The 112,063-nt window shown below is 66.4% G+C and carries 103 protein-coding genes and 2 tRNA genes (2 of these 105 only partly in view); 51 read left to right on the plus strand and 54 right to left on the minus strand.

Annotation, left to right across the window (positions count from 1 at the left end; genetic code table 11):
• The 4 genes in view from D3877_RS00525 to D3877_RS00540 are tightly spaced (at most 60 nt apart) and all read right to left on the minus strand, a layout consistent with a single transcriptional unit that may run on beyond the window.
• A protein-coding gene (locus D3877_RS00525; protein WP_119828864.1) for a carph-isopro domain-containing protein crosses the window boundary here: on the minus strand, positions 1-332 show its 5' end (the start). 1,333 nt of this gene lie to the left of the window's left edge; 332 of the gene's 1,665 nt are visible here — the first part of the coding sequence; it begins with the start codon at positions 330-332; its stop codon lies beyond the left edge, outside the window.
• Positions 333-392: 60 nt separating this feature from the next.
• Positions 393-1,178: a uroporphyrinogen-III synthase gene (locus tag D3877_RS00530; protein WP_119828865.1), complete on the minus strand. Its 786-nt coding sequence runs from the start codon at positions 1,176-1,178 to the stop codon at positions 393-395.
• Between the two features lie 11 nt (positions 1,179-1,189).
• Positions 1,190-2,122, minus strand: a complete 933-nt coding sequence (hemC, locus tag D3877_RS00535; protein ID WP_119828866.1) for a hydroxymethylbilane synthase — start codon at positions 2,120-2,122, stop codon at positions 1,190-1,192.
• Positions 2,123-2,182: 60 nt separating this feature from the next.
• The gene (locus D3877_RS00540; protein WP_119828867.1) at positions 2,183-3,019 is read right to left on the minus strand and encodes a class I SAM-dependent methyltransferase; all 837 of its coding nucleotides are present in this window, start codon (positions 3,017-3,019) and stop codon (positions 2,183-2,185) included.
• Between the two features lie 64 nt (positions 3,020-3,083).
• Here D3877_RS00540 and tsaD point away from each other — a divergent pair, with 64 nt between their 5' ends.
• Positions 3,084-4,157 (plus strand): tRNA (adenosine(37)-N6)-threonylcarbamoyltransferase complex transferase subunit TsaD, encoded by a 1,074-nt coding sequence (gene tsaD / locus D3877_RS00545; protein WP_119828868.1) that lies wholly within the window; start codon positions 3,084-3,086, stop codon positions 4,155-4,157.
• Between the two features lie 178 nt (positions 4,158-4,335).
• Positions 4,336-5,355 carry an NAD(P)H-dependent glycerol-3-phosphate dehydrogenase gene (locus D3877_RS00550; protein WP_119828869.1) on the plus strand — a complete coding sequence of 340 codons (1,020 nt, stop codon included), beginning with the start codon at positions 4,336-4,338 and terminating at the stop codon, positions 5,353-5,355.
• Between the two features lie 93 nt (positions 5,356-5,448).
• Here D3877_RS00550 and acs read toward each other — a convergent pair whose 3' ends face one another.
• Positions 5,449-7,392, minus strand: a complete 1,944-nt coding sequence (gene acs, locus D3877_RS00555) for an acetate--CoA ligase (RefSeq protein WP_119828870.1) — start codon at positions 7,390-7,392, stop codon at positions 5,449-5,451.
• Positions 7,393-7,768: 376 nt separating this feature from the next.
• Here acs and D3877_RS00560 point away from each other — a divergent pair, with 376 nt between their 5' ends.
• A complete protein-coding gene (locus tag D3877_RS00560; RefSeq protein WP_119828871.1) occupies positions 7,769-8,029 on the plus strand; it encodes a hypothetical protein in 261 nt (86 codons plus the stop codon).
• A 43-nt stretch (positions 8,030-8,072) separates the two neighbouring features.
• Here D3877_RS00560 and D3877_RS00565 read toward each other — a convergent pair whose 3' ends face one another.
• Positions 8,073-8,486: an EVE domain-containing protein gene (locus D3877_RS00565; protein ID WP_119828872.1), complete on the minus strand. Its 414-nt coding sequence runs from the start codon at positions 8,484-8,486 to the stop codon at positions 8,073-8,075.
• A gap of 17 nt (positions 8,487-8,503) precedes the next feature.
• On the minus strand, positions 8,504-8,800 hold the full coding sequence (locus D3877_RS00570; RefSeq protein WP_119828873.1) for a YciI family protein: 297 nt from the start codon (positions 8,798-8,800) through the stop codon (positions 8,504-8,506).
• Positions 8,801-9,003: 203 nt separating this feature from the next.
• Here D3877_RS00570 and D3877_RS00575 point away from each other — a divergent pair, with 203 nt between their 5' ends.
• Entirely contained in the window at positions 9,004-10,716 is a 1,713-nt protein-coding gene (locus D3877_RS00575) for a methyl-accepting chemotaxis protein (protein WP_119828874.1), read from the plus strand.
• 91 nt (positions 10,717-10,807) lie between these two features.
• Here the strand turns inward: D3877_RS00575 and D3877_RS00580 are convergent.
• Positions 10,808-10,882: transfer RNA gene (locus D3877_RS00580), tRNA-Gly, on the minus strand.
• A gap of 23 nt (positions 10,883-10,905) precedes the next feature.
• On the opposite strand from D3877_RS00580, the gene D3877_RS00585 reads away from it, so the two are divergent.
• On the plus strand, positions 10,906-11,121 hold the full coding sequence (locus tag D3877_RS00585) for a type 2 periplasmic-binding domain-containing protein (protein ID WP_199720663.1): 216 nt from the start codon (positions 10,906-10,908) through the stop codon (positions 11,119-11,121).
• 37 nt (positions 11,122-11,158) lie between these two features.
• On the opposite strand, the gene D3877_RS00590 is transcribed toward D3877_RS00585, so the two are convergent.
• The 3 genes from D3877_RS00590 to D3877_RS00600 all read right to left on the minus strand — a co-directional run bounded on the left by D3877_RS00590 (position 11,159) and on the right by D3877_RS00600 (position 13,923).
• A tRNA-Gly gene (locus tag D3877_RS00590) sits at positions 11,159-11,233 on the minus strand.
• A 92-nt stretch (positions 11,234-11,325) separates the two neighbouring features.
• A complete protein-coding gene (locus D3877_RS00595; protein WP_119828875.1) occupies positions 11,326-11,949 on the minus strand; it encodes a pentapeptide repeat-containing protein in 624 nt (207 codons plus the stop codon).
• Between the two features lie 84 nt (positions 11,950-12,033).
• Complete coding sequence (locus D3877_RS00600; protein WP_119828876.1) at positions 12,034-13,923, minus strand: methanol/ethanol family PQQ-dependent dehydrogenase; 1,890 nt, start codon at positions 13,921-13,923, stop codon at positions 12,034-12,036.
• A gap of 518 nt (positions 13,924-14,441) precedes the next feature.
• Here D3877_RS00600 and D3877_RS00605 point away from each other — a divergent pair.
• The gene (locus D3877_RS00605) at positions 14,442-15,803 is read left to right on the plus strand and encodes an ATP-binding protein (RefSeq protein WP_119830694.1); all 1,362 of its coding nucleotides are present in this window, start codon (positions 14,442-14,444) and stop codon (positions 15,801-15,803) included.
• Positions 15,800-16,435, plus strand: a complete 636-nt coding sequence (locus D3877_RS00610; protein WP_119828877.1) for a response regulator — start codon at positions 15,800-15,802, stop codon at positions 16,433-16,435. The genes D3877_RS00605 and D3877_RS00610 overlap by 4 nt, the downstream gene beginning before the upstream one ends.
• 35 nt (positions 16,436-16,470) lie before the next feature.
• On the opposite strand, the gene D3877_RS00615 is transcribed toward D3877_RS00610, so the two are convergent.
• On the minus strand, positions 16,471-17,487 hold the full coding sequence (locus D3877_RS00615; protein ID WP_147395066.1) for a hypothetical protein: 1,017 nt from the start codon (positions 17,485-17,487) through the stop codon (positions 16,471-16,473).
• A 256-nt stretch (positions 17,488-17,743) separates the two neighbouring features.
• On the minus strand, positions 17,744-19,486 hold the full coding sequence (locus D3877_RS00620; RefSeq protein WP_119828879.1) for a putative bifunctional diguanylate cyclase/phosphodiesterase: 1,743 nt from the start codon (positions 19,484-19,486) through the stop codon (positions 17,744-17,746).
• Positions 19,487-19,941: 455 nt separating this feature from the next.
• Here D3877_RS00620 and D3877_RS00625 point away from each other — a divergent pair, with 455 nt between their 5' ends.
• Positions 19,942-20,781, plus strand: a complete 840-nt coding sequence (locus tag D3877_RS00625; RefSeq protein ID WP_119828880.1) for a universal stress protein — start codon at positions 19,942-19,944, stop codon at positions 20,779-20,781.
• Between the two features lie 82 nt (positions 20,782-20,863).
• Here the strand turns inward: D3877_RS00625 and D3877_RS00630 are convergent, their stop codons facing one another.
• Positions 20,864-21,349, minus strand: a complete 486-nt coding sequence (locus D3877_RS00630) for a thermonuclease family protein (protein ID WP_119828881.1) — start codon at positions 21,347-21,349, stop codon at positions 20,864-20,866.
• A 159-nt stretch (positions 21,350-21,508) separates the two neighbouring features.
• Entirely contained in the window at positions 21,509-21,718 is a 210-nt protein-coding gene (locus tag D3877_RS00635) for a succinate dehydrogenase assembly factor 4 (RefSeq protein ID WP_238474656.1), read from the minus strand.
• Positions 21,719-21,975: 257 nt separating this feature from the next.
• Between D3877_RS00635 and D3877_RS00640 the strand changes: the two genes are divergently transcribed.
• Complete coding sequence (locus D3877_RS00640) at positions 21,976-22,908, plus strand: DHH family phosphoesterase (RefSeq protein ID WP_119828882.1); 933 nt, start codon at positions 21,976-21,978, stop codon at positions 22,906-22,908.
• Positions 22,909-22,934: 26 nt separating this feature from the next.
• On the plus strand, positions 22,935-23,651 hold the full coding sequence (locus D3877_RS00645) for a hypothetical protein (protein ID WP_119828883.1): 717 nt from the start codon (positions 22,935-22,937) through the stop codon (positions 23,649-23,651).
• 36 nt (positions 23,652-23,687) lie between these two features.
• Here the strand turns inward: D3877_RS00645 and D3877_RS00650 are convergent, their stop codons facing one another.
• Positions 23,688-24,050, minus strand: coding sequence for a DUF1304 domain-containing protein (locus tag D3877_RS00650; RefSeq protein ID WP_119828884.1), 363 nt, complete (start codon positions 24,048-24,050; stop codon positions 23,688-23,690).
• A gap of 302 nt (positions 24,051-24,352) precedes the next feature.
• On the opposite strand from D3877_RS00650, the gene D3877_RS00655 reads away from it, so the two are divergent.
• The 11 genes from D3877_RS00655 (at position 24,353) to D3877_RS00705 (ending at position 34,279) form a co-directional block, all read left to right on the plus strand.
• A complete protein-coding gene (locus D3877_RS00655) occupies positions 24,353-25,024 on the plus strand; it encodes a flagellar hook assembly protein FlgD (RefSeq protein ID WP_119828885.1) in 672 nt (223 codons plus the stop codon).
• 61 nt (positions 25,025-25,085) lie between these two features.
• Complete coding sequence (gene flgE / locus D3877_RS00660) at positions 25,086-26,396, plus strand: flagellar hook protein FlgE (protein ID WP_119828886.1); 1,311 nt, start codon at positions 25,086-25,088, stop codon at positions 26,394-26,396.
• Positions 26,397-26,406: 10 nt separating this feature from the next.
• Positions 26,407-26,739, plus strand: a complete 333-nt coding sequence (locus tag D3877_RS00665; protein WP_238474657.1) for a hypothetical protein — start codon at positions 26,407-26,409, stop codon at positions 26,737-26,739.
• 109 nt (positions 26,740-26,848) lie between these two features.
• Positions 26,849-27,310, plus strand: coding sequence for a hypothetical protein (locus tag D3877_RS00670; protein WP_147395067.1), 462 nt, complete (start codon positions 26,849-26,851; stop codon positions 27,308-27,310).
• Positions 27,311-27,355: 45 nt separating this feature from the next.
• On the plus strand, positions 27,356-29,101 hold the full coding sequence (gene flgK, locus D3877_RS00675) for a flagellar hook-associated protein FlgK (protein WP_119828888.1): 1,746 nt from the start codon (positions 27,356-27,358) through the stop codon (positions 29,099-29,101).
• Positions 29,102-29,112: 11 nt separating this feature from the next.
• Positions 29,113-30,027: a flagellin gene (locus D3877_RS00680; RefSeq protein WP_119828889.1), complete on the plus strand. Its 915-nt coding sequence runs from the start codon at positions 29,113-29,115 to the stop codon at positions 30,025-30,027.
• Between the two features lie 144 nt (positions 30,028-30,171).
• Complete coding sequence (locus D3877_RS00685; protein ID WP_119828890.1) at positions 30,172-30,996, plus strand: flagellin; 825 nt, start codon at positions 30,172-30,174, stop codon at positions 30,994-30,996.
• 161 nt (positions 30,997-31,157) lie between these two features.
• A complete protein-coding gene (gene fliD / locus D3877_RS00690) occupies positions 31,158-32,840 on the plus strand; it encodes a flagellar filament capping protein FliD (RefSeq protein WP_119828891.1) in 1,683 nt (560 codons plus the stop codon).
• Between the two features lie 48 nt (positions 32,841-32,888).
• Positions 32,889-33,368 (plus strand): flagellar protein FliS, encoded by a 480-nt coding sequence (locus tag D3877_RS00695; RefSeq protein ID WP_119828892.1) that lies wholly within the window; start codon positions 32,889-32,891, stop codon positions 33,366-33,368.
• The gene (locus D3877_RS00700) at positions 33,349-33,993 is read left to right on the plus strand and encodes an RNA polymerase sigma factor (protein ID WP_238474658.1); all 645 of its coding nucleotides are present in this window, start codon (positions 33,349-33,351) and stop codon (positions 33,991-33,993) included. The genes D3877_RS00695 and D3877_RS00700 overlap by 20 nt, the downstream gene beginning before the upstream one ends.
• Positions 33,983-34,279, plus strand: coding sequence for a hypothetical protein (locus tag D3877_RS00705; RefSeq protein ID WP_119828893.1), 297 nt, complete (start codon positions 33,983-33,985; stop codon positions 34,277-34,279). Before D3877_RS00700 ends, D3877_RS00705 begins: the two co-directional genes overlap by 11 nt.
• Before the next feature lie 9 nt (positions 34,280-34,288).
• Here D3877_RS00705 and D3877_RS00710 read toward each other — a convergent pair whose 3' ends face one another.
• The 8 genes from D3877_RS00710 to D3877_RS00745 all read right to left on the minus strand — a co-directional run bounded on the left by D3877_RS00710 (position 34,289) and on the right by D3877_RS00745 (position 45,715).
• Positions 34,289-36,658 (minus strand): tetratricopeptide repeat protein, encoded by a 2,370-nt coding sequence (locus D3877_RS00710; protein ID WP_119830698.1) that lies wholly within the window; start codon positions 36,656-36,658, stop codon positions 34,289-34,291.
• A gap of 145 nt (positions 36,659-36,803) precedes the next feature.
• Positions 36,804-37,136, minus strand: coding sequence for a hypothetical protein (locus D3877_RS00715; RefSeq protein ID WP_119828894.1), 333 nt, complete (start codon positions 37,134-37,136; stop codon positions 36,804-36,806).
• A 205-nt stretch (positions 37,137-37,341) separates the two neighbouring features.
• A complete protein-coding gene (gene gyrB, locus D3877_RS00720; protein ID WP_119828895.1) occupies positions 37,342-39,825 on the minus strand; it encodes a DNA topoisomerase (ATP-hydrolyzing) subunit B in 2,484 nt (827 codons plus the stop codon).
• A gap of 79 nt (positions 39,826-39,904) precedes the next feature.
• On the minus strand, positions 39,905-41,086 hold the full coding sequence (gene recF / locus D3877_RS00725; protein ID WP_119828896.1) for a DNA replication/repair protein RecF: 1,182 nt from the start codon (positions 41,084-41,086) through the stop codon (positions 39,905-39,907).
• 84 nt (positions 41,087-41,170) lie between these two features.
• Positions 41,171-42,301, minus strand: a complete 1,131-nt coding sequence (gene dnaN / locus D3877_RS00730) for a DNA polymerase III subunit beta (protein WP_119828897.1) — start codon at positions 42,299-42,301, stop codon at positions 41,171-41,173.
• 282 nt (positions 42,302-42,583) lie between these two features.
• A complete protein-coding gene (locus D3877_RS00735) occupies positions 42,584-42,775 on the minus strand; it encodes a hypothetical protein (RefSeq protein ID WP_119828898.1) in 192 nt (63 codons plus the stop codon).
• 133 nt (positions 42,776-42,908) lie between these two features.
• Positions 42,909-44,579: a hypothetical protein gene (locus D3877_RS00740; RefSeq protein WP_238474659.1), complete on the minus strand. Its 1,671-nt coding sequence runs from the start codon at positions 44,577-44,579 to the stop codon at positions 42,909-42,911.
• A gap of 254 nt (positions 44,580-44,833) precedes the next feature.
• Positions 44,834-45,715 carry an SDR family oxidoreductase gene (locus tag D3877_RS00745; RefSeq protein WP_119828899.1) on the minus strand — a complete coding sequence of 294 codons (882 nt, stop codon included), beginning with the start codon at positions 45,713-45,715 and terminating at the stop codon, positions 44,834-44,836.
• 68 nt (positions 45,716-45,783) lie between these two features.
• Between D3877_RS00745 and D3877_RS00750 the strand changes: the two genes are divergently transcribed.
• From D3877_RS00750 to D3877_RS00765, 4 genes are all read left to right on the plus strand, one after another.
• Complete coding sequence (locus tag D3877_RS00750; protein WP_119828900.1) at positions 45,784-46,617, plus strand: tetratricopeptide repeat protein; 834 nt, start codon at positions 45,784-45,786, stop codon at positions 46,615-46,617.
• A 167-nt stretch (positions 46,618-46,784) separates the two neighbouring features.
• Positions 46,785-48,707 (plus strand): PhoX family protein, encoded by a 1,923-nt coding sequence (locus D3877_RS00755; RefSeq protein ID WP_119828901.1) that lies wholly within the window; start codon positions 46,785-46,787, stop codon positions 48,705-48,707.
• A 110-nt stretch (positions 48,708-48,817) separates the two neighbouring features.
• The gene (locus tag D3877_RS00760; RefSeq protein ID WP_119828902.1) at positions 48,818-51,361 is read left to right on the plus strand and encodes a helicase-related protein; all 2,544 of its coding nucleotides are present in this window, start codon (positions 48,818-48,820) and stop codon (positions 51,359-51,361) included.
• 177 nt (positions 51,362-51,538) lie between these two features.
• On the plus strand, positions 51,539-51,934 hold the full coding sequence (locus tag D3877_RS00765) for an RNA-binding S4 domain-containing protein (protein ID WP_119828903.1): 396 nt from the start codon (positions 51,539-51,541) through the stop codon (positions 51,932-51,934).
• Between the two features lie 10 nt (positions 51,935-51,944).
• Here the strand turns inward: D3877_RS00765 and D3877_RS00770 are convergent, their stop codons facing one another.
• The gene (locus D3877_RS00770) at positions 51,945-53,063 is read right to left on the minus strand and encodes a GGDEF domain-containing protein (protein ID WP_158599753.1); all 1,119 of its coding nucleotides are present in this window, start codon (positions 53,061-53,063) and stop codon (positions 51,945-51,947) included.
• A 557-nt stretch (positions 53,064-53,620) separates the two neighbouring features.
• Here D3877_RS00770 and D3877_RS00775 point away from each other — a divergent pair.
• Entirely contained in the window at positions 53,621-54,517 is an 897-nt protein-coding gene (locus D3877_RS00775; RefSeq protein ID WP_119828905.1) for an RNA polymerase factor sigma-32, read from the plus strand.
• Between the two features lie 164 nt (positions 54,518-54,681).
• On the opposite strand, the gene D3877_RS00780 is transcribed toward D3877_RS00775, so the two are convergent.
• Entirely contained in the window at positions 54,682-56,622 is a 1,941-nt protein-coding gene (locus D3877_RS00780) for an adenylate/guanylate cyclase domain-containing protein (RefSeq protein WP_119828906.1), read from the minus strand.
• Between the two features lie 141 nt (positions 56,623-56,763).
• Here D3877_RS00780 and D3877_RS00785 point away from each other — a divergent pair, with 141 nt between their 5' ends.
• The 3 genes from D3877_RS00785 (at position 56,764) to pip (ending at position 59,568) form a co-directional block, all read left to right on the plus strand.
• On the plus strand, positions 56,764-57,687 hold the full coding sequence (locus tag D3877_RS00785; RefSeq protein ID WP_119828907.1) for a thermonuclease family protein: 924 nt from the start codon (positions 56,764-56,766) through the stop codon (positions 57,685-57,687).
• Positions 57,684-58,514: a c-type cytochrome gene (locus D3877_RS00790; protein ID WP_119828908.1), complete on the plus strand. Its 831-nt coding sequence runs from the start codon at positions 57,684-57,686 to the stop codon at positions 58,512-58,514. Before D3877_RS00785 ends, D3877_RS00790 begins: the two co-directional genes overlap by 4 nt.
• Positions 58,515-58,617: 103 nt before the next feature.
• Positions 58,618-59,568 (plus strand): prolyl aminopeptidase, encoded by a 951-nt coding sequence (gene pip / locus D3877_RS00795; RefSeq protein ID WP_119828909.1) that lies wholly within the window; start codon positions 58,618-58,620, stop codon positions 59,566-59,568.
• On the opposite strand, the gene D3877_RS30765 is transcribed toward pip, so the two are convergent.
• From D3877_RS30765 to D3877_RS00815, 4 genes are read right to left on the minus strand one after another with little or no spacing between them, the layout of a single operon-like run.
• Complete coding sequence (locus tag D3877_RS30765; protein ID WP_119828910.1) at positions 59,552-59,803, minus strand: LysR substrate-binding domain-containing protein; 252 nt, start codon at positions 59,801-59,803, stop codon at positions 59,552-59,554. The two genes, pip and D3877_RS30765, sit on opposite strands and share 17 nt — an antisense overlap.
• A gap of 18 nt (positions 59,804-59,821) precedes the next feature.
• Positions 59,822-61,387 carry a hypothetical protein gene (locus D3877_RS00805; RefSeq protein ID WP_119828911.1) on the minus strand — a complete coding sequence of 522 codons (1,566 nt, stop codon included), beginning with the start codon at positions 61,385-61,387 and terminating at the stop codon, positions 59,822-59,824.
• Positions 61,378-62,376: a glycosyltransferase family 2 protein gene (locus tag D3877_RS00810; RefSeq protein WP_119828912.1), complete on the minus strand. Its 999-nt coding sequence runs from the start codon at positions 62,374-62,376 to the stop codon at positions 61,378-61,380. Before D3877_RS00810 ends, D3877_RS00805 begins: the two co-directional genes overlap by 10 nt.
• Positions 62,373-63,107 (minus strand): class I SAM-dependent methyltransferase, encoded by a 735-nt coding sequence (locus tag D3877_RS00815; RefSeq protein WP_119828913.1) that lies wholly within the window; start codon positions 63,105-63,107, stop codon positions 62,373-62,375. Before D3877_RS00815 ends, D3877_RS00810 begins: the two co-directional genes overlap by 4 nt.
• Positions 63,108-63,320: 213 nt before the next feature.
• Here D3877_RS00815 and blaOXA point away from each other — a divergent pair, with 213 nt between their 5' ends.
• The 9 genes from blaOXA to D3877_RS00860 all read left to right on the plus strand — a co-directional run bounded on the left by blaOXA (position 63,321) and on the right by D3877_RS00860 (position 73,155).
• Positions 63,321-64,136, plus strand: a complete 816-nt coding sequence (gene blaOXA, locus D3877_RS00820) for a class D beta-lactamase (RefSeq protein WP_420796888.1) — start codon at positions 63,321-63,323, stop codon at positions 64,134-64,136.
• 233 nt (positions 64,137-64,369) lie between these two features.
• Positions 64,370-65,098, plus strand: a complete 729-nt coding sequence (locus D3877_RS00825; RefSeq protein ID WP_119828915.1) for a substrate-binding periplasmic protein — start codon at positions 64,370-64,372, stop codon at positions 65,096-65,098.
• A gap of 176 nt (positions 65,099-65,274) precedes the next feature.
• The gene (gene rpmI, locus D3877_RS00830; protein ID WP_119828916.1) at positions 65,275-65,475 is read left to right on the plus strand and encodes a 50S ribosomal protein L35; all 201 of its coding nucleotides are present in this window, start codon (positions 65,275-65,277) and stop codon (positions 65,473-65,475) included.
• A gap of 20 nt (positions 65,476-65,495) precedes the next feature.
• The gene (gene rplT, locus D3877_RS00835; RefSeq protein WP_045581580.1) at positions 65,496-65,867 is read left to right on the plus strand and encodes a 50S ribosomal protein L20; all 372 of its coding nucleotides are present in this window, start codon (positions 65,496-65,498) and stop codon (positions 65,865-65,867) included.
• 126 nt (positions 65,868-65,993) lie between these two features.
• The gene (gene pheS / locus D3877_RS00840) at positions 65,994-67,076 is read left to right on the plus strand and encodes a phenylalanine--tRNA ligase subunit alpha (protein WP_119828917.1); all 1,083 of its coding nucleotides are present in this window, start codon (positions 65,994-65,996) and stop codon (positions 67,074-67,076) included.
• Positions 67,077-67,088: 12 nt separating this feature from the next.
• Positions 67,089-69,500 (plus strand): phenylalanine--tRNA ligase subunit beta, encoded by a 2,412-nt coding sequence (pheT, locus tag D3877_RS00845; protein WP_119828918.1) that lies wholly within the window; start codon positions 67,089-67,091, stop codon positions 69,498-69,500.
• A 377-nt stretch (positions 69,501-69,877) separates the two neighbouring features.
• Entirely contained in the window at positions 69,878-70,903 is a 1,026-nt protein-coding gene (locus tag D3877_RS00850; protein WP_119828919.1) for an iron-containing redox enzyme family protein, read from the plus strand.
• A gap of 23 nt (positions 70,904-70,926) precedes the next feature.
• Positions 70,927-71,700, plus strand: coding sequence for a sulfite exporter TauE/SafE family protein (locus tag D3877_RS00855; protein ID WP_119828920.1), 774 nt, complete (start codon positions 70,927-70,929; stop codon positions 71,698-71,700).
• A 66-nt stretch (positions 71,701-71,766) separates the two neighbouring features.
• The gene (locus tag D3877_RS00860; protein WP_119828921.1) at positions 71,767-73,155 is read left to right on the plus strand and encodes an aminotransferase-like domain-containing protein; all 1,389 of its coding nucleotides are present in this window, start codon (positions 71,767-71,769) and stop codon (positions 73,153-73,155) included.
• 75 nt (positions 73,156-73,230) lie between these two features.
• Here D3877_RS00860 and D3877_RS00865 read toward each other — a convergent pair whose 3' ends face one another.
• From D3877_RS00865 to D3877_RS00875, 3 genes are all read right to left on the minus strand, one after another.
• A complete protein-coding gene (locus tag D3877_RS00865) occupies positions 73,231-74,868 on the minus strand; it encodes a DUF3369 domain-containing protein (protein WP_119828922.1) in 1,638 nt (545 codons plus the stop codon).
• Positions 74,869-74,947: 79 nt separating this feature from the next.
• Complete coding sequence (locus D3877_RS00870; RefSeq protein WP_238474661.1) at positions 74,948-75,886, minus strand: SH3 domain-containing protein; 939 nt, start codon at positions 75,884-75,886, stop codon at positions 74,948-74,950.
• The gene (locus D3877_RS00875; protein ID WP_238474662.1) at positions 75,883-76,791 is read right to left on the minus strand and encodes a LysR substrate-binding domain-containing protein; all 909 of its coding nucleotides are present in this window, start codon (positions 76,789-76,791) and stop codon (positions 75,883-75,885) included. Before D3877_RS00875 ends, D3877_RS00870 begins: the two co-directional genes overlap by 4 nt.
• 131 nt (positions 76,792-76,922) lie before the next feature.
• On the opposite strand from D3877_RS00875, the gene D3877_RS00880 reads away from it, so the two are divergent.
• Together D3877_RS00880 and D3877_RS00885 are read left to right on the plus strand one after the other, a co-directional pair.
• Positions 76,923-77,129, plus strand: a complete 207-nt coding sequence (locus tag D3877_RS00880) for a hypothetical protein (RefSeq protein WP_119828923.1) — start codon at positions 76,923-76,925, stop codon at positions 77,127-77,129.
• Between the two features lie 89 nt (positions 77,130-77,218).
• Positions 77,219-78,322: an asparaginase domain-containing protein gene (locus D3877_RS00885; protein WP_119828924.1), complete on the plus strand. Its 1,104-nt coding sequence runs from the start codon at positions 77,219-77,221 to the stop codon at positions 78,320-78,322.
• A gap of 124 nt (positions 78,323-78,446) precedes the next feature.
• Here the strand turns inward: D3877_RS00885 and D3877_RS00890 are convergent, their stop codons facing one another.
• Genes D3877_RS00890 through lepA form a run of 3 tightly spaced genes read right to left on the minus strand, consistent with a single transcriptional unit; the run spans position 78,447 to position 80,775 of the window.
• Complete coding sequence (locus D3877_RS00890) at positions 78,447-78,710, minus strand: hypothetical protein (protein ID WP_147395068.1); 264 nt, start codon at positions 78,708-78,710, stop codon at positions 78,447-78,449.
• Complete coding sequence (locus D3877_RS30955) at positions 78,700-78,936, minus strand: colicin E3/pyocin S6 family cytotoxin (protein WP_119828926.1); 237 nt, start codon at positions 78,934-78,936, stop codon at positions 78,700-78,702. Before D3877_RS30955 ends, D3877_RS00890 begins: the two co-directional genes overlap by 11 nt.
• A 36-nt stretch (positions 78,937-78,972) precedes the next feature.
• Complete coding sequence (gene lepA, locus D3877_RS00900; protein WP_119828927.1) at positions 78,973-80,775, minus strand: translation elongation factor 4; 1,803 nt, start codon at positions 80,773-80,775, stop codon at positions 78,973-78,975.
• A gap of 256 nt (positions 80,776-81,031) precedes the next feature.
• Between lepA and D3877_RS00905 the strand changes: the two genes are divergently transcribed.
• Together D3877_RS00905 and D3877_RS00910 are read left to right on the plus strand one after the other, a co-directional pair.
• Positions 81,032-81,460: a helix-turn-helix domain-containing protein gene (locus D3877_RS00905; RefSeq protein WP_119828928.1), complete on the plus strand. Its 429-nt coding sequence runs from the start codon at positions 81,032-81,034 to the stop codon at positions 81,458-81,460.
• Entirely contained in the window at positions 81,457-82,323 is an 867-nt protein-coding gene (locus D3877_RS00910) for an IS3 family transposase (RefSeq protein ID WP_119828929.1), read from the plus strand. Before D3877_RS00905 ends, D3877_RS00910 begins: the two co-directional genes overlap by 4 nt.
• Positions 82,324-82,582: 259 nt before the next feature.
• Here the strand turns inward: D3877_RS00910 and D3877_RS00915 are convergent, their stop codons facing one another.
• From D3877_RS00915 to glgC, 4 genes are all read right to left on the minus strand, one after another.
• On the minus strand, positions 82,583-84,010 hold the full coding sequence (locus D3877_RS00915) for an ATP-binding protein (protein WP_158599754.1): 1,428 nt from the start codon (positions 84,008-84,010) through the stop codon (positions 82,583-82,585).
• Between the two features lie 881 nt (positions 84,011-84,891).
• Positions 84,892-85,848, minus strand: coding sequence for a toll/interleukin-1 receptor domain-containing protein (locus tag D3877_RS00925; protein ID WP_119828932.1), 957 nt, complete (start codon positions 85,846-85,848; stop codon positions 84,892-84,894).
• Positions 85,849-85,943: 95 nt separating this feature from the next.
• On the minus strand, positions 85,944-87,410 hold the full coding sequence (gene glgA / locus D3877_RS00930) for a glycogen synthase GlgA (RefSeq protein ID WP_119828933.1): 1,467 nt from the start codon (positions 87,408-87,410) through the stop codon (positions 85,944-85,946).
• Between the two features lie 105 nt (positions 87,411-87,515).
• On the minus strand, positions 87,516-88,787 hold the full coding sequence (gene glgC, locus D3877_RS00935; protein WP_119828934.1) for a glucose-1-phosphate adenylyltransferase: 1,272 nt from the start codon (positions 88,785-88,787) through the stop codon (positions 87,516-87,518).
• A 553-nt stretch (positions 88,788-89,340) separates the two neighbouring features.
• Here glgC and D3877_RS00940 point away from each other — a divergent pair.
• Positions 89,341-90,783 (plus strand): ammonium transporter, encoded by a 1,443-nt coding sequence (locus tag D3877_RS00940; RefSeq protein WP_119828935.1) that lies wholly within the window; start codon positions 89,341-89,343, stop codon positions 90,781-90,783.
• 83 nt (positions 90,784-90,866) lie between these two features.
• On the opposite strand, the gene D3877_RS00945 is transcribed toward D3877_RS00940, so the two are convergent.
• Together D3877_RS00945 and D3877_RS00950 are read right to left on the minus strand one after the other, a co-directional pair.
• Positions 90,867-92,102 (minus strand): class I SAM-dependent methyltransferase, encoded by a 1,236-nt coding sequence (locus tag D3877_RS00945; RefSeq protein WP_119828936.1) that lies wholly within the window; start codon positions 92,100-92,102, stop codon positions 90,867-90,869.
• Positions 92,103-92,205: 103 nt separating this feature from the next.
• A complete protein-coding gene (locus tag D3877_RS00950) occupies positions 92,206-93,138 on the minus strand; it encodes an AraC family transcriptional regulator (RefSeq protein WP_119828937.1) in 933 nt (310 codons plus the stop codon).
• A 127-nt stretch (positions 93,139-93,265) separates the two neighbouring features.
• Between D3877_RS00950 and D3877_RS00955 the strand changes: the two genes are divergently transcribed.
• Genes D3877_RS00955 through D3877_RS00965 form a run of 3 tightly spaced genes read left to right on the plus strand, consistent with a single transcriptional unit; the run spans position 93,266 to position 94,984 of the window.
• Entirely contained in the window at positions 93,266-93,622 is a 357-nt protein-coding gene (locus D3877_RS00955) for a PadR family transcriptional regulator (protein ID WP_199720665.1), read from the plus strand.
• A complete protein-coding gene (locus D3877_RS00960; RefSeq protein ID WP_119828939.1) occupies positions 93,607-94,302 on the plus strand; it encodes a hypothetical protein in 696 nt (231 codons plus the stop codon). The genes D3877_RS00955 and D3877_RS00960 overlap by 16 nt, the downstream gene beginning before the upstream one ends.
• A gap of 37 nt (positions 94,303-94,339) precedes the next feature.
• Entirely contained in the window at positions 94,340-94,984 is a 645-nt protein-coding gene (locus D3877_RS00965) for a hypothetical protein (protein ID WP_119828940.1), read from the plus strand.
• Between the two features lie 4 nt (positions 94,985-94,988).
• On the opposite strand, the gene D3877_RS00970 is transcribed toward D3877_RS00965, so the two are convergent.
• A complete protein-coding gene (locus D3877_RS00970) occupies positions 94,989-96,131 on the minus strand; it encodes an asparaginase (protein WP_238474663.1) in 1,143 nt (380 codons plus the stop codon).
• A 128-nt stretch (positions 96,132-96,259) separates the two neighbouring features.
• Here D3877_RS00970 and D3877_RS00975 point away from each other — a divergent pair, with 128 nt between their 5' ends.
• Both D3877_RS00975 and D3877_RS00980 read left to right on the plus strand, forming a co-directional pair.
• The gene (locus tag D3877_RS00975) at positions 96,260-96,934 is read left to right on the plus strand and encodes a substrate-binding periplasmic protein (RefSeq protein ID WP_119828942.1); all 675 of its coding nucleotides are present in this window, start codon (positions 96,260-96,262) and stop codon (positions 96,932-96,934) included.
• A gap of 76 nt (positions 96,935-97,010) precedes the next feature.
• A complete protein-coding gene (locus tag D3877_RS00980) occupies positions 97,011-97,598 on the plus strand; it encodes an RNA methyltransferase (protein ID WP_119828943.1) in 588 nt (195 codons plus the stop codon).
• Positions 97,599-97,718: 120 nt separating this feature from the next.
• Here the strand turns inward: D3877_RS00980 and D3877_RS00985 are convergent, their stop codons facing one another.
• From D3877_RS00985 to D3877_RS01010, 6 genes are all read right to left on the minus strand, one after another.
• Entirely contained in the window at positions 97,719-98,945 is a 1,227-nt protein-coding gene (locus D3877_RS00985; RefSeq protein WP_119830700.1) for an ABC transporter substrate-binding protein, read from the minus strand.
• A 251-nt stretch (positions 98,946-99,196) separates the two neighbouring features.
• On the minus strand, positions 99,197-99,703 hold the full coding sequence (locus D3877_RS00990) for a 3'-5' exonuclease family protein (RefSeq protein WP_119828944.1): 507 nt from the start codon (positions 99,701-99,703) through the stop codon (positions 99,197-99,199).
• Positions 99,704-99,713: 10 nt separating this feature from the next.
• On the minus strand, positions 99,714-101,585 hold the full coding sequence (locus D3877_RS00995) for a DUF294 nucleotidyltransferase-like domain-containing protein (RefSeq protein WP_238474664.1): 1,872 nt from the start codon (positions 101,583-101,585) through the stop codon (positions 99,714-99,716).
• Positions 101,586-101,727: 142 nt separating this feature from the next.
• The gene (locus D3877_RS01000) at positions 101,728-103,440 is read right to left on the minus strand and encodes a cation acetate symporter (protein WP_119828945.1); all 1,713 of its coding nucleotides are present in this window, start codon (positions 103,438-103,440) and stop codon (positions 101,728-101,730) included.
• A complete protein-coding gene (locus tag D3877_RS01005) occupies positions 103,440-103,742 on the minus strand; it encodes a DUF485 domain-containing protein (protein WP_119828946.1) in 303 nt (100 codons plus the stop codon). Before D3877_RS01005 ends, D3877_RS01000 begins: the two co-directional genes overlap by 1 nt.
• 258 nt (positions 103,743-104,000) lie before the next feature.
• Positions 104,001-104,570 carry a DUF1178 family protein gene (locus D3877_RS01010; RefSeq protein WP_119828947.1) on the minus strand — a complete coding sequence of 190 codons (570 nt, stop codon included), beginning with the start codon at positions 104,568-104,570 and terminating at the stop codon, positions 104,001-104,003.
• A 157-nt stretch (positions 104,571-104,727) separates the two neighbouring features.
• Between D3877_RS01010 and D3877_RS01015 the strand changes: the two genes are divergently transcribed.
• Entirely contained in the window at positions 104,728-105,321 is a 594-nt protein-coding gene (locus D3877_RS01015; protein WP_238474665.1) for a class I SAM-dependent methyltransferase, read from the plus strand.
• A gap of 6 nt (positions 105,322-105,327) precedes the next feature.
• On the opposite strand, the gene D3877_RS01020 is transcribed toward D3877_RS01015, so the two are convergent.
• The 3 genes from D3877_RS01020 to hemA all read right to left on the minus strand — a co-directional run bounded on the left by D3877_RS01020 (position 105,328) and on the right by hemA (position 108,178).
• Entirely contained in the window at positions 105,328-106,104 is a 777-nt protein-coding gene (locus tag D3877_RS01020) for an Hpt domain-containing protein (RefSeq protein WP_119828949.1), read from the minus strand.
• 145 nt (positions 106,105-106,249) lie between these two features.
• Positions 106,250-106,795: a hypothetical protein gene (locus D3877_RS01025; RefSeq protein ID WP_119828950.1), complete on the minus strand. Its 546-nt coding sequence runs from the start codon at positions 106,793-106,795 to the stop codon at positions 106,250-106,252.
• Positions 106,796-106,963: 168 nt separating this feature from the next.
• A complete protein-coding gene (hemA, locus tag D3877_RS01030; RefSeq protein WP_119828951.1) occupies positions 106,964-108,178 on the minus strand; it encodes a 5-aminolevulinate synthase in 1,215 nt (404 codons plus the stop codon).
• Between the two features lie 430 nt (positions 108,179-108,608).
• On the opposite strand from hemA, the gene D3877_RS01035 reads away from it, so the two are divergent.
• Positions 108,609-108,797: a type II toxin-antitoxin system VapB family antitoxin gene (locus D3877_RS01035; RefSeq protein ID WP_119828952.1), complete on the plus strand. Its 189-nt coding sequence runs from the start codon at positions 108,609-108,611 to the stop codon at positions 108,795-108,797.
• A 37-nt stretch (positions 108,798-108,834) separates the two neighbouring features.
• Here the strand turns inward: D3877_RS01035 and D3877_RS01040 are convergent, their stop codons facing one another.
• Positions 108,835-110,205, minus strand: a complete 1,371-nt coding sequence (locus tag D3877_RS01040) for an aspartate aminotransferase family protein (protein ID WP_119828953.1) — start codon at positions 110,203-110,205, stop codon at positions 108,835-108,837.
• 251 nt (positions 110,206-110,456) lie between these two features.
• Here D3877_RS01040 and D3877_RS01045 point away from each other — a divergent pair, with 251 nt between their 5' ends.
• Positions 110,457-111,092 carry a glutathione S-transferase family protein gene (locus D3877_RS01045; protein WP_119828954.1) on the plus strand — a complete coding sequence of 212 codons (636 nt, stop codon included), beginning with the start codon at positions 110,457-110,459 and terminating at the stop codon, positions 111,090-111,092.
• Between the two features lie 70 nt (positions 111,093-111,162).
• On the opposite strand, the gene D3877_RS01050 is transcribed toward D3877_RS01045, so the two are convergent.
• Positions 111,163-112,063, minus strand: partial view of a CobD/CbiB family cobalamin biosynthesis protein gene (locus tag D3877_RS01050; RefSeq protein ID WP_119828955.1) — the 3' portion only. It continues 83 nt past the right edge of the window; 901 of the gene's 984 nt are visible here — the last part of the coding sequence; the start codon falls outside the window, past its right edge; the stop codon is at positions 111,163-111,165.

Below are 112,063 nucleotides of genomic sequence, written 5' to 3' on the forward strand. Positions count from 1 at the left end.
GGCGTCGCCGCGTCGAGGTCGGCGTCGTCCAGGGCGATGGCGTGCTTGGTCGCCGCGACCCGCAGGTCGGCGTGGCGGGCCAGCGGAATCGCGCCGCGCTTGCGCCAGCCCTGCACCGTGGTCACGGGGATGTCCAGCTTGTTGGCCATCGGGCGGATGCCGCCAAACCGTTCGACGATGCGGTCAACCGCGCCGACGTCCGCGTTGCCTGTGGGGGCGTTTCCGGTGGAGGCGGGGCCGCTGGCGACGGGGCTGCCGCTGGTCGCGTCACCGTCCTGTTCGTTGACGGGACGGTCGGCGCCGACACGCTCGGAGCCTGGACGAGAGGTCATGGGGTGTACCTTCGGTTCGCTGTTGTTCGTCGAAACGCCACAGCCCCCGAACCGGCATCCTTACCCCGCCGCGCCGTCCATCGGCGGCAGAAGGCCAAGCAAGGCGTCCTGATCCGGTCGCGGCGCCACCCGTACGCTGCGCCACGGCGTCCCTCCCTGGTCGCCGTACGCGCGGGCAGCCTCCGCGACGGCGGGGCTGAGACAGAACGCATCGACTGTACAACACTGGCCGATCAGTTCCGCCTCACCCAGCAACTTAACAAAGGAACGCGCCGTCCGGGGAGAGAAAAACAAGACAATGTCGATGGCGGACGTACGCAAAAACGCCGCAGTTGACGCGGACAGGGCGGCGGCGGGCACGGCGTCGTACAGCACGGCGCGGCGCAGGGTGAAACCGGCCTCGCCCAACAGCCCGGCGAGGTCGCCCGCCACCCGGCTTCCCGCCACATGCAGCAGATCGCCCTGGTCGGGGCGGCAGCGCGCGCGCGTCAGTTCGGCCAGCGCCTGCACGTCGCCTGACGCGCTTTCGACCTGGGTGAAACCAGCCTCCCGGGCGGCGCGCGCGGTGGCGTCGCCGACGGCGTAGACCGGACGGTCGCGGCGCTGCGTACGTCGAACGTACCCCCGTACGCCGTTGGCGCTGGTGAACAGCAACGCCTGCACGCCGGTCAGGTCCGGTTCCGGCCCATCCAGCCACACCATGTCCAACATCGGCTCGACCGCGCAGGCGTAACCCAGCGCGGTCAGCCGCCGGACCAACGGTTCGGCGTCCTCCTGCGGACGGGTGACGAGCAGGCGCGTACGTCCGGCGGGGGCGGAACCAACCGAGGCGGAAAGATCGCTCATGGCGGGCCGGGTTACGGCGTGGTGAAGAAGTCGGCGGGCAGTTGCGCCTTGATCTCCGCCCCGGCGTCGGCCCCCATCGCGGCGGCGTCGGTCGCGGCGCCGACGCGCTCGGCCCGGAAGACCCGGCGGCCGTCGTTCGACAACACCTTGACCCGCAAGGTCAATCGCCCGCCGTCCAATTCGGCGAGCGCGGCGATCGGCGTGCGGCAGGAGCCGTCGAGCGCGGCCAGCAAGGCCCGCTCCGCCGTCACCCGCGTGGTGGTGGCGGCGCAGTTCAGCGGGGCGACCAGGGCGCGGGTGTTGGCGTCGTCGCTGCGGATCTCGAAGCCGATGGCCCCTTGGGCGACGGCGGGCAGCATGGTTTCGGGTTCCAGAACGGCGGTGATCCGCTCGGTCAGGCCAAGGCGGCGCAGACCGGCCAGCGCCAGCAGGGTGGCGTCCACCTCCCCGGCGTCCAGCTTGGACAGGCGGGTTTGCACGTTGCCGCGCAGCGGGAAGATCGTCAGGTCGGGGCGCAGTTCCAGCACCTGGGCCTGACGGCGCAAGCCCGCCGTGCCGACCACCGAACCGGCGGGCAGATCGGCCAGCGAGCAGCCCGCGCGCGAGAAGAAGGCGTCGCGCGGATCCTCGCGGGGGAGCAGCGTTGAGATCTCCAGCCCGTCCGGCAGTTGGGTCGGCACGTCCTTCATCGAATGGACGGCCAGATCGGCGCGGCCATCGAACAGCGCCTCCTCCAACTCCTTGGTGAACAGCCCCTTGCCGCCCGCCTCGGCCAGGGTGCGGTCCTGGATGCGGTCGCCCGTGGTCTTCAGGATCACGATCTCGATGGCGCCGGGGGCGGCGAGATGGGGATGGGCCGCGATCAGGCGATCACGGGTCTCATGGGCCTGCGCCAGCGCCAGCGGGCTGCCGCGCGTGCCGATGCGGAGCGATTGGGTCATCATGCCGCAAACTTCTAGGCCATCCGCGCCGCTTTGCAAGAGTTCGCTGGGCGAGGGGGGTGGCTAAGGCGCGCGGCGACCGGCGGCGACGATGCGGCGGCTGTCCTCGGTCCAGGGGGAGCCGTCGAAATCCCCGGCCAATTGGTCGATGACCAGACCAACCTCGGCCAACATCGTCGTCAGATCGGCGCGGTCGATCATCCGCCAATCGAAGGCGAAGCGGGTGGTGTGGATGCCGCCGTCGGGGAGCAGTTCGTCGTACCAGCCGGTGACGTGTTGAACCCGCCGCCGGTTCACCGCCGAAATTTGGGCGTGGCGGATGTAAGGATTGCCGGTGCGCGGGTTGCGGCGCGGCTGCGACGGCGCGGGGGCGGAGTCGGCCTCCTGCGGCAGGGTCGCCGGATTCATGATGTCGAGGGCGAAGCGGCCATCCGGGGCCAGATGGCGGGCGGCGGCGGCCAGCGCGCGCCGCGCTTGGTCCTGGTCCGGCTGCATCATCAGCAGGTTGAAGGGCAGCAGGACCAGAGACGCGGCGAGGCCGGGCACATCCAGATCGGCGGCGTTTTGGTGGATGATCCTGACGCGCGCACGCACGTCCGGCGATTCGGCGGCCAGCTTGGCGCGCAACTGGTCGAGCATCGCCTCGGCGACGTCCACCGCCCAGACGGTGAAGCCCATGCGGGCGAGCGGAATGGCGATTCGCCCGGTGCCGCAGCCGAGTTCCAGGATTGGCCCGCCATGGGCCGCCGCCTGCTCGCCGTAAAAGCCGACGTCGCCCAGCAAGCCCATGCGGACCAGCGCCGCCACATCGTCGCGGCAGGCCGAACCGATCTCCAACGACGGGTAATCGGCGTCGTAATAGAGGATGCTGGCGTCGTCGGCGGGGGTGTCGGGATTCATCGGCGCGGGAGTCTCATCGGCAAAACCCTATACCGGCGCGGCCAACACCGCTAGTTTGGCGACCATGATCGTTCTGGGAATCGAAACAAGCTGCGACGAGACGGCCGCCGCCGTCGTCACCGACGCGCGCGAGATCCGCGCCGACGTGGTTCTGTCGCAATTGGACGACCACACGCCCTATGGCGGGGTCGTTCCGGAAATCGCCGCGCGCGCCCATCTGGAGCATCTGGACGGGTTGATCCGCCGCGCCATGGCCGAGGCCGGGGTGGGCTTTGGCGATCTCGACGCCATCGCCGCCACCGGCGGGCCGGGGCTGATCGGCGGCGTCATCGTCGGGGTGATGACCGCCAAGGCCATCGCGGCGGCGCGCGGTTTGCCTTTCATCGCCGTCAATCATCTGGAAGGCCACGCGCTGACGGCGCGGCTGACCAACGACGTCGCCTTTCCTTACCTGCTGCTGCTGGCGTCGGGCGGCCATTGCCAATTGCTGGTGGTCGAGGGCGTCGGGCGCTACCGCCGACTCGGCACCACCATCGACGACGCGGTGGGCGAGGCGTTCGACAAGACCGCGAAGCTGCTGGGGTTGGGCTATCCCGGCGGGCCGCTGGTCGAACAGGCGGCGGCGCGGGCGACCAATCCGGGCCGTTTCGCCTTGCCGCGCCCGTTGGTTGGCCGTCCGGGTTGCGATTTTTCCTTTTCCGGTCTGAAAACCGCCGTGCGCCGCCATGTCGAGGAGTTGGGCGCGCCGCTGTCCGACGCCGACCGCGACGATCTGGCCGCCGCCTTTCAGAGCACGGTGGCGGAGGTGATGGCCGACCGCTGCGCCCGCGCCATCGCCCGTTTCAAGGCGGATCACCCGCAGGGCGGCGCGCTGGTGGTGGCCGGTGGGGTGGCGGCGAACAAGACTCTGCGCGCCCGCTTGCAGATTTTGGCCGACCGCGAGGGGCTGCCCTTCGTCGCCCCGCCCTTGCGGCTGTGCACCGACAACGCGGCGATGATCGCCTGGGCCGGGATCGAGCGGTTCCGGTTGGGCGAAAGCGATCCGCTGACTTTCGCCCCACGCCCGCGCTGGCCGCTGGACCCGACCGCCGCGCCGGTGATCGGACGGGCGGGCGTCGGGTCGGGCGTGAAAGCGTAACGCAGGGTGTGTTTCACTCGTTCCTGAGCGCAACCCTTTGCCCCCTCCCTAACCCTCCCCCGCTTCGCGGGAGAGGGGATTGTTCCTGAACACTGACAAAGGTCCGGCCCCCTCTCCCGCGAAGCGGGGGAGGGATGGGGAGGGAGCCAATGAGCCAACGATTGACCAAGGATCCCCCATGACCACCCGCGTCTCTCCCACCTTCTCCCGCATCGGCGTCATCGGCGGCGGGGCCTGGGGAACCGCTTTGGCGTTGGCGGCGCTGCGCGCCGGGCGCGAGACGTGGCTGTGGGCGCGCGAACCGGCGGTGGTCGCGGCGATGACGGCGGAGCGCGAGAATCGCGACTATCTGCCCGGCGTGCCGTTGCCGCCCGATCTGCGCGTGACCAATGATCTGGCCGACATCGGCGCCTGCGACGCGGTGTTGCTGGTGTCGCCCGCCCAGCACGCGCGCGCCGTTTGCGCCCGGCTGGCTCCGGTTCTGCGGCCCGGCGCGCCGGTGGTCATCTGCGCCAAGGGCATCGAGCTGGACAGCTTCGCCCTGATGAGCGAGGCGGTGGCGGCGGCGCTGCCCGCCGGAACCCCGTTGGCGATCCTGTCCGGCCCGACCTTCGCGGCTGAAGTGGCGCGCGGGCTGCCGACGGCGGTCACGCTGGCCTGCGCCGACGCTGGGTTGGGGGCGGGGCTGGTCGAGGCGCTGGGCAGCCGCAGCTTCCGGCCCTACCGATCCGACGACGTGATCGGCTCGCAGATCGGCGGGGCGGTGAAGAATGTGCTGGCCATCGCCTGCGGCGTGGTCGAGGGGCGCAAGCTGGGCGACAACGCGCGGGCGGCTCTCATCACGCGCGGGCTGGCGGAAATCACCCGGCTGGCGCTGGCGCTGGGCGGACGGGCGGACACGCTGATGGGGCTGTCGGGGCTGGGCGATCTGACCCTGACCTGCTCCAGCCTGCAATCGCGCAACATGTCGCTGGGCGCGGCGCTGGGCGAGGGCCGGGCGCTGGCCGACATTCTGGCGGCGCGCCGGTCGGTGGCGGAAGGGGTCTACACCGCCGCCGCCGTGGTCGGTCTGGCCGGACGGCTGGGGGTGGACATGCCGATCTGCGCGGCGGTGGACGCCATCCTCAACAAGGGCGCCAGTTTGGACGCGACCATCGAGGGGCTGCTGTCCCGACCCTTCCGGGGCGAGGGCGAGTAAGGATAGCGCGCCGAAAACCCGCAGCCACAAAAAAACCGGGAGCCTCGCGGCCCCCGGTTTTTCTTTGCCTCAACGGCGACCGCTGACGAACGATCAGGCGTTGTTCATGCGGTTGTCGATCAGGTCCGTCACCACGCCCGGATCGGCCAGCGTCGAGGTGTCGCCCAGCGCGTCATGCTCGTTCGCGGCGATCTTGCGCAGGATGCGGCGCATGATCTTGCCCGAACGGGTCTTCGGCAGGCCGGGCGCCCACTGGATCAGATCCGGCGAGGCGATCGGGCCGATTTCCTTGCGGACCCAGTTCACCAACTCCTTGCGCAGCTCTTCCGACGGCTCTTCACCAGCGTTGAGCGTCACATAGGCGTAGATGCCCTGGCCCTTCAGGTCGTGCGGGTAACCGACGACGGCGGCCTCGGCCACCTTCGGGTGGGCGACCAGCGCGCTTTCGACCTCGGCGGTGCCCATGCGGTGGCCGGACACGTTGATGACGTCGTCCACGCGGCCGGTGATCCAGTAATAGCCGTCCTCGTCGCGGCGGCAGCCGTCGCCGGTGAAATACTTGCCCGTGAAGGTCGAGAAGTAGGTCTGGATGAAGCGCTCGTGATCGCCGAACACCGTGCGCATCATGCCGGGCCACGCGTCGGCGATGCAGAGGTTGCCCTCCGTCGCGCCTTCCAGCACCACGCCCTCATTGTCCACCACGATGGGCTGGACGCCGAAGAAGGGCTTGGTCGCCGAACCCGGCTTCTGGCCGATGGCGCCGATCAGCGGGGAGATCAGGATGCCGCCGGTTTCCGTCTGCCACCAGGTGTCGACGATGGGGCAACGGGCGTCGCCAACGACGTTGTAATACCACAGCCACGCTTCCGGGTTGATCGGCTCGCCGACCGACCCCAGAACGCGCAAGGACGCGCGCGAGGTCTTTTTCACCGGACCTTCGCCTTCGCGCATCAGCGAACGGATGGCGGTCGGCGCGGTGTAGAAGATGTTGACCTTGTGCTTGTCGATGACCTGCCAGAAGCGCGAAATGTCCGGATAGGTCGGGATGCCTTCGAACATCAGCGTGGTCGCGCCGTTGGCCAGCGGGCCATAGACGATGTAGCTGTGGCCCGTGACCCAGCCCACATCGGCGGTGCACCAGTAAACCTCGCCGTCCTTGTAATCAAAAACACACTCGTGCGTCATCGACGCGTAGACCAGATAGCCGCCGGTGGTGTGCAGCACGCCCTTTGGCTTGCCGGTCGAGCCGGAGGTGTAGAGGATGAACAGCGGATCTTCCGCGCTCATCTCTTCCGGCGGGCAATCGGCGGAGACCGAGGCGACTTCCTCGTGATACCAAAGATCGCGGCCTTCGGTCCATTCGACCTTGCCGCCGGTGTGCTTGACGACCAGGACGTGACGGACGCAAGCGGCGTTCGCCACCGCCTTGTCGGCGTTGGCCTTCAGCGGAACCTTGCGGCCGCCGCGCAGACCCTCGTCGGAGGTGATGACGAAATGGCTGTCGCAATCGACGATGCGGTCGCGCAGGCTGTCCGGCGAGAAGCCGCCGAAGACGATGGAATGGATGGCGCCGATGCGCGTGCAAGCGAGCATCGCGTAGGCCGCTTCCGGGATCATCGGCAGATAGATGGTGACGCGGTCGCCCTTCTTGACGCCGTTCTTCTTCAGGACGTTCGCCAGACGGCAAACCTGCTCGTGCAGTTCCTTGTAGGTGATCGCCTTGGAAACGCCGGGGTCGTCGCCTTCGAACAGGATCGCCGTCTGGTCGCCACGGGTGGCGAGGTGGCGGTCGATGCAGTTGGCCGACACGTTCAGCGTGCCGTCGTAGAACCAGCGAATGTGAACATCGCCGGTGAAATCGACGTCCTTCACCTTGCTGTAGGGCTTGATCCAATCCAGGCGCTTGCCCTGCTCGCCCCAAAAGGCTTCGGGATCCTGGACCGACTGCTCGTACATGCGAGCGTAGGCTTCCGCGTTCACATGCGCGGCCGCCGCGATCTCGGGTTTGACCGGAAAGAAGCTGTTGTCGCTGGTCATAGCTGCGCGATTCCCCCGTTTGCTTCCGCGTTGACTCGGAAGATGTTTGGAGGGCGGCGGGCCGCCGCCCGTATTGGGGCGCATTATCCACACAAGTTGCAGTGCGAACAAGCAGAACGGCCCGTCGCCACCCCCGACCAAAGGAGGATTGTGTCGCGTTGTTTGCCGCGCGAGACTTATTATTCCGCAGAAATTCGGAGCTTATCGCCCGTGCCGGGCCATTTGGTCAACACGACTTGACCTATTGGTCAGTGTGGCGCTATGCCGCGATTTGTCCGCCCGACGCGCCATGATTCGGCTTTGCTTAACGGGGCTTTAACCCGGAGCCTCTACCCTCATCGGCTGTGGCAGGACCATCGGGGGGCAAGGATTCAGGATGACCAGCACCACCAGCGCGGATGACAAGGCCGACGCCGTCGACATCGCCACCCGGCTGACGCAGATTGGTGATCGCACCAGCCTGATGGTCATTGATTCCACCTTGCGCCTGCTGCCCGGCGACAACGCGACCGGCCCGACCGGCCTGTCAAACGCCGCCGCCGCGCAAGAGGTGCGGGAACTCGCCCGCCGAATGCTCCAGGCGACCCGCGATTTCCAGGCCGCCGCCCGTGAACCGGCGGGTGAAGCGGCGGAATGACGCCGCCGCGTTCTTGACCCGCTTTCCGTTTTGACGGCTGTCCTTACGCCTCGATCCCCGCCAGGGCGCAGACATGCGCCCATTCCGCGTCCGACACCGGGCAAACCGACAGGCGCGATTGGCGGACCAGGGCCATGCCCTGCAACTCCGGATCGGCCTTCATCTGCTTCAGCGTCACCGGCGTGACCACCGGCTTGACCGGCTGGACGTCCACCATGCCGAAACGGCCCGCCGGATCGCTGGGGTCGGGGTAATAGGTCCGGGCGATCTCCACCACGCCGACCACCGCCAAGCCTTCGTTGGAATGGTAGAAAAAGGCGCGGTCGCCGACCTGCATGGCCTTCAGGTTGTTCGACGCCTGATGGTTGCGCACGCCGTCCCAATGGGTGCGCCCGTCGGCCAGCATGCGGTCCCAGGAATATTTGAAGGGTTCCGATTTCAGCAGCCAATAGGCCATGGTCCCGCCGCTCCCGCTCAGGCCTTGGGGAAAACGCGGCGCCAGGGCCGGATCGCCACGCTGTCGAACAGGCCCGCCTTGGCGTAGGGGTCGTTCGCGGCGAAGCTCTGCGCCTCGGCGGCGTCGGCGCATTCGACGATCAGCAGGCTGCCGACCATGCCCTGGTTTCCGGCGGAATCCGGCTCCGACAGCAGCGGACCGGCGGCGAACAGACGGTCTGTGTGGGACTCCAGATAGGCCAGATGCTCGGCGCGGTTGGCCGTGCGGATCTCGGCGGCCCCGGCCTTGTCGGTGCAATGGAACATGTACAGCATTGGAATCACTCCTCCCGTTCGGTGGGCCGGAGCGTAGCGCAGGCCGCCGCGTTGGGGAAGGCCGGGGTGCGACGCATCGTCCCGGCCTGGATGGTTGTGCGTTTGTGTGGTTGTGCGCGCGCGATTGTTTTAGCAAAATTTTCTGTACAATCGAACAATCCCGCGTTCCAAAAACAACCCGCCCCACGATCAGGAGTTTCCCGATGGCCGCCGTCGCCGACACCGCCGTTCCGACCACCACCACGCTTGGCGACCGTGATCGGGCGGTGTTGCGGGCTGTCGCGCCGCTGTTGACCAGCCGGTTGGACGGTTTGGTGGAGGATTTTTACGGTTTCATCCGCGCCAACCCGACGCTGTGGCGTTTTATCGGCGACGACTCGCAACTCACCCGCCTGAAGGCCCAGCAAAAGACTCATTGGGCCAATTTGTTGAGCGGCGCCGACCGCGACCAGAGCGACGACGCGGCGGCCCACGCCCGCACCCGCGCCGTCGGCATGGCGCACGCCCGCATCGGCCTGCCGCCGCACGCCTATGTGTCGGCCTACATGTTCATGCTGGCCCGCTTGATCGAAACCGCCGAGCAGGCCGGGCGCGGGCTGTTCGGGCGTCCGGCGCCGGGCGTGGCGGCGGCGTTGACGCGGCTGGTCGCCCGCGATCTGGAACGCACCCTGTCGGCCTATGAGGACGCGCATGACCTGCGCAGCCGCACTGAACAGCTCAACCGCGACATGGGCGAGAATCTGTCCAGCCTTGTCCGCTTCGCCATCGATTCCAACGAGGCGATGGTGACGCTGGCCGAATTGGGCCGCGATTCCCGCGTGGTGCGCCAGCAGGGCCAGGACATCGCCGGGGCCGCCAGCGGTCTGGTCGCCTCGGTGGACGCCATCGCCCGCAACAGCGAACGCGCGTCGGACGACGCCCGCATCGCGGGCGAGGCGGTGCGCCGAGCCATGACCGCCGCCACCGGCGCGGTCAGCACGATGCGCGGCATCGCCAGCGCGGTGGAGTCCACCGTTCACAAAATCGACGATCTGGCCGCCGCGTCCGACCGGATCGGCGAGATTCTGGTCTCCATCGACGCCATTTCCAAACAGACCAACCTGTTGGCCCTGAACGCCACCATCGAGGCGGCGCGGGCCGGGGAATCGGGCAAGGGCTTCGCCGTCGTCGCCAACGAGGTGAAGGTTCTGGCCAACCAGACCGCGCGGGCCACCGAAGACATCCGGGGCCGCATCGACGCCCTGCGCGGCGAAATGGCCAGCATCGTCGAGGCGATGCGGCAGAACGGCGCCGCCGTCGCCCAGGGCCAAGAGGTGATCGCCGCCACCGGCAATGAAATGACCGTGGTGGCCGAGCAGGTCGGCAACGTCGGCAGCCGCATGCACGAGATCGCCCAGATCCTCGGCTCGCAATCGGAAAGCTCGTCGCGCATCTCGCAGGGCATCGACCGGGTCGCGGCGATGGCCGCGCACAACGACGATCTGATCGGCGCGGTCATCCAATCGGTCAACACGTCCAACGGCGCGGTGGCTCAGCGGGTTGAGCAGATGGCGGCGCTGAAAACCCCGCGCGCGTTGTGCGAGATCGCCAAGATGGACCACATCGTGTTCAAGAAGCGAATCGTCGACACGCTGATGGGCCGCAGCGCGCTGACCGCCGACGGCTTGAGCGATCATCATGGCTGTCGCTTGGGTAAATGGTACGAGTCGGTGGCGGACAAGGCCATCCGCGCCAACCCGGCTTACAAGGCGATGGAGGCCCCGCACCGTCTGGTCCACGATCACGGCAAAGCCGCCCTGCGCTGCCACGCGGCGGGCCAGGAGGCCGAGGCGTTGGAGGAGCTGCGCAAGCTGAACGCGGCGTCGCTGGAGGTTCTGCGCTTGCTGACCGAACTGTCCGGCAGCCTGCCGGAGTGACAGGAGGGGCGTGCCGGAGGCAAGCCCAGAAAAGCGAAGGGCCGAAGCGCTGCGCGCTCGGCCCTTGGTCTTCGCTTCATCACCGGAGAACTGGAGCGGGCGAAGGGATTCGAACCCTCGACCCCAACCTTGGCAAGGTTGTGCTCTACCCCTGAGCTACGCCCGCGTTCCCGTTGTCCGGGAGCGGCTTTGTACGGAAAAAAGCGGACCTCGGCAAAAGAAAAGATGCGAGGCCGCTCATTTTTTCCGGTCGAGGCCGCGCACATCGACGGTCCGGCTCAATTCCGCGTCTTGTGGCCATCAAACCGGCATCTGTCGCCAAAAATTCGGGTGTTTGTGGATTTTCTCAGCGAACGGCTGTTCGTTGCGCAGGACGCCGCCGCAAACAAAAAAGCGGCCCCTTAAGGACCGCTTTAACCGCTCAAACACCCTGAAAGATGTTTGGAGCGGGCGAAGGGATTCGAACCCTCGACCCCAACCTTGGCAAGGTTGTGCTCTACCCCTGAGCTACGCCCGCGTTCCCGTCGTCCGGGAGCGGTTTTCTACGGAAAAACACCGTGGTCGGCAAGAGGAAAAAACACGTTTGTCGGTATTTTTTCCAACCGGGTTTCACCAGTCGGTCGGGCAGCCCCGGCAGCCGGTCATCAGGGCGTCTTGGAAGATGGCGAAGCGGATTTTGGTTCCCTCCATCACCGCGTTCGACAGGTTGGAACTGGCGAGCTTGGCCTCTTGCAGGTCGGCGCCTTCCAGATTGGCCCCGGACAGGTTGATCTTGTCGGCCTTGATGGCTTCCAGATTGGCCGCCGTCAGGTCGGCGCCGGTCATGGTGGCGCCGGTGGCGCGCGCCAGTCCCAGATTGGCCCCGCGCAGCCGCGCTCCGTCCAGTTTGGCCCCTTGCAGAAAGGCGGTGCGCAGATCGGCTCCGTCCAGGATGGCGCCGCGCAGGTCGGCGCCGCGCAAATCGGCGTGGCGCAGATCGGCCCGCATCAGGTTGGCCCCGCGCAGATCGGCCCCGCCCAAATTGATGCTGCGCAAATTGCGGTGGCGCAGATCGAGGTTCGGGCAGACGGTCTTGGCGACCAGCTTGCAACCGGCGACCTCGGTCGGGCGCTCCTCCTCCCCACCGCCGACCAGGGCCTCGGTCGAGTCGGGTTCGGTCGCCAGCGCCAGCGCGCCGGTTGCGGGCAGGGCGAGCGTGGTCAGCAGCAGCAGCGCGCGCAGGGTCGCGGTCATCGGCGGTTCTCCCCATGGATCGAAAAGGCGGGCAACAGGATCAGGCGGGCGGAACGAGACGCCGTTCCGCCCGCCTTCAGCGCGTCACTTGGCGTTGGAGACCTTCACGTCGGCCAGCTTGAACACCCAGAAGGAACCGCCCTGGGTGACGCGGGTGGTCAGATCGGCCAGATCGCCGCCCCACAGCGGCACCGCGCCGCCATAGCCGGTGGTGATGCCGACATACTGCACGCCGTCCTGTTCCCAGGTGACGGGGGAGGAGATGATGCCGGAGCCGGTCTGGAACTTCCAAAGCTCCTCGCCCGTCTTGGCGTTGAACGCCTTGGCGAAGCCGTCGCCAGTGCCGGTGAAGATCAGATTGCCCGCCGTCGCCAGCGTGCCGGACCACAGCGGCAGCTCTTCCTTATGCTCCCAGACGATCTTGCCGGTCTTGGGATCGAGCGCGCGCAGGGTGCCGACATGGTCGTTGAACAGCTTGTGGATGCGGAACCCCATGCCGAGATAGGCCGAGCCGGGGTTGTAGCCGACATGCTCGGTCCAGTAATCCTCCTTCCAATGGTTGGCGGCGATGTAGAACAGCTTGGTGTCTTCGCTGTAGGACATCGGGTTCCAGTTCTTGCCGCCCAGGAAGGGGGGCGAGACCTCCACCGCCTTGCCGCGCTTTTCGTCGCCGACCGGCAGGGGCGGGCGTTGGCCGTCATTCTCGATGGGGCGCCCGGTCTTCAGGTCGATGCCCTTGGCCCAGGTGATGCCGTCCACGAAGGGATAGGCGGCCAGCACGCTGTTCGGCTTGTTGGCCTCGCCGCCCGCGTTGGCCAGCTTGTTGCGGTCGGTGACGTAGAAGAAGCCGTTGCGGTCGGCGTGGCCGGTCGCCTTGATCGTCTTGCCCGCCGCGTCGGTGTAATCGAACAGCACCAGCTCGTTGTTGCCGGAGAAGTCCCAGGCGTCGTTGGGGGTGTGCTGGTAGAAGCCCTTCAGATCGCCCGTCGTCGGATCGACATAGGCCTGGCCCGAGGTGTAGAGGCTGTCACCTGGCCAGCGCGCCCAGCCGTTCCACGGGGCCGGGTTGCCGGTGCCGATGACGATGGTGTTGGTCTCCAGGTCAAAGGTCGCGCTCTGCCAGGGCGCGCCGCCGCCATGGCTCCAGGCTTCGACCAGCTTGCCGTCCTTGTCGCGCGGCCAGGACGGGGCGTTGGGGTTGCCGGTGATCGTGCTGTCCTTGCCGTTCAGGCGGCCCATATGGCCTTCGACCATCGGGCGCATCCAAACCTCTTCGCCGGTGTCGGGATCGCGGGCGTAGAGCCGCCCGACCACGCCAAACTCGTCGCCCGACGAGCCATGGATCAGCAGAACCTTGCCGGTCTTCTGGTCCTTCACGATGGTCGGCGCGCCGGTCATCGTGTAGCCGACCTTGTGATCGGCGAATTTCTGCTTCCACACCACCTTGCCGGTGTTTTTGTTCAGCGCGACGATGGACGCGTCCAGCGTGCCCATGAACACCTTGTCGCCGTAGATGGCGGCGCCCCGGTTGACCACGTCGCAGCAGGGGCGGATGTCGTCGGGCAGGCGGTGGGCGTAGGACCACAGCCGCTTGCCGCTCTTGGCGTCCAGCGCGAACATCCGCGAATAGGACGCGGTGACGTAGACGACGCCGTCATGCACCAGCGCCTGGGTTTCCTGCCCGCGCTGCTTTTCGTCGCCGAAGGAGAAGGACCAGGCCGGGACCAGACGCGACACGCTGGACTCGTCGATCTGCTTCAGGGTGCTGAAGCGCTTGCCCTCAATCCCCATGCCGTACATCAGCACGTCGGTGTTGGTTTTCGCGTCGTTGGCGATGTCGGTCCAGGTGACGTCGGCGGCCAGGGCCGGAGCGGCGACGGTCGTCGCGGCGATCAGACCGGCGGCGATGGCGAACAGGCTGACGCCAAGCGAGCGGCGCAGCCGACGGGCGGCGGTGGTGGAGCAGGCGGTCATGCGTTTCCCCCGAAAAGTTGGCCGAGACTCATCCGCGCCGCGATTGGGCGGCTGTGGCTTTGAGTCCGGGTGTTTGACGTGTTGGCGTCCGGCAAGGGCGGCGGGCGTCCGCGCATCCGTTTGCGGTCTTCATCCCCGGCGGGAGGCAATCGGCCGGGGCAAAGACAGCATCGGATGCGCGGATGCGCTCGAACGGCGTAGAAACCGTTTCACGGATCAAGATGAGTGTGCGATGAAGCCATCAAATCCCGCACGGTTTGACGGTTCGTCATCTTGACCTCATCATTCTTGGGGAAATGATAGGGACGCACAATGGTACGTTCGGCGGATGATGATTTCCTGAGAGCGTCGGGATAGTGTCCCGCGCCGCATCGGGAAAAATTCCCGGTTTTGCCGCCACGTCGGGCGCGTGCGTTGGGATTGGACCAAGGACTCATGGCCGGATGATCGCGGTGTGGGCTAACATTCCGCAGGACTGCGGATGGTTGACCGTGGGAACGCGCGATGAAGGGCGGAGCATGAGCCTTAAAACCCGCTTGCTGGCGCTGTTCGGGCTGTTCGCCGCGCTGATTCTGGGCGGCGGCGGCGCGGTGATGATCGACAACGCGCGCGACGCGGTGCGGGCGGAAATGCGCTCCGCCCTCGCTTTGGGGGTGGCGCTGGCGCAGGGAAGCGGGGCGGTGGCGGGCGACGCGTCGGCTTTGGGCGGGCTGGGGCTGCGCCATCTGCGCTTTTGGAACGACGCGGCGCCTTTGTCCCACCACAGCAGCGCCCAGCGCGACGCCCCGGATTGGTTCGTCGCCGTGATCGGGGTGGAGCCGCAGGAACAGCGCGTCGGCGCCCTGCGCGTCATCGCCGAACCGTGGGACGAAATCGCCGAGGTGTGGGAGGATCTGAGCGATCTGGCCATCGCCATTCTCGGGCTGACGGCGCTCCTGTTGGCGGCGGCGGCGCTGGCGGTGGACCGCGCGTTGCGCCCGTTGGCGGCGCTGGAGCGCGGGGTGGAGCGGCTGCGGTCGGGCGGGTTCGACCTGCGCTTTGACGGCGGCGGCGTGCCGGAGTTGCGGCGGCTGGGCGACGGCGTCGCCGCGCTGGCGGTCAGCCTGGAACGGGCGGAGGACGAGAACCGGCGGCTGGGCCGCCAACTGGTGACGGCGCAGGACGACGAACGGCGGGAAATCGCGCGGGAGATCCATGACGAACTCGGGGCCGCCCTGTTTGGCGTCAAGGTGGACGCGGGCGGCATCGTCCGGCTGGCCGAAAACGCCGAGCCGGACACCGGGCTGGCCGACGCCGGGGAGCGGGCGCGCTCCATCCTGGCCACCGCCGACGGGGTGCAGCGGATGAGCCGCCGCATCCTGACCCGGCTGCGCCCGGTGTCGCTCGACCATCTGCCCTTGACCGAGGCGCTGGCCGAATTGGTCGGCGACTGGACGCGCCGTCAACCCGCCATCCGCTGGAGCTTGACGCTGCCGCCGGACGCCGCCGATCTCAACGGGTTGGACGAGGCGCTGCGTTTGACCCTCTACCGGCTGGTTCAGGAGGCGCTGGTCAACGCCCTGCGCCACGCCCAACCCACCGCGCTGTCGGTGGCGGTGGAGCGGGCTGGCGGCGCGCTGGTGGTCTGCGTCGCCGATGACGGAGCGGGCGTGTCGGAGGAGCGCGGGGGCGAGTCCGGCGGCGGCTTTGGCCTGTCGGGCATGGCGGAGCGGGTGCAGGCGCTGGGCGGGCGGCTGACGGTTGGTCCAGCGTCTGGCCCCCCGGCGTCTGGCTCCCCAACGTCAGGCGCCGGGGGGACGCGGGTGCAGGCGGTGTTGCCGCTCGACAGCGCCCTCGCTCCGGAACGATTGGCGGAACGGTTGGAAAGGGCGCAGCCATGACCCACAGCATTTTGCTGGTGGACGATCACCCCATCGTGCGCGCCGGGTGCCAGCGCCTGTTGGGCGACGCCGGTCTGGGCCGGGTGGTGGAGGCGGAGGACGCGGTCGGCGCGCTGGCCCTGTGGCGGGCGGAGCGGCCCGACATCGTCGTGTTGGATCTCAATCTGCCCGGCGCTGGCGGCGGCGGGATGGAGTTGGCGCGGACCCTGTTGGCCGAGGATCCGGCGGCGCGCATCCTGATTTTCAGCATGCACGAGGATCCGGCCATCGCCGCCCGCGCCCTGAAGATCGGGGCCAGGGGCTACATCACCAAGAATCACGCGCCGGAATCGCTGGTGACGGCGGTGGCCTGCGTGCTGGCCGGGGGAATCCATCTCGACCATGGCATGGCGCGCGAGCTGGCGCTGATGACCCACGCCCCCCGACCCGATCCGTTGGACCGGCTGACTCAGCGGGAACGGGAAATTCTCGGCCTGCTGGGGCGCGGCATGACGGCGGCGGCCATCGCCGAAACGCTGGGCGTCAGCCAAAAGACGGTGGCCAACGTCGGCACCCAGATCAAGGACAAGCTGGGGGCCGACAGCCCACGCGCCCTGATCCGCATCGCCATCGACGCCGGGTTGGCGGGGTAGACGCTGCGACGCTGAAGCCTTCGGTGTCCAAAGCGTCAGTAGCGCGGTTTGAGGCCCTTGATAAAGGCGACCTTGGCCGCGTCGGCCTCGCCATCAACGCTGGCGCTGGCCGGGGCGTCGGCCAGGGCCGCGCGGGCGGGCGGGTCGATCCAGCGGACAACCCCCACCGGATCGGACGTCTTCCCCAGCCACTGATCCTGGGCGCGCATCCGCGCCAGAAAGCCGTTTTCGTCGATTGAACCGCCGTTGGATTGGGGAAACGCCAGCGGCTGTATCACGGCGTCTTCCATTGAAAAGGAGGAATCCCGCGCGACCACCCGTGACGATGGCAAACCGGCGCGTTCCGACAGGATGGCGGCGGAGTCCTGCTCGCCTATGGAGCGCAGGGCTTGATCGACGCCGTCCAGGTCAAAGCCCAGAGATTGCAGCTTGTATGCGGCGTCCCCTTCCTTTCGGGTGCTGGCGATGCGGGAGTCGGCCAGATCGGGTGTGAAGAATTGGGGCATAATATAGCGCTGTTTGCCCAGAAGGCCGGTTCTGTCCGGGCCAAGGCCGCGCGACGCCAATTCATCGGACAGTGACTGCCGCTCGTCGTCGTTGGTGGCGGCGGTCATGTTTTCGATGAGGGACGAGCGGCGCTTCAGCGTGTCGGCCAGAGCGTTGTTCAGATCGTCGCCGGTGGCGCCGGGGTTCCGATAAAGATCGTCGTGGTCCTTGCTGAACATGCGGTGCGTGGCGTTCAAGGCGCTGGACCGCGCCTCTTTCAGCCGCTGCTTGAGCGCGTCGTGAACCTCCTCGCCGGTCATCTTGCCGCTGTCCACAAGGCTGACCAACTGGCCGCGCTGTTTGTCAGACAGGGCGTTGAAGACGACCAGGGATTCGTCGTGCAGCGATTTCCCGAGCGGGCTGAGCGAAACGCTGTCGGCGACCGACCCATACCCGCCGCCGGTCTTGCCCACCGTTGTCGCGGCGACGGTGGCGGCGCGATCAACCGCGCTGAAACGATCAATCATCGACGATGACGTGGACGAGAGATTCGATACGCTGGTCATGATGTCTCTTCATTTTTTAATAGCGCGACCGCCGTGCCGAGTCCGAAAACAGACGGGTGTGGCGCGGCGTCTGTTCATATTAAGGCTGTAAAAATCTTCATTCAAATCACCCAAAGGTAATCGCCACCATGACCTTCCGCATAAATTGGGAGGTGCGCGGCGGTGTGTCGCCGCCCTGGGTGGTTGAGCGCGCCCGTGCGGCGCCGCCGCCAAAACCGCGCGGATGCCAACGTTTCGTCGAGATGGCCGGTGGTCGTTAGGGCGTCTGCCAGGACAGAAGGCCGCCGACCAGCTTGCCCGCTTCCTCCGGCGGCAGCGGGCGGGCGAAATGGTAGCCTTGGCCGTAATCGCAGGCCAGCGCGCGCAGCAGATTGGCGTCGGCGCTGGTCTCGATCCCTTCGGCGATCACGTCGAAGCCCAGCAGGCGCGCCAGATCCATGATGATGCGGACGATGGCGCGGTTTTCCTCCGACTGGTGCATGGCCGAGACGAAGGAGCGGTCCACCTTCAAACTGTCGATGGGCAGCTTGTGCAAATAGGACAGAGAGGAATAGCCGGTGCCGAAATCGTCGATGGACAGCTTGACGCCCAGCGCGCGCAACTCCTGAAGCAGGCGGATCGATTGCTCCGCCTTGTCCATGACCGCGCTTTCCGTCAATTCCAGCTTCAGCCAGGACGGTTCGACGCCGGTTTCGCGCAGCACCTCGCGCACCACCTCGACGAAATTCGGGTCGGCGAGTTGGCGGGTGGACAGGTTGACGCTCATGAACAGCGGGGCCGATCCCGGCTCGCGCTGGTCCTGCCAGATGGCGATCTGGCGGCAGGCCTCGCGCAGCACCCAGGTGCCGAGCGTCACGACCAGGCCGGTGCTCTCGGCGATGGGAATGAAGACGCCCGGCGGGATGTTGCCGCGTTCGGGGTGGTTCCAGCGGACCAGCGCCTCGAACCCGGCCAGCCCGCTCGTCACCATCTCGACGATGGGCTGGTAGGCGACCCACAGATCGGTTTTGCCGGACAGGGCGCCGCGCAAATCATGCTCCATCCGCACCCGCTCGACCACATGGGCGTGCATGGCGGGATCGAACCAGGATTGCCGACCGCCGCCCAATTCGCGGGCGCGGCCCGTGGCGATTTCGGCGTCGCGCAGCACGTCTTCGGGCCGTTCGTGGCTGGGCAGGGCGACGGCGACGCCGATGCTGGCCGACAAGAACACCGTGCCGCCGGAGTTGGAGCGGGCGGAGCGGACGATGGTGGACAGCTCCTCCACCGCCTCTTCGACGGTGGGACGGTCGCAAGGACCGGCGATCAGCAGGGCGAAGGCGTGGTCGCTGACCCGCGCGATCAGGTCAAAGGCCGCGCCCTGCGCGCCCAGCCGGTGGGCGAGATCGTCCAACAGCTCGTTGGCGAAGCCCTGGCCCAAGCTGGTGCGGATGTCGGTGAAGCGGTCGATGTCCATGATGACGAGGGTGAAGGGTTCCCCCATCGCCCGGTAATCGGTCAGATGTTTCAGCAGCATCAAACGGTTGGCCAGCCCCGTGACCGGGTCGTAATAGGCCAGCCGGAAGAGGTCGTCCTCGACCTGCCGCCGTTCGGTCATGTCCTGCATGACCACGAAATACCCGGCGATGGCGCCGTTTGGGTTGCGGTGCGGGGCGTGCAGACGCAGGAAATAGCGCTGCCGCTCGTCGGGTTGAATGGTCCACCCCTCTGACGACACGGCTTCGCCGTCCAACGCGCGTTTGGCCGCGCTCAGCGTGTTGCGCAGCGTTTCCGGCCCCAGAAGATCGCCGATGGTGGCGCCGGTGACGCGGTCCAGCGTCGTGCTCATGGCCTCCAGATAGGCCCGGTTGGCGTAAATGTGCCGCCGTTCCCGGTCGAACAGCCCGATCATCACCGGCATGGCGTCCAAAATCTGACGCAGCGTGTCCAGCCCCGGAGCGCCGGACGGCGTGCCGGACAAAGCGTCGATCAGCGCGGTGATGTGAGGATCCAGATTCATGGCGCCAGAATATCAAGAGACCCGCGAGGAAATCGACCACCAACACTTACGCGATGTGTCGCCTGCCCGTCAAAACCAAAGCCGCAGCGCGCCGCCGCCATTTTGGGTTTTCCATCTGGGCGACGGAAAGGCCGAACCGTCACACCCGCGTATTCTTGCAAGTCGGGGTTGCGTTTTGCTGCGGCGCGTCAGGGCAAACCATATGAACTTCTTCTGTTCTGTCTCACCGCAGCGGCGAGAAATCGGTCGGCCCGCCCTTTTGGTTGTTGATGTGGGATGCGCCGCTTCCCAATTGCGGGAGGTGGGCGAGGCTTGTGGTCCGCGAAGTTCGTATGTCTGCGCTCCATATTCGGGCTGTCGCCACACCCCTTCGGTGGGCTTATACTGCTATCCCAAGTGGGGGCGTTGGCCCATGCGGCACCCTCCAATCAACAACACTGGGGGAGAATCGCGCCATGGCTTTCAAGGATCTGCTTGTGCTGGTCGATGACACCGCCGCCTCGGCGGCGCGTCTTGATCTCGCCGCCCGTTTGGCGGCCCAGAGCGAGGCCCATCTGACCGGCCTGTACGCCGTGAGCGACATCATGCTGCCCGGCTACATCGAAGCGGAAATTCCAGAGGAGTTGCGCGCCAACCGGCGCCGGAGCGTTCAGGAGCAGACCGCCCGCGCGGCCAACCATTTCACTGACGTCATGCGCCAGCACGGCCTGACCGACCGTTCGGAATGGCTGTCGGCGGAAGGGGATCCGACCATCGCCGCCGCCGTGCGCGGGCGCTACGCCGATCTCATCATCGTGGGGCAGCCCGATCCCGACCGCGACCGTGACCAGCCCATCGCCCAACCGGCGGATCTGCTGTTCGAGAGCGGTCGTCCGTTGCTGGTGGTTCCCTACGCCGGGCGCTTCTCCAGCATTGGCGAGCGGGTGTTGGTGGGTTGGAACGGCAGCCGCGAGGCGGCGCGCGCCATCGGCGACGCCATGCCGCTGCTGACCCGCGCCAAGCGCGTCGTGGTGATGGCCGCCAACCCGAAACCCGGCCCGCGCGGTCTGGGCGACGAGCCGTGCGCCGACATCGCCCGCCACCTGTCGCACCATGGCTGCAAGGTGGAGGCGACCCACGTCGCCACCGACGTGGTGGAACCGGGCGACACCCTGCTGAACACCGCCGCCGACGAGGGCTGCGATCTGTTGGTGATGGGGGCCTATGGCCGCTCGCGCCTGCGGGAGTTGGTGCTGGGCGGGATGACCCGCTTTATGCTCCACCACATGACCGTGCCCGTGCTGATGAGCCACTGACCGGACATGGTCGCCGTCGCCGCCGGATCGGCCCCCATCGGGGCTGGTTCGGCGGCGTTGGTGAGAGGCAAGCCGGGGACCATCAGCTCGGGTTGACGGCCTCGCACCAGGATTGCCGCCGTTCGCCGTGATAGGGGCGGACCAGCCCGGTTTTCAACAGAGCCTCGCTCAGATCATCGCCGCTGGTGATCCGCACGCGGGCGCGGACCCGCCCGCCGTATTTGTCGGGCTGAACGTCCATCAACTGGACCATGCCGACGCCAACCAAACGCCGCGCCGCGTCGCGCGCCGATTCGGCCATCGCCTTTTCCTGCGGGCAATGCGCGTGCAATTCCGGCGCGTCCACCCCGGCCAAACGGATGTTGGTTTCCACCGACTGGCCGAGCCAGATGATGGCGCGGACGCTCAGCGTGTCGCCGTCAATCACCTCCACCACCTCCGCCGGGATTGGGCCGGGCAGGGTGGCGGGGGCGCCCGTCACGGGGGCCGCGCCCAGCAGCGCCGCGCCGACGCTCACAAGAGCGGCGACGGACGCGACGGCGGGGATCCAGCGGTGACGGAAAACCATCGAAAAGCGCCCTGAGCCAAACGGACGGCGGGTCCGTTTTCCAGCGCCAAAGCTACCCCGCTTTGTCCAGAAGGGCAAGAAAAATAGGCTTTTACTCCTGAATACGAATGTATGAATTCAGGTTATGGCCGCATATGAGGCAAAAAGTCCTCAAAGAGTTTAGAAATCGGAGCAGCGGCCCTTGATCTCCCAATCGCCGTAGCGGGTTGGCTCCGGTCCCTTCGGGCCACCGATCTCGCCCGGCTTCTGCGTCGGCCCTTTGGCTCCGCTTTCGTTGGCGGTGGCGTCAGCGGCGTCCGGCGTCGGTGCGACGGGCGCCGTCTGGTCGGCGGGGAGGGGCGCGTGGTCGGGGGTGGGCGTGTCGGTCATGGCAACCATCATCATGGTGGGCGTTGCGGTCGCCGCATCATCGGCCAAAGGCGCTGGAAAGTCCCGGATGAAGAACACATCCCACCGTCGCGCGGTTTTGGGGGCGGCCATAGGACGCACAGGCGCGGGGCGTTCCATGGGCGGACTCGGGTCGGCCTTCCGGTCTATAGGAGCATGGTTAAAGGATTGCGCGACGGCAGGGCCGCGACTACCCTGCCGCGAGCGTTTCATCATCACGGTCGCCAAGGGAAGTCCGCATGTCCGACGTCGCGAAATACCGCCTTGTCACCCGTTCCGACTTCGACGGGCTGGTCTGCGCCGTGCTCCTGAAAGAGCTTGGCATTCTGGACGAGATCAAGTTCGTCCACCCCAAGGACATGCAGGACGGCAAGATCGAGATCACCGACCGCGACATCACGACCAACCTGCCTTATGTGGACGGCGCGCATCTGGTCTTCGACCATCATTTGTCGGAAACCATTCGCGTCGGCGAAAAGCCGAATTACGTGATCGATCCGTCGGCCCCGTCGGCGGCGCGCGTCGTTTACAATTATTATGGCGGCAAGGACCGTTTCACGACCATTTCCGACGAGATGATGGTCGCCGTCGATCAGGCCGATTCGGCCCGTTACGACAAGGACGACATCCTCACCCCCACCGGCTGGACGCTGCTGAACTTCATCATGGACGCGCGCACCGGGCTGGGGCGTTTCCGCGAGTTCCGGGTGTCGAACTATCAGTTGATGATGGACCTCATCGATTATTGCCGGTCGCACTCCATCGCCCAGATCCTCGATCTGCCGGATGTGCGCGAGCGGGTGGACCTCTACACCCAGCACGCCGAGAAATTCGTGGATCAGCTCAAGCGTTGCTCGACCCTGCGCGGCAACGTCGTGGTGCTGGATCTGCGCAACGAAGAGACGATCTACGCCGGCAACCGCTTCATGATCTACGCGCTGTATCCCGACACCAACGTGTCGATCCATGTGCTGTGGGGCCTGAAGCAGCAGAACACCGTGTTGGCCTGCGGCAAGTCGATCATCAACCGCAGCTCCAAGACCGACATTGGCCCCTTGATGCTGGAATATGGCGGCGGCGGCCATCAGGCGGCGGGCACCTGCCAGGTTCCCAACGATCAGGCGGCGGACGCGCTGGAAGCGATTGTTGGCCGCATGCAGGCGGATGGCTGAACTCGTTCTGAGCCATCTGTGCCGTCATGGTGACGACCCATCGCCTGTTCGCCGACGCGTGGCTTGACGCGCTGTCGGTCGAAACCCCGCCGGACGCCGCCGCGTTGGTGATCGACGCGGCGTTGACGCGGGTGGACGAGGCGCTCGACCAGTTCCGCATCCGCGTTCAGGAGGCGGAGCGCGGCGGCGATCCGGCGCGGGTCGCGCCGCTGCTGCGCGCGGAAACCGCGATCCTGCCCGACGCGGCGGCGACGGCGGATGACGCCGTCCACGCGGTGATGCAGCGCGTCGCCTTCAAACGGCGGGCGTTGCTGCCGCTGTTTCCGCCCTTGCTGGAGCGTCTGCGCGTCGCCCATGGCGCGGCGGCGGTCGTCTGCGCGCGGACGCGCTGGCGTCTGATGGCGCGGCGCGCGCTGGCCGATCCCGGCGGCCCGTCCAGCCCGATCCACGGCCACGGCACCCGCTATGTCAAAAGCGACCGTTTCGACGCCCGCGCGGTGGAAAGCTTGCCGCCGGGCGACCGCGTGCGCGCCGACCGCGCCTTGAAACGGTTGGGCGAAAGCCCGATCCCGGTGGAGCTGGATTTCCGCCCGCTGGAGCTTGGCGGCGTCGCGGTCGCCGGGCTGTGGAGCGTCAAGGCGGGGGGAAGCAACCGCTTCATCCTGCGCCAGGAGCAGGACCGGCGCGGTCCATTTTTCATCGTCGAGGATGTCGGGCCGTGGCGGGATGAGGTCGCGGTCTGACGCCGCGCTCCCCCGCCACGTTCCTTTAATGACCAATCACGACAACCAGAGCGCCGCCAGGGCCAGGGCGGCGGGCAAGCCCTGGATCACCAGGATCTTGCGGTTGACCGACCACGCGCCATAGGCCCCCGCGACGACGACGCAGGCCAGGAAAAAGCTTTTGATCTGAAAGGCGACGGCGGGATCGGGGTGGATCAGCCCCCAGATCAGCCCGGCGGCGAGAAAGCCGTTGTAAAGCCCCTGGTTGGCCGCCAGCACGGCGGTGGTCCGCGCCTTGTCCGCCGATTGGCGGAAGGTCTTCAGGCCGATGGGCTTGGTCCACAGGACCATTTCCAAAATCATGAACCAGACGTGCAGAAGCGCCACCAGCGCCGCCAGAACCGTCGCGACAAACCCCATCCTCATCCTCCTGTCGCCGCCGTCTTGCAGGGCGGGTCGTACAATTTGCCAAACGATCAAAGCATCTGACCCGCAATCCGCGAGCGTGTCACGCGGGAAACAATCGAACCTTTCGACGTCCGGATGAAAAAACGCGGGCGATCGTAAAAAACCCCGCCAGCTTTCCCGTGTCGCCCCGTGGATAGCTTCAGAACGAACCGGGCGGCGCGGATGCGCGGCCCTCCCCCGATCAACACCGGCCTTGCCGCCGTGGTCTCCCGCCCGGAGTCCGCGAACGGGCCGCGCTTTGAGTGGAGTTGGCGATGTCGGTGTCTGCGCTCTCGTCCACCAGTTCAACCACGGCCACGACGACGACCTCGTCGTCGAGCAGCTCGTCGGCCTCGCTGGTCAACAATTACCAATCCTTTCTGACGCTGCTGCTGAAGCAGTTGGAGGTTCAGGATCCGACCGATCCGGTGGACACCAGCGAATACACCTCGCAACTGGTGCAACTGGCCTCGCTGGAACAGCAGGTGTCGAACGGCGAGAAGCTGGACACGCTGAACAGCTCGATTTCGGCGTTGGGCACCGGCACGAACGCCATTGGCTATCTGGGGAAAACGGTGGAGGCCGAAGGCTCCACCACGGCCCTTCAGGACGGCGCCGCGTCGTGGGAATACGACCTGGATTCCACCGCGTCCAAGGTGACGCTGACGGTCAAGGATTCGTCCGGCGCCACCGTGTACAGCGAAAAGGGCGAGACCGCCTCCGGCACCCATGAATTCACTTGGGACGGGACCGACGCGGATGGAACGACCCACAGCAGCGGCAATTACACCCTGTCGATTTCGGCGGTGAATTCCAGCGGCGCCACCGTCACCACCACCACCCGCTTCAAGGGGACCGTGACCGGCGTGGACAGCTCGTCCGGGACCGCGACGCTCAGCGTCGGCGGGGTCAGCGTGTCGGCGGACGACGTGCTGGCGATTTCCTGACGCGACGCGGCCAAGGCCGCGCCCGCTTTCCCCCTTTTCCCCGTTTGCAACAGGTGCCGCCATGAGCATCACCAGCGCGATGTACAGCGCCACGTCCGGCTTGACCGCCCAAAGCAAGGCGCTCGCCTCCATCTCCAGCAACATCGCCAACTCCAGCACCACCGGCTTCAAGGGCACCGTCACCAACTTCACGTCCTACATCAACAAGACCTCGACGGTGGACGAGCAGGTGGGCGGCGTCACCGCCACCAACAGCCGCAGCGTCAGCCGCCAGGGCGAAATCCAAAGCTCCGCCACCACCACCAACATGGCGGTGAACGGCGACGGGTTTTTCGTGGTGTCGGACAAGGCGTCGAACGGCGAGGTCGCCTTCACCCGCAACGGCTCCTTCTCCACCAATTCGGCGGGCTATCTCACGAATTCCGAAGGCTATTACCTGGAAGGCTGGAAGCTGGCCGACGACGGCACGATCAGCGCCAGCAACAAGACCTCCACCGACAGTTTGGAAGCCATCAATCTGACCAGCATCAAGGGCACGCCCAAGGCGACCTCGACGCTTGGCCTGGAAGCGAATCTGCCGTCAGACGCCGAGGCCACCGACAGTTTCACCTCCGACGTCGAACTGTTCGACGCGCTGGGCAACAGCAATTCGGTCACGATGACCTGGACGAAGACCGCCGACAACACCTGGTCGGTCAGCGCCGCCAACCCGACGAAATCCTCCGACAGCACGGTGACGACCGGCACGATTTCCGGCTTTCCGATCACGGTCAGCTTCAACACCGACGGCTCGCTGGCCTCGGCCACCCAGACCGACAGCAGCGGCACGGTGACGACGGTCGATCCGTCGGCGATCTCCTTTTCGGTGACGGGTTGGACCACCGGGGCGTCGGACAGCGCGGTGACGATGGATCTGGGAACCGCCGACGGCACCGATGGGTTGACGCAATACGCCTCGGGCGACGACGACCCCGACATCGGCGATTGGACCTCAACCCAGAACGGCTACGCGCCCGGCAGCCTGACCGGCACCACCATCGACGAAAGCGGCATCGTCCGCGCCACCTTCGACAATGGCGAGACGCGGGCGATCTACCAGATTCCCATCGCCACCTTCGCCAACGCCGACGGTCTGGACAGCGAGACCGGCAGCACCTTCACCCAGACCTATGAGTCGGGCAACTACCAGCTCCGCACCGCTGGCGACGGCAAGGCCGGGTCGATCGAAGCCGGGTCGTTGGAAAGCTCCACCGTCGAGTTGACCGACGAGTTCACTCGGATGATCACCGCCCAGCAGGCTTATTCGGCGGCGTCCAAGGTGGTGACGACGGCGCAGGAGATGCTCGACACGCTCATCGCCATGAAGCGCTGAGGGGGAGGGAATGAGCCAGCCCCTTCGCCGCTCCCGCCGCCGCCGTCCCGCCGCGCCGCCGTCTTCCGGGACGGGCGACGCGGGCGCGGCGGAGGGCGCGGCCCGTTTGTTCGCCGAACAGGACGCGCTGTTGCGCGATCACCGCAGCGTCACGATGGAGGTTCGGCGCGCGCTGGCCGGGCCGTCGTCCCAGGCCCAACGTCTGGCGCTGGCCGACGATTTGTTGACGCTGATTGACCGCTTGCAGGCGGCCAAGGCCGCGCTGGGCCGGACCATTCTGCGCGGCAGCGCGGCGCGCACCGCCGTCTCCGCCTATGGGCGGGTCAACGGCATTCGCCGGTAGGCGCGCGCGACGAAAAGCGCGCCAGGAAATCCGCCGCCGCCCGTGCAACGCAGTGTTCGAGCCGCCCAGCTTCAAGCCGCTCATTCCAACCGTTTTCGGGAGTTCCGCCATGACCAACGCGCCAGATGGGACCATCACCCTGCGGGTCAACCCGGTGGAGGTTCTGGAAAGCTTCACCGCCGAGATGACGCGGTTGAGCGAGGTCGTGGACGCGGCGATGCGCGAGGGGCGGGCGCGCGACGCCGTGTTGGCGGCGGGGGCCATGCAATCGCTGCTGGCCGCCTGGAAAAGCCGTTTGGCCGACGCGCTGACGCAGACGCGCAGCAAGCGGGTGCCGCCCGCCGTGCGCCTCGCCGCCCGCGCCGCCGCCGCCCAGGTGCTGCCGATGATGCGCGCCCAGATGCGCGGGTTGGAGGCGCGGATCAAGGCGCACCGCGCCCGGCAAACCGCCATCAGCGCCGCCCTGCGAGCCGTGTCCACCTCCGCCCCGATGACCTATGGCGCCGGGGTTGGCTATGGCGCGCGGGCGGGAAACCGGGCGGCCCCGCGCGCGCTGGCCCTGACCGTTTAGCAACGACCGTCTAGCCGCGTCCGTTTTCGCAGAGGAGGCCAAGCCATGTCCCTACGGGTCGCGGGTTCCATCGCCAGCGCGGCGTTGCGCACGTCCGAGGTCGGCATGGCGGTGGCGTCTTCCAACGTCGCCAACGCCGACACCGCCGGTTACACGAAAAAGACCGCGTCGGTCGGCACGCGCGACACCGCCATCGGCTTTTCCAGCGTCGACACCACGTCGATCAGCAGCACCATCGACCAGTTTCTGTTGAAGACGCTGGTCGGCGCCCAATCCGATTTGGGGGCGGCGACCACCCGGAACGACTATCTCGACCAGTTGCAATCGTCGCTGGGCAGCGTGTCGTCCGACGACGACAGCAACGGCAGCGATCTGGGGTCGATGATCGATTCGCTGGCCGACGTCGCCGCCACGCTGGCGACCTCGCCGGAAAGCGAAAGCGCCAAGGCGGCGGTGGTGCAAAACGTCTCCGATCTGGCGGAAAGCCTGCGCAGCGCCTCCTCCTCCGTCCAATCCCTGCGCGGGCAGGCGGATGAGGACATCGCCAGCACGGTGGACAGCGTCAACGAGTCGCTGAACACGCTGGACGACCTGAACGAGCGCATCGTCAAGGGCAAGGCCCTGGGCCAGAACACCGGCGATCTGGAAGACCAGCGCAACGAAGCGCTGAAGGGGTTGGCCGAAAATCTGGACGTCACCTATCAGGTCGATTCCAGCGGGATGATGCGGATCTCGACCTCCTCGGGAAAGACGCTGCTCGATTCGTCCGTTCATGAGCTGTCCTACACCCCGGCGTCGTCGGTCAGCGCCAGCACGACCTACAGCGCGACGGGGACCAGCGGCTTTCAGGGGATCATGATCGACGGAGTCGATATGACCAATTCCCTGAAGGGCGGCAGCCTTGGCGCGCTCGTCACTCTGCGCGACACCGATTTGCCCGCCCAACAGGCGCGGTTGGACGAGTTGGCGACGACGTTGATGGACTCGCTGAACGCCATCCAGAACAGCGGAACGGCCAACCCGCAGCCGCAAAGCCTGACCGGAACCACCAGCGTGACGGCGAGCGATGCGCTGGCCGTCACCAGCGGCACGCTGCGCGTCGCCGTCACCGACCAGTCAGGCACGGCGGCGGAGGTGTTGGACATTGACCTGTCCACGATGTCCACCGTTCAGGATGTGGTGGACGCCATCAACACGATGAGCAACGCCACCGCCTCCATCTCCGCCGACGGCAAGCTGGTGATTTCCGCCAACGGGTCGAGCCAGGGGATCGCGCTGGGCGGCGGCGACGGCGCCTTTTCGACGGCCTACGGCATGAATGATCTGCTGACCGGCACGGGCGCCTCCGACCTCAAGATTTCCAGCGCCATCGGGGCCAACAGCGCCCTGTTGGCGACCGGCGCGCTGGCGACGACCAGCGGTTTGACGGCGGGCGACACCGTGCTGACCAGCGGCGAAGGCTCCGTCGCCAGCGCCCTGAGCGCCGCCTTTTCCGCCTCGCGCAGCTTTGACACCGCCGGTGGTTTGAGCGGGCGCAGCACGACCTTCGCCGGTTACGCCGGGGCGGTCATCCAGGGGGCGGCGACGCTCGCCGACAAGGCGCAGACCGCCTACGACAGCCAAAACACCTACACCAGCAGCCTGGAGACGAGCTTCTCGTCCCAAAGCGGCGTCAACGTCGATGAGGAGACGGCAACGATCTCCAACCTGCAATCCGCCTACGAAGCCGCCGCGTCGGTGATGCAGGCGTTGCAGGAGATGTTCGACGCGGCGCTGAACATGGTTCAGTAAAGGAGATCGCGATGGAACGCGTCGCCACGTTCAACCATCAAAACACGCTCGTTCAATACATGATGCGGGCGGAGGCGAAGGTCGCCACCGAACAGGTGCGCTCTTCGACGGGGTTGAACTCCACCGATTACAAGGGAATCGCCTCCGGCAGCGGCCGCCTCGTCAGTTTGGAAAGCCACTACAAGCGGTTGGAGCAGTATGTGGACGAGGGCGAGGTCGTCAACGGCCGCATCCAAAGCATGTACGACGCCGTCGGCGGCATGTCCGATCTGACCTCCCGCCTCAGCGCGTTGATTACGGGTCTGCAAGGCGACAACGCCGCCGGGGTGGAGGGCGTGACCGCCGAAGCCGGGGAGTTGATGAAGGAGTTCGCGGCCCTGCTGAACACCCAGCAGGAGGGGCGCTATCTGTTTTCCGGGGGACGCACCGACCAGCCCGCCGTGACGGTGGACAGCGCCACCTATCCGGCGATGACGACCGTGCCGTCCACCGCCGACACCAGCTTTTACCAGGGCGATTCGACCATCGCCCATTATCAGGCGGCGGACGACCTGATCCTGTCCTATGGCGTCACGGCGGACCAGCCTGCCTTTGAAAAGGCCCTGCGCGCCTTCAACCTGATCGCCAATCTGACCACCACACCTGTGGACGACGACGTGCTCGACGAGGCGTCGCAACTGGCGTCCGACGCCACCGACGGCTTGGCGGTGACGCAGGCGAAGCTGGGGGCGACCAGCGCCTCGCTGGAACGCACCATCGACCGCCATGTCGATGAGCAGCTTGTCCTGCAAACCCATGTCGATGACATCCGCAGCGTCGATCTGGCCGAATCCACCACCCGCCTGTCGCAACTGACGGCGTCGCTGGAGGCGACCATGAGCCTGATGAACAGCCTCGAAGAGAACAGTCTGACGAAGTACCTGTGAGCTTTTCCCCCTCTCCCACTTCTGGCGTGGGGAAAAAACAAAACGGTCCTGACCGCAAAAAACCCCGCCAGCTTTCGCCGCCCCGCCCGTGAGTCCTTGTGAGGGTCGCGACAACCGGCCCGGTTCGATCCAGGAGACCACACCATGCCCGTCATCACGACCAACACCGCCTCCAACTCGGCCCTTCGCTATCTGAACGTCAACTCCGACAATCAATCGACGTCGGTGTCCAAGATCGCCAGCGGATCGCGGATCACCAAGGCGTCGGATGACGCGGCGGGTCTTGCGGTTGGCACCTCGCTGCAATCGGACATCACCGTCCTGAACCAAGCGGCGACCAACGCCTCGCACGGATCCTCGATCCTGCAAACCGCCGATGGCGGCATGTCGAGCATTTCCGACATCGTGCAGCGCATGCGCTCGCTCGCCACACAGGCGCTGTCCGGGTCCGTGACCGACAACGAACGGACTTATCTCGACGCCGAATTCCAGCAGTTGCAGGATGAAGTCGACGGCATCGCGTCCGGCACGCGCTTCAACGACGAATCACTGCTGGACGGCTCCGGCAATTGGGCCGCCGGCGTCGATTTCCGCGTCGGCACCACGGCGTCGGACAAGATCACCGTCGCCATCGCCAACGTGACCACCACGGGCCTTGGGATCAACACCAGCGCCATCACCACCTCGGCCACCGCCGCCACGGCGTTGACCGCGCTGGACGCCGCCGTCACCTCGCTGTCGGACGCCCGCGCCGACGTCGGCGCGTTGATCTCGCGCTTTGAATTCCGCAGCGACATGATCGACACCACCATCGAGAACACCGAGGCCGCCCAATCCGCGATCATGGATGTGGACGTCGCCGCCGAACAATCGAAGCTGGCCTCGACCAAGGTTCTGACTCAGGCGGCCATCGCCGTCTTGTCCCAAGCGAACTCGATGCCGGAGAATCTTCTGTCCTTGCTCCGCTGAGAGTTCGTTGACCGCCGCCCCCGGCTTGCCGTGCTGCCTCACAAACCACGGGGATACAGGGCGGGGCGGCGGTCACTTTCCTTCTTTTTCCCACCCGCCCGCGCGTTCGCGCGCCGCAGACCGCCCGCGCCCGCGCGCGGCCACTGGATGGATGCGCCGTCATGACGACCGTCTCTTCGACCACATCGACCACGGCGGCGTCGACCGGCTATTCCGCCCTGTCCTCCTCCAGTTCGGGCACCGGCATCGATTATTCGGCGCTGATCGAATCCAAGGTGCAGGCGCGCCTGGTGCGGGCCGACCGGGTTGACGCCAAGATCACCGCCAACGAGGCCAAGATCACCGCCTATGGCGATCTTCAGGATCTGCTGCAAACGGTGAACAGCTCGCTGGACGGTTTGCGCAACCGCTCCACCGCCACTGGCGCGTCCAGCAACCTGTTCGGCCAACGCAGCGCCTATATTTCGGATGAAGATTCCTTCACCGCGACGGTGGATGACGACACCGAACTCGGGACCTATTCCGTCGTCGTCCAGCAGTTGGCGACCAAGCACAAGATCGCCGCCGACGCGGTCGGCGGCAAAACCGACGCGCTCGGCCAAACGGGCAGCTTCACGCTGCAAGCCGCCGACGGCTCCGCCGTGACCATCACGATGGAGGCCGACGATTCGCTGACCGATCTGCGCGACGCCATCAACAACCAGACCTCGGCCAGCGGCGTGACCGCCAGCATCGTGCAGGTCAGCGATTCCAGCTATCAGTTGATCCTCACGGCGAAAAGCACCGGCCAGGACATCAGCCTGACCGACGGCGGCGACGGCGTGTTGAGTTCGCTGGGGCTGACCGACAGTTCCGGCGCGATCAAGAATGAGTTGGTCGCCGCGCAGGACGCCATCATCAAGGTGGACGGGGTGACGATCACCCGCAGCAGCAACACCATCGACGACGCCATCGACGGGGTGACGCTCAGCCTTTACACCGCCGATCCCGACACCGCCGTGTCGATGGAGGTGTCGACCGACCTGTCGTCGATCAAGACGGCGATCACCGATTTTGTCGACGCTTACAACGCGCTGCGCGATTTCGTGACGACCCAGCAAGCGGTGTCCAGCGACGGAACCAAAAGCGAAGACGCCACGCTGTTCGCCGACAGCCTGCTTCAGCAGATCACGAAATCGGTGTATGAGGGGCTGAACACCTCGATCACCACCGACGACGGCGAGGTTCTGTCGCTGTCCTCGCTTGGCATCACCTTTGACAGCTCCAACAATTTGGAGCTGAACGAAGACACGCTCAACACATTTCTGACCGACGACATTGAGCAGGTCAAACAGCTTCTCGGGCTGAACATGACCGCGTCGTCCAGTTCGCTGTCGTTGCTGCGCTACAACAGCAGCATGACCAGCGCGTCGTTCACATTGGACATCGACGTGGCATCGGACGGGTCGCTGAATTCGGCGACGGTCAATGGCGACAGTTCGCTGTTCACGGTCAGCGGCAACCGCATCGTCGGCGCCACAGGGTCCATCTACGACGGCGTCGTGATGGTCTACAACGGTGGCAGCGGCAGCGTGGACGTTGATTTTTCACAAGGTTTGGCGGATCGCCTCTACAGCTCCATCGACAATTACGCCGACGAGTATGACGGCGACCTTGCCACCATCATTGATGATCTGGAGGCTGATGACGTCGATTTGGAAAGCCGATCCGACGACATCAAGACCAAGGCGGAAACCTACCGCACCACCCTGACGGCCTATTACGCCCGGCTGGAAGCCGCCGCCGAAACGGCGGCGCTGCTGCTGCAACAGCTGACCTACAAGGACAGCAGCGACGACAGCTGAGCGTGGGCGCTTTCCCAAACCAATTGATCGACAGAAGGATCCGCCCTCATGCGCAATCCCTTCCTGAATCGCGCCATTTCCGCCTACGCCACGGCCAACGCGGTCGTGCCGCCGTTGGTCGCCGTCGTGCGGCTGTATGAGCGCGCCGTGACGCATTTGCACGCGGCCCGCGACGCCGCCGCCGCTGGCCGGTTCGAGGCGCATCACAACGCGGTCAAACGCACCGTCATGATCCTCGCCGGCCTTGATTCCATTCTGGTTTTCGACAAGAATAGCGATGTGGCGATGACGTTGCGGGAGTTCTACCGCCGCTTGATCGCCCAGGCGGGAGGGGCGGCCAGTCGCCGCGATCCGGTCGCCGCCTGTGACTCTCTTATCAGCCAATTGTCCTTGATGTTGAGGACATGGCAAGCCATCGCCGCAGAACGCGGGGAGGCGGACAACGTCGCCGGTGCGTCGGCCAAAGGGTCGCCTGCATCTGTCGTCGGGAGAACGATGGATCATGCGCATGGCGGACTCACGGCTTGATGAGCCACGGCGTCTCGTGAATCGCGGGCCGGTCACGGCGGGCGTCAACATTGCGGCGGATGAGGAAACGGACGAAGCGCTGATGGCGCAGATCCGTTCCGGCAGCCAGACGGCGTACCGCCGTCTGGTGCATCGCCATTTGAAACGGACCTTCGGTCTCGCCCGCCGCCTGTGCGGCAATGAGGCGGAGGCCGAAGACATTGTCCAGGACGCCTTTTTGCAGGTCTGGCAGCGCCGGTCGCAATGGACCGACGAGGGCGCGCGCTTCACGACCTGGCTGTACCGCGTCGTCGTCAACCGCTGCATCGACCACAAGCGCCGCCCGGTCTCGCAAGAGCTGGACGCGGTGGCCGAGCCGCCGGACGTGTCGCCGGACGCGGTCAGCACGATTCACCGCCAGCAAATTGCCGCCCGCCTCAGCGACGCGCAGAGCAAGTTGACGCCGCAACAGCGCGCCGCCATCACCTTGTTCTATTACGAAAATTTAACGAATGCCGACATCGCGATTGTTATGCAGATCAGCGTTGGTGCGGTAGAGTCTTTGTTGAAACGCGCGCGTCAACAGCTTCGGCTGCTGCTGCGCGCCAGCGTGCAGGCGGCGAAGGATTCGTTCGATGACGGATGAGGAGTTTCGCGATCATCTCGATCGCCATGGCGGCGACCTCGCTCTCTGGCCGCCGCCGCTGGCCCGGGACGGGCGCCGCCATTTGCTGCGGTCGGTGCGCGCGCAAGCGATGCTGGACGAGGCGGCGGCCATCGAGTTGACGTTGCGTCAACCCGAAGGGCGTCCGCCCGCCGGGTTGGCCGACCGCATTTTCGAGGCGGCCTTCCGCTCCGACCCCTCGGCCCATGGCTTTGACCTGGAGTCGGGACCGGACGATGGTGGAGCGCGGCCCCGGCGCTTGATGTGAGCGATCCGATCAGGCCGAGCGTTGACGCGGCGTCGCGCGGGTGCGTCCCGTGGCGATTTTTTGCGTCTGGTCCAGGCGCGGCAGGCGACGCAATTCAGCGGCGATGCGGGTCATGACGTCGGTCAGGCTTTCGCCCGCCACGGGTTGGAACACGCGCATCGACGGATACCAGGGGCGCCCGGCCGTTCCAAGCTGAGTCCAATCGCGCTGACCAAAGCGCCAGACCGGCACGCCCAGCGCGCCGGACAGTTCGGCCACGGAATTGGCTGGCGCGATCACCAGATCCAGGCTGGCGATCAGCGCCGCCGTTTCTTCAAAATCATCGCGCAGATCCAGCCCGTTCCAACCATGGATCGGCTGGCCGAAGCGCAGGCAGGCCTCGGCGATTTCACGGCGGCATTCGTCATATTGCAGGTTGACGAAGGTCACGCCGGGAACCTGGAACAGCGGCCCCCAATCGGACAGCGGCACATAGGCGCTCTTGCGGTCCTGCGTCATCACCTGGCTGCGCCAACTGACGCCGACCCGCAGGCCGTCGCCCAGCGCGTCCAACCGCTCGCGCCAATCGGCCATCCGCGTGGCGTCGGCGTAGAGCCAGGAGGAGCGGTCGGGGAATTGGCCCAACTGGTCGCGCACGCGGCGCGGCAGCGATCCGGCGGGGATGTGAAAATCGCACTCCACCGTCTCGGCCTCGGTCAAGCCGTGCAACGGCTGTTCGGCCCGGACCAGGGCGCGGGGGAAGGAGCGGGCGAACAGCGGCACGAGCCGCCGGTCGCACTCGATCACCACCTCGCCCGCCAGGCGGATGGCGTCGGCGTAGCAGGACGCGAAGAGGAACTCGTCGCCAACTCCCTGTTCGCGCCAGATAAACAGGCGTTTGCCCGCCAACGGCTCGCCCCGCCATTCGGGGATGGTGAAGCGGCGTTCCGGGCGTGCGCGTCCGGCCTTGAAGCGGCAGGCGTAATCGGCCCAGCCAAGGCTCAGCGATCCGCGCTCCAGCGCCAGAAGTCCCCGGTTGAAGCGGGCCAGCGCGTGGGAGGGGGCGGCGTTGACCGCGCGGTCGAACCAGCGCCCGGCTTTGGGCATGCCCAACCGCTGCTCGATCAGACCCAGTGTGCAGAGCGGATCGGCCAGCGACGGGATCAGCGTCAACGCGTGGCGGCAGGCTTGCGCCGCCTCGATCAACCGTCCGGCCCCGTTGAGCGTGTAGGCCAGCACCGCGTGCAACGGCGCGTGCGTCGGCATCAGCCGAACCGCCCGGCGCAGATGGCGCGCGGCCGCCGCGAAATTCTCTTGATCGGACCATTCGGCGCCGAGATTGCCCAGCGCGTCGGCGAAGGCCGGATTCAGCGCCAAGGCCTGTTTCCAGCACGTCACCGCCAGCGCCCGTTGGCCCAGAGCTTTCAGGGCGTTGCCCAGATTGTTCCAGGCTTCCGGCTGGTTGTGATCCTGCGCGATGGCGCGGCGGTGGCAGGCGGCGGCCTGCGCGAACCGTCCCAGCGCGGCCTCCGCCAGTCCCAGATTGACCAGCGACGGGATGTGCTGCGGCGCTGTCGCCAGAACGGCGAGGAAGCAGGCGCGGGCCGCGCCGTTGTTCCCCAACCCAAGGAGCAGCAGGCCAAGATTGTTGCGGGCTTCGGTGTTGTGGGGATCGCGGCGCAGCGCCTGGAGATAGGCGTCCTGCGCCCGCGCGGGCTGCCCCAGCGTCTGCCAGACGGCCCCCAGATTGGCCCAGACCGACACGTTGTCGATTCCGTGCTTCAGGGCTTCCTGATAGGCGGCGGCGGCCTCGACCGGGCGCGACCAGCGGCGCAGCGCGTTGGCCAGGGTGATCCAGACGCCCGCGTCTTTCGGGCGCAAGCGGGCGGCCAAACGGTAGCAGCCGATGGCGGCGTCGATCTGCCGCAAATCCTCCAGCGCCCGGCCCAGCCCGATCCGCGCCTCGGGCGCGGCGGGAACCAGACGGACGGCGGCGCGGAAACAGTGAAAGGCCAGGGCGCGGCTGCCCAACCGCCCGGCGGCGGCGCCCAGCAGGCACAGCGCGTCGGCGTCGTTGGGCGAAAGGGCGAGGGTGCGGCGGGCGCTGGCGGCGGCGGCGGTCGGGTCGCCGCCGTCCAATTGCGTCTGGCCCAAGGCCAGATGGTAGGAGGCGACGGTCGCGTTGCCGCGCGCGGCGGTCGTGAACAGCGCGGTCGCCGTCTGGTGGCGCCCGTCCTGATACGCAATGTGACCCAACAAATGGGCCGCGTCGCAATGATTGGGATCGATGCGCAGAATTTCCCGGTAAAACCGGGCCGCGCGTTCCATGTGACCAGCGTTGTGATGCTGAACCGCCAAACGCAGCAAGCTGTCGGTCTGCCGTGTCGCGTTTCCGTCCATGGCCCGTCGCCGCTCCGTCTGTCGGATCATCACCCAGTGTCTTCACCGGGCCTGTTCCTTGTACGGAGGGGGCTTGCAATGTCCTGCGGCGGTTTGGGAGTTTTCTTTCTCAGAGACGAGTCATTTGCTGCGGAGGGGGGCGACGTCAGGCCGCGTCTTTCTCGCCATGGTGGCGCAGATAGGCGCGCGGGTCGCACTCCTGCCCCAAGGCCACGGCGCGGGCGCGGTGGATGTGCTGCATCAGGATGTCGCGAAACTCCTGCGCGGCCAGATCGCTCCATTCCGGCGTTTCGTTGGGGAAGGTCATCTGCCCCGCCGTCGCCTCGAACAGGCGCAGCCACTCGTCGGCCTTGGCCGCCGGGTCGCCGGATTGGCGGAACTGCTCCTCCATCAGCTTGGCCAGCAGCGTGCCGAGGGCCAGCAGATTGACGTGCAGCAGCATGTTGCCAAGCTTCACATCCGGCTTTGCGTCGAGCATGGCGGTCACTCCTTGAATGCGGGTGACTGGTCACACGGACGGGGCGGCAAAAGCTGGCGCGCTTTTTTGACGGCGAGCGCGAGCGCGAGGGCGGGGGCTTGACGCGTGAGCGTCGGATCGGCGCTGGGAAGCCACACAGAAAAGGAGCGGGTGTTTCCACCCGCTCCTTTTGCGTTTCAGCGTTGATTGGGCTGGGAAGCCGTTCTCACACGTCCAAATTCGACACCTTCAGCGCGTTGTCCTGGATGAACTCGCGGCGGGGTTCGACGATGTCGCCCATCAGGGTGGAGAAGACCTCCTCCGCTTGATCGGCGTGGTGGACGCGGACCTGCAACAGCGAACGCTTGGTCGGGTCCAGCGTGGTTTCCCACAACTGATCCGGGTTCATTTCGCCCAGGCCCTTGTAACGCTGGATGGTCACGCCCCGGCGGCCCAGTTCCATCACCGTGTCGAACAGGGCGACGGGGCCGGTCAGCGCGCGGGTTTCCTTTTGCTTTTCAAAGGCGCGGCCCGCCGTGCCGAAGACGCGCAGCAGGTCGGGGGCCAGAGCGTCCAGGCGGCGGGCCTCGCCGCTCTTCAACAGGTCGCTGTCGAAATTGTGGCGGTGGGTGACGCCGCGTCGGCTGCGGACCACGGCGTAACCGCCGTTCGGCAGGGTTTCGCCGCGCCAACCGCCGTCGCCCAGCAGACCGTTCAGCCGTTCGGCGACGCTCTGCGCGGCGGCCAAGGCGGCTTCGGGGTTGCTGGCGAGGCTGCCCGACAGGGCGCCCGCCACGGCGGCTTGCTCGACCACCGTCAGATTGCCGACCTTGCGGGTCAGCGTGTCGATGGCCGGGCGGGCGGTGCGCGCCTGTTCGACCAGGCCGGTCAACTGGTCGCCGATCAGCAGCGTGCCGTCGGACAGTTGCACCGACAGATCGCCCAACGCCGCTTCGACCAGATACTCTTCGAGCGCCCGGTCGTCCTTCAGATAGCGTTCCTTGGCGTTGCCGCGCTTGATCCGGTAGAGCGGCGGCTGGGCGATGTAGAGATAGCCGCGCTCGATCAATTCCGGCATCTGGCGGAAGAAGAAGGTCAGCAGAAGCGTGCGGATGTGGCTGCCGTCCACGTCCGCGTCGGTCATGATGATGATCTTGTGATAACGCGCCTTGTCGGCGTTGAACTCGTCGCGCCCGATGCTGGTGCCCAGCGCGGCGATCAACGTGCCGATTTCCGCCGACCCCAGCATCTTGTCGAAGCGCGCGCGCTCCACGTTCAAAATCTTGCCGCGCAGGGGCAAAATCGCCTGGAACTGGCGCGAACGGCCCTGTTTGGCCGACCCGCCCGCCGAATCGCCCTCGACGATGAACAGTTCGGACCCGGCGGGGTCGCGTTCCTGGCAGTCGGCCAGCTTGCCGGGCAGCGACGCCATGTCCAGCGCGCCCTTGCGCCGGGTCAGCTCGCGCGCCTTGCGGGCGGCTTCGCGGGCGGCGGCGGCCTCCACCACCTTCATGACGACGCGGCGGGCGTCGGCGGGGTGTTCTTCGAAATACTGGGCCAGCGCCTCGCCGACGATGGTCTCGACCACCGGGCGGACTTCGGACGAGACCAGCTTGTCCTTGGTTTGGCTGGAGAATTTCGGATCCGGCACCTTCACCGACAAGACGCAGGTCAACCCCTCGCGGGCGTCGTCGCCCGACAGATTGACCTTTTCCTTTTTCGCGATGCCGGTTTCATTGGCGTAGTTGTTGATGGCGCGGGTCAGCGCGCCACGGAAACCGGCCAGATGGGTGCCGCCATCCTTTTGCGGGATGTTGTTGGTGAAGCACAGCGTCGTCTCGTGGTAGCTGTCGTTCCACTGGAGCGCGCATTCCACGGTGACGATGCCGCCATGTTCGGTCGGGCGTTCGGCCTTCAGGGTGATCGCCGGTTTGTGCAGCGCCGCCTTGGAGCGGTCGAGATAGGCGACGAAGGCCTCAAGACCGCCTTCGTAATGCAGATCCTGAACCTTCGGTTCGACCCCGCGCGCGTCGGTCAGCACCAGCCGGACGCCGGAATTCAAGAAGGCCAACTCGCGCAGCCGGTGTTCCAGCGTCGCGTAATCGAATTCGGTGTTGGTGAAGGTCTCTTTGGAGGCGAGGAACGTCACCTCGGTGCCGCTCAGCGGCTTGGCGCCGCCTTGGCTTTCAGTCACGTCGGGCGCCGGGCCGACGTCGGCCAGCGGCGCTTCGGCGACGCCGTGGCGGAACCGCATGGCGTGGGCGCGCCCGTTGCGCCAAATGCGCAGATCGAGCGTTTCCGACAGCGCGTTGACCACCGAGACGCCGACGCCGTGCAGGCCGCCCGACACCTTGTAGCTGTTCTGGTTGAACTTGCCGCCCGCGTGAAGCTGGGTCATGACGACTTCCGCCGCCGACACGCCTTCTTCGGAATGGATGTCGGTGGGGATGCCGCGCCCGTTGTCGCGCACCGTGACCGAGCCGTCGGCGTTCAACTGCACCTCGACCTTGTCGCAGTAGCCCGCCAGCGCCTCGTCGATGGCGTTGTCCACCACCTCATACACCATGTGATGGAGACCCGAACCGTCGTCGGTGTCGCCAATATACATGCCCGGGCGTTTGCGCACGGCGTCAAGCCCACGCAGAACGGTGATCGACTCGGCCCCATAGTCCTGCTGCGGGAGGTCGTTTTTCAGTGCTTCCTGTGCCATGCGCCGACTATACCAGATCCGGTTGGAATTTCGGCGGTTTCGGTGCCGCCGTGTGTATTTTTTCGCGCGATCCGCCGGGCTATCCCGGTCGGATTCGGGCGTCGTCGACAAAGACGCGCGCCGCCTCCTGCGCCAGGGGGGCGAAGACCGACGCGTCGGTTCCGGTCATCCAGGCTTGCGCCCCCAAAGCGAGGATTTCGCCAAACAGCGCCTCGCGGCGGTCGGGGTCGAGATGGGCGGCGACCTCGTCCAGCAGCAGCAGCGGCGCGGCCCCGCGTTCGGCGGCCAGCAGCCGGGCGTTGGCCAGAACGATGGCGATCAACAGCGCCTTTTGCTCGCCCGTCGAACAGAGCGCGGCGGGCATGTCCTTGGCGGCGTGGCGCACGGCCAGATCGCTTTTGTGCGGGCCGACCGTCGCGCCGCCGCTGTCGGCGTCGCGACGGCGGTTGTCGCGCAGGCTGCGGCGCAGGGAATCTTCGGCGTCGAGCGCCGGGCCTTGGTCGAGCCAATCCTCCACCGCGCCCGCCACGGCCAGATCGGCGCCGGGGAAGGGGCCGACGGCGCGGTCGCAGGCGGCGCGCAGGCGTTGGATCACCTCGCGCCTTGCGGCGGCGACGGCGACGCCGGTGGTCGCCATCTGGTCTTCCAACCCGCCGAGCCAACCCTGGTCAAACCGGCCCTCGCGCAGCAGGCGGGCGCGTTCGCGCAAGGTGTGTTCGTAGCGCGACAGCCGTCCGGCGTGGGCGGGGTCGAAGCCGAAGACCAGCCGGTCGAGAAAGCGGCGGCGCCCGCTGGAGCTTTCGACGAACAGCCGGTCCATCGCCGGGGTCAGCCAGATCACGGCGACATGCTCGGCCAAGGCGGTCTGGCTTTTCGCCGGGCGTCCGTCGATGTGGACCAGACGGCGGTCGCGGTCGGTTGGGCGCGGCGGGCCGAGGTGTGGTTCGCGTCCCGTGCCGATCTCCACCGGGCCGCCCGGCGTGTCGAGCGTGGCGGCGACCGCCCAGCCGGACCCCGGGGGGGAGCCGATGCGTTCGACCTCCGCCAGCTTCGCCCCGCGCAGGCCGCGACCGGGGGCGAGGAAGCTGACGGCCTCCAGCAGATTGGTTTTGCCCGCGCCGTTCGGGCCGATCAGCGCCACCGGGCGTTGGTCGCTGTCCAGCCGGGCGGAGTCGTAGCCGCGAAAACGCGTCAGCGTCAGCCGCCGCACCGCCAAGGCGGGCGTCACAACGCGGGGGGCGGCCCGATCATCAACCGTCATGGGCGAATCTGGTGGGGGCGGATCGGTTGGCGGTCACAGGGAGGCCAAGGGGCGCGGCTGGGGCAGGAAACCCCCGCCGTCCCATCACACCCGCATCGGCATCAGGACATAGAGCGCGGTGGAATCGACGACGTCGCGGATGATCGTCGGCGACGCGGCGTCGGCCAGGGTGAAGCGGGCGCCCTCCCCCTCGATCTGCTGGGTGATGTCGAGCAGATAGCGGGAGTTGAAGCCAATCTCCATCGGGCCGTCCTGATAGCTGACCTCCAGCTCTTCCGTCGCGCTGCCCGCTTCCGGGCTGGTCGCCGACAGGGTCAGGGTGCCGCGCGTCAGCGACAGTTTCACCGCCCGGCTCTTTTCGGTGGAGATGGTGGCGACGCGGTCAACGGCGGCGGCGAACAGCTTGGCGTCCACCTCCATCACCTTGTCGTTGCCGACCGGGATGACCCGTTCGTAATCGGGGAAGGTGCCGTCGATCAGCTTCGACGTCACGACCACCGAATCAAAGCCGAAGCGGATCTTGTTCTCCGACATCGAGATTTGGATGCGGTCGGCGGCCTCGTCGATCAGCTTGCGAATTTCATTCACGGTCTTGCGCGGCACGATGACGCCGGGGATGCCGTCGGCGCCCTCGGGCAGCGGCATTTCCACCCGCGCCAGACGGTGGCCATCGGTGGCGACCGCGCGCAGAACCGGCAAATCCGTCCCACCCGACTTGGCGCGCGCGGCGTGCAGATAGATGCCGTTCAGGTAATAGCGGGTTTCTTCGGTGGAGATGGCGAAGCGGGTGCGATCCACCAGCCCGCGCAGATCGGCGGCGGACACCGCGAAGCTGTGCTTCAACTCGCCGCCGGAAAGTTGCGGGAAATCGTCCACCGGCAGGCAGGACAGCCGGAATTGCGAGCGGCCCGACCGCAGGGTCAACAAGGCGCCGTCGCCGCTGATGTCCAACTCGACCTGGCTGCCGTCGGGCAGCTTGCGGACGATGTCGTACAGCGTGTGGGCCGGGGCGGTGGTTCCGCCGGGACGGGTGACGCTGGCCGGGACCGACTCGACGATTTCCAGGTCCATGTCGGTGGCGGCCAGCGACAGCTCGCCGTCCTTCGCGCGCAACAGGACGTTGGAGAGAATGGGAATGGTGTTCCGCCGCTCGACCACACTCTGCACGTGACCCAGAGACCGGAGAAGGGCGGCGCGTTCGATGGTGATGTTCATTGCTGTCGTCGTCTCGGCGGCGGGTCGTTGCGGGCGCAGGCTGGTGGACGGTTCTGCCCACAAGCGGGCGCGCATCATACCATAAAGGCGCTTGTGTCGAACCAAATTCGTGCGTTGGGCGGCTGGCGCGAGCGGTTCAGAAAACCCAAAAGGCGAGGCGTTTGGGTTTTTCCGCCGTGGCGCGGCTTCTCTTGGCCGCCGCCCGTCAAACCGCGTGGCGCAAGCGCCGACGCTACGCGGAAAACCCTGGTTTCTCACGAATCTCCTGGAACTCTTCAGGCGTCATCCGACGGCGGCGATTTTGCTCGGAATGAGGGAGGCGACCATTCGGCTCAAATCGTCGATGCGCTTGGATTGCTCTTCCCCTCGGGCGTTGGAGGCGACCAGCAGGGGGTACATCGCCTTCAGCATGTCTTTCATCTCGACGATGTCCGCTTCGATTTTGGCGAGGCGGTTGTCCGTGCTTTGCGTCATTGTCGCCTCTGTCGCGGGCTGCGCCGTTTTTGCAGCGCAACCAATTTGGAATTGTTGGTCCTATCGATCAATCGCGCTCTTTCGGCAAGCGCATCTTATCCCTGAAAACGCTTCATCACAAGAACGCCCCCCGTCACCGCTCCCGCGTTTCGTGCAGGCGCAGGATCGCCACGAAGTCGGCGCTTTGCCAGTGGCGGGAGCGGGTCAGTTCCGCGCGGACGGAGGCGACGAAGGCGTCGATCACCGCCCATTCCTCCTCGCCGATGGTTTGGATCTCGTCCAGATAGATGTGGACGACGCGGTGCAGGCCCTGGCTGACCGGGCTGATCCAGGGATCGACGCTTTCCCCCATCGCCGTCATCAGACGGCGGATGCGCAGCAGATGGGCCATGCGGTGCGTCGGCTTTTCGTGCTCCTCCGCCTTCATCGCCTGGATGAAGGCGATGCGCCCGCTTTCCACCGCGTAGAGCCGCAGCGATTTCAGTTCCGGGTTGGCGTAACCGGCGGCGCCCAGATAGCGGCCCCAGCGCCAGACCAGTTCCAGCAGCCACACCACATCGTCGTGATCGGCCACCGGGTTGTGTCGGGAGACCATCGCCGCCTGCATGCGGGACGCCAGCGCGGGGATGACGGTGGTGGTCAGGCAGCGGCTGACCTCGGCCAACTGGGTGCGGATCGCTGGGCCGCTGGTGCGGCTGGCGAGAAAACCGCAGCCGGTCAGCGCGGTCAGCGAGCGGTCGAACCGTTCCACCGCGTTGGTCAGCAGGTCGCGGGTGGCGCTGTTGACCGACAGCACGCCGCCGTCGCGGATGTCCACATCGCCGAACATGCCGTCCACCACCTCGCGGATGGTGATGCTGGCGGCGTTGAAATGGGCGAGCAGGGCGCGCAACAGGGGGTGCGACTCGCGCACCGTCGGGCCGCCATGCTCACGGATGTGGCGCAGGAACACGTCGTAGCGGCGCTTGACGTTCAGCCCATAGAGCGGGGCGAACCAAGCCAAAACCTGGGTTTGGTCGCGGAAGGGCAGGCCGAGATCGCGCACCCGGCGGACGAAGCCGACCATCAGCGCCGATTGGCAATCAACCTCGACCGAGCGGCCATCGCCGCCGCCCTGCATCTCGTCGATGTCGCGGCGCATCCGTTCGGTCAGCGGGACCAGCACGGCGTTGTGCTCCAGCAGGGCGCGGACGAAGCCCAGCATGTCGCTGTCGATGGCGGCCTTGCGGTTCAGATATTGCGTGCGCAGGCGCGCGTCCTGCAACGCCTCGTCGTTGGCGAGCGCCAGGAAACGGTCGGTCGCCTTGCGGTCGGCGGTCAGCCGGGTCAGATAATCCAGCGCCTCCCGCCGCATCGACTCGCGCAAGCCCATCGCCTGCGGGCTGGACAGCACGGCGTCGAGCATGGCGTCGCGCGACAGATCGTCGAGATGGCTTTGCACCTCGGCGGCCAGCGCCGGGAAGGCGTATTGGACCAGCGCCGCCCAGATCCCGCCCATGTCCACGCGCTGGATCAGCGCCGGAATCGCTTCGGGCGCGCGGTAGAGCACATGGTCATCGACCAGGAACGGCTCGAACAGGCCGGTGAACAGACGGCGCGCCTTCATCGGGCGCAGCCGGTTGAAGTGATCGACCAGCGCCTCGCGCAGATGGCGGGCGCGCTCGCCGTTGGTGGTGGAGGCGCCATCGACGGCGTCCAGCACCGACCGGATCGCGTGCATCGGGATGCGCGCCACAACCTCGTCCATCTGCCGCCGGAAGGCGGTGGACGCCAGACTCTCCGCCGCCGGGCTTTCAACGGGCAACGCGGAGTCTTTTGGCAACATGGCGGATATTGCGCTGTTCATGCCCCACACCCTCGCCGGATCGCCGTCGTCAATCCAAGCATAATCCAGCGAGATTGTTAAATATCCTTTTCCAAGCGGCAAAGTCTTTTGTGACGTTTTCGATTAATATCCGGGTATGTTTTTGTTTTGCTTCGAGGTCGAAGCGGTTTCCCTGCCCGCGACCGTGTGATCGCTTCCCTTTTGGTCATCACTCTTTGGGCATAGTCTTTTGGTTAGGCGTTCTGTTCCGCCGCGAACTGGGCGTCCAGACCGGCGCGGTAGTCAGGATAGGCCAGCGTCACGCCCAATTGCCGCTTGATCCGGTCGTTCTTCACCCGGCGGCAGTCGGTGTAGAAGCTGGCGGCCATCGGCGACAGCTCCGCCTGATCGAAGGGAATCAACGGTGGCGGCTCCACCCCCAGCAGGCGGCAGGCGTGCTCCACCACCTCGTGCGAGGGGGTGGGCAGATCGTCGGCGACGTTGTAGACCGCGCCCAGCGTCGGCTTGGCCATGGACGCGCGCAGCGTCGTCGCGATGTCGTCCACATGGACGCGGCAGAACACCTGCCCCGGCTTGTCCACCCGCTTGGCCTCGCCCGCCCGCACCGAATCGAGCGCGCTGCGGCCCGGCCCATAGATCCCGGCCAGCCGGAACAGATGCATCGGCACGCCATATTGCCGGTAGATCCCCAACCAGCCGCGTTCGGCCTCCACCCGGCGTTTCTGGCGGTCGCCGGTCGGCTTCAGCCACGCCGCCTCGCTCACCCATTCGCCCTTGGTGTCGCCATAGACCCCGGTGGTGGACAGATAGCCCGCCCAATCCAGGGTGCGCAGATCGGCCAATTCGCGGGCGTGGTGGTCCAGCACCGGATCGCCCTTGGCGTCGGGCGGCACGCTGACCAGCAGGTGAGTCGCGCCGTCCAGCGCCGCGCGGGCGTCGGCCAGCGGGCGGCCCCGGTCGAAGACGAACGCCTCAATCCCCTCGGCCTCCAGGGCGGCGCGCTTCTCTTCGCTGCGGCAGGTGGCGGCGATCCGCCAGCCTTCGGCGCGCAAGCCGTCTGCGAAGACGCGGGCGGTGTAGCCAAGGCCGAACACGAACAGGCGGGGTGCGGTCATCGGAGCTTCCTTACGGGCGTTCTCAGGCCCTTGCGTCGGACGGAGCGATGGCGGAGTGTAAGGCGACCATGATCCGACGCAACGCTTTCATCACGCTGGCCGCCCTGTCGCTGTCGACGGCGGCCTTGCTCCCCCTTCCGGTCCAGGCCGCCGCGCCCGCTTCGGCGTCGGCTTCGGCGCTGGATCCCAATCGGACGCTCAGGGAATGCGCGGCGAAGGCCGAAAGCGATCCCGACGTCGCTTTTGAACAGGCCCTGCGCTGGCAGGAGAAGGGCGGCGGCGACCTCGCCCGGCTCTGTCAGGCGCTGGCGCTGTTCCACAAGGGCGACTTCAAGGCCGCTGGCGCGCGGTTGGAGGAGTTGGCCCCGCTGCTGGGCAAGGACGACCCCAAGGCGGCGGCCTCGATCCTGGGGCGCGGCGGCTGGGCGTGGCTGCGGGCGGGCGACCAGGTTCGGGCGGAAAAGCTCTACAGCGCGGCGTTGGACAAGCAGCCGGGCGACGTCGATCTGCTGATCGACCGCGCCTTTGCCCGCGCCGAGGGTGAACGTTTCTGGGACGCCATCGCTGATTTGGACGCGGCGCTGGCCAAGGATCCCAAACGGGCCGACGCCTATCTCTATCGGGCGGAGGCGCACAAGGCGCTGTCGAACCACCGGCAGGCGCTGGCCGACATCGACCGCGCGCTGGAGCTGAAGCCGGGCGATCCGGAAGCCATCCTGCTGCGCGGCAACGTCAAGGCGCTGAGCGGCAGCGTCAACGGGGCGCGCGACGATTGGGCGTTGGTCAAGCGGCTGGCCCCTGACAGCGAGTTCGGGCGCGCGGCGGCGGTCAATCTGGAGCGCGCGGCCAAGATGGCCAGCGCCCCGCCGGAGCGGGCGCCGGACAAAGCGAAGACGCCGTAAGGGTTTGCGTTTCTTCCGCGATTCGTCACCGTTGCTCCTTGGTCATGACTGTCAAACTGTAACATCCCCACAGTAACCTCCCGCCCGCTCGCCAAAACAAGGCCGCGCCACTCAGCCGCGCGCCACGCCAGCCGTTTGCCCTCAAGAGGGGGCGGGAGACACCAGTCATGACCAATTCGTCCGTCATTCATTCCGAAACGTCGCGCCGTTCCGTGCTGCGCATGCTGGCCGGGATGCCGCTGCTGCCGGTCGCCGGGGGCGTCGGCGGCCTGCTGTTCGCCTCGGGCGCGGAGGCCGCCGCCGCCAAGGGCGCGCCGGTGTCCGTCGAGTTCGTCGGCATGGCCGCGCCGACGACCGCCGCCGCGCAGGCGACGACCACGGTCGAATCCAGCATGGTCGTGAGCTGGGCCGACGGCACGAAGCAGAGCTTCGCGCTGGGCTATCAGCCGCTGTTCATCACCGGCGATCTTGTGCCGGACGGCAAGGGCGGCACGACCCTGGCGGGCGGCTATTACGACATCAACGGCAAGCCGATCCTCGACGCCTCGCTGGCGACGCCGAGTCCGTTCTTCTCCGATTGCCCGGACGGCTGCAACCTGTTGAACCCGATGCCCGCCACCGTGCCGGGCGTGTCGGGCAACACCCTGTTCGCCGTGGTGCAGTTCGAATACGCCACCCGCGATTCCAAGGACGCGTCGATGTACGGCCGCCTGCCGTCGCCCATCGCCGTCCTGACGCTGGACCAGAACAAGGAGACCGGCGCGCTGAAGCTGGTGCAGTACCACACGGTGGACACCAGCCCGGTCCATGGCCTGTGGATCACCTGCGGCGCCAGCCTGTCGCCCTGGAACACCCATCTGTCGAGCGAGGAGTATGAGCCGGACGCGACCGCGCTTGACGACCAGTTCCGCGCCTACAGCCAGAATCTGTTCGGCGACGCCAACAAGGCCAACCCCTATCACTACGGCCATATGCCCGAGGTGACGGTCAAGCCTGACGGCACCGGCAGCATCAAGAAGCATTACTGCATGGGCCGCATCTCGCACGAGCTGGTGCAGGTCATGCCCGATCTGCGCACCGTGTTGATGGGCGACGACACCACCAACGGCGGCCTGTTCATGTTCATCGCCGACAAGGCTTCCGACCTGTCGGCGGGCGCGCTTTACGCCGCCAAGATGATCCAGGAAGAGGGCAAGGATCTCGACAAGGGCGGCGCCTTTGCCCTGAAGTGGGTCAAGCTGGGTCACGCCACCAGCGCCGAAATCGAAAAGCTGGCGGACAGCCTGAAGGCCGCCGACATCGTTGAGGTCAAGAAGGAGGATCCGAAGGATCCCTCCTTCGCCGCCATCGGCTTCAACGGCAAGACCCAGTGGGTCAAGTTCAAGCCGGGCATGGAGAAGGCCGCCGCCTTCCTGGAAACCCACCGCTACGCCCCGACCGTCGGCGCCACGCTGGCACTGACCAAGCTGGAAGGCGTCACCGTCAACGCCAAGGACAAGACCGCCTATATGGCCGTGTCCTACATGTACAAGTCGATGAGCGACGGCAAGAGCGGCATCAAGGTCAACACCATCAACGCCGGCGCCGTCTATCAGTTGCCGATGACCGGCGGTCAGACCGACGCCGCCGGGGCCGCCATCAACAGCGATTGGGTTCCGGTGCATTTCAGCGCCGTCCCAGCCCTGGTCGGCAAGGATCTGGCGACCCCCGACGCGCTGGGCAACACCGCCCACGCCGACTTCATCGCCAACCCGGACAATCTGAAATTCTCCGAACGCCTGCGCACGCTGTTCGTCGGCGAGGACAGCGGCAACCACGTCAACAACTTCCTGTGGGCCTACAACGTCGACAGCAAGGCGCTGAGCCGCATCCTGTCCTGCCCGGCGGGCGCGGAATCGACCGGCCTGCAAGCGGTCGACGACGTCAACGGCTTCGCCTACATCATGAGCAACTTCCAGCATCCCGGCGATTGGGAAAAGGGCCTGCATGAGAAGGTCAAGGACAGCGTCGCCGGTCTGATTGATGGCGCCTACCGCAACCGCCGCAGCGGCGGCGTCGGCTACATCCACGGTCTGCCGCAGCCGGTCTGAGTTTTTCTGACCGATCGAACGAAAAAACGCGGCCGAGCGATCGGCCGCGTTTTTTCATGCGCGCTCCAAACCCTTGCAAAGCGGGGCCGGACCCACCAAAGCTTACGCCCATGACGTCCTCTCACGCTTCGTCGGGCGGCGCTCTTGGGCTTGGCGGTCGGGTGGTCGCCGTGCTGGGGCCGACCAACACCGGCAAGACCTATCTGGCGATCGAGCGGATGCTTGGTCACAAGTCGGGCATGATCGGCTTTCCCCTGCGGTTGCTGGCGCGGGAAAACTACGACCGCATCGTCGCCATCAAGGGCAAGCAGGCCGTCGCCCTGGTGACGGGGGAGGAAAAAATCCTGCCCCCCAATCCGTCCTGGTGGGTGTGCACGGTCGAATCCATGCCGCTCGACCGGGTGGTCGATTTTCTGGCGGTCGATGAGATCCAGCTCTGCGCCGATCCCGAACGCGGTCACATCTTCACCGACCGGCTGCTGAACGCGCGCGGGCTGGTGGAGACGATGTTCCTCGGTTCCGATTCCATGCAGCCGTTGATCCGCAAGCTGGTTCCGCGTGCCGAGTTCATCAACCGCCCGCGCTTTTCCCAATTGACCTACGCCGGGCACAAGAAGCTGACCCGGCTGCCGCCGCGCTCCGCCGTCGTCGCCTTTTCCGCCACCGACGTCTACGCGATGGCCGAGTTGATCCGCCGCCAGCGCGGCGGCACGGCGGTGGTGCTGGGCGCCCTGTCGCCCCGCACCCGCAACGCCCAGGTGGCGCTGTATCAGGCGGGGGAGGTCGATTATCTGGTGGCGACCGACGCCATCGGCATGGGGCTGAACATGGACGTCGACCATGTCGCCTTCGCCCGCATGGTGAAGTTCGACGGCTTCGCCCCCCGCCGCCTGCGCGCCGCCGAGGTGGCGCAGATCGCCGGGCGGGCCGGGCGCCACATGCGCGACGGCACCTTTGGCACCACCGACGAGGTGGGCGAACTGGACGCCGACACCATCAACCGCGTCGAAAACCACGAGTTCGAGACGCTGAAGACGCTGACCTGGCGCAACAGCGCCCTGCGCTTCGACACGCCGGGCTTCCTGCTGAAAGCGCTGGAGGAGCGCGCGCCCATCGCCGAATTGAGCCGGTCGCGCGACGCCGACGACCATCTGGCCCTTCAGGCTTTGGTTCGCGACCAGGAGGTGTTGGATCTCGCCAAGGGCCGCGACGCCGTGCGGTTGTTGTGGGAGGTCTGCCAGATCCCCGATTTCCGCAAGGTGCTGTCGGACGCCCACACCCGCCTGTTGGGGCAGATTTACAAATCCCTGCGCACCGGCTTCGGGCGGCTGGACAGCGATTGGGTCGGCAAGCAGATCGCCCGGCTGGATCGGACGGAGGGCGACATCGACGCGCTGGTCGCCCGCATCGCCCACATCCGCACCTGGACCTACATCTCCAACCGGCCCACGTGGCTGACCGACCCGCTGCATTGGCAGGAGCGCACCCGCGCCATCGAGGACCAACTGTCCGACGCCCTGCACGAACGCTTGACGCAACGCTTCATTGATCGCCGGTCGGCCAGCCTGTCGCGCACGCTGAAGGATGGCCGCGCCCTGATCGGCGGCGTCCGCGCCGATGGCGAGGTGGTGGTGGAGGGGCATGTCGTCGGGCGGCTGGAGGGCTTCCGCTTCGTCGCCGACGCGCCGGACCGTTCCGAGGAGGCCCGCGCCCTGGAAACCGCCGCGCGGCGGGCGCTGCGCGATGAGTTGGCCAAGCGGCTGCGCCTGTTCGAGCAGGAACCTGACGACGCTTTCGCCCTTGGCCCCGACGGGCTGTTGAGCGTCCATGGCGTGAGCGTGGCCAAGCTCGCCGCCGGGCCGTCGGTGTTGACGCCGCTGGTGGTTCCCTTTGACGAGGGGATGCTCGACCAAGCCCAGCGCGAGCGGGTGCGCGCCCGGTTCGATCAGTGGCTCAAGTGGCATGTCGCCGCCCGGCTGAAGCCGCTGTTCGCGCTGGCCGACGCCGACGGGTTGTCGGGCGCCGCGCGGGGGCTGGCCTTTCAACTGGTCGAGGGGCTGGGGGTTCTGCCGCGCCCGCCGGTCGCCGCCTTGGTCGAAGGGCTGGAGCGCGAGGACCGCAAGGCGCTGACCCGGCTGGGCGTGCGGCTGGGCGTGTCGCACCTGTATCTGACGGCGCTGGCCAAACCGGCAGCGGTGGCCCTGCGCGGGCTGCTGTGGGCCGTCGCCACCGGCCACGCGTTGCCGGTGCCGCTGCCGCCGCCGGGGCGGGTGTCGGTCGCGGCGACCGGCGCGCCGCCCGCCTTTTGGGAGGCGATTGGTTATCCGGTGGCGTCGGCCAAAGCGGGCGATCAAAAGGGTGGAGAGGGGCGGGCGCTGCGGGTGGACATGCTCGACCGGCTGGAGACGGAGATGCTGACCCTGGCCAAATCCGGCGCGTCGGCGTCCGAAACGGCGCTTGGCCAACGGGTCGGCCTGTCGGCGGAGGAGTTGGCCGGGGTGTTGACTGGCCTGGGTTACGCCCGCAGCGTGGCGGAGGATGGCGCGGTGACGTGGAAACGGCGGCGCCCGTCGGCGACCAAGCCCCGGCGCGACCGCGCGCCGGTCAACGCCGACCATCCCTTCGCCAAGTTGCGTCAACTGTCGGGAGGGTGAAGGCCGTCCGGGGACGATTTCCCCCTCCCCATCCCTCCCCCGCTTTGCGGGAGAGGGGGCCGGATCCTTGTGAGCTTGCGGCGGAGTTCCCTCTCCCGCGAAGCGGGGGAGGGTTAGGGAGGGGGAAGAAACGCTCAACGATCGACCAACGGAATCAACCAGCATGGACCGAGAACCATGAGCGACGACGACAGCGACGGCCTTCCACCCGGACGGCTGCGCATCGACAAATGGCTGTGGTACGCGCGTTTCTTCAAGACGCGCAGTCTGGCCGCCAAAACCTGCAACGACGGCGGCGTCCGGCTGTCCGGCGCGGTCGTCAGCAAGGCGCACGCGGCGGTGAAGCCGGGCGACGTGCTGACCTTCGCGCAGGGGCGGCACATCCGCGTCATCAAGGTGCTGGCGCTGGGAAGCCGACGCGGCCCAGCCCCGGAGGCCCAGGCGCTTTACGAGGATCTCGCCCCGCCGGTGGCGGAGGAGCGGTTGGAGGATCCTTACCGCGCGCCCGGCTCAGGCCGCCCGACCAAACGCGACCGTCGCGCGTTCGACGCCCTGCGCGGGGAGGGGGAGTAGGCGCGAAGGCTTATGCCACGGCGTCCATGGACAAGGGCGACGGCTGGACGGCAACCTGGTTCCGTCCGGCCTTTTTGGCGGCGTAAAGGGCTGTGTCCGCCGCCTGGATCATGAGATCCCAGCTCGGATAGCCGCCATCCGACCAGGCGACGCCAAGGCTGGTCGTGACCGGAATGCGGTCGCCGCGATGTTGGACGACGAGCGATGCGACCAACCGGCAAAGGCGCTCTCCCGCCGCCTTGGCGTCGGCCAGACTGAGGCCGGGCATGTAAAGGACAAACTCCTCGCCGCCGGTGCGGGCGAAGCGGTCTTGCAGGCGCAGATTTCGGCTGACCTCATCGGCGAAGGCGCGCAACACATGATCGCCCGCCGCATGGCCATAGCGGTCGTTGATCGTTTTGAAATGGTCGAGATCCAGCATCATGATGGTGTCGCCGCGCCTGATGACGCCCGGCATGCGGGCGTCCATCCAGCGGCGGTTGCCGATGCCGGTCAGGCTGTCGATTTCAGCGGCGAGGCGCAGCGCGTTCTCGGCGCGCTCCTTCACGACGCCATAGACCAGAATGGTGATTCCAAAATTGCAGAATGTTTGAAAACCAAAACCAAGGGCAATGTTGGGGACGCTGATCCGACCCAGCGTCATCATCAGAAACTCAACGGCGTAGACCACGGCCGCCAATCCAAAAATGATGGTCAATGGGCGACGGGACGGCAGCGGATCAATCCGTTGGTCGCGCGCGACCTCGCGGGCGGCGGCCAGCAGGAACAGGAACGCGGTGATGTGGAACGCGCTCGCCCTCAGTTGGTTGTCGGCGGTGAAGTGTGTGATCGCGGCAAGGCACAGCCACGCGATTGGAAGCAGCAGCAGGACCCATGGGCGGCGCAGCCCCCGACCGCTGCTGAGCGCGCGGGCGCCAAGCCAAAGACAGGCGTAACTGAGGCTTCCGATGGCGAGGCTTCCGGGTTGCCAAAGCCAAGCGGGCAAGACGTCGCGCTCGCCAAGCCCGGCGCTGAACGATCCAGCCGCCAGCCCCAGAAACGCGGCGGCAAGCAGAGCAAGCCCCTTTGTTTCCAAGGATTGTTGCCGCAAATGAATGAAGCCCATCGCTCCGGCAATGAGAGACGTCATGTGCAAGACAAGAACGGTGGAGATGTCCAGAGGGATCATGGGTTGGCTGGATTTTCGCCCGTTCGGAGGGGGGGTGACGTATTTTTGTAATATTATGGAAAAATGTAAGAGTTGGTCGAGATTCAGTCACGTTGAAGCGATATTAGCGATATTTCTCCGTAGAACACAAGCGAACGCGATCAATGACCGAGCGCGACGCTGGGACGTCATGCGTCGCAAGCCCTGTGTGAGCAGAGGGCGCGTCCCGAATGTCCTTGCGGTCCCGTTGTGGGGGCGTCACTGGTCGCAACCGGCGCGCGCCCTATATGGTGGGTTGGTCGAAAACGCCCGCCGCGACGGGCGCGCGCCCGTGTCTTCGACCGCCGCGCAAGAAATCTGTCCATTCGTTGTGATCCGAATCCTTCCCCGTTGCGTATCTCTAGCAACAGGGCGCGCCGACGCCCGTCCATTCCCCGGAAACCGGGAGGATTGGGCGGGAACAACGGCCAAGCCCAACAGGCGTGAGACAGGCTGCACCATCGGAACACGGCGCCGCCCAGACGGGAAGGAAGGGACGGATGGCTTACATCGACGATCCAGAGACGCAGCGGGCTAACCTGAGCTTTATCAAGGCGTCCATGCGCGAACCGCTGCTGTCGCGGGACCATGAGTTCGAGCTGGCCCGCAAATGGCGGGAAGACGGCGACGAACGCGCCTTGCACGAGCTGGTGCGGGCCTACACCCGGCTGGTCATCGCCACCGCCTCGCGCTTCCGCAATTACGGTCTGCCGATGGGCGATCTGGTGCAGGAGGGCAATGTCGGTCTGATGCAGGCGGCGGGCCGCTTCGAGCCGGACCGCGAGGTGCGCTTTTCCACCTACGCCGCCTGGTGGATCCGCTCGGCCATGCAGGATTACATCCTGCGCAACTGGTCGATCGTCCGCACCGGCACCACCGCCGCGCAGAAATCGCTGTTCTTCAACCTGCGCCGCCTGCGCGCCAAGATCGACAGCGCGTCGCAGAACGGCAATGGCGCCCGCATGACCCAGGAAGGCCGCGCCTGGATCGCGGGCGAACTGAACGTCGCGGTGGCCGAGGTCGAGGCGATGGAGATGCGCCTGTCGGGGGCCGACCAGTCGCTGAACACCCCGGTCGCCGACGGGTCGGACGATGATTGGCAGGATTTCCTGGCCGACCAACGTCCCTCGCCCGAAGAGGTGGTGATCGGCCTGCGTGACGCCAACACCCGCTCGCAATGGCTGGCCGAGGCGTTGGGCGAACTCAGCCCGCGCGAACGCACCATCATCCAGGAACGCCGTCTGCGCGACGAAGGCGCGACCCTGGAAGAGCTGGGCCGCGAGTTGGGCGTCAGCAAGGAACGGGTCCGCCAATTGGAGTCCCGCGCCCTGATGAAGCTGCGCGATTCGATGCTGAAGCGCGTTGAAGATTCGGGCGATCTGGTCGCCAACCTGTAAGCGTTTCGGATTGGCCGCATTCTGCCCCCTCCCTAGCCCTCCCCCGCTCACGCGGGAGAGGGAATTTCGCCGTGAGCCGACAAGTTTGCCGCCCCCCTCTCCCGCTGTTAAGCGGGGGAGGGTTGGGGAGGGGGCAAAGCGTCGCCGGATCGATGCGCCTCCGCTCAATCCGCCCCTGACAAAATTCTTCCCTTGTCGGCAGACCCCGGTTCCGCGACCGGCGTCGGTTTCTGTCCGGCGTCTTCGGCAGTCGCCACCAACCGCCACAATTCCGTCGTGCCGCTGCGTCCGCGCAGGGAGCGTCCGCCCTGGCGGACCAGCGGGGCGGCTCCGCCCCCCTTGGCGGCGGTGACGCCGCTGGTCAGCACGATGACCTCCGCCTCGCCCTGAAGCGCGGCGGACAATTCCTCGATCCGGGCGGCGACGTTCACCGTGTCGCCGACGATGGTGTAATTGATCCGGTTGGCCGAGCCGATGTTGCCGACCACCACCGGGCCGCTGTGCAGGCCGATTCGCACGCGGATCGGCTCTTGCCCGGCGCCGACCCGTTTGCCGTTGTCGGCCAGCACCGCGTGATGGATGGCGTGGGCGGCGCGCAGCGCGCGGGCGGCGTGGTCTTCCTGTTTTTCGGGGGCGCCCCAGAAGGCCATCAGCGAATCGCCGATGAATTTGTCCACCGTGCCGCCCTCCGCCTCGATGCAGGCGGCGAGCAGGGTGAAATGCTCGTTCAGCAGGGTGGCGGTGTCGGCGGCGCTGCGGTGTTCGGCCATGCGGGAAAAGCCGCGAATGTCGGTGAACATCACCGTCACCTCGCGCAGCACCGAATCCAGCCCGTCGCCCTGTGTTTCGCGCTGGCGCATCAGGCGCAGCACCAGCGCCTTGGGCACATAGGTTTCAAACCAGCGCAGGCCCGCGACCATCGCGTTGAAGGCGGTGGCGGCGCGCGCCATTTCCTGCAAGCGCGAGTCGGGCAGATCGGCGATGGTCTGGAACTCGAACGCGCGGACTCGGTCGGCGGCCTCGGCCAGCCGGGCGACCTGGCGGCTGATCTTGCGCCCGACAAACAGCGCGACCGCCACCGAAATCAGCAGGATGGCCAGCCCGGCCAGCCCGGTCTTGACCAGCCGTTGAACCTCGCCATTCATCTCGCTTTCGCGGAAGCCGATGCCGATGATCCATTCCCGCTGGCCATAGCCCGCCATCGACCGCATCAGAAACAGGTAATCGTCGCCCGCGATGTGGACGGATTGACCCTCCACCCGCTTTTTCAGCGCCTGAACCGGCACGCCCTTGCTCCACAGCGCGGCGAGCGCCGGGTCGTCCACCTGGTCGATGCGCGGCAGCGGCGGGCCGTCGGGCTTGTTGGAGAAATCGAAGCTTCGCCCGACCAGGGCCGGGTGGGCCAAAACATGCTCATGATCGTACAAGACAAAGGCGTTCAGCCCCTGTTCGACATAGAGCACCGACAAAAAGCGCGACAGATCGCCCAGCGACACGCCGACTGCCACCTGCCCCAGATAGCGGCCGTCGCGCCGCACCGGCTGGTAGAGCGTGATGAGGCTGTTCGAGGCCTCCTTCAGCCAAAAGGGATCGGCCCAGGCGGCGGCGCCCCGGCTGGGGCCGTTCAGAACCTCGGGCGGGATGCCGTCGTCGCCTTGCATGTCCATGGCCCCGGCCATCAAGCCGCCGTTCAACCGCCCGGCCTGCGCGCCGGTCAGGTCGGGGCGCAGGAAGGCGATTCCGGTCACGTCGGGGGCCGCCGCCAGCGCGCCGCGCAGGGTGATGGTCAGCCGGTCGGCGTCGTCGGGATCCAACTCCCCGCGCTCGATCAGACCGGCGACGAAGCGGGCCATGTCGCGGGCGGGATCCAGTTGGTGGCGGACTCGCACCTCGACCCCGGCCAGCGCCAGATCGGCCTTGTCGTTCAGCAGGGCGAATGTGTTGGTGCTGGCGCTGACCAGCCCCAGAACCAGAACGCTGGCCACCGCCGCCAGCATCAGCGAGCCGAAGCCAGCCACCAGAACCGCCGCGATGGGCAAGCGAATCCGTTTCCGGGGCGCGAGCCGGGCGCTGTCCGTCGGGGACGCTGGGGGGCTGTCAAGCATGGCGGGCAAATTAGCCGACAGGGCTGGATTGGGGCAACCCACGCGGCGCCCGCGACGGGTGAAATAAAAAAGAATTCACGCGGCGATCCTGAACGGCGGCGCTCTTGCCGGACAGGGGCGGGAGCGTCATAGGGTTGAGTCATGAAACCCCGTCGCCATTGCCTGAAGCTTGCGGCGATCCTCCTGCCGCCACTGACCGCCGCGCCCGCCATCGCGGCGTCGGCGGAGACCTGGCGCGTGGTCGCGGTGGTCGATGGCGACACGCTGGCGTTGGAGGATGGGCGGCAGGTCCGCTTGGCGGGGATCGAGGCGGCGAAACCGCCCCGATACGCCGCCGCCGATGGTGGCCGTCCCTGGCCGCTGGCCAAGGCGGCGACGGCGGCGCTGAGTGAACTGGCGTTGGGGCGGATGGTGACGCCGCGCGGGGCCGTTTTGGTGGACCGGCACGGGCGGCTGCTGGCCCATCTGCTGCGCGAGGATGGGCTGTGGTTGCAGGCGGAGATGCTGGCGCGCGGCCACGCCCGCGTCCACACCCGGCCCGACGCCCGCGCCTTCGCCGCCGAGATGCTGGCGACCGAGGATGGCGCGCGCAACGCCCAGCGCGGCCTGTGGCGAACCCGCGTCTACGCCCTTCGCCCCGCCGATCCCGACGCGCTGGCCCGCGACCGCGACAGCTTCCAGATTGTGGAGGGACGGGTGCTGCGCGTCACCAAGACCGGCGGCGAGGCCTATCTGGATTTCGGCGCGGATTGGCGCACCGACGTCACCGTCCACATCGCCCGCCCGGTGATGCGCGACTTCGCCAAGGCGGGCATCGACCCGCTGTCTTATGAGGGCAAACGAATCCGCGTTCGGGGCTGGATCGGCCTGCGCAGCGGCCCCATGATTGAGGCGAACCACCCGGAGCAGATCGAACGGTTGGAGGGCGGGGCCGTGACCGTGCCGTCGTCACCGCCGTCACAGCAACCGCCGCCGCCGCCCCGATCCGCGTCCGCTGTTCGGCCCCCCGATACCGCGCCGGACGCTCATCCTGACGCCCATCTTGAGGAGGAGGACCCTGAATGATCGCACGCCTGCTGACCGCCTGCCTGTTTCTGGTCGCCATGGTTCTGCCGGTCCAGGCCGCCGGGCCGGTGTTGACCATCGTCCTTGCGGGCGTCGAACGGACCATCGACCGCGACGCCCTGCTCGCCCGCTCCGACGTGGTGACGGTCGATATTCCGAACGACGTTTCCTATGGCCGTCCGATGCGCTACCGCGCCGTGCCGCTGGCCAGCCTGATCGCCGCCGACCAATTTCCCAAGGACGCGGTGCTGGAGGGCATCGCCAGCGACGGTTTTGCCGCGCTGTTGCCGCCGGAGCTGTGTTTGCGCACCGCCGACAGCGGGTCGGTCGCCTTTCTGGCGGTGGAGCCGCCCGATCAACCCTGGCCGCCGCTGCCGGGCAAGGAGGTTTCCGCCGGTCCCTTCTATCTAGTGTGGGTGCGGCCCGAGGCGTCGGGCGTGCGCAGCGAACAATGGCCTTACCAGCTCGCCCGCTTCGCCAGCACCGACAGCCCGTTGAAGCGCTGGCCGCAATTGGCGGTGGACGCCGCGCTGCCGCCGGATTCGCCGATCCGCGCCGGGCAAACCGCCTTCGTCACCCAATGCATGGCCTGCCACACGCTGAACGGGGCGGGCAGCGCCAATGTCGGGCCGGATCTGAACCGCCCGATGAACCCGACCGAATATCTGACCCCGTCGGGGCTGGCCAAGCTGATCCGCGACCCGCGCGCGGTGCGGAGCTGGCCCAACCAGCAGATGCCCGGCTTTGACGTCGGCATGCTGAGCGACGGCGATTTGGAGCGGGTCATCGCCTATCTGACCCACATGGCCGGGCGGAAGACGCCGTAAAATCGTCGCGGCCTTGGGGTTTTGCCCGCTGGCGCAACCCCGCGTCGGTCCTTTACACTCGTGGCTCGCACCACAGGACCGACGCCCCCAAGGATCCCCGCTTATGCCCCGCAGCGAATTTTACCCGCCCATCGACCCGTATCAGGCCGGAACGATCGCGGTGGACGATCTGCACACGGTCTATTGGGAGCAGGCGGGCAACCCGCGCGGCGTGCCGGTGATGTTCCTGCATGGCGGGCCGGGGGCGGGCGCCTCGCCGACCCACCGCCGCTTTTTCGACCCGGCCCATTACCGCGTCGTCGTGATGGACCAGCGCGGGGCCGGGCGCTCCACCCCGCTGGGCGAAACGCGGGAGAACACCACCGAACGGCTGGTTGAGGACATCGAAACCCTGCGCCGCCATCTGGGGATCGAGCGCTGGCATTTGTTCGGCGGTTCCTGGGGATCCACCCTGGCGCTGGCCTACGCCCAGACCCACCCGGAACGTTGCCTGGGCCTGATCCTGCGCGGCATCTTCCTGATGCGCAAAAGCGAGATCGACTGGTTCCTCTATTCGATGCGCGTGCTGTTCCCGGAAGCATGGTCGGCCTTCGCCGCCCACATCCCGCAGAAGGAGCAGGGCGACCTGCTGGAAGCCTATTGGAGGCGGCTGGATTCGCCCGACCGCGCGACTCGTCTGGCGGCGGCGCGGGTGTGGAGCGTCTATGAGGGAAGCTGTTCGTCTTTGCTGCCCTCGCCCGAGTTGATCGCGGCGAGCGGCGAGGACACCCACGCCCTGGGGCTGGCGCGGATCGAGGCGCATTATTTTCGCGCCAACCGCTTCACCCCGGAAGACAAGCTGCTGCGCGACGTCCACCGCATCCGCCATATCCCTGGCGCCATCGTGCAGGGGCGCTATGACGTGGTCTGCCCGGTGGTGTCCGCCGACGAATTGCACCGCGCGTGGCCGGAGGCCGATTACCGGATCGTCCCCGACGCCGGCCATTCCGCGATGGAACCCGGCATCCGCGCCGCGCTGGTCCAGGCGACGGAGCGCTTCAAGGAGTATCGCTGAGCGGCGGATTGGGGGATGGCGCGCTGCGCCAGATCCAGGCGTGGAAAGCCCGCATTCCGGGGGTGATGTGCTTTGACTTCAGCAAGGTCAGCCAATAGCCGCCCGGCGTGACGTCGATGGCGAAGGGGCGGACGATCCGTCCGGATTCCAACGGGCGCGCAAACATCAGCGGCGGGGCCAGGGCGACGCCGTTCCCCTGATCGCGTTCCGCCTCAAACACAATCGGCTTCGGCATGCGGGTGGCGGCGCGCCATCACATCGGCGGTTCGTCCGGCGCTGGAGCGCAGGACCAGACCTCCAGCTCTTCCCCCCGCGACTGGCGATGATAGAGCGCCATGAAGGCCACTGAAACGGCGGCCGGTGTTGCCCGATCCGGAGAGAAGGGCGGGTTGGCCATCCCCAGCCAGTGCAGGCCATCACATCGGGAGAGATAACGATCGATGAACAACTGGATGGCCTCTGGTTTGCCGAGGTCGATCCAGCTGTTGCTGGTCAGGATCAGGGGTTTGCCTTGACCGACCAGCCACGCCACCTCCCGGTTCAATTGCCGACTGCGGGGCGCTATGGCGACGGCCGCGTCCGGGTGATGCGATAGGAAGTCTACGACGGCTTGGTGCACCCGTTCAGCCTGCGGCGCCTTGGTTCCGGTCTTGACCGTTTCGTTGGCAGCATGGCTGGCTCCATCGGCCATGATCAGCAGGATGACCAGAGTCTGCCCCAGGGTCCGGGGGTTCCAGCCTGGTTGGGCGGTCGCGGCGACGCCGACCAACAGAGTGGTGTAAGGGACGAAGGGCAGCAAGTGCCAGACGCCGGCGCCGTCCACGGCCCCCAGAACGCACGTCACTGGCATGCACAGGCACAGTCCCGCCAGCATAGCCCCGCGCGCGCGCCGTTCCGCCGGTGAGATGAACAAGGCGGGGGCCAACATGAGCAGGGCCATAATGCTGTTTTCCATCAGCATCTCGCCATGCACACCCACAGGCTTCAAGGCTGCCAGATAGGCCAGGTAGCCCGCTGGCGAGGCGCCAGCGCCGACAAAGGGAAGCAAGGCGCCCGCCAGACCGGCGATGCCGGTCAACACTATGTAACGGCTGGCTGCCGCAGGGGTGCGCGTCGGCAGGGCCGCCAGCAGCGCTGGTCCCAGGTACAGGCCCCCCGATGGCTTCAGCGCGGTGGCGAGGCCGGCGCACAGGCCCAGCATCACGGCCCGGCCCACGTTGGGCGCCCAGGTCATGGCCAACAGCCCCAGGGATGACAGCAGCAGCAGAAAAGGGTCGGCGCGGAAGCCAACGCTGGGATAGATCCGCAGAATCAGCCCGGCGGTGGCCGCCGTGGCGAACAGGGCGGCGCCGCGGCTGGCGCCGCCGCGCCTGACCGCATACCAAGTGATGATCAGGCTTGCCGCCTCGGCCACCATGCCCGGCAAAGCCGCCAGCGGCGTGCCGATACTGAACAAAGCCTGCATCGCGGCCAGGACACGATAGAGCAGCGGCCCGTACAGCAGGCCGTAGTATAAGCCGTCCGTCGGCAGGGGATACATGGGTTGTCCACGCAGCCAGGCTGCGGCGATCGCCGCGATGTTGTGGTTCCACGGGTCCAAGGGTCCATGGCGCAGGATGACGGCGTATTCGATCAGTCGGCTGACGACGACCATGACGGTGGCGGCCCCGACCAGCAGGATGGCGGCCATGCCCCAGCGCCGGGCAAGGGGGCGCCGGGACAGGCGGGCCGCGAGGGCCAGGCCCAAGAGCGCCAAGCTCAGCAGAGCCAGCGGCTCGATTCTCATGAGTGGGTTGTGGATCGGGGCGTTCAGAAGCATGGGGCGTCGCTGTAGGGGGCTGGATCGGCCGGTTCATCCCGGCTGCTGACCACGGCGCGGATGACGTATTGTGGACGGGCGCTGACGGTTTGGAAGGTCCGGCCCGCATACTCGCCGACCACGCCCAGCATCGCCAACGACAGACCGGATGTCAGCAGCAGCGCCGCCAGCAGTCCGGCATCGCCCGTCACGGGGATGTCCAGCAACAGGTGCCGGACCAGCAGCGCGCCGCTCAGCAAGACGCCCCCCGCCATGGCGCCGATGCCCAGGAACGCGCTGAGGCGCAAAGGCAGGGTGGAGAAGTTTAGCGCGATGGACAGCCACAGGCGAACCAGGCGACGCAGGGTGTAGTTGCTGCGCCCGCCCGCCCGGGGCAGGTGCGCCACCCGCAGTCGGCCGATGGAGCGCGTGACCTGCAGCACCAGCCCGTCAACAAAGGGGAAGGGACCAGTATAACGGCAAGCCTCCCGCGCGACGAAGGCGGACAGGCAGCGGAAAGTCGACAGGTATAGCCCCGGCGGAAGCCCGAGCATCAGGGCGGCGGTGCGGTTGGCGAAGGCGCTGCCAACATTGCGGAACGCGCTGTGCCGCTTGCGGTCGCAATAGGTGTAGACCACGTCGTAGCCGCCGTCGCACGCGTGCCGGAACAGATGGATCACCGCCTCCGGTGGGTTTTGCAGGTCGTCGTCCATGGTGATGATGTAGGCGCCTCGGGCCAGACCCAGACCGGCCATGACGGCGTTGTGCTCTCCGAAATTGCGGGACAGCCGGGCGAAGGTGACGGGTACGCGGGACACCGTCCGCGCCAGCCGCTCGCAGACCGACCGACTGTCGTCCACGCTGCCGTCGTCCACCAGGATGATCTCATGACCGCCTGGGATGGCGAGATTGGACAGCGCGGCCACCAGGGTCCCCACCGTTCTCGCCCCATTGTAGACCGGAACCACGACGCTAAGCGCGCATGCCGGGGTATCCGCCGAGGGAGTCATGCTCTGGTCGCCACCGCCAGGACAGAGCCGCCGAAGGGCAGGGCGACGCCCCGTCGCAGGGCCACGCGCTCCAGTCCGCACAATCCGTTCAGCACTTGGTTCAAGGAGCCGGAAAAGCGGCCGACATCGGACGTCTCCGAGCCGTTGGGCCACAGCTTGCGGCGGGCCACCATCAGGGGGAACAGCACGGTGTTCCAATAGGTGACGAAAAGGGGCTTCAGCCCGGCGGCGCGCAGTTGCCCGCGCAAGGCCCCCGCCGTCGTCCGCCGCGCGTTCGCCACATGGCGATCATGGTCGGCCATCAGCCAGGCGTAGGCGGGGTGGTTCACCAAATACAATCCCCCCGGCTTCAGGCAGCGGCGCGCGTCCATCACCGCGCGGACCTCGTCAACCCCGGCGAGGGTCAGCACGTCGGTGGAGATGACGATGTCCATGCTGGCGTCGGGGAAGGGCAGGCGGTCGACGCTGGCGACCGCGACCGCGCCGCCCGTCTTGGCCCGTGTCCGCAGGCAGGCCGTCCGCGACAGGTCGATGCCGTGCAGGGTCGCCTGCGGCCACGCTTGGCGCAGGCGGACCATCATGCCGCCGGTGCCGCAGCCCGCGTCCAGGATGACCGGCGCCGTGGTCGTCAGATGACGGTTCAGGGATAAGATCACCAGCTCTTGCAGGCAGCGATACCACCACATCGTGCCATCCGCTTTGTCCATCAACGCGTACTCGATTTCATCCATGCGGATCTCATTTCCAGCGATGGCGCATGCTAAGCAGGTTTTCCAAACTCCGCCCACATATGGGCGGGCTTGGAAAACCTGCTTAGGAACTCGACCGATTTATCATCGTTTGCCCGCCGCTCGCCAGCCCCTTACTCCTTGCCCAACGCCAATCAACGCCGCATGAACGCAAGGAGAGACTCAGTGATCGGTCGTCGCGCACTCACAAACGCAATTTGGATCGGTCTGACTCTGGCGGCGGTCGCCGCGCCCTTTGCCGCGCGGGCGGCGGGAAATGGAAAAACAATCTGCACGGTCGTTCTCGACGCCGCGACGGGCGCCCCGCTGTTCCGCCAGGGGCCGTGCGACCGGCGGGTCAGCCCGGCTTCGACCTTCAAGATTCCCCTCGCCTTGATGGGCTACGACGCGGGCGTTCTGGAAGACGAGCGTCGCCCAAGCTGGGACGGTCGCCCGGAATCGAGCAAAAACCCCGCCGACACGCGCAGCGTCGATCCCACGGCGTGGGAACGCGACTCGGTGGTCTGGTACTCGCAGGCATTGACCCGCAAGCTGGGGCTGGAGCGGTTCCGCGATTATGTGGAGCGGTTGGGCTACGGGAACCGCGACATCTCCGGCAATCCCGGCAAGGCGGACGGGCTGACCCACAGTTGGCTGATGTCATCCCTGGCGATTTCGCCCGACGAGCAGGTCCAGTTTCTCCGGCGCTTTCTCGCCCGCGATCTGCCGGTGTCGCGCCGGGCGCAGGACATGACCGCCGCGATCCTGCCGCAATTCACCGCCGACGACGGCGGGCGCTTCGCCGGGGCCTGGACCGTCTGGGGCAAGACCGGCAGCGGTTGGATGCGCGACGCCTCGGGCGTCCCGGACCGGAACCGTCCGTTCGGCTGGTTCGTCGGCTGGGCCGAGCGCGCCGGTGGGCGCGTCGTGTTCGCCCGGCTGGAGATCGGCGTCGCCCCGTCGGCGATGCTGTCCGGCAAGGCCGCGCGGGACGCGTTTCTGGCGGAACTGCCCAGCATGGCGCGCCCGTAACACCCCTTGCCTCGCGACGACCGGGAATGGCGCCCACGCGCCGATCCCGGCGGTGGAGCGGTCGAAGGAGTCTCGCTGAGCTTTGATGAAGGTTGGTCCTTTCCGTATGTCCTCCTGGTTTCCCCCAATAGAGATTCGCAATGGGCGTGAAACAATTGGCTAAGCGAATCATTCGCGCATCATCATAATTTGGGTGCGCTGAAGGATTGCAATTCGCCGAAGGGGAAAGAGGAATGGCAAAGAACACGCTGATTGCGATTGCCGCACTCGCGTCTGCGGCAATCGCCGCCACAGCCAAGGCGGAAACGCTGAAAATCTACAGCGTTGAGGCGCCGCCGATGACGATGGAGGCTCCAACGGAACGCGGCTTCGTGGCTGACATCACCATTGAGGCTCTCAAAAGGGCGGGTTATGAGGCCGAGATGATCTTCATCCCATGGCGGCGCGGCCAGCAGGAGGTCGCCGAAGGTGAAAATCTGCTGATTATCCCCTTCGCGCGGAGCGCGGCCCGTGAAGCCCAGTACACATGGATTGCGCCCATCTTTGCTATGGAGCGCAGCTTCGCCACGCTTGGCAAGCCGGTCGACAGTTTCGATCAAGCGAAGGCTGAATTGAAAAACATCCTTGTTGGGCAGGGGACCGCCCAAGAGGATCTTTTGAAGAGCAAAGGCTTTCCGCCGAGTCAGATGCAAATTGTGCGGGTCGGTCAGAATGAAACGGATCTGCTTGGCATGGAGCGGGCCGACGCGTGGTTCAACGGCACCCCGGAAACCTTGTGGAAATGGAAAAAGTCTGGACGGACGGAAAAACTGACCATCGGCAAGGGCGTTGCGTCGAACGACGTCTATATCGGCTGTTCGCTGAAATGTTCCCCGGAGATTGTCGGAAAACTGCAAACGGCGGTTAAGTCCATGGTCGAGGATGGCTCTGTGCAACGCCTGACCGACAAATATCTGAAATAAGATCGTCGGGGGCATCGGCAAAGGCGTCGCGCGCGCTTCGGGCCGATTCACCCCCTTGCGTCGCGGCGATCCCGCGCGTATAAGGCGTTCCTTCCACGAGCGGCGAGGCTAGGCTGAAAGGCCAGGGCATGCCCAACCGTCCGATGGAAGTCGACCCTATCCGATAGGAACCCAAAATGCCCAAGCTGAAGACCAAGAGCGGCGCCAAGAAGCGTTTCAAGGTGACTGCCTCCGGCAAGGTCCGCGCCCAGGCGGCCTACAAGCGCCACTGCCTCGAGCAGAAGTCTCCGACCATGAAGCGCAACGCGCGCGGCATGATGACTCTGTGCGACTCCAACGCCCGTACGGTGTTGAAGAACTGGCTGCGCAACGCCTGATACTGGGAAGGATCTGAACTATGGCTCGTGTTAAGCGCGGCGTCACCACGCACGCCCGTCACCGCAAGATTCTGAAGCTCGCCAAGGGCTATCGGGGTCGCAATTCCAAGAACTTCCGCATTGCGATCGAGAAGGTCGAAAAGGCGCTTCGTTACGCCTACCGCGACCGTCGCAACAAGAAGCGCGATTTCCGTGGCTTGTGGATCCAGCGCATCAACGCTGGCGTTCGGCAGTATGGCCTGACCTACTCGCGCTTCATCAACGGCATCAAGATGGCCGGCATCGAGATCGACCGCAAGGTCCTGTCCGATCTGGCCGCCCGTGAGCCGGAAGCCTTTAAGACCTTGGTGGACAAGGCCCAGGCCGCGCTCGCCTCCAAGGCCGCCGCGTAAGGCGTTCGCGACCCGTTCGCAGACGCTTTTTCAGGCGCCAAGTGCTAGAGAAGGGAGCCGGGCCGTTGGGTCCGGCTCCCTTTTTGTTTCCATTCCGATTTTTCCCCACGCTTGCCGGGAACCGCCATGCTCGACGCGCTGAAAGACGAACTCCTGTCGCTGGTCAACGCCGCCGCCGATCTTCCGGCGCTGGACGAGGTGCGCGTGAACGCGCTTGGCAAGAAGGGGCGCATCACCGGCTTTATGAAGGAGCTGGGCGGCCTGTCGCCGGACGAGCGCAAGGAGCGCGGTCAGGCGCTGAACGCGCTGAAGGACGTGATCGCGCAGGCGCTGGACGCCCGCAAGCTTGACCTCGCCGCCGCCCACATGAAGGCGCGGCTGGAGGCCGAGCGCGTGGACGTCACCCTGCCGATCCGCCCGGAGACGGAGGGCCGCATCCACCCGATCAGCCAGACGATGGACGAGATGATCGCCATCTTCGCCGAGATGGGCTTCTCCGTCGCCGAAGGGCCGGACATCGAGGATGATTTCCACAACTTCACCGCCCTGAATTTCCCGGTCGGCCACCCGGCGCGCGACATGCACGACACCTTCTATCTGCCCGATGCGCCCTCAGAAAATGGCGATGGAAAAAAGATGCTGCTGCGCACCCACACCAGCCCGGTGCAGGTCCGCACCATGCTGAACAAAAAGCCGCCGATCCGCATCATCGCGCCGGGCCGGACCTATCGCTCCGACTACGACATGACGCACACCCCGATGTTCCACCAGATCGAGGGGTTGGTGATCGACGAGGCGACCAACATGGGCCACCTGAAGGGGTGTCTGGTGGAGTTCTGCCGCGCCTTCTTCGACGTGGACGATCTGCCGCTGCGCTTCCGCCCCAGCTTCTTCCCCTTCACCGAACCGTCGGCGGAGGTGGACATCGGCTGCCTGCGCAAGGGCGGCGAGCTGAAGCTGGGCAATTACGGCGATTGGCTGGAGATTCTCGGCTGCGGCATGGTTCACCCCAACGTGCTGGAAGCCTGCGGCATCGACAGCACGAAATACCAGGGCTTCGCCTTCGGCATGGGGGTGGAGCGCGTCGCCATGCTGAAATACGGCATCCCCGATCTGCGCACCTTCTTTGAAGCCGATCTGCGTTGGCTGAAGCATTACGGCTTCGTCCCGCTCGACATTCCCAACATCGCCCACGGCCTGACGCGATAAGGAGCCGGTTCCATGAAGTTCACGCTGTCCTGGCTGAAGGACCATCTGGAAACCGAGGCTTCGCTCGACCAGATCACGGAAAAGCTGACCGCCCTTGGCCTTGAGGTCGAAGGCGTTCAGGACCGCTCGAAAGAGCTGGCGCCGTTCCGCGTCGCCCATGTCGTGTCGGCGGACAAGCACCCCGACGCCGACAAGCTGCGCGTGCTGGTGGTGGACACCGGAACGGAAAAGCTTCAGGTCGTCTGCGGCGCGCCCAACGCGCGCGCCGGGCTGAAGGGCGTTTTCGCGGCGGAGGGGGCCTACATCCCCGGCTCCGACATCACGCTGAAGAAGGGCGTCATCCGGGGCGTCGAATCCAACGGCATGATGTGCTCCAAGCGCGAGTTGAAGCTGTCGGACGAGCATGACGGCATCATCGAGTTGCCGGACGACGCGCCGGTCGGCGCGAGCTACGCCGATTACGCGGGCTTGAGCGATCCGGTGATCGACATCAACCTCACCCCCGACCGCGCCGATTGCGCCGGGGTGCGCGGCATCGCCCGCGATCTGGCGGCGGCTGGTTTGGGCCGCCTGAAGCCGCTGGCCGAGGGCCGCCTGAACGCCGCCCCGGTGGCCGGATCCTTCCCCAGCCCCATCGGCGTGACCATCGAGGCGCTGGACGCCTGCCCGCTGTATGTCGGGCGGACCATCCGGGGGGTGACGAACGGCCCGTCGCCGCAATGGATGCAGGACAAGCTGCTGGCCATCGGCCTGCGCCCGATTTCGGCGCTGGTGGACATCACCAACTACGTCACCTTCGACGTGGCGCGCCCGCTGCACGCCTTTGACGCCGACAAGGTCAAGGGCGGAATCGTCGTCCGCATGGCGCGCGAGGGCGAGAGCCTGACCGCGCTGAACGGCAAGGACTACGCGCTCGATCCGTCGATGGTGGTCATCGCCGATCACGAACGGGCCGAAGCGCTGGGCGGCATCATCGGCGGCGAGGATTCGGGCTGCACCGAAACCACCACCACCCTGTTCCTGGAAGCGGCGATCTTCGACACCGTGCGCGTGGCCCAGGCCGGGCGGCGGCTGGGCGTCGAATCCGACGCCCGCTATCGGTTGGAGCGCGGCGTCGATCCGGCGGCGGTGGTCGAGGGGGTGGAGCGCGCCACCCGCCTGATTCTGGAGATCTGCGGCGGCGAGGCCTCCGATCTGGTGATCGCCGGGGCGGAGCCGAACTGGCGCCGGACGCTGACCCTGCGTCCGGGCCGGGTCAAGAGCCTGGGCGGGGTCGATCTGAACCACGACCAGCAGACCCGCATCCTGACCGACCTTGGCTTCACCATCGAGGGCGAGGAGGATGACGGCAGCTTGCGCGTCGGCGTCCCGTCCTGGCGGGCCGACGTCCATGGCGAAGCCGATCTGGTGGAAGAGGTGCTGCGCGTCAACGGCTTTGACGCCATCCCGGCGACGCCGCTGCCGCGCGACACCGTGCTGGCCCGCCCGGCGCTGGCGCTCAAGCAACGCCGCGTCGCCTCCGCCCGCCGGGCGCTGGCCGCGCGCGGCCTGTCGGAAGCGGTGACGTGGTCCTTTCTGGCCTCGGCCACGGCGGCTTTGTTCGGCGCGTCCCATGAGGGGCTGCGGTTGGTCAACCCGATCAGCAGCGATCTGGACGTGATGCGCCCGTCGATCCTGCCCAACCTGATCCAGGCGGCGGGCCGCAACGCCGATCGCGGTTACGCCGACGTCCGCCTGTTCGAGGTCGGCGCGGCCTTCCGCAGCCCGGCCCCCGATGGGCAGGACAGCGTCGCGGCGGGCATCCGCGCGGGCGCCGCCGTGCCGCGCCATTGGGCGGAAAAGACCCGTCCGGTGGACGTGTTCGACGCCAAGGCCGACGCGCTGGCGGCGTTGGAGGCGGCGGGCGCGCCGACCGCTAACCTGCAAGTCACCGCCGACGCCCCCGCCTGGTACCATCCGGGCCGGTCGGGCGTGCTGCGGCTTGGCCCCACGGTGATGGCCCGCTTTGGCGAGATCCACCCGTCGGTGCTCGACACGCTGGGCGTCAAGGGTCCGGTGGTCGGGTTCGAGGTGATGCTCGACGCCATCCCGCTGCCCAAGAAAAAGGGCGGCACCGCCAAGCCGATGGTCCAACTCTCCGCCTTCCAACCGATCGAGCGCGATTTCGCCTTCCTCGTCGGCCAGGATGTGGAGGCCGACAAGATCCTGCGCGCGGCCAAGGGCGCCGACAAGGCGCTGGTGAAGGACGCCACGCTGTTCGACGTCTACCAGGGCATGGGCGTCGGCGAGGGCCGCAAATCCGTCGCCGTCTCCGTCACCTACCAACCGACCACCGCGACCCTGACGGACGAGGCCATCGAGGCCATCGGCCAAAAGATCGTCGCGGCGGTCATCAAGGCGACCGGCGGCTCCCTGCGCGGGTGATTTTGGGCGTGGGGTGAGAGGGGATTGGGTTCAGAAAGGCTCCCGCCGGTGGCGGGAGCCTTTTTTTGTGACTCGACGATCAACGACGCGCAGGACAATCAATTTTAGCAGAGGAGTGATTGCACCAATAGCAATCTATGAGATTGTTATTGGTGCAATATAAAACTTGAAACTGTGTGCCGCCAATGAAAAAATCACTCTCGTGATCGGCAGTTGGTGTCGATCACCTTGGAGCAGAGGAGAGCAGGGACATGAACATCAAGAAGATTTCCACTCCGGTGAAGGTTCGTTCGGTCAAAGGCGCCACCTGCGGCTGATCGGTGATGATGACGCCTCGATGAGAATCGAGGCGTCTTTTTACTTCATGGGGGTGCGCGATGACCTATGCGTGGACGCAGCGGCTTGACAAGGATTGGACCAGCGTTCCGAAACTGCGGCACAACCTGTGGACAAGCTTTGAGGACACCCCAGAGACCACCTATCTGACCGTCAGCCATGGCAAGTTTGCGGTGCCGACGGCAGAGGCTCAGCTCTTTTTGAAAATGCGCGGCTTTTGCACCGGCCATCACAGCCGTTCGGAGGTCATCCGGCGGAGCGGATTGGAAGCGGATCGCGCGGAAAACATCCTGTCATCCCTTGAAGAGGCCGGGGTGTTCCGCCCCGCCTACCAACCGTTTCAAGCGCTCGACGCCGCGAACCTCCGCGAGACGCTGTTGAGCGCCTGCCGAATCTGGTCGGAGCAGATGGCGGAAACCAACATTGCGGTCGACATCATGGCGGGGAAAGGCACACCGCAAACGGTGATCGGCTGGATGTTGGAAACCTACCACTACATTCGGACCTTTCCCGAGGCGATTCAGGTTGCCGCCGACGCGGCGGATGGCGAGTTGCGTGAAACGCTGCACGCTTACGCCGCGCAGGAGCGGGGGCATGAAGCCTTCGTGCTGCGGACGCTGCGCGGTCTTGGCCTGGATACGGCGGAGGTGGAGAGCAGCGTTCCGTTGGTTTCGACCCGGCTGATCGACCTGCTGATGCGCGAAATGTTCGCCGAAACGCCTTGTTCCGCGCTGCTGCTGGCCCGCATCGTCGAGGCTGCGGAATTGGATGACGAGGACATCGGCGCTTTTCAAGCGGCGGTCGCCCGCCAATATGGTTTTCCAGACGACGCGCTGGAACCCTTCTTTGAACATTCCCGTATTGACGAAGGGTTGGGACACGCGTTGTTGGCCGAACGCAACCAACATCTCATCACCGTGGGCAGCGAAGCCGCCCTGCACCGGCTGGTCAATCGCTTGCACGACATCAAGCACGCTTTCGATCTTCAAAAGCTGGAGATCGTTCATTATTACAACAATGTCGGGAATTATGTTCCGCGTCAATTTGTGGATTATTTCGCAATTTGACGCCTTGTCCGAAAGGGTCGAGGATGACGTCGTTCAGCCTGGATTTTTATCTTGTCGCCTTGGTCACGCTGTTCTTCATCGCCCTTTTGAAGGGGGCGTTCGGCGGGGGCTTCGCGCTGATCGGCGTTCCGATGCTGTCGCTGTACATTCCGCCGATCCAGGCGGCGGCGATCATCGCTCCCTTGGTCTGCCTGATGGACATTTTCGCCCTGGCGGCCTATCCGCCGCGCACCTGGGACACCCGGCATCTGAAACGGTTGATCCCTGGCGCGCTTGCCGGAATGGCCGTCGGGGCGCTGCTGCTTGGCAAGGCCCCCGGCGACCTGATCGGCCTTCTGGTCGGTTTTATCGCTGTCGCTTTTTCCGCGCAATGGCTGGCCGCTCGATTCGGGCTTCTGCGCTCCTCCGCCGCTTCGATGGCTCCGGGGTTGGAGGGGGGGTATTTTTGGGGGGGTGTGTCGGGCTTCACCAGCTTGCTCGCTCACGCTGGCGGCCCACCGCTTTCGGTCTATCTCTTACCGCAGGGGTTGCCGAAGACAGCGTTGGCGGGCACGCAAACCGTCTTTTTCACCGTTGGAAACTATGCCAAGTTGTTGCCCTATCTTTTCCTCGGGCAACTGGACGCCCCGACGTGGAAGGCGGTGGCGCTGATCGCGCCGGTGGTGCCGCTGGGGGTCGGTGTCGGTCGGCTGCTGCACAAGCGTCTGGACCAGAATGCGATTTACCTTGTTTGCTACCTTCTTGTCTTCCTGGCTGGATGCAACATGGTCTTTGACGTCGCGGTTCAGCATCTGTGAGTCCAGCGACGACTCTGCCCGGCTGATTTTTGAGAGGTCGGATTCGACCGTCGATGCGGCGCGGACATGGTAGCCGCTCGTTTCCCGGAGGTGGTCGAGAGATTGGCGCGGGAAATCCGCGACGGCCTGTTGCCGCCCGGAAGTCGGATGCCGACCCATCGGGCGTTGGCTGAACGATTCGGGTTGGCTCCCGCCACAGCCAGCCGGGTCTACGAAGAACTCGGCAAGCGCGGCTTGGTGTCGGGCGAGGTCGGGCGCGGCACCTTCGTTCGCGGCGTGGCTCAACACAGCATGACCGATCTGGGCGGCTCCGCCGTGGGGGGCGCCGACCGAAGCGCGACGCTCTCCCAGACCATCGATCTCAGCGTCAATTACCCCATCCTTGACGGACAGGACGCGCTGTTGGGCGACACGCTTCGCCAATTGGCCGATGAAAAGGGCGTGTCGGGGCTGTTGGGGTATCAGGCGCCGGCGGGGCGACCGCGTGATCGTCAGGCGGCGGCGGCTTGGTTGGCGGCTTGCGGACTCGTGGCGACGCCCGACGACATTCTGGTGACGACCGGCGCTCAGCATGGCATCGCCGTCGCCCTGATGACGGTCTGCTCCCCCGGCGACAGCGTCGCCGTGGAAAGCCTGACCTATCCAGGAGTCAAGATCCTCGCCGGGCTGCTGAATCTGCATCTGGCTCCGATTGAGATGGACGCGCAGGGGCTGGTTCCTCGCCATCTGGAAGAGGTGTGCCGCAGCCGCCGCATCCGCGCTGTGTATTGCATGCCGACGGTTCACAATCCGCTGGGCTTGGTCATGCCGGAAGAGCGGCGGCGGCAGATCGTGGCGATCTGTCGCAAACACGACGTGTTTCTTCTGGAAGACGACGCCTATGCCTTTCTTCAGGAAAGGCCGCCGACACCGTTGCGCAGCCTTGCCCCTGAACGTTGTTTCAACATCCAAAGCTTGGCGAAAGCCTTCGCCCCTGGTCTGCGCATTGGGTATCTGGTGGCGCCGACGCCGCTTATGGAACGGGCGGAATCGGTCATTCGCAGCACCACATGGACCGCCAGCCCGATCACAGCGGAATTGGCGTCGCGCTGGATCCATGACGGGTGGGGCGAGCGCCTCGTCACGGAAAAACGGCAAGACGCGGCGGAGCGTCAGACTCTGGTGTCGGCGCTGTTGCCAACCGCCGCGATCCAGTCCCACCCAACCAGCTATCACGTTTGGTTGCGCCTCCCCCCTGGTGTCCGAGGCGACGACTTTGTGCGGCATCTGAAGGCCCGCAACGTCATCGTGTCGCCGTCCGCCGCCTTCGTCGTGCCTCGACGCCACGCCGCATCCGCCGTCCGCATCGCGATGGGCGGCGTTTCGGTGGAGCGTTTGCGGGACGGGCTGAGGATCGTGGCGGAGCTTTATGGACGCCTGCGACCGATGTCGGTCGAGGCTGGCGGGCGGTGGTGACGGGCGGTTCACCCTGTATGGTTGGCGCGAGGATGGGGAAGGGATTGGGCCCTGGATGATGGGATTGCTCCCCCCTCACAACCCCGCGATTTCCCCCTCCACCGCCAGGAACGCTTCGACCACCACCGGGTCGAAGCGGCTGCCGGATTGGCGGCGGATTTCGGTGACGGTGGCGTCGTGGGTCAGGGCGGCGCGGTAGGGGCGGTGGCGGCGCATCGCGTCGTAGGCGTCGGCCACCGCGACGATGCGGGCGCTCAGCGGGATGGCGGCGCCCGCCAAGCCGTCGGGATAGCCGTTGCCGTCCCAATCTTCGTGGTGCCAGCGGGCGATGTCGGCCCCCAGATGCAAATGGGTGAGGCCGTCGGTCAGGCGGCTGGCGCGGTCGAGCAGGGTGGCGCCGGCCACCGTGTGGCGCTGCATCGCCGCGCGCTCGTCCGCCGACAGCGGGCCGGGCTTGGCGGTGATCGCCGGGTCGATGGCGGCGTTGCCGACGTCGTGCAGGATCGCCGACAGGCCGATGATCGACAGAAAGGATTCGTCGATGATCTCGGGAAAGCGGTCTTCGTCGCGCAGGCGGTGGGCGACCTGTTCCGTCACCGCCGCGATGCGCAGGGATCGGGCGAAACGGTTGTCGCCGTCCTCGTCCCCCGCCCGCCGTTCGGCCAGATCGGCCAGCGCCGCCAAGGTGCCCTGTTGGGCGCGGTGAAGCTGTTCGTAGAGATAGAGATTGTCGAAGCCGACGGAGATCTTGCCGCAAAACACCTCGATCAGCTCGCGGTCCAGATCGGACAGCGGGCGGTCGGACCGCAGATAGACGACGTTTTCCCGCCGGTTCGGCGTGCGGATGTACAGCGTGATGTGCTCGCCCGCGTAATGGTTGGCCTGGCTTTCCAGGCAGGCGACCACCAGCCCCAGCACGGCGGGATCGACATGCTCGACCGCCGGTTCGTTGATGAGCGACTCGAAGCGCCCCGACCCGGCCAGCACATACAGCCCGTCGCTGCGCCCGCCGAGAACGGATCCGCGTTGCACGCACAAAATCGCGTCGGGGCCGACGCCGAGCAGGCCGGACAGTTGCGTCAACACGCCCCCGGCGAACAGCTTCATCGAGCGGGCCTGAAACAGCGAGGACGACGCCTCGATGATTTTTTGCAGGCCGCGCCGGTTCGCCTCGATCGCCATGATGTCCTCGTAGGACCGCAGGGCGGCGACCGTGGTGGTGAAAAGCTGTTGGGCGGTGAGCTGGGTCTTGGCCTTGTAATCGTTGATGTCGTAATCGAGGATCACGGCGCGTTCGGGCGCCTGCCCCGGCTGGCCGGTGCGCAGGATGATGCGGACGTGGCGGTTCTTCAGCTCTTCGCGGATGTGGTGGACCAGCTTCAGCCCGGCGTCCTCGGTTTCCATCACCACGTCGAGCAGGATGATGGCGATGTCGCTTTCCCGCGCCAGAATCGCCCGCGCCTCCGCCGCCGAATGGGCGGAGATGAAGTGCGCCGGGCGCCCTTTGTAGGCGAAATCCGACAGCACCAGCTTGGTGATCGAATGCACCTCCGGCTCGTCATCGACGATCAGCATTTTCCAGCGGGCGCCGCCGGGGGGACTGCCGACCGGAGCGGCGGGAAGGTCGGCGCCGCTCGCCTCCTCCGACTCCTCCTCCAGGAAGAACAGATCGTCGTCGGTCGCGTCGCCGGGGGGCAGATCGTCGTGAGTCATGCGGGCGGGTCCGAAAGGCGGTCGGTCGGGCGCGGGGCGCGGGGGCGTCCACAATGGCGGGCAAAGCTTAACGAAACCGTCAAAAGGTTTCCAATTCGATGACCGTGCAATCCAACCCGCGCTGCGCCAGCGTGCCGCAAGCGGTGTCCACCTGCAACCGGGTGAAGGGGCCGACGCCCAGATCATACAGCGTCCGCCCGCCCTTGAAGACCGGCCAGACCATCGGCGGCAAATCGCGGTAGGCGCTGCCCGGCCCGGCGGTGAACTCCTTCCAGGCGCGCATCCCCTCGCTGTAGCTGACATATTGGCCGAGCTTCGCGCCATAGAGCATCCCTGGCTCGATGGGCGGCATGCCGGGCAGGGGATAGGGGGCGACGACGCCGACCAGCCCATCCACCGGGGCCACGGCGCGGGTTCCGGCGGGCAGGGCCAAGGTCGCCTGCCCGTTGGCCACGCTGATGACGGCGACGACGTCGCCCTTGCGCAGGGTGAAGGGGCGGCGTTTTTTGGCGTCGATGAATTCGGTGGCGCTGATCGGCTTGGCGGCCACGACATAGCCCTGACCCGGTGTTTGCGCGGCCTTGTCCCACGCCTCGCGCGGGACGACGGCGGCGCTGCGCCCGGTGTAGGGCGGTTCGGCGGGTTTGCCGTCGGCGGCGGGCTTGGCCGGTTTCGGTCCTTCGCCCCCCACCGCCGGGCGGCCCGTGACCATCAGCGCCGGATCCAAACTGTCGGCGGGGACATAGCCGATGGGCTGGCCGCCGATGGCGACCTTCGTCCAAAAGGTGCCGCGCGGCGTGTCCAGCGCGTTCAGCGCCTTGCCTTGCTTCAGCGTCATCACGATGCGGGCGTCGGCGTTGGGGTCGATCCGCACCTCGATGTCGCGGTTCAGAATGACCTCGCCGGTCAGCGGCGCGCCGATGGCGACCGGGCTTTGCGCCTGGGGTTGGCCGGTCAGACTCGCGGTCAGCAGGGTTGCGGCCAGCAGGGCCATGCGGCGCGTGGTCCGGTTGGTCATCGCGCGGTTTCTCCCACCAGATCGTGAATGGCGTCGGCCAACAGCCGCGTCGGCTTGGCCAGCGCGCCGGGCGCGCGGTGCAGGGCGATGTGGATGTCGGGCAGAGCCGGAAAACCGTCCGCCGCGTCCAACCGCCGCAGGCTGCTCGGCACCGTGCAGTCTTCCATCGCCGTCACCCCCAGCCCGCCCAGAATCGCCCCATGCACGGCGACCACGCTTTTGCTGGTGAAGGCGACGCGCCAGTCGCGCCCGATGCGGTCCAGCGCGTCCACCGCCAGATCGCGGACGACGCAGCCCTTGGGGAACAGCGCCAGCGGCAGCGGATCGAAATCCTCCACCGGGCGGGACAGGGCGGGGTCGCGTGGCGGGGCGACCCAGGCCACCGGCTCCCGCCGCACCAGCTCGCCGCCGTGGTTGTCGGCCCGTTGCGTGACCAGCGCCAGATCGTAACGCCCGCGTTCGATCTCGGCCACCAGATCGGGGCTGTTGTCGCACACCACCTCCACCATCACGTCGGGGTAGCTGGCGTTGAAACGGGCCAGCACCTCCGGCAACAGCATGGTGGCGTAATCGTCGGGCGTGCCGATGCGGACGCTGGCCACCGTGGTGGTCCGCCGCATCAGCGCCATCACCTCGTCGTTCAGTGTCAGCATCCGGCGGGCGTAGGCCAGCAGCACCTCGCCGTCGCGGGTCAGGCGGACGCCCTTGGTGTCGCGTTCAAACACGCGCTTGCCGACGGCGTCCTCCAACCGGCGAACCTGCTGGCTGACCGCCGCCTGGGTGCGGAACAGTTGCTCACCCGCGCGGGTGAAGCTGAGCGTGTCGGCGACGGCGGCGAAGGCGCGCAGCAGGTCGGTGTCGAGATTGGCGGGCATGATGGCGTGAAACCGAAAATTGACGCCCATTCAAGCAGAGGCGCCGGTTCGCCGCAACGGCTGGTCATCACGAATCGTGATGAGGTCATCATGCCTATTCGTTTCAAAGAGAATTCCGCCGCGCGCATGGTCGGCTCACCCCCGATTTGTGGAGCTGAATCATGCCGCTGTTCACCGCCTGCGCCCATCTGGTCCTGACCGCCGGGGGCCTGCGCGCGCCCCAGACCGCCGCCGCCCGCGTGGACGCGGAGGAGGAGGCGTTGCCCCGCCTGCGGCTGGACCGCGCGCCCAGCCGGACCTTTGACGACCGCCTGGTTTCGGATTTTGGGCCGTCGCGTTTGTTTGCCCGTTTGCTGGTTGAGGAATGAGCCGTTCCGTCTTATCGTTCAGGCGAACATCTCCGATCTCTGCAATTCGGGGTGGTTGGTCTGAACGGCGAAGGGGGCAAAGGAACGCGATGGCAAATGTCTTTGTGCTGTACACCGGCGGCACCATCGGCTGCAAACCGGACGATAGCGCGGGCGGCGCGCTGGCCCCGATGCCAGGGCCGGAGTTCGAGGCGCTGGTCCTGTCGATGCCCGGTCTGGCCGACCACAAGGTCGCCGATTACGAGGGACTGACCTGGACGATGGGCTGGTTCGACACCACGCTCGACAGCTCCAACATGACGCCGTCGGACTGGATCACCATCGCCCAGACCCTTGTCGGGGCGTATCAGGATTATGACGGCTTCGTCGTGCTGCACGGCACCGACACCATGGCCTACACCGCGTCGGCCCTATCCTTCCTGCTGCCCGGCCTGTCCAAGCCGGTGGTGGTCAGCGGGTCGCAGGTGCCGCTGATCTTCACGCTGAGCGACGCCCTGACCAATCTGGTCGGCGCCATCGTCGTGGCGGGAACCGTGCCGGTTCCCGAATCGACGGTCTATTTCGACACCAAGCTGCTGCGCGGCAACCGTTCGGAAAAGATCAACGCCAACCAGTTCGCCGGATTCGGTTCCCCCAACTTCCCGCCCTTGGCGGAGGTCGGCAGCTTCATCACCCAGAACACCGCGCTGTGGCTGCCGCCGCCGGGACCGGAAACTTCCTTGTCGGTGCCGACCAACCTCGCCGCCTGCCAGACCGCGCTGGCCGCCCAGGCGCTGGCCGTCGCCAGCTTTTCCGTGGTGATTGTGTGGCTCTATCCCGGCATTCAGCCCAGCACGGTGACGGCGGTGCTGAACGTCACGCAACCGGCGGTCAAGGGCGCGGTCCTGCTGGCCTTTGGCGAGGGCAACGGCCCGTCAAATCCGGCCTTCCTCTCCGTTCTGTCGGACGCCAACGCGCGCGGCGTCGTGCTGATGGACAACACCCAGGTGCAAGCCGGTTCGGTGCTGCCCGGCGCCTACGCCACCGGCCTTGGCGCGGTCGGCGCCATCGGCGCCTATGACATGACCCCGGAAGCCTCGCTCGCCAAACTGGTCTGCCTGTTCGCGTCGGGCAAATCCAGCGCCGAGGTCAAAGCGCTGATGCCGACGCCGCTGGTCGGCGAATTGACGGTGACGGCGGGGACGGCGGGGTAAGGGATTGAGGGGAGAGGGCGCGCGTCCTCTCTCCCTTTCGTTGCTTGCGTCTGCGAACCGGGGCCGAGCCTTGTGGTTGGAAGGCGGCCAAAAGCGGCGATAGAGCTTCTCTGATCGCGCGCCCTCACTCATTCCCCATCTTGATCGGAGCGACGTCCGCAGTCCGTTTTTGGAGAGGACCGTTGCGCCGACGTTCGGCAAGAATGTCGGTCAGTTGGCGTGGGTCGGAAACCCAGCGCCAATATTGGTCCGACGACATGCCAAGATGGTCTTTCAGATCGCCCGCGCCGACGCCCTGATGCCACGCTTCCACAGCGTCGTCGATCTCATCCGGCCTCGCCTTTCCGGCCAAGCAGAGGTCTAGGAACGAACGAGCGTCATTGGACATTCAGTCGTCTCCCCCGCACGGCGTCTTTCAAGGGATTCCCGGTGTTCGGGTCCAGCGATCCCAAATGGTAGCCGCGCCGATCAAACATCTCAACCTCGCCATGGAGAGAATCCCAGGAGAAATATCGGGTTCCCTCCCGGTTTTTCCAAACCTTCCGACCGTCAATCACCTTGTGAAAATCGAAATCATCAAGAATTGACGGTCGTGGCGGCAGATGGTGAGCCATTGGCGGGCGTGTTTGGCGCAGCGGCGGTGATGCGCCTCACTCATCCCCCATCTTGAGCGCGGCGATGAAGGCGCTCTGCGGGATTTCCACCTGGCCGAATTGGCGCATGCGCTTTTTGCCTTCTTTCTGCTTGTCCAGCAGCTTGCGCTTGCGGCTGATGTCGCCGCCGTAGCATTTGGCGGTCACGTCCTTGCGCATGGCGCTGATGCTCTCGCGGGCGATGACCTTGCCGCCGATGGCGGCCTGCACGGCGATCTTGAAGAGCTGGCGGGGGATCAGCTCCTTCAGGCGCTCGCACATCGTGCGGCCACGGCGTTCGGACTGGCCACGGTGGACGATCATCGACAGGGCGTCGACCGGCTCGGCGTTGACCAGGATCGACAGTTTGACGAGGTCGCCCTCTTCATAGCTGTCCATCTGATAGTCGAAGCTGGCGTAGCCCCGGCTGATCGATTTCAGCCGGTCGTAGAAGTCGAACACCACCTCGTTCAGCGGCAGGCGGTAGATCAACATGGCGCGGGCACCGGCGTAGGTCAGTTCGATCTGCTGGCCGCGCCGTTCGGTGCAAAGCTGCAAGACGCCGCCCAGATACTCGTCGGGCAGCATGATGGTGGCCTTGATCCACGGCTCGTCGATGTGGTCGATCTTCATCACGTCGGGCATGTCGGCGGGGTTGTGCAGATCCCGCACCGACCCATCGGTCATCGTCAGCTTGTAGACCACCGACGGCGCTGTCGTGATGAGGTCCAGGTTGAACTCGCGCTCCAACCGCTCCTGGATGATTTCCAGATGCAGCAGGCCAAGGAAGCCGCAGCGGAAGCCGAAGCCCAGCGCCGCCGACGTCTCCGCCTCGTAATGGAAACTGGCGTCGTTCAGCTTCAGCTTGCCCAGGCTGTCGCGCAGCCGCTCGAAATCGGCGGCGTCCACCGGGAACAACCCGCACCACACCACGGGAATTGACGGCTTGAAGCCGGCCAGAGCCTCGGCGGCCGGGCGGCGCTCCTCGGTGATGGTGTCGCCGACCTTGGTCTGGGTGATGTCCTTGATCGCGGCGGTGATGAAGCCCATTTCGCCGGGCCGCAGCTCGCCGGTCAGCAACGCCTTGGGCGTGAAGACGCCGACGCGCTCCACGTCGTGGGCGCTGCCCGCCGCCATGAAGCGGACCTTCTGATTCACCTTCAGCACGCCGTCGACTACGCGCACCAGAATGACGACGCCCAGATAAGGGTCGTACCAGGAATCAACCAGCAGAGCCTTCAGGGGCGCGTCGGCGTCGCCCTGGGGCGGCGGCAGGCGCTTGACCACCGCCTCCAGCACCGCGCCGATGTTCAGGCCGGATTTGGCCGAGATCTCCACCGCGTCGGACGCGTCCAGCCCGATGACGTCCTCGATCTGCTGCTTGATCCGGTCGGGTTCGGCGGCGGGCAGGTCGATCTTGTTGAGGACCGGGATGATCTCGTGGTTGTTGTCGATGGCCTGATAGACGTTGGCGAGAGTCTGCGCCTCCACCCCTTGGCTGGCGTCGACGACCAGGATCGAGCCTTCGCACGCGGCCAGCGAGCGGCTGACCTCATAGGCGAAATCGACGTGGCCGGGCGTGTCCATCAGGTTCAGGGTGTATTGCTTGCCGTCTTCGGCCTTGTAGAGCAGGCGGACGGTCTGGGCCTTGATGGTGATCCCGCGCTCGCGCTCGATGTCCATGCTGTCGAGCACCTGCTCGCGCATTTCGCGCGCGTCGAGGCCCCCGCATTGCTGGATCAGCCGGTCGGCAAGCGTGGACTTGCCGTGGTCGATGTGCGCGATGATCGAGAAATTGCGGATGTGCGAGAGGTCAGTCATCGGTGCCCAGGGACTTTAAGAGTTTGCCGCGCACCATAGGGCGGGCAGGCCATGGGCGCAACGCTGGTGTGGGGCGCGGCGCGGCCAAAGACCGGGGACGGTCGGCGCCCGGTGTTCCACAAACAGGGCGTTGAGGCGGGCGCCGGGCGGGTGAATGGAACGTTTGAAACACTGTGAACCATATTCGCGCCCCCTGGAATGCCCCCCAATTTTGAGACTCTGCTAAAGTGTTCCGGCTCTCTTTGGGAGAGGACGGATGGGAGAGAAGCGAAGTGTTGAGTTCAAGGTTTCTCTGGTTCGTCGGCTTGAGGCTGGCGAGCGGGTGACGGACCTCGAACGAGAAAGTGGTGTGTTCCGTTCGCAAATTTACCGCTGGCGGGCGTCTTTTGCTCGCGATGGGGAGGCTGGGTTGGAGCGCGCTCCCGGTCGTCAGCGTGGCTATCGGCGGTCAGGGGCGGTTGAGGGAACGGCGCCGGAGGTTCCTGCTCCCGGCGCGCCGTCGGAAGCTGCTTTGGCTCAGCTTGGGCCGGAGGCGCGCGCCTGGGTGTCGGCGCTTGAGCGGACGGTCGCGCGTCAACAACTGGAATTGGATTTTTTCAGCGAAGCCTTGCAGCGGGTCGAGGAGTCGCGCCGGTCGATGAACGCGGCTGGCGAGAGGGCGTCTACGCCGCCATCCAGGCGATGACGCAGCGGCAAGGCAGGCTTTCGGTGGAGCGGATGTGCGGCTTGGCCCAGGTGAGCCGGGCCGGTTTCTACCGGCATTGGCGGGAGCGCGCTCCGAGGGCGGAGGATACGGACCTGCGCGACGCGATCCAGCGCTTGGCGTTGGCGCATCGGCATTACGGTTATCGGCGGATCACGGCGCTGCTGCGCCGTGAGGGGCGGCTGGCGAACCACAAGCGGGTGCTGAGGCTGATGCGGGAGGACAATCTGCTGAGCCTGCGGCGGGCGGCGTTCGCGCCGACGACGACGGACAGCCGTCATGACTTTCCGGTTTGGCCCAACCTGGCGCGCCGCCTGGCGTTGAGCGGGCCGAACCAGCTGTGGGTGGCCGACATCACCTATGTCCGGCTGGGCGGGGAGTTCGCCTATCTGGCGGTGGTGCTGGACGCCTGGTCCCGCCGGGTGATCGGTTGGGCGTTGGCCGACCATCTGCGCGCGGAACTGGCGCTGGAGGCGCTGGACGGCGCCTTGGCCGCGCGGGGAACGGGACCGATGGTTCACCACTCCGATCGTGGCGTCCAGTACGCCTGCCGGGCCTACATCGAGCGTCTGGAGGCCCACGGCGTCCAGCCAAGCATGAGCCGCGTGGGCTGCCCTTACGACAACGCCATGGCTGAAAGCTTCATGAAGACGCTCAAGACCGAAGAAGTCGATGGCCGCAGCTACGCCGACATCGCCCAAGCGCGCGCTTGCATCGACCGTTTCATCGACGAGGCGTACAATCGACAACGTCTCCACTCGGCCCTCGCTTACAGCCCGCCGGTCGAGTTCGAGGAAAAATCGCCGCCACCAGGGCCGGGCGGCCGCCCGGCCCTGGTGGCATGACCATGCCGGAACATTTTATCGACGTCTCAAAGATGGGGGGCGGTCCACCCCCTGTTCAACTGTTCCACCGGCCCGGTCATCGATGCGCGCGACCGTGTCGAGGCGCGACGCGGCCCTGTGGGGAACAGGGGCGGCGGGTGGGGAGGCGAGGGGCATGGCGGCGGCTCCTGGACGAATCCGGTCCTTGTTCCTAATCCAAGCCTGAGCTTTCCGGCAATCACGGGCTGAAAATCCACGGGATTGTCCAGGGCGCGCGGGCTTACAGCAGGTGGCGGTTGCGGACCAGCCAATGGCGCATCAGCGGCGCGCGCAGACGCCAGCGGTCGCCGTCATCGACCGTCACCACGTCGCGGCGACGCAGCGACCGCGCCACCGCCGGATCGGCGGGGGGCGCCTGATTTTCCGCCGTGGCGAAACCCAGCAGATAGTCGGTCTCCCCCGGCAGCCGGGATTCGCCCAGCAGCAACTGGCGCAGGGCCAATTCGCCCCGCCCGACGGCGCGGTCGAGCAGAGCGTCGCGCCACGCCGGATCAAAGGCGGCGGCGGAGCAGTCGTTCACCTCGTCCACCACCGCCTCGGCCAGCAACTGCACCATGTAGGGCCAACCGCCCGCCATCGCCTGGATCCAGGCGACGCCGCCGTCGCCCCAGAAGGATTCGGCGATGCGCGGCTGGCGCGGGTCGTCCTTGCCGCTGAACAGAGTGGAATGGGCCAGCGGGTTGGTCAGCAACTGGCGGGTTTCATCCAGGCTGAACATCGGCGCCGTCACCATGCGCACGCTGACGAGGTAGGATGACCAATCGGCAAAGCCCAACTCGTCGATGTGGTGGCTGCCCGCCAGCAGCCAGACGATTCGGCGGTGGGTCTGGATCGATTCGCGCAGGGTGGCCAGCAGATCGACCGGGAACGCGCCGTCCTTCAGGCGGGTGTCGAGCATTTCATACTCGTCCAGCGCGATCAGCAGACGCTGTTCGCCGCCGCTGCGCAGACGGGCGTTGGCGCGGTCCAGCGTCGCCATCAGCGCGGGCAGATCCGCCATGTCGTCCATCTCGTCGGTCCAACCGAGCCGGGCGGCGATTTGTTGGCGGAGATGGCCGCAGAAATGCGCCAGATCGCCGCTGGCCAGCGGGTTTTGCAGGGAGACGCACATCGGCAGGACGCTGGACGGAATCAACCCCTCCAGCCCGCGCAGGATGGTGCTTTTGCCGGTGCGGCGACGGCCATAGAGCAGCAGGCCGGGGCAGCCGCCGGACAGCAGGACTTGACGTTCCAACTCCTCCAGCACCGGCCAGCGGGCGACGAAGGCCTCGCTGTCGCGGTCGATGGGATCCCCGGCGCGGAACAATTGGCGGGTCGCTTGCGCGGACTCACGGTCGGCGGCGGCCACCAGCGCTTCGGCCTGCTTCAGCCAATGCGGCGCGGCGGCGCGCAATTCGGTGGCCAACGGCTCTTCAAAGCCCGCGATCTTACCCTGAAAGGCCAGAATGCGATTGACCAGTTGGGCGCCCAGCAGGGCGCGGAACAGCGGGCGGTCGCGGCTGGCCATCTCGCGCCGGACCTGGGCGATGGCCGCCGCGTCGGCTTTCACCTCGGCGGTTTGGGCGAGGTAGCCGCGCTCCCCCTCGGGCAGCGTGTCGAGCGCGTGGTCGAGGGTGTCGAGCGGTGAACTGGCCGCCGCGCGGATCAACAGAGTAGTTTTGGCCCGCAGAGCCGCCGGTCTTTGGCTGGGATAACTGTCGATCAGGCGGCTTATTTCCGCATCGGCGGCGGCTGGGGCATGGTGGTGGTAATCCAGCAGCAGGCGGTCGATGCCGGGGAAGGGAAGGAGGCAAGCATCATCCCAGGCAACGGGGTGCCATGCGTAGCTTTGACCGTGCGGGCGTGGCCAAATCCAGAGAGGTGAAAAAATAAAATAGTAAAACCTAGCATAAGAATTGATAAATCCCGATGTAACTGCGATGCCTGTTATTAGTCCTATGGTAATATTATCTTCAACAAATTTCAATGAACCAATAAATATGCCTAGAGCTACCCCCAGAGAGATGTCGAATGTGAATTTATTTGGCTTTGATCCTCTGGCGGCTCCTGCGGAGATACTCGCGGCGATACCTATAAGAGTACCTGCCACGACACCTTCAGTAATAGCACCATCTCTAGCAATAACGACTCCTCCTGCAATTTTTCCAAGAACTGCGAAACCTGAAGCCCCTGAGAAACCTACGGCTACACCTACAGCAACACTCTCGATCATACCTACGGCGACGCTTCCTAATATAGATATAATCAGAGGAAGTAGAAAAACAAAAACTTGATCGAAGGAAAGAGTTTTTATTTGCGTTGGATCGCTATCCACTATAGAATATTTTAGGACTATGAGAATGGGTTCAACAAAAAGAAAGACCACGATACTGAGACGAAACGTCATCCACCCGCGTTGTTTCGTGTTAAGTCTCTTGGTTGCCTCCTCGAAAAATCCTGGCTTGCAGTATAGTGCCCCCAACCACCACAAGGCGGCTTTGATTCCCCCCCATTTCCAAAAATCAACCGCGTCCAAGGGAGGGGGCGATGTCATACTGGAGACAACACAAGCTGGTTGAACGTCATCACCGACAGCACATGTCCAGCGGGCAGCAATCCGCCAAAGGGTTCTGTGGTGTGGATCAGCAGGGTCAGGTTGCGTCCGTCATCCATGGCGTGAAAGCGCAAAGCGTCGAACAGGTCGGCGCCGAAATCGTCGAAGCGGCGGCATTTCTGGAAGTTCTTCAACACCAGACGGCGCGGCGGCAGGGTGCGCATCATCTGCGAAAAGCCGATGACGTCGCCAAGCGGGCCGGGGTGGTCGAGTTGGGCGTTCACGCCCAGCGCCCGCAGGGTGTTTTCCAAAAAGTTCCGGCGCACCCAATTCAATGGGTCGGCCAGATCGACGACCGCCGCCGGTTCGGGCAGTTGATCGTTCAGTTCGACGATCAGCTTGCTCCACTGGATCGGCGCGGCGGCCAACAGATTGACGTGTTTGGCCTCGACCAGATCGCGGCGGACGCCGTGCAGGGCGTCCAGCCAATCGATGGTCCGCGTCCCCAGTCCGCCGCCCCACACCGCCAGCAGCTTGGCCCAGGTCTGTTCCAGCACGGCGTCGGCCTTCTCCCGCCCGTCGCGGCGCAGGTCGAGATAGAGCGGCGCTGCGGGGCCGGTCAGTTCCGGCGGCATCGGGGCGCAGGTTTCGCGCAGCAGCGGAATGAGTTCCCGGCCCTTCAGGAAACCAGGGTCGCGCCGCCGCGCGTGTTTCCATTCCAGTTGGCAGGCCGTGCTCTTCAGATAGTCGGGGGACAGGACCGCCACGACATGGGCGGCGGCGTCCCCCCACTCCTTCATTTGCGCGGCAAGGCTGCGCCCGGCGACGCCGTCGATCACGTCCAGCGTAACGCTGGCGCCGCTGGCGCGGATCACGGGGGCCAGACGGGTGTGAACCCACTCCGCCTGGGCGTGGCAATAGCTGATGAAGACTGGATCGGTCATGAGCGGCATGGTAATGCGCGCGGCGCGGGAAACTCAAGCGACCCAATGACGCGATGGTCCTTTTCCGCGAGGTCAGCGCGTCTTCTGTGGCGCGCGCGCCGCCGTTACGGCACCAACCCCCGGTACAGCTCCATATACTCCTCCGCCGGGCCGCTCCAGCCGAAATCGCGGGTCATGGCGTGGCGTTGGGTGGCTTGCCAGCGGTCGGGTTTGCGGTAGAGGGTCAGCGCGCGGCGCAGCGACCACAGCAACTCCTGGACGCTGGCGCCGACGAACTGGAAGCCGGTGGCGCTGCCGTCGTTGGCCGCCGCCGGGTTGGCGTCGATGATGCTGTCGGCCAGACCGCCGGTGCGGCGGACCAGCGGCAGGCTGCCGTATTTCAGGGCGTACATCTGGGTCAGGCCGCAGGGTTCCGACCGCGACGGCACCAGGAACAGGTCGCACCCGGCCTGGATGCGGTGGGACAACGGCTCGTCATAGCCGATGCGGACGCCGACCGATTGCGGGTGTGTTTGGGCGAGTTGGCGGAATCCGGCCTCGCTGGCCGGGTCGCCGCTGCCCAGAACCACCAGTTGGCCGCCCCAGGCCACCCACTGCGGCGCGGCGTCGAGCACGAGGTCCAGGCCCTTGTGCCAGGTCAGGCGGCTGACCACGGCGGCCAGCGGCGCGTCGGGGCGGCGCTCCAGGCCAAAGGCGGATTGCAGGTCGGCCTTGCAGGAATCCTTGCCGCCCAGATCGTCGGGGCTGTAGCGCGCGGCGATGTGCGGATCGCGCGACGGATCCCAGATGTCGTAATCGACCCCGTTCAAAATGCCCGACAGCACGGCGGATCGGCTGGCCAGCAGGCCTTGCAGGCCGGTGCCGTGCTCCGCCGTTTGGATCTCGTGGGCGTAGGTCGGGCTGACCGTGGTCAGACGGTCGGCGTAATAGCAACCGGCCTTCAGGAAACCGACCTTGCCGTAATACTCCACCCCGTCAACCCGGAAGGAGGAGGAGGGCAAGCCCAGCTCCCCCAGCATCCAGGGGCCGACATTGCCCTGATAGGCGATGTTGTGGATGGTCAGCACCGTGCCGGGCCGCGTCGGGCCGCTGAAACGGTCGGGCCGCAGGGCCAGATAGGCGGGAATCAGCGCGGCCTGCCAATCATGGCCGTGCAGGATGTCGGGCCGCCACCAGGGATCATAGCTGGCGTGGGCGGCGAAACCGGCGGCGGCCCAGGCCAGCGCGGCGAAGCGCTGGGCGTTGTCGGGCCAATCCTGCCCGTCCGGCCCCAGATACGGGTTGCCCGGACGGTTGTAGAGCGACGGCGCGTCCAGCGCGTAGGCCAGAACCCCGTCGGGCGTGCGGCCCAACAGCAGGCGGGCGCGGTCACAGCCGGGCAGATCGGTGATGAGGTCGCCGACCTCGTGCAGATTCGACAGGCCGTTCAGCACCGCCGGGTATCCCGGCAGCAGCAGGCGGACGTCGGCCCCGGCGGCGTTCAGCGCGGGCGGCAAAGCGGCGGACACGTCGGCCAGCCCCCCGGTCTTGACCAGCGGGTAGCATTCGGACGTGGCGTAGAGGACGCGCATCGGGGGCGACTCGGTTGGGGAGGGGGGGGATGGTTGCGGTTGCCCCCTCCCTGGCCCTCCCCCGCTTTGCAGGGGAGGGGACTGGGGGAGGACGGGGCGGGTGGGTCAGTCTTTGGGCAGGGCGTCGATCATCTCGCGGGTGATGAGGCAGACGCCGCCCTCGCTGCGGTAAAAGCGCTTGGCGTCCAGTTCGGGATCCTCGCCCACCACCAGCCCGTTGGGGATGGTCACGCCCCGGTCGATCACCACCTTGGTCAAACGGCAATGGCGACCGATGTCGCAATCGGGCAGGACCACCGCCTCGTGCAACTCGCTGTAGGAGTTGACGCGGACGGAGCTGAACAGCAGCGAGCGGCGCACGGTGGAGCCGGAAATGATGCAGCCGCCCGACACCAGCGAATCCACCGCCATGCCGCGCCGGTCCTCGTCGTCGAAGACGAACTTCGCCGGGGGAAGCTGTTCCTGATAGGTGAAGATCGGCCAGTCGCGGTTGTACATGTTCAACTGCGGCGTGACGTGGCACAGATCGAGGTTGGCTTCCCAATAGGCGTCGATGGTGCCGACGTCGCGCCAATAGGGCACGTCGTCCGGGGCGTCGATCACCGCGCTGTCGGCGTAATTGTGCGCCATGATGCGGGCGCCGGACTTCACCAGATACGGGATGATGTCCTTGCCGAAATCGCGGCTGGATCCCGGCGTGGCGACGTCGCGCTCCAACTGGTCGTAGAGGAATTGGGCGTTGAAGACGTAGATGCCCATGCTGGCCAGCGCCATGTCGGGCTTGCCGGGCATGGCGGGCGGGTCGGCGGGCTTTTCGACGAAGTCGATGATGCGGCGTTCCTCGTCAATGTGCATGACGCCGAAGCCGCTGGCCTGATCGCGCGGCACCTCCACGCACGGCACGGTCACGTCGGCCCCGCGCGCGATGTGGTCGAGCAGCAGGGCGCCGTAATCCATCTTGTAGATGTGATCGCCCGCCAGAATCAGGATGTGTTCGGCCTCGTGGCTGCGCAGGATGTCCAGATTCTGGTACACCGCGTCGGCGGTGCCCTGATACCAGGACGTCTCGTCGATCCGCTGCTGGGCGGGCAGCAGGTCGCAGAACTCGTTCATCTCGCCCCGGAAGAAGTTCCAGCCGCGTTGCAGATGGCGCAGCAGGCTGTGCGACTTGTATTGCGTGATGACGCCGATGCGGCGGAAGCCGGAATTCACGCAGTTGGACAGGGCGAAATCAATGATGCGGAACTTGCCGCCGAAATAGGTCGCCGGTTTGGCGCGCCGGTCGGTCAGTTGCTTCAGACGGCTGCCGCGCCCACCGGCCAGAACCAAGGCCAAGGCGCGTCGCGGCGCCAGACGCAAATCCCGTTTGTCGAGCATGGCCGTCACTCCCTAATGCTTCTTTTTGGTTGCCGTTGCCGGTCGGCGATCCCGATGCAAGGCGTTGACGGTGCCACATCTGCAACGGCGGGCCAAGAGGCGGCGGAGGGCGTGTATTTTTTGGCGGCGCGGGGCGGGAGATGCGCAAGAGTGCGGCGCACAATATGCCTATAAATTCACCATATGCCCCAATGTGAGCCATATGGCGGCCCGCGCGCGGGGCGATTGTGGTGGATTCTACTCCCAAAGCCCGAAAACCGCACCGGAATGTCAGCGGCGACATATGCCTATTATACGGGCAGAGCAGGCGCGCGACTCGGCGGAGGGGCCTGTTGACGGACCCAACGCGGCGGCAACTCTGACGATTCCCCGCCATTTTTGGCTGGCACGCTTCTTGAAGTGATTGCAGCGTCCTTGGTCCCGTCCGCCGCCCCGTCTTTGCCGGGGACGGGGCGACCGGGACGGGGTGCCCCTTGCGGTGATCGTCCAACAGACCTCGGGTTTCGGACGGGCGGCAGGGGGTGGGAGTGATTTAGAAGAAAGAGGAGCCTCGATGAACCGTCTGTTCCTTCTGGCCGCACCGATGATGGCGGTTGCTCTGGGCTTGGCCGGTCTGCCCGCCGACGCCCTGGCGCAAGATCCTGCGGCGGCTGCGGCCGCTGCGGCTGCTGCGGCGGCTGCCGCTGCGGCTCCGGCGGCTCCGGCGACGCCGACCATCAACGGTGGCGACACCGCTTGGATGCTGGTCTCGACGGCGCTCGTGCTGATGATGACCATCCCCGGTCTGGCCCTGTTCTACGGCGGCATGGTCCGCAAGATGAACGTGCTGGCCACGGTGATGCAGAGTTTCGCCATCACCTGTCTCATCAGCGTCCTGTGGTACGTGATCGGCTACAGCCTCGCCTTCACCGGCCAGGGCGCGTATGTCGGTGGTCTGGATCGCCTGTTCCTGAACGGCTTGAACTTCGCCACGCCGTTCATTCTGGGCGAGGGCGGCGCGTCTCCGGTGCCGACGACGATCCCCGAGCCGATCTTCATGATGTTCCAGATGACCTTCGCGATCATCACCCCGGCGCTCATCACCGGCGCCTTCGCGGATCGCATGAAGTTCTCCTCGCTGTTGGTCTTCACCGCGCTGTGGTCGCTGGTCGTCTATTCGCCGATCGCTCACTGGGTCTGGCACCCGGCGGGTTTCCTGTTCGGCCTGGGCGTGCTTGATTTTGCGGGCGGCACGGTCGTTCACATCAACGCGGGCGTCGCCGGTCTGGTCGCCGCGCTGGTCATCGGCAAGCGCAAGGGCTACCCCAAGGAAGCCTTCATGCCGCACAACCTGGTGCTGTCGCTGATTGGCGCCTCGCTGTTGTGGGTGGGTTGGTTCGGCTTCAACGCCGGTTCGGCTCTGACCGCTGGTCCGCGCGCTGGCATGGCCATGGCCGCCACGCACATCGCCACCGCCGGCGCCGCCATCGGTTGGCTGCTCGCCGAGTGGGCGACCAAGGGCAAGCCCTCGGTTCTCGGCATCATCTCCGGCGCCGTCGCTGGTCTGGTCGCCGTCACCCCGGCCGCTGGCTTCGTCGATCCGACGGGCGCCATCATCATCGGCCTGATCGCTGGCGTGGTTTGCTTCTGGTCGGCCACCAGCCTCAAGAAGATGCTTGGCTACGACGACAGCCTGGACGCCTTCGGCGTGCATGGCGTGGGCGGTCTGATCGGCGCGCTGCTGACCGGCGTGTTCGCCAAGATCTCGGTGTCGAACAGCGAGAACGGCTTCGCCGCCCTCCTCGCCGCTGACCCGAAGGCCACGCTGGGCCTGCTGGAAGGCAACGCTTCGGCGGTGTGGATCCAGGTTCAGGGCATCGCTTGGACGGTTGGCTGGTGCGCCATCGCCACCTTCGTCCTGCTGAAGGTCATCGATGTGGTCATGGGCCTGCGCGTTGACGAAGACGTCGAGCGCGACGGTCTGGACCTCGCCCTGCATGGCGAGAGCATCCACTAAAAAATAGGTTTGGTTGACGCCTTCCATCCAGAACTCTGGCCGCCGGGGCTTGCCCCGGCGGTCTTTGTTTTTGGGGGCAGAGGTCAGCGCCGCAGATACATCTTGCCGACGCCGTTCAGGGCCGTGAACAGGGCCTGGACTTGGGTGAAGAACGCCTCCCACGTCGCGCCGGTGGCGGGCGCGATGGCGGCGTGGATGTCGGCCAGCGTCGCCTTGCCATCGACCCGCGCCAGGATCGGCCCGGCCAGACGGGGCAGGGGAAGCGGCAGAACGGTTCCCAAGACCTCCACCTCCAGGCTGCCGCCGGGGGGCAGACCCTTGGCCAGCGCCGCGCCGTCGAGATCGCGCAGCACCGGGATGACGTCCGGACCGTCCAGTTTCGCGACGGCGTTGGCGAGATCGGCGGGGCGCAGCAGATAGGCGATGTGCTTGGTCATGCTGCCGCACATCTGTTCCGCCCAGGCGGCGCGCTCCAGCCAGGACAGACCGTCGAGCCGTTTCAGCACGCGCGGGTCGCGCACCCAGGTGGACGGCTCGTAACGGATCGGGTCGATCAGCGAGCCGATGGCCAGCCCGGCGCTGTCGGCCAACGCCGCCAACTCCGGCACCGTGTAAGGACGGTCGCAGGAGTGCAGCAGCAAATCATACAGATTGGCGTCGGCCTGCCGGTGGTCGCTGACGAAGGGGTTGTTCAGCAGCCAGTTCGACGCCGGGAGATGCTGGATCAAGCGGCGGGCCAGCGCGACCTTTTCCGCCGGGGGCAGCCCGTCGGTCATCGCGCGCAGGGCGGCTTGCATCGGGTAAACGCCGGTGCGGCCCAGCGGGGCGTAGACCATCAACCCGATCCCGCCGCCGGGGGCCAAGGCCCCGGCCAGCGAGCGCAGACCCGCCGACGGATCGGGCAAATGGTGCAGCACGCCGCAGCAATCGATGTAGTCGAACGGCCCGTCCTGCGCCGTCACCGCGTCCAGCTCCAGCAACGAGCCGCGTTGGAACGTGATGTTGGTCAGGCCGCGCGCGGCGGCGCGGGCCTCGGCGATGGCGCGGCTGGCGTCGGACAGATCGACGTAGGCGACATGGCCGGGATGATCGGAATCGGCCAATTGCTGGGCCAGCATGATCGCCCCGTCGCCGGTGCCGCCGCCCGCCACCAGAACCCGCAAGGGACGGTCCGCAGGCAGGCGTCCGCCAAAGACGTAATGGGTGATCTCGTCCAGATGGCTGGGCGATCCGGTGACGAGACGCTTTTTCTCATCCGCCGGGTCGCGCGCCGGGTAAGGGTAAACCTCATATTGGGCGCGCAGATCGTCGATGCTCATGAAGGGGGCTGCCGTGGCTTTGGGACAAGGGCGGGAACGGGTGCGATGGCGGACCATAGCACCGCCTCCCCGCCGCTGGGCAGCCCCCGCTTGACCTGCATCCTTACGTCAGAGGCACGCAAATGCGGGTCAGCCACTCTTCCGGCGGCAGGCTGCGCGGGTCGTTGAGATACTCCTCAAAACAGGGCTGGTCGGCGGGCGTCTGGCCGCTGGCGGGCAGCCATTCGCCATACAGCCATTGATAGACCGCGCCCAACGCGGCGTAAGGGCCTTTGTGGACCAGAACGGCGTGACGCCCGCCCGGCAGATCCAGGCCTTTCGCGCCATCCTCCAGCGCCGGAGTCGATTCCAGCGCCAGCCCGGCGAAGGAACGCAAATTCTCCGGCGCCACCGCCGACGGGTCGTCGAAATAGACGCCGATGCAGCGGGTGGCGGGCGTCATCAAATTGCGCCCGGCGGCCCAGGCGTAGGCGCGGGAAAAGGCGGCGTTGATCTCCATGTAAGGGCCGCGATGGTCGAAACCGACGAGGCTGGTCGCGGGCAGAGCTTCGATGGTGACGGTGGGCATGATGTCCTCCGGATTTTGGTTGGGTCTGTCGTCATGGGGCCACGCGAAGGGCGACAGACGCCCCGACCGCCGGTAGGCGGCGGGGGTGACGCCATAGCTTTGGGCGAAGGCGCGGGTGAAGGCGGCGACGCTGCCATAGCCGGCCTGCCGGGCGATGGCGGCGATGGTCCGCGCGTCCTGGACCAGCGCCCCCGCCGCCCGGTGCAAACGTTGACGGCGCAGGGTGTCGGTGACGGTTTCCCCGGTCATCGCCCGGTAGATGCGGTGAAAATGGTAGGGCGAAAAGCAGGCCACCGCCGCCAACGCGTCCAGATCGAGCGGATCGTCCAAATGGGCGGCGATGTGCCGAACCACCCGGTCCAACCGCCGTCCGTAATCCAGCAGCGTGTCGGCCTTGGCCGGACGATCCGGGCGAAGCTCGGGGGGAGAGATGTCGGGGAACGGGGCGTTGGGGCGGCTCGTCGTCATCGTCGCGTGTCTCCAATGCGCCGACCCTAACCGGGGTCGGATTGATCGCGCTTGCGGAGTTCGGGGAATCCATCGGGCTTGACACCTCGCGATCCTATGCCTAGTAATTCTAGGTATGGAAGGCGACATGCTCAAAGGACACCTCGACGCCATCGTGCTCGCCGCCCTCGCGGGCGAACCGGCGCACGGCTACGCGATTATCGAGGAAATCAGGCGGCGCAGTGGCGGCGTTTTCAACCTGCCCGAAGGAACCGTCTATCCCGCGCTGCACCGGCTGGAAAAGGCCGGGGCGGTGAACAGCGACTGGACCACCGCGCCCAACGGGCGGCGGCGGCGGGTCTACACCCTGACCCCGCAAGGGCGCGCGTCGTTGGACCATCATCGGGACGTCTGGCGCGACTTCGCCCGGGCCATCGACACGATGATGGCGAGTGGCGATCCCGGCGCGCCGCTGGGGGATGGGCCGCCATGGCCGACGCGCTAGAGGCGTATCTCGACGCGCTGGGCGAGGCGTTGCGCTTTGACCCGCAGCTCGCCGAGCGCGTCGTGGACGAGGTTGCGGATCATCTCGATTGCGCCCTGGCGGCGGAAACGCGGGGCGCCGGGAGCGCTGGCGACGCGGAGGCGGCGTTGGCGCGGGTGATCGCCCGTTTCGGCGCGCCGCAGCGGATCGCCGGGCAATTCGCCCTCTTGGCCCTGGAGACCAACGCGGATCGGCTGTGGCGCTTGGCGGCGCTGACGGCGGCGGTCGCCTTCGCCGCAATGCGGTTGCGGGAGCTGCATCTGGATCCGGTGGAGGCGGCGGGCGACGGCTTGGCCACCGCCGCGCTGGCGCTCGACCGGGGCGCCTTCATCGCCGCGCTGGCCTTGGGGCTGTGGGGCTGGCGGCTGGCGCGCGACGCCAGCCGTTCCTGGCGACCCGATCCGCGCGGCTGGCGTCGGCTGTTCGCCGGGTTGCGACTGTCGGCGTTGGCGCTGGGCGCGTTGATGCTGTCGGTCGCCGCCGACACGGCTTTGACGCTCCCTCGTCTGATTGAGGCCGCAGGGGGTGTTCTTTGGCCCGCTGCGGCGCTGACGGTGGAAATCGCCCTGGTGCTGGCCCTGGCCATCGCGGTCAGCCGCAGCCGCGAGCAGGCCGCCGCCGTTCGCCGCCTGCTGGTCTGACTCGTCCCTTATCCTTATCGCAAAAGGAATCGCGATCATGGTTGTGACCGCTCCCCCGCGCCTGTCTGGTCGGCGCGAGTCTGATTGGCGCCTGTCTGGCTGGCGGCTGGTTGGCGGGACCGCTCTGTTTCTGCTGCTTGCCGTGGCGTCGCTGGTCGGGATGGCGCCCGAGATGACGGACGGGTTGCGTCACGCGATCCGGCTGACGGCGCGCAGTTCCTTCGCGCTGTTCCTGCTGGCTTACACGGCCTCGTCCCTGGCGGTGTTGGCGCCCTGCGGCGCGACCCGCTGGCAGCGGCGGAACCGGCGCTTTTTCGGGCTGTCCTTCGCCCTGTCGCACGCGGTTCATGGCCTGCTGCTGATCGCCTTGGCGCAGCGCGACCCCGCTCTGTTCTGGAGCCTGACCAACGTCGGGAATCTGGTGTCGGGCGGCGTCGGCTACGCTTTCATCCTGCTGCTGGCGGCGACGTCCTTTCCCTGGGCGGTCGCGGCGCTGGGCGGGCGCTGGTGGGGCGTTCTGCACCGCGTCGGCGTCCATTATCTGTGGATCAGTTTCCTGGTCACGTTCGGCAAACGCGCGGCGCTGGACAGCGCTTACGCCCCGGCGCTGCTTCTCTTGGGATTGGCCGCGCTGCTGCGGGTCGCCGCGTGGCGGCGGGGCCGCCGGTCGGCAGCGGCCTGAGCGATCACTCCCCGTTTGACAACCAGCCTTCCGCCGTTCGGATCACGCCGACCTCGCGCCCGACGCGGTTGACCAGGGGGACGGTCAGCAGATCGGCGGCGCGGGTCCATTGCTCCTCGGTCAAGGCGTTGGCGGCGCGGATCAGCGCGGCGAGCGCCACGTCGCGGGCGCGGGCGGACCCGTCCTCGATCTTCAGGGCGATGCCGACGCCCTCCTTGGGCAGCACGGCGCAGGCCACGCCCTCCGACCCGCTTTTGACCAGAACGAGACCGCCCGACGCCTGCATCATCCGGGTGTCGAAGCTGTCCTTGCCGCCGATCAGATGGGGGTGGGCCTTCCAGGCCTTGGTGATCCGGGCCACCGCGTTGGCGCGGGCGTCGGGCAGATCGACCGGATCGGCCAGCCGCGCCATGGCGTAGGCGAGCGCCCCCAGCGGGACGCCGATGGTGGGCAGGGCGCAATTGTCCACGCCCCAGGGGGCGCGGGACAGATCCTGGCCGGTCATCTGTTCCAGCACGCCCAACACCCGCTGTTGAACCGGGTGGTCGAAACGGGCGTAGCCCTGGATCGGCTTTCCCAAATGGCGGGCGGTGGTCAGAAAGCCCGCGTGCTTGCCGGACGCGGTGTTGTGGAAGACGCTTGGCGGCTCGCCATCGCGGATCAGATCGGCGGCGCTGTCGGGATCGGTCGGGGTTTGCGGGCCGCAAGCCAGATCCTCGGCGGTCAGGCCCAGGCGCTTGATCCAGCCTTCCAGCAAACGGGTGTGGCGAATCTCGCCGCTGTGGCTGGCGCAGGCCAAGGCCAACTCCGAATCGCCAAGTTCAAAGGCGTCGAGCGCCCCGCTTTCCACCAGCGGAATCGCCTGGATCGCCGCGATGGCCGAACGTGGGTAGATCGGGGCGGCGATGTCCCCCCATTGGGCCAGCACATGACCGGCGGCGTCCACCAGACAGGCCCGCCCGCGATGGACCGATTCGACCATGCCGCCGCGAGTCACCTCGATCATGATCGGGTTTTCGGTTGGGCCGGACAGGTCGGCGTGGCCGTGGTCGTGAGGATGGCTGTGATCGTGCGTCATGCTGGCCAGAGTGCCGCCCCGGTCCGCAGGAGGCAAGGGGGGCGCGGGAAAATCAGGGACAGCCCGCATGGACAGCCCAGCTCCGTCAACGGCACAATTCCCCTACTTTTTATGAAAATTGCGCTTTCCGCGCGCGCTCCGGCCCTGGTCGGCGCGACGCCGCGCGCGCAGCCACAGGAAAAGCAGGAGAACAGCCAATGATCCGTGCGTGCGTGTTCGCTGGTTTGGCCGCCTTGGCTCCGGTCGCGGCCATGGCCGACATTCTGGTGACGACCGAGGAATACCCGCCCTTCAACATGACCCAGGACGGCAAGGTGACGGGCATCGCCACCGAACTGGTGAAAAGCATGTTCGAGAAGGCGGGCGTCCCGTACAAGATCGAAGTTCTGCCCTGGAACCGCGCCTATCAGACGGCGCAGACCCAGAAGGACGCCTGCGTCTACAGCACCACCGAAACGCCCGAGCGGAAGGACCTGTTCCAATGGGTCGGGCCGCTGGTCAGCAACGATTGGGTGCTGTTCGCCAAGGCCGACAACGCCGCGCCGCTGAAAAGCCTGGACGACACGCGCGGCAAGGTGATCGGCGGTTACGCGGGCGACGCGGTCGCCGCCTATCTGGAAAAGGGCGGCTACAAGGTGGATTCCGCCCCGCGCGACGAGTTGAACATTGCCAAGCTGGCGGCGGGCCGGATTGATTTTTGGGCCTCAGGGTCCGAACTCGGTCCCTATCTGGCGAAAAATCAAGGAGCGGCGGATCTCATCAAGCCGGTGCTGACCTTCAACAAGACGGTGATGTCGCTGGCCTGCAACAAAGACACCGACATGGCGGTTCTCGCCAAATTGCGGGCGGCGCTGGAGGGGCTGCGGAAATAGCGCAAGCCCTTGCGTGGCTGGAACGGGCGAGGCAATCTCCGACCGTTTTTCCTCACACAGCGGCACGACATTCATCATGCGCGGTTATTTCGCCATCGGCGTTGAGCGCATCAGCAAGCCCGGCAACCTCGGCAATCTGATGCGTTCCGCCCACGCCTTCGGCGCGTCCTTTTTCTTCGCCATCGATCCCGAGCCGGATTTGCGGGAAACCAAGCTGGTCGACACCTCCGGCGCCACCATGCATCTGCCGCTCTACGTCCATGACCGGGTGGCCGATTTCACCCTGCCCAAGGATTGCGCCCTGGTCGGGGTGGAGTTGACCGACGACGCCATCGAGCTTCCCAGCTTCCGCCACCCGACCCGCGCCGCCTATGTGCTGGGGCCGGAACGCGCCAGCCTGTCGCAGCCGTTGATTGACCGTTGCGACTTCGTGGTGAAGATCCCGATGGCGTTCTGTGTCAATGTCGGGGTCGCCGGGGCGCTGGTGATGTATGACCGCATGATCTCCATGGGCCGCTTCGCCGAACGTCCGGTGCGGCCCGGCGGCCCGCTGGAAGGGCCGTCGCTGCACAAGCACGGCAAGCAGATCATCCGCAAAGCCGACCGCCGCCGCCGCATTCGGGGCGAACAACTGCCGGTGGACGGGGCGGACGACGGGGAGTGAGGCGGAGAGTGAAGAAAATTACGGCCCCCTCCCTAACCCTCCCCCGCTGACGCGGGAGAGGGGACGGACTCCCTCTCCCGCCGCAAGGCGGGGGAGGGCTGGGGAGGGGGCCGCGTTCCCTTACTTTTTCACCAGCGGGCACTGGCTGTCGGCGATCGGCAGGAAGGCTTCTTCCGCCGGGATGGTGCGCAGGATCTTGTAATAATCCCATGGCGCCTTCGATTCCGCCGGGGTTTTGACCTGGGCCAGATACATGTCGTGGACCATGCGGCCATCCTCGCGGATGCGGCCGTTGCGGGCGAAGAAATCATCGACCTTGGTCGCCTTCATCTGGGCCAGCACCTTGTCGGTGTCGTCTGTGCCGGTGGCCTCCACCGCCTTGAAGTAATGCATCAGCGAGGAATAGACGCCCGCCTGCACCATGGTCGGCATTTTGCCGCCGGATTTTTCGGCGAAGCGCTTGGACCAGGCGCGGGTCTTGTCGTCGAAATCCCAATAGAAGCCGGTGGTCAGGTTCAGCCCCTTGGCCGTCTCCAACCCCAGCGAATGGATGTCGGAGATGAAGACCAGCAGTCCGGCCAACCGTTGCCCAGCCTCGACGATGCCGAACTCCTTGGCCGCCTTGATGGCGTTGATGGTGTCGGCCCCGGCGTTGGCCAGACCGATGACGTTCGCCTTCGACGCCTGGGCCTGCAACAGGAAGGACGAGAAGTCCGACGCCGGGAAGGGGTGCTTGACCGCGCCGACGACCGTGCCGCCCGCCGCCTTCACCACCTTTGACACGTCATCTTGCAGGTTCTGGCCAAAGGCGTAGTCGGCGGTCAGGAAATACCAGCTTTTGCCGCCCTCCTGCACCACGGCGCGGCCCGTGCCGATGGCCATGGCGTAGGTGTCGTAGGTCCAGTGGATCCCGCCCTTGAAGCAATCCTGGTTGGTGATGCGCGAGGACGCCGTGCCGGAAATCAGGCTGATCTTGTTGTTGGTCTTGGCGATCTCGTTCACCGCCAAGGCGACGGAGGTCGTCACCAGCTCGGCGAAGACGTCCACCTTTTCCGTGTCGGCCCATTCGCGCGCCTTGTTGGCGGCGATGTCGGCCTTGTTCTGGTGGTCGGAGGTCAGCAGGACGATGGGTTTGCCCGCCACCTTGCCGCCCATGTCCTCAATGGCCAGCTTGGCGGCGATGATCGTGCCGGGACCGGCCACGTCAGAATAGGGGCCGCTCATGTCGGTGAGCAGGCCGATCTTGACCGCGTCATTGGAAATCTGGGCAAGGGCCGGAGCCGATCCGGCGGCGGCCATCAGGGCGCAGGCGGTGACGCCGCAGGCGAGAGCCGTCTTCAAGCGCATCGTGTTGTCTCCCATGATCGTGATTTTTTGGTTCAGAGGCCACGTTGGGAGGGAACGCCCAGACCCGCGCAACACGCGCAAGCCCCGCCGCCCGCCATCCCAAAGGATCGCCGCCCGTCATCATCGCTTATTTTTGTTTGTTTTGCGAAATGTCCGTCAGGCGATCTTTTCGCGCGGACTGTGGCCGACAATCTTTGCTGAAATGTGTCTGGCTTTTACAAATGTATACGAACGATTGCCTTGGCGTCCGTCTATCCGGCGTTGGTCAGTCGCAGCCACGCCATGGCGGCGGCCAGCGCGGTTCCCCGCGCGTCGTCGGCGCGCACCGGCAGGTCAAGATCCTGGATCAGGCTGTCCAGCCGCAGATCGACCGCGCTTTTCGACAGGCTTCGGACCTTGCGGTCGTAATAGAGGCCGGACACCTCGATCCGCTCGTTGGCCAGCGGCCCGCCGGTCAGCCGTTCGACCATCGCGGCGGAGAAATCCAGGAAATAACCGATCAGCGGACGCTGGCCGATGAAGCGGCGCAGGCGGTCCCCGGCGTCGGTCGGAAAGCCGTTCTCTTGCCCCCGCAGGACCAGCGCGCCGCCGGTCAGGATGCGGTTGCCCCGGACCCGCAAAGCGACCAGCAGCAGCGGTTCGGCGCTGGCCGCGTCGTAGGACGTCGCGTCGCAATGAAGGGCGACGCGTTCAAGCCGCGCCGCCGCGTCGGCCTTGGCGCTGGACTGGGCGTTGGCCGGAGTGCTGTCGGTCGGCATCGCCGGCCCCTCAATGATTCAGGCGGAAGTGATAGGCGATGGTTTCCTTGAAACTCTTCACCAAAGCCAGACAATCCTTGAACTGGTCATGGTCGAGCTTCCCCAGCCGGTCGGGGTGGACCATGTTGTCGATGGCCAGCTCCGCGTTCGGATCGCCCCCGGCCTCGCTGGGCGAATCGACGCGCGCCTTCAGCCGGATGGTGGACAGGATGGTGAGCGCCTCCACCAACTCCCCGGCCAGCTTGCGGTCCAACGCCCCCGCCTCGGCCAACGCCCAGATGCGGGCGACGGTGTTGGTCTCCACCATGTGCTTTTCCAGGGCCAGCGCGCGCACGCCGTGGACGATGGGGAAGATGCCCGCCTTCTTGATGTCCACCGGCTCCGCTCGGCGCCGCTCGAACAGGGCGGCGAACAGGCCCGACGGCGTGTCGAACGCCAAAGTCGGGCGGGCGAATTGGCTGAAGAACATCTGGTTGTCCTGCAACCGGCTCAACAGATAGCCCTTGGCCTCGTCCAGCAGGCTGGAATCCCCGGCGACGGGGGCGGCGTCGTAGAAGATGGCGAGATTCATCGCCGCCGCTTCGTCCGGGTGGTGGATCCAGTGGAAGATCGAATCCTTGTACCCGGCCAGCGGGCGGGTCCAATCGGGGTTGGACACCATGATGTTGCCCGGACAAGGCGGGTAGCCGAAAGACACCAGATGGCGCGAGAAGGCGGCGACGATGCTGGGCAAAGCCGGGCAATCATAGCCGTCGCGCAGGATCAGGCCGTTGTCCTGGTCGGTTTTCAGCACCTGCTCGCCGCGCCCCTCGCTGCCCATGACGATCAGGCAGGAATTTTCCAAAAGGTCGGGCGGGGCCAGCAGCTCGAACAGCTTGCGGAAGATGCGGCGGTTCAGTTCGGTGACGAGGTCGGCGATGAAGGCGACCTTGACGCCGGTGGCGTGCAGGGTGCGGATCAGCGCGACGATGGACAGGCTGGCTTGGCGCAGATCCTCAGGCGAATCGGCGTGTTCGACCTGAAGCCCGATCACCTGGGAATGGTTGGACAGCACGGCCAGCAGGTCGCTTTGCCCCAACAGCCCGACCACCGCGCCGTTTTCGGTGACGACGACGCGGCGCACCGCGTGTTTGGTCATCAGCACCAGCGCGTTGAACAGCAGATCGTCGCGGTCGATGGTCAGCAGCCCGTAGCGGGCGAGCGGCCCGACCGGCGCGTCCACCGGGCGGCCTTCCAGCACCACCCGGTCGCGCAGGTCGGTGCCGGTCAGGATGCCGACGCGCTCCCCCTCCGGCCCGTTGTCGCGAACCAGAACGCTGCTGGCGTGGTTGCGTTTCATGACGTCGGCGGCGTCGCGCAGGCTGGCGTCGCCCGCGACGAACAGCGGCGGGTGCAGATAGGCTTGCCGGATGCGGGCCATGGTCAGCGCCGCCATTTCCCGGTTGGAGCGTTCCGCCGCCAGCGCCCGCATCCGCTGGGCGAATTCGCCGATCACCGCCGCGCCGAATTCTGGATTCTCGCGGGCCAGCCCTTCCAGAACCGGGCGGGGAATGACATGGCAAACCGTGTCGTCCGCCGCGACGAAGCTGCGGATCGGCCCGCCGCCATAGAGGGAGGCGAGGTCGAAGCGGTCGCCCGGCCCGTGCAGCGCGGCGATCTCGCCGCCATGGCGCTCCTGCACCGCCCCGCGCAGCACGACGAACAGCGCGTCGGTGGGATCGTCGCGGCCCAGAACGACGCTGTCCTTGGCGTACAGGCCGATGTCGAGCGCGGCTGTGAGGCCGTCGCGCTGGTCCGCCGTCAACAGATCGAAGGGCGGACGGTCGCAATCGAAAGCGCCCGGATCGGGCCGGGCCACATCGGGCCGGGAAAGGTCGGACACGGGCGCCGCTCCGTCGGACAGAGGACAAAAAAAGACGCCCCTGGAAGGTCCAGGGGCGTTCTCAGGTTACACCCGTCCCGCAGGGCACGGGAAGTCGGGTGCGACAATTGGCGTGCGAAGCGAACCTCGCGCGGTGGTCGTGTTAGTGAGCCGAGGCCCCCTCCGCGCCCAGGCCGGTCTGCGACCGGACATATTGGGCTTCGAAGGCGCGGCGTTCGGCCTGCGCGCTCTCGCTGTTGTCGGTGATCGAGAAGAACCAGATGCCGGCGAAGGACAGCAGGATCGAGAACAGGCCGGGGTTGTCATACGGGAAGATCGCCGCCGGGTTGCCCAGCACGGCCTTCCACACGGTCGGGCCAAGCACGAGGAGCACGATCGCCGAGATCAAGCCGAGCGAGCCGCCCAGCACGGCGCCACGGGTGGTCATCTTGCCCCAGAACATCGACATCAGCAGGATCGGGAAGTTCGCCGACGCCGCGATGACGAAGGCCAAGCCGACCATGAAGGCCACATTCTGGTTTTCAAAGGCGACGCCCAAGACGATCGAGACGATGCCGATGACCACCGTGGTGATCTTGGACACGCGGATCTCGTCCTGCTCGTTGGCGCGGCCCTTGGCGAAGACCGAGGCGTAGAGGTCATGGGAGACCGCCGAGGCGCCGGCCAGCGTCAGACCGGCGACCACCGCCAGGATGGTGGCGAAGGCGACGGCGGAAATGAAGCCGTAGAACAGGTTGCCGCCCACCGCGTTGGCGGTGTGGATGGCCGCCATGTTGGTGCCGCCGATGACGTTGGCGATCACCGCCTTGGCGCCGGCCAGCGGGGCTTCCTTCAGGAACGGATAGGCGCCGTTGGCGTCGGGGGCCAGGATCAGCACGATGGCGCCGAAACCGATGATGAAGGTCAGGATGTAGAAGTAGCCGATGAAGCCCGTGGCGTAGAAGACCGACTTGCGGGCTTCCTTGGCGTCGGACACCGTGAAGAAGCGCATCAGGATGTGCGGCAGACCGGCGGTGCCGAACATCAACGCCATGCCCAGCGATATCGCCGATACCGGATCGGTGACAAGCGCGCCCGGCGACATGATCGCCAGACCCTTCGGGTGGATGTTGACGGCGGCCTGGAACATGGCTTCGGGGTTGAAGCTGAACTTGGCCAGGATCATGAAGGCCATGAAGGAGGCGCCCGACAGCAGCATCACCGCCTTGATGATCTGCACCCAGGTCGTCGCCAGCATGCCGCCGAAGGTCACGTAACCGATCATCAGCACGCCGACGAGGATGACGGCGACCAGATAATCAAGGCCGAACAGAAGCTGGATCAGCTTGCCGGCGCCGACCATCTGGGCGATCAGGTAGAAGGTGACGGTCGCCAGCGAGCCGCAGGCCGACAGCGTGCGGATCGGCGTCTGTTGGAAGCGGTAGGACGCGACGTCGGCGAAGGTGTATTTGCCGAGGTTGCGCAGGCGTTCCGCGATCAGGAACAGCACGATCGGCCAGCCGACCAGCCAGCCCACCGAATAGATCAACCCGTCGAAGCCCGACGAATAGACCAAACCGGCGATGCCCAGGAAGGAGGCCGCCGACATGTAGTCGCCAGCGATCGCCAGACCATTCTGGAAGCCGGTGATGCCGCCGCCGGCGGCGTAGAAATCCTTGGCCGACTTCGTGCGGCGGGCGGCCCAGAAGGTGATGCCCAGCGTCAACAGCACGAAGGCCAGGAACATGACGATGGCTTCGTAGTTCGTCGCCTGCTTCGCCACGGCGCCGCCAATGGCGTCGGCGAAGGAGGTGGCGGGAACCAGAGCGCCGGTCGCGGCGAGCGCCGCGACGATGCGGGAATTGGCAGCGCGCATCACTTCAGTTCCTCCAGGATCTGGCGGTTCAGCTCGTCAAACTCGCCGTTCGCCCGATTGACGTAGATGCCGGTCAGGATGAAGGCGGAGACGATGGTGAAGAGGCCGATGGGAATGCCCCAGGTGGTGACACCCGCGCCAATCGGCGTGCCGAGGAAGCCCTTGCCGAAGGCGACCAGAAGGATGAAGCCGAAATAGATCACCAGCATGGCGATCGAGAGCGTCCAGGCGAAGGCTGACCGCCGGGCGATCAACTCCTGGAACTTTGGATTGTTCACAATCCGTTGTGTGTTCTTACTCATAGTGCGTCCCCTCACGAGTGCCGAGCGGTTGTTCGACGGTCCTTTGAGACACTCGGGCTTGTACCGTCTTTGGTGTAGGCCCTTGATCCAGCCAATTGTTTGATACAGATCATAGTTGGGCGCACCCCCGACCATGGTCGGGTCGGTCTGATGGCGTGGCGCGTTGGCGCAGTCGTGAAAAAGGCGCCGCGTTTGGCGCGGCGCCTTGCAAACTGTCAGTTTCGCCAATGGTTTCCGCCGGAATCAACCGGGGTGGGGTCAGGAATCCGTGCGCGGAAGCCAGGGGATGCGGTGAAATGTCACACCCTCCTCGTTCAACTCCTCGACGTCCTCCGACGACGCCTCGCCGTAGATGCCGCGCGGATCGGCCTCGCCATAATGAATGCGGCGGGCTTCCTCGGCGAATCGGTCGCCCACATAGTCGCAATTCTTCTCCACCGTGCGGCGGACCTCGGACAATTGGCGCATCACCTCGGCCACCGCCTCGCGCTGGGCGTCGTTCAGCGTCGGGGGCAGGGCGGCGACGACGTCCGCCGGGGTTGGGATGGTGGCTGGGACCGACGGCGGCGCTGGCGCGGCGGCGTTTGCGTTGGCGTCCTTGGTCTCCGTCGCGGCGTCCTTCGCCTGCGCCGCCTCGTGGGCGCGGTCAACCGCCTTGGCCACCCCCTTGGCGATGCGCGGGGCCATCGGCGCTTTGGCGACGGCGCTGTCGCCGCAGACCGGGCAGGCGATGAGATGGGAGGCCGCTTGCTCGTCATAAGCGGCGCCGTTGCGGAACCATCCTTCGAATCGATGATCGGACGAGCATTTCAACGCGAAGAGGATCATATCCCCACCAAACCTCTGAGGGTCAGCGACCCGTGATAAGCAAACGTTGAGCCAGACGCCTGACATGCGCGCGGTTGCGGCGCGACTCGGCATCGGTCTTAATTCAGCACGGCGGGACCACCCGCGTCAAACCCCACCCCAATCCCGCAGGGCCACCGTGACCACCGATTCGCATCCCACCGCGTCCCCTTCGTCCCTGCCCCTGGCGTCGCCCTGGGTTCTGCGCTTCGCTCCGTTGGTCGCGGCGGGCGGAAGCGTCCTGGATCTGGCCTGTGGGTCGGGGCGGCATTTGCGGCTGTTCCATCAGCGTCGTCACCCGGTGGTGGGGGTGGACCGGGATTTGGGCGGGGTGGCCGATCTCGACGGGACCGATGGGGTGACGCTGGTCCAGGCCGATCTGGAGGGTGGGGCCGATCTGGAGGATGGCGGCCCGTGGCCCTTGCCCCCCGGCCAGCCTTTCGCCGGGATCGTCGTAACCAACTATCTGCACCGGCCCTTGTTCCCGGCGCTGCTGGACGCGCTGGCTCCGGGCGGGGTTCTGATTTACGAGACCTTCGCCATCGGCAACGCCCGCTTTGGCCGCCCCTCCTCCCCCGCCTTCCTGTTGCGGGAGGGGGAGTTGCTGGATCTGACCCGCGACCGTTTGCGCGTCGTCGCCTTTGAACAAGGGGAAGTCGCCGTGCCGAAACCCGCCGTCGTGCAGCGAATTTGCGCGGTCAACGGCGCCGGAGAGCCGCAGCGGCTCGACTGAAACCGCTCAACCCAGATTGTATTTGGCGACGACGGCGGCGAAATCATCGCCGAAATGCTCGCCCACCCGGATCACCGACACGCCGTGAGGGATTTCCTTCAGAGACGGGTTGTCGAGGTTCAGCGAGGTCAGCAGCGCCATCGGCACGCTGTGCGTCACGCTCATGGCGCGCAGGCCGCGAATGAGGTCCAAGCCCGACAGCCCGTCCATCACCATCGAGGCGATGACCATGTCGGGCGGCACGCGCACCGCCAAGCTGATCGATTCGATGGGGTCGGTCACGGTCATGGTGCGGAAGCCGCAGGCGGCCAGTTCCGCGCCCAGCTTTTTGGCGACGACCTTGGACGGCGTCACCAGCATGATTTCGACGTTGCGGACCTCGACGTCCGTCACCTGGAATTCGTAACGGACCGGCAGGGCGCGGATGATGCGGTTGGTTTCGGCCAACAGCGGCTGTTCGGCGCGGTCCACCAACTCGGCGATGCGGTCGATGAAGAGCTGCGCGTCGGACAGTTGCCGACCCTCCAACTGCTTCAGGCCGCTGAGGTAATCCTCCAGGCGGTGGGCGACGAGGCTGACGGTGGGATAGCCGAAGCTGGTGCCCATGCCCTTGAAATTGTGGGCTTCCAAGCGCAGAACGCCGATGGTTTCCGCGTCGCTGCGCGTCCCCTTGGCGCGGCCTGTCAGGGCGGCGTTCATCACCTCCAGACGATCGCGCGCGTCGTCCACAAACTCCATGCGCAAGCGGTCTTCAAGATCATCGGTCGACAGGATCGAGGCCATGGAGAGACATTCCGGCTGTTTGAGGACGGTCAGAAACACGTGCGCGCTACGCTACACCAAAATCCGGGGGCGAAACAAACGATGGCGCGACCTTCGGCAAAAAGGTCGCGCCAAACGGATAGGGCAAGCAATCGTTGCGAAACGTTTACAGGCGGTTCAGCAGATCCTGGAACCAGGACAGCCGGTCTTCCGCCTGGGCGATGTCGCGGTCAAGCCACGCGGCGAAATGGCCGGAATCGGCGCTGTTGACCCGCCGCAGATCCCCCAAACGCGCCAACTCCGTCTCGCACAGCGAAACGAGGTTGTCGATTTGCTCCTTCTGCGAGTCGGGATCGAGCAGATGCAGGAAGCGCAGCTTCAGCGCGATGATGAGCTTGTTGATGCCGTCCGCCGACGGGGCGCGGACGTTGGCGCGGACCAGAGTCTCAAACTCCGCCCGTCCGGCCTCGGTCGGGCCGAGCAGGGCATTGTCTTCCATCCCGCTGCCGTCCAGCGCCTCGATCAGTCCCTCGTACCGCAGCATCTCCAGCGAGGTGCCCATCAGGTCGAGCGACGGGCCGACGATGCGGTCGAGGAAATGGCGCACCGATCCGGCAAGCGCGGCGTAGCGCAGCGGCCCATCCTGCATCAAGGTGCCCAGGACGACGAGGCGCACCGCCTCTTTCGGCATCAGCGAGTTGTCACGGTACATGGCGAACCCCTGCGCTTGATCGTCGGACGAACGACGCGGTTGGCGAAAATGAAAGGAACAGATTGCGAGCGGCTCGCAATCTGTTCCTCAACATAGGCGCCCGTCGGCCCGCTGTCCAGAGGACAAAAGGTCCGATCTGCAAACGGGTTCGCGATTCCGATCCGCGCGTCAGGCGGCCAGACGCAGATCCAGGCGTCCCCAGACGTCCAGCAGCGCGGCGACCAGCCGGTCCATCTCGGCGTCGCTGTGCAGCGGCGTCGGGGTGAAGCGCAGGCGTTCGGCCCCGCGCGGCACGGTCGGGTAGTTGATCGGCTGCACATAGATGCCGTGCCGCTCCATCAACTCGTCCGAGGCCTGCTTGCAACGGTGGGCGTCGCCGACCATCACCGGCACAATGTGGCTGACCGAGGGCATCACCGGCAGACCGGCGTCGGCGAACAGGCGCTTCAGCTTGGCCGCGCGCTCCTGGTGTTGGGCGCGTTCGGTCTGGCTGTTTTTCAGATGGCGGATGCTGGCCAGCGCCCCCGCCGCGATGACCGGAGCCATCGAGGTGGAGAAGATGAACCCGGCGGCGAAGCTGCGCACGCAGTCGATCAACGCCGCCGACCCGGTGATGTAGCCGCCCTGGACGCCAAAGGCCTTGCCCAGGGTCGCCTCAATGATGGTGATCCGATCCATCGCGCCGTCGCGCTCGGCCACGCCGCCGCCGCGCGGGCCGTACATGCCGACCGCGTGGACCTCGTCCAGATAGGTCATCGCCCCATGCTTGTCGGCGACGTCGCACAGATCGTGGATGGGGGCGATGTCGCCGTCCATCGAATAGACGCTTTCAAACGCCACCAGCTTGGGCCGGTCGGGCGCGAGGCCGGACAGCAGCTCGTCCAGATGCTTGGGGTCGTTGTGGCGGAAGACGTGCTTTTCCGCACCGGAGTTGCGGATGCCGGTTATCATCGAGTTGTGGTTCAGCGCGTCCGACAGAATCACGCAATTGGGCAAAACCTTGCCCAGCGTGGTCAACGTCGCGTCGTTCGACACATAGCCCGAGGTGAAGAGCAGGGCGGCGTCCTTGCCGTGCAGGTCGGCCAGCTCGCGTTCCAGCAGAACGTGATAACGGTTGGTGCCGGAGATGTTGCGCGTGCCGCCCGCGCCCGCGCCAACCTCGTCCAGCGCGTCGTGCATCGCCTTGAGCACGGCGGGGTGCTGGCCCATGCCCAGATAATCGTTGGAGCACCAGACGGTGACTTGCCGTTCGCGGTCCTGGGAATCGCGGAAGGTCGCCGTCGGGAAATTCCCGGCGTGCCGCGCCAGATCGGCGAAAAAGCGATAACGGCCATCCTGCTTGAGGGTGGCGATCTGGCTGCGGAAAAAGCTCTCGTAATCCATCGCGCGCTTCCGTTCGCGGTCATCCACACCGGGTCTGTCGCACGGGAAGGGCGGAGCGAAAGAATCCATCCAACCCACGCAACGGGAAGATCGCATCTTTGGCGCCAAAGCGCCATCCGGCATTGATGCGAATCAAGCCAACCCGGATTGCACCTTCGCATGAGGCGCGCGGCCCTGTCCCTTGCGGTTGCGGCGGGGCTGCCGCGCGCGGGCGCTTTCGGCAACAAGGCCAGTGACGCGAGGCTGCTTAGGAGAGAGCGTCTTCAAGACACGGATGAACACGGATATCAACGGATGGACACGGATAAAAAATACAGATCTCAATTCGTATTCATCGGTTGAGTGGCGCCGTCGGCGTCCGTGTTAAAGGTCTTGCGCCGAGAAGCCGTCAACCTGACCCGCAACACGCTGTTCACAGGCGGAGAATGCTATGCGCGTCATCATCGACCTTGATGACAACCTGATCCTTGAGGCCATGGCCGCCACCGAACTGACCACGAAGAGGGCCGTCGTCGAAGAAGCGCTGCGTCGTCTCATTCGATTCAAGCAAGAGGAACGCACGTTGAGCCTGTTCGGCGCTGTCGATTGGCAAGGTGAACTGGACGACCGTCATCGGTAAAGGGGGGAGCGGTCGCCCAACTCCCCCACCTCCATCCTTACCCGCGCAGGACCGGGATCGCGGCGTCCAGCGCCTTGGTCAAGCGGTCGAACACCTGGTTGATGTCCTCCTCGCTGATGACCAGCGGCGGGCAGAGGGCGATGGAATCGCCCATGGCGCGGACGATCAGCCCATGCTCTTGCGCCAGACCATTCACCACGGCGCCCGCGCGGCCCACCGGCTCGAAGGTCGCCTTGGTCGTCTTGTCGGCCACCAGCTCGATGGCGCCGATCAGGCCGACGCCGCGCGCCTCGCCGACCAGCGGGTGATCGGCCAGAGCGCGCAGGCGGCGTTGGAACAGCGGGGCGACGTCGCGGACATGGCCGATCATGTCGCGTTCCTGGTAGATCGCCAGGGTTTCCAGCGCCACCGCCGCCGCCACCGGATGGGCGGAATAGGTGTAGCCGTGGCCGAAGGTGCCGATCTTCTTGCTCTCGTCCACGCAGGCGCGATAGATCGCGTCCGACACCATCACGGCGGAAATCGGCAGATAGCCCGACGACAATTGCTTGGCGCAGGTCAGGATGTCCGGCTGCATGCCCATCGTCTGGCTGCCCCAGAAATTGCCGGTGCGGCCAAAGCCGCAAATCACCTCGTCGGCGACCAGCAGGACGTCGTACTTCTTCAGAACCGCCTGGATCTTCTCGTAATAGGTCGCGGGCGGCACCACGACGCCGCCGGCGCCCATGATCGGCTCGCAGAACATCGCGGCGACGGTGTCCGGCCCTTCGGCCAGGATCTGCGCCTCAAGCTGTTCGGCCAGACGGGTGGCGAACTCTTCCTCGCTCTCGCCCGGCTTGGCGTTGCGGTAATGGTGCGGGCAATCGGCGTGCGAGATGCGGGCGATCGGCAGATCGAAATCGCGGTGGTTGTTGGGCAGGCCAGTCAGGCTGGCGGTCGCCACCGTCACGCCGTGATAGCCGCGCACGCGCGCCAGGATCTTCTTCTTGTCCGGGCGACCCAGGGCGTTGTTGTAGTACCAGATCAGCTTGACGGCGGTGTCGTTGGCTTCCGACCCGGAATTGGCGAAGAACACCTTGGACATCGGGACCGGGGCCAGCCCGATCAGCTTTTCCGCCAGATCAATGCCCGGCTCGTGCGATTTGTGGCCGAAGATGTGGTAGCTGGACAGCTTGCGCATCTGGTTGGCCGCCGCCTGGACCAGCCGCTCTTCCCCCCACCCCAGCGAGACGCACCACAGGCTGGCCATGCCCTCGATGTAGGCGTTGTTGGCGTCGTCATACACGCGCACGCCTTCGCCGCGCTCGATGATGAGCGGGCCTTGAGTCTCGTGGGCGTGCAGATTGGTGTAGGGGTGGAGGACAAAGGCCTTGTCGCGGCTCGCCGCCGAATTGCCGATCGCGCTCATGCTGTTCTTCCTGCTCCTGTCCGGCGAACCCCCCTTGTTGGCGCGCCTCGTGTCGGCGCGGGGGTGTTCGATTTGTTAAACGCTGACGGCGATCATACGCACAGTTCGTCATGCCGACAAACCCGCGTCACGGTCAAGCGTGCCATGCGCCGCTTGGGGGAGGCTGGACCGTTTCGAGGGCGCGCGTTATGCCGTTGGTCAAACCGCCCGACGGTTGCCTGGGCGGTTCCCGTCACCGAGGGAGAGGCTTCATGCCCACGCTCTACGCCATCGCCAGCAGCGCCGCCATGGCCCCGCACATCCTGTTGCGGGAGATCGGCGCGCCCTTCGATCTGGTCCTGTTGGACCGCGAGAAGGCCGAACACAAGCAGCCGGCCTATCTGGCGCTGAACCCGCATGGCCGGGCGCCGACGCTGGTTGATGGCGACCTTGTTCTGTACGAGGCCGCCGCCATCTGCCTGCATCTGGCCGACGCCAACCCCGGCGCCGGATTGGTCCCGCCGGTCGGCGCGCCGGAGCGGTCCGAGCTTTACAAGTGGTTGATCTATCTGACGAACACCGTCCAGGCCGACATGATGCTGTACTTCTACCCGGAGCGTTTCGCCGAGGGCGCGGCGGCGCAAGCCAGCGTCAAGGCGATGGCGGAATCACGGCTCAGCGACCAGTTCGACGGGCTGGACCGCGCGCTGGCCGGGCGGGATTGGATGCTGGCGAGCGGCTATTCGGCGCTCGACCCTTATCTGTTCATGCTGTGCCGCTGGACCCGCTTCATGGCCTGTCCGGCGCGCGAACGGCTCCATCTGGGGCCGTATCTGGCCCGCGTTTTGGAGCGTCCCGCCGTGCGCGCCGCCTTCGCGGCGGAAGGCTTGAGCGATCCCTATTATTGATCGCGCGCGGGTCGTGGGTCATGCGCGCCGCTTATGACCGGATGCGGGATTCTTATCGGCTCCCCAGCGTTCAGAGCGACGCCAACCCCGTCATCAGCAGGGCGACCAGCCCGACCAGCAGCAGGGCGGCCACGGCGTAGAGCGCCAGCGCCCGGCCAATGTCGGCGGGGGTGGCGCGGGCGCGGCCGTCGCCGATCCAGGCCTCGGTGATGACCACGCCGCCGTCGCGGTGCGGGCCGCCCAGCGACAGGCCCAGCGCCCCGGCCATCGCCGCGATGGGCCAGCCCATGTTGAGCGAGGGGTGTTTGCGGGCGTCCTGCGCCATCGTGCGAAAAGCCCCACCGATTTTGGCCGAACCAACGAAGGGCGCGCCCAGCGCCAGCAGCAGCGCCGCCAGCCGGGCGGGCAGGGCGTTCAGCGCGTCGTCCAGCGTGGCGGCGGTCAGGCCGAACCGCGAGTGGCGGACGCCGGGGCTGCCCAGCGCGGCGTCGGCTCCGTCCATCGCCGTCCAGATCAGCAGACCCGGCACGCCGAGCAGGGCGTAGGCGAAGACCGGGGCGACCAGCTTGCGGGCGAAGGCGCGGGCGGCGGCCTCCACGGCGGCGCGGGCGACGCCGTGTTCGTCCAGCCCATAGACATGGCGGCGGGTCAGCGTTTGAATCGCGACCTGTCCGGCGACCGCGCCGCCGCTTTCCAGGGCGCGGCGCACCGCGCGGATCCGTGTCCAGGCGGCGCGACCGCGCACGCCGCACAGCACGACCAGCAGTTCGACCAGCCAGCCGCGCCCATGGCCGCCGATCCATTCGACCAGCAGCCCGGTCAGTCCGGCGATCAGAACCAGCGTCAGAATCACCAGCGCGCCGCGCAACAGACGGTCGGTCGGCCCGCGCTCGATCCGGTTCAGCCGGGCGTCGGCGGCGTTGCAGAAGCGGTTGGCGAGGCGGGCCGGGTCGGGCAGCACCCGGTCGAGC

Source organism: Azospirillum cavernae (assembly GCF_003590795.1).
Lineage (GTDB): Bacteria > Pseudomonadota > Alphaproteobacteria > Azospirillales > Azospirillaceae > Azospirillum > Azospirillum cavernae.

Excerpts from the sequence above, each read along its gene's own strand:
- D3877_RS00655 (WP_119828885.1), top strand. The coding sequence starts at position 24,353 with ATGTCGGTGTCTGCGCTCTCGTCCACCAGTTCAACCACGGCCACGACG.
- D3877_RS00680 (WP_119828889.1), top strand. The coding sequence starts at position 29,113 with ATGGAACGCGTCGCCACGTTCAACCATCAAAACACGCTCGTTCAATAC.
- D3877_RS01010 (WP_119828947.1), bottom strand. The coding sequence starts at position 104,570 with ATGATCCTCTTCGCGTTGAAATGCTCGTCCGATCATCGATTCGAAGGA.
- rpmI (WP_119828916.1), top strand. The coding sequence starts at position 65,275 with ATGCCCAAGCTGAAGACCAAGAGCGGCGCCAAGAAGCGTTTCAAGGTG.
- D3877_RS00765 (WP_119828903.1), top strand. The coding sequence starts at position 51,539 with ATGAGCGACGACGACAGCGACGGCCTTCCACCCGGACGGCTGCGCATC.
- D3877_RS30765 (WP_119828910.1), bottom strand. The coding sequence starts at position 59,803 with ATGCCGAAGCCGATTGTGTTTGAGGCGGAACGCGATCAGGGGAACGGC.
- D3877_RS00870 (WP_238474661.1), bottom strand. The coding sequence starts at position 75,886 with ATGACCAACCGGACCACGCGCCGCATGGCCCTGCTGGCCGCAACCCTG.
- D3877_RS00625 (WP_119828880.1), top strand. The coding sequence starts at position 19,942 with ATGGCTTTCAAGGATCTGCTTGTGCTGGTCGATGACACCGCCGCCTCG.
- D3877_RS00595 (WP_119828875.1), bottom strand. The coding sequence starts at position 11,949 with ATGACCGCGACCCTGCGCGCGCTGCTGCTGCTGACCACGCTCGCCCTG.
- D3877_RS00945 (WP_119828936.1), bottom strand. The coding sequence starts at position 92,102 with ATGAGCATCGACGATCTGCGCGCCCAATATGAGGTTTACCCTTACCCG.
- tsaD (WP_119828868.1), top strand. The coding sequence starts at position 3,084 with ATGATCGTTCTGGGAATCGAAACAAGCTGCGACGAGACGGCCGCCGCC.
- D3877_RS00620 (WP_119828879.1), bottom strand. The coding sequence starts at position 19,486 with ATGAATCTGGATCCTCACATCACCGCGCTGATCGACGCTTTGTCCGGC.
- D3877_RS00600 (WP_119828876.1), bottom strand. The coding sequence starts at position 13,923 with ATGACCGCCTGCTCCACCACCGCCGCCCGTCGGCTGCGCCGCTCGCTT.
- D3877_RS00980 (WP_119828943.1), top strand. The coding sequence starts at position 97,011 with ATGCGCGGTTATTTCGCCATCGGCGTTGAGCGCATCAGCAAGCCCGGC.
- D3877_RS01035 (WP_119828952.1), top strand. The coding sequence starts at position 108,609 with ATGCGCGTCATCATCGACCTTGATGACAACCTGATCCTTGAGGCCATG.
- D3877_RS01025 (WP_119828950.1), bottom strand. The coding sequence starts at position 106,795 with ATGTACCGTGACAACTCGCTGATGCCGAAAGAGGCGGTGCGCCTCGTC.
- D3877_RS01005 (WP_119828946.1), bottom strand. The coding sequence starts at position 103,742 with ATGAGTAAGAACACACAACGGATTGTGAACAATCCAAAGTTCCAGGAG.
- D3877_RS00755 (WP_119828901.1), top strand. The coding sequence starts at position 46,785 with ATGACCAATTCGTCCGTCATTCATTCCGAAACGTCGCGCCGTTCCGTG.
- D3877_RS00805 (WP_119828911.1), bottom strand. The coding sequence starts at position 61,387 with ATGCTTCTGAACGCCCCGATCCACAACCCACTCATGAGAATCGAGCCG.
- D3877_RS00975 (WP_119828942.1), top strand. The coding sequence starts at position 96,260 with ATGATCCGTGCGTGCGTGTTCGCTGGTTTGGCCGCCTTGGCTCCGGTC.
- D3877_RS00665 (WP_238474657.1), top strand. The coding sequence starts at position 26,407 with ATGAGCCAGCCCCTTCGCCGCTCCCGCCGCCGCCGTCCCGCCGCGCCG.
- pip (WP_119828909.1), top strand. The coding sequence starts at position 58,618 with ATGCCCCGCAGCGAATTTTACCCGCCCATCGACCCGTATCAGGCCGGA.
- D3877_RS00670 (WP_147395067.1), top strand. The coding sequence starts at position 26,849 with ATGACCAACGCGCCAGATGGGACCATCACCCTGCGGGTCAACCCGGTG.
- D3877_RS00960 (WP_119828939.1), top strand. The coding sequence starts at position 93,607 with ATGGCCGACGCGCTAGAGGCGTATCTCGACGCGCTGGGCGAGGCGTTG.
- D3877_RS00645 (WP_119828883.1), top strand. The coding sequence starts at position 22,935 with ATGGTGACGACCCATCGCCTGTTCGCCGACGCGTGGCTTGACGCGCTG.
- D3877_RS00855 (WP_119828920.1), top strand. The coding sequence starts at position 70,927 with ATGACGTCGTTCAGCCTGGATTTTTATCTTGTCGCCTTGGTCACGCTG.
- D3877_RS00965 (WP_119828940.1), top strand. The coding sequence starts at position 94,340 with ATGGTTGTGACCGCTCCCCCGCGCCTGTCTGGTCGGCGCGAGTCTGAT.
- glgA (WP_119828933.1), bottom strand. The coding sequence starts at position 87,410 with ATGCGCGTCCTCTACGCCACGTCCGAATGCTACCCGCTGGTCAAGACC.
- glgC (WP_119828934.1), bottom strand. The coding sequence starts at position 88,787 with ATGCTCGACAAACGGGATTTGCGTCTGGCGCCGCGACGCGCCTTGGCC.
- D3877_RS01040 (WP_119828953.1), bottom strand. The coding sequence starts at position 110,205 with ATGAGCGCGATCGGCAATTCGGCGGCGAGCCGCGACAAGGCCTTTGTC.
- D3877_RS00940 (WP_119828935.1), top strand. The coding sequence starts at position 89,341 with ATGAACCGTCTGTTCCTTCTGGCCGCACCGATGATGGCGGTTGCTCTG.
- D3877_RS00985 (WP_119830700.1), bottom strand. The coding sequence starts at position 98,945 with ATGCGCTTGAAGACGGCTCTCGCCTGCGGCGTCACCGCCTGCGCCCTG.
- D3877_RS00640 (WP_119828882.1), top strand. The coding sequence starts at position 21,976 with ATGTCCGACGTCGCGAAATACCGCCTTGTCACCCGTTCCGACTTCGAC.
- fliD (WP_119828891.1), top strand. The coding sequence starts at position 31,158 with ATGACGACCGTCTCTTCGACCACATCGACCACGGCGGCGTCGACCGGC.
- pheT (WP_119828918.1), top strand. The coding sequence starts at position 67,089 with ATGAAGTTCACGCTGTCCTGGCTGAAGGACCATCTGGAAACCGAGGCT.
- D3877_RS00530 (WP_119828865.1), bottom strand. The coding sequence starts at position 1,178 with ATGAGCGATCTTTCCGCCTCGGTTGGTTCCGCCCCCGCCGGACGTACG.
- hemA (WP_119828951.1), bottom strand. The coding sequence starts at position 108,178 with ATGGATTACGAGAGCTTTTTCCGCAGCCAGATCGCCACCCTCAAGCAG.
- D3877_RS00990 (WP_119828944.1), bottom strand. The coding sequence starts at position 99,703 with ATGCCGACCGACAGCACTCCGGCCAACGCCCAGTCCAGCGCCAAGGCC.
- flgE (WP_119828886.1), top strand. The coding sequence starts at position 25,086 with ATGAGCATCACCAGCGCGATGTACAGCGCCACGTCCGGCTTGACCGCC.
- D3877_RS00615 (WP_147395066.1), bottom strand. The coding sequence starts at position 17,487 with ATGACCAGCGTATCGAATCTCTCGTCCACGTCATCGTCGATGATTGAT.
- D3877_RS00815 (WP_119828913.1), bottom strand. The coding sequence starts at position 63,107 with ATGGATGAAATCGAGTACGCGTTGATGGACAAAGCGGATGGCACGATG.
- D3877_RS00785 (WP_119828907.1), top strand. The coding sequence starts at position 56,764 with ATGAAACCCCGTCGCCATTGCCTGAAGCTTGCGGCGATCCTCCTGCCG.
- hemC (WP_119828866.1), bottom strand. The coding sequence starts at position 2,122 with ATGATGACCCAATCGCTCCGCATCGGCACGCGCGGCAGCCCGCTGGCG.
- D3877_RS00850 (WP_119828919.1), top strand. The coding sequence starts at position 69,878 with ATGACCTATGCGTGGACGCAGCGGCTTGACAAGGATTGGACCAGCGTT.
- D3877_RS00885 (WP_119828924.1), top strand. The coding sequence starts at position 77,219 with ATGGCAAATGTCTTTGTGCTGTACACCGGCGGCACCATCGGCTGCAAA.
- D3877_RS00825 (WP_119828915.1), top strand. The coding sequence starts at position 64,370 with ATGGCAAAGAACACGCTGATTGCGATTGCCGCACTCGCGTCTGCGGCA.
- D3877_RS00970 (WP_238474663.1), bottom strand. The coding sequence starts at position 96,131 with ATGCGGGCTGTCCCTGATTTTCCCGCGCCCCCCTTGCCTCCTGCGGAC.
- D3877_RS00605 (WP_119830694.1), top strand. The coding sequence starts at position 14,442 with ATGAGCCTTAAAACCCGCTTGCTGGCGCTGTTCGGGCTGTTCGCCGCG.
- recF (WP_119828896.1), bottom strand. The coding sequence starts at position 41,086 with ATGACGGTTGATGATCGGGCCGCCCCCCGCGTTGTGACGCCCGCCTTG.
- D3877_RS00790 (WP_119828908.1), top strand. The coding sequence starts at position 57,684 with ATGATCGCACGCCTGCTGACCGCCTGCCTGTTTCTGGTCGCCATGGTT.
- D3877_RS01045 (WP_119828954.1), top strand. The coding sequence starts at position 110,457 with ATGCCCACGCTCTACGCCATCGCCAGCAGCGCCGCCATGGCCCCGCAC.
- D3877_RS30955 (WP_119828926.1), bottom strand. The coding sequence starts at position 78,936 with ATGGCTCACCATCTGCCGCCACGACCGTCAATTCTTGATGATTTCGAT.
- D3877_RS00865 (WP_119828922.1), bottom strand. The coding sequence starts at position 74,868 with ATGACTCACGACGATCTGCCCCCCGGCGACGCGACCGACGACGATCTG.
- D3877_RS00570 (WP_119828873.1), bottom strand. The coding sequence starts at position 8,800 with ATGCTGTACATGTTCCATTGCACCGACAAGGCCGGGGCCGCCGAGATC.
- D3877_RS00775 (WP_119828905.1), top strand. The coding sequence starts at position 53,621 with ATGGCTTACATCGACGATCCAGAGACGCAGCGGGCTAACCTGAGCTTT.
- D3877_RS01000 (WP_119828945.1), bottom strand. The coding sequence starts at position 103,440 with ATGCGCGCTGCCAATTCCCGCATCGTCGCGGCGCTCGCCGCGACCGGC.
- D3877_RS00745 (WP_119828899.1), bottom strand. The coding sequence starts at position 45,715 with ATGACCGCACCCCGCCTGTTCGTGTTCGGCCTTGGCTACACCGCCCGC.
- flgK (WP_119828888.1), top strand. The coding sequence starts at position 27,356 with ATGTCCCTACGGGTCGCGGGTTCCATCGCCAGCGCGGCGTTGCGCACG.
- D3877_RS00950 (WP_119828937.1), bottom strand. The coding sequence starts at position 93,138 with ATGACGACGAGCCGCCCCAACGCCCCGTTCCCCGACATCTCTCCCCCC.
- D3877_RS00735 (WP_119828898.1), bottom strand. The coding sequence starts at position 42,775 with ATGACGCAAAGCACGGACAACCGCCTCGCCAAAATCGAAGCGGACATC.
- D3877_RS00780 (WP_119828906.1), bottom strand. The coding sequence starts at position 56,622 with ATGCTTGACAGCCCCCCAGCGTCCCCGACGGACAGCGCCCGGCTCGCG.
- D3877_RS01020 (WP_119828949.1), bottom strand. The coding sequence starts at position 106,104 with ATGGCCTCGATCCTGTCGACCGATGATCTTGAAGACCGCTTGCGCATG.
- D3877_RS00770 (WP_158599753.1), bottom strand. The coding sequence starts at position 53,063 with ATGACGTCTCTCATTGCCGGAGCGATGGGCTTCATTCATTTGCGGCAA.
- D3877_RS00905 (WP_119828928.1), top strand. The coding sequence starts at position 81,032 with ATGGGAGAGAAGCGAAGTGTTGAGTTCAAGGTTTCTCTGGTTCGTCGG.
- D3877_RS00880 (WP_119828923.1), top strand. The coding sequence starts at position 76,923 with ATGCCGCTGTTCACCGCCTGCGCCCATCTGGTCCTGACCGCCGGGGGC.
- D3877_RS00695 (WP_119828892.1), top strand. The coding sequence starts at position 32,889 with ATGCGCAATCCCTTCCTGAATCGCGCCATTTCCGCCTACGCCACGGCC.
- D3877_RS00705 (WP_119828893.1), top strand. The coding sequence starts at position 33,983 with ATGACGGATGAGGAGTTTCGCGATCATCTCGATCGCCATGGCGGCGAC.
- D3877_RS00715 (WP_119828894.1), bottom strand. The coding sequence starts at position 37,136 with ATGCTCGACGCAAAGCCGGATGTGAAGCTTGGCAACATGCTGCTGCAC.
- D3877_RS00890 (WP_147395068.1), bottom strand. The coding sequence starts at position 78,710 with ATGTCCAATGACGCTCGTTCGTTCCTAGACCTCTGCTTGGCCGGAAAG.
- D3877_RS00610 (WP_119828877.1), top strand. The coding sequence starts at position 15,800 with ATGACCCACAGCATTTTGCTGGTGGACGATCACCCCATCGTGCGCGCC.
- D3877_RS00540 (WP_119828867.1), bottom strand. The coding sequence starts at position 3,019 with ATGAATCCCGACACCCCCGCCGACGACGCCAGCATCCTCTATTACGAC.
- D3877_RS00565 (WP_119828872.1), bottom strand. The coding sequence starts at position 8,486 with ATGGCCTATTGGCTGCTGAAATCGGAACCCTTCAAATATTCCTGGGAC.
- D3877_RS00710 (WP_119830698.1), bottom strand. The coding sequence starts at position 36,658 with ATGGACGGAAACGCGACACGGCAGACCGACAGCTTGCTGCGTTTGGCG.
- D3877_RS00635 (WP_238474656.1), bottom strand. The coding sequence starts at position 21,718 with ATGACCGACACGCCCACCCCCGACCACGCGCCCCTCCCCGCCGACCAG.
- pheS (WP_119828917.1), top strand. The coding sequence starts at position 65,994 with ATGCTCGACGCGCTGAAAGACGAACTCCTGTCGCTGGTCAACGCCGCC.
- D3877_RS00550 (WP_119828869.1), top strand. The coding sequence starts at position 4,336 with ATGACCACCCGCGTCTCTCCCACCTTCTCCCGCATCGGCGTCATCGGC.
- D3877_RS00575 (WP_119828874.1), top strand. The coding sequence starts at position 9,004 with ATGGCCGCCGTCGCCGACACCGCCGTTCCGACCACCACCACGCTTGGC.
- gyrB (WP_119828895.1), bottom strand. The coding sequence starts at position 39,825 with ATGGCACAGGAAGCACTGAAAAACGACCTCCCGCAGCAGGACTATGGG.
- D3877_RS00875 (WP_238474662.1), bottom strand. The coding sequence starts at position 76,791 with ATGGGCGTCAATTTTCGGTTTCACGCCATCATGCCCGCCAATCTCGAC.
- D3877_RS00560 (WP_119828871.1), top strand. The coding sequence starts at position 7,769 with ATGACCAGCACCACCAGCGCGGATGACAAGGCCGACGCCGTCGACATC.
- D3877_RS00955 (WP_199720665.1), top strand. The coding sequence starts at position 93,266 with ATGCTCAAAGGACACCTCGACGCCATCGTGCTCGCCGCCCTCGCGGGC.
- D3877_RS00700 (WP_238474658.1), top strand. The coding sequence starts at position 33,349 with ATGGCGGACTCACGGCTTGATGAGCCACGGCGTCTCGTGAATCGCGGG.
- D3877_RS00910 (WP_119828929.1), top strand. The coding sequence starts at position 81,457 with ATGACGCAGCGGCAAGGCAGGCTTTCGGTGGAGCGGATGTGCGGCTTG.
- D3877_RS00810 (WP_119828912.1), bottom strand. The coding sequence starts at position 62,376 with ATGACTCCCTCGGCGGATACCCCGGCATGCGCGCTTAGCGTCGTGGTT.
- rplT (WP_045581580.1), top strand. The coding sequence starts at position 65,496 with ATGGCTCGTGTTAAGCGCGGCGTCACCACGCACGCCCGTCACCGCAAG.
- D3877_RS00685 (WP_119828890.1), top strand. The coding sequence starts at position 30,172 with ATGCCCGTCATCACGACCAACACCGCCTCCAACTCGGCCCTTCGCTAT.
- lepA (WP_119828927.1), bottom strand. The coding sequence starts at position 80,775 with ATGACTGACCTCTCGCACATCCGCAATTTCTCGATCATCGCGCACATC.
- D3877_RS00925 (WP_119828932.1), bottom strand. The coding sequence starts at position 85,848 with ATGCCGCTCATGACCGATCCAGTCTTCATCAGCTATTGCCACGCCCAG.
- acs (WP_119828870.1), bottom strand. The coding sequence starts at position 7,392 with ATGACCAGCGACAACAGCTTCTTTCCGGTCAAACCCGAGATCGCGGCG.
- dnaN (WP_119828897.1), bottom strand. The coding sequence starts at position 42,301 with ATGAACATCACCATCGAACGCGCCGCCCTTCTCCGGTCTCTGGGTCAC.
- D3877_RS00750 (WP_119828900.1), top strand. The coding sequence starts at position 45,784 with ATGATCCGACGCAACGCTTTCATCACGCTGGCCGCCCTGTCGCTGTCG.
- D3877_RS00650 (WP_119828884.1), bottom strand. The coding sequence starts at position 24,050 with ATGGGGTTTGTCGCGACGGTTCTGGCGGCGCTGGTGGCGCTTCTGCAC.
- D3877_RS00860 (WP_119828921.1), top strand. The coding sequence starts at position 71,767 with ATGGTAGCCGCTCGTTTCCCGGAGGTGGTCGAGAGATTGGCGCGGGAA.
- D3877_RS00760 (WP_119828902.1), top strand. The coding sequence starts at position 48,818 with ATGACGTCCTCTCACGCTTCGTCGGGCGGCGCTCTTGGGCTTGGCGGT.
- D3877_RS00630 (WP_119828881.1), bottom strand. The coding sequence starts at position 21,349 with ATGGTTTTCCGTCACCGCTGGATCCCCGCCGTCGCGTCCGTCGCCGCT.